This window comes from Bacillus sp. ATD, assembly GCF_050585765.1.
Lineage (GTDB): Bacteria > Bacillota > Bacilli > Bacillales > Bacillaceae > Bacillus > Bacillus stercoris.
In genome coordinates, this window is record NZ_JBOBQH010000002.1 from 282618 (window position 1) to 394963 (window position 112346).

The following is a 112346-nucleotide window of genomic DNA, read 5'->3' on the forward strand; positions in this document are numbered from 1 at the left end:
CGCCAGCAGCAGAACGAATTTTTTCAAGGAAATATCCTTTCAAAGGTTACGCCTGGCTGATCTAGCAGTCAAACCATTTGCTCACCCAATTCACATATTTTTAAAAATGAATAAAAAGTTGCTTCTTTCCGCTAATTTTTTCTAATTAGCGCCTCATTTAGAGCCATCCTCATAGACAAAACTGCTCGTTATCTTTCTAACAACAGGAAATGATCGGGTCGTATAGCCCTTTTGAAAATCATGGAACTTGATCGCCTGCATTCATGTTGTCTTTACAAATCCGCCATTCTGGTCAAAGATAAAAGCCAAACATCAGGAAGAGGTGATCGTGTGAAACAAACGGTTCTTTTGCTATTTACTGCGCTTTTTCTTTCGGGATGCAGTGTAGCAAGTGCGGATGACTCAGCACCAAGGATTACCGAAGAGGGAAAATTTATTGGCTCGGCTGATCCTCATACGATTGCGGTTTCTCTTAATGGAGAAGAAACCATGATACAAGTTCCGAAGGATAAACGTGATGAATGTGAATCCTTGCCAGACCAGACAAAAGTTTTGGTGAAATATACAAAGAAGGATAATGGGACTTTACAGCTGGAAGATATTCAGCTGCGAAAGAATTCGTCATAAAAAGACCGGAGGGAGAAAGTTGAGAATGTTATGGAGGAGTTTGGCGCTGTGTGGATTGGCTTTGACACTCGCGCCTTGTGCACAGGCAGCAGAGCCGATAGAAGGGAAAACCGTGTATATTGATGCCGGACACGGCGGTGAAGACAGTGGAGCGGTCGGAAACGGGCTCTTTGAAAAGGATATTAATTTGGCTGTTTCAGAGCATGTGACGGACAAGCTAAAAGCGGAGGGAGCCAATCCTGTTGCATCCAGATCAGACGATCATTTTCTGACCTTGGAGGACAGAGTCGCAAAGGCAAGTGCCAATCACGCTGATCTTTTTGTCAGCATTCATGTAAATTCCGGGGTTGCTTCAGCTTCAGGAACAGAAACGTATTTTCAATCTGATTATGAAGGGGAAAACAGCCGGCGTCTGGCAGCCGATATTCAGTCGCAGCTCGTTTCATCCTTACAAACGAGAGACAGGGGCGTGAAAGAATCAGACTTTTACGTCATTACATATTCACAAATGCCAAGTGTGTTGGCGGAGCTTGGGTTTATCACGAACAGCTCTGATGCGGACAAGCTGGGAAGTGAAGAATACCAGCAAAAGGCCGCAGATGCGATTGTCAACGGCATTGATTCTTATTATGATCAGTAGATGAAAATAGCCTTAATCCTAGAGTGGAGCCGACAAAATAAGTATAATGGAGAAAACTTTAGGGTTTGAGGTGAAACGATGACAAAGATTTTTGCCCACCGGGGGGCATCAGGTCAATTTCCCGAAAATACAATGCTTGCATTTGAAAAAGGAATTGAAGCCGGAGCGGATGGGATAGAGCTTGATGTACAGCTGACGAAAGACGGACGCATTGTTGTGATTCATGATGAAAGACTTAATCGCACGACATCACTTAAAGGATTCGTGAAGGATACAACCTATGATGAGGTGAAGACTGCGAATGCGGCCGCTGGTCACGATCAGGCGTATAGCGATCTAAAAGTGCCACTATTAGAAGACGTGCTCTCGTGGGCGGTAAAAAAGGATTTTCTGATCAACATTGAATTGAAAAACAGCGTGATTCGCTATGAGGGAATGGAAGAAAAAGTGTTGGAGGCAGTGAAGCGATTCAATATAGAGGAGAGAGTCATCCTATCCACATTTAATCATGAAAGTGTAGCACTGTGCGCTCGGCTTGCGCCCCATATCGAACGGGCGGTATTAACTGCAGATGTGCTTTATCAGCCGGATCAATATATCGCGTCTATTCCAGCTACCGGCTATCACCCGAAGCTAAACAGCCCCGGGGCCACAGATGAAGTGCTGAAGAAAATGAGGAGCAGTTCGATTAAGGTAAGACCGTATACAGTCAATCGGCCGGAAGATATGAAGCGCCTAATTGAACTGGGAGCAGACGGCATGTTTACCGATTTTCCTGCAAAGGCTGCGGCATTGCTGAAAAATGAATAGTTGCTTTAGAAGAAGGCTGTTGACACAGCCTTCTTTTTTCATACATTCGTGCCCGTTTCAAAGCATACATTCATAGAAGACAACTAGAATTTGTAAGCGCTGTCTATCTTCTGAATGAGGTGAAACCATGAGGAAAACAGTCATTGTAAGTGCTGCAAGAACGCCATTTGGCAAATTCGGCGGAGTATTGAAAGAGGTGAAAGCTGCCGAGCTTGGGGGCATTGTGATGAAGGAGGCGTTGCAACGGGCTGGAGTCTCTGGAGATGATGTAGAAGGAAATGTCATGGGCATGGTTGTCCAGGCCGGCTCAGGACAGATCCCTTCCCGTCAAGCTGCCCGTCTTGCTGGAATGCCTTGGAGTGTGCCGTCAGAAACACTGAATAAAGTCTGTGCTTCGGGTCTTCGCGCTGTCACTTTATGTGATCAAATGATTCGGGCGCAGGATGCGGACATACTTGTTGCCGGGGGGATGGAAAGCATGAGCAATATTCCGTATGCCATTCCCGCTGGACGCTGGGGAGCACGGATGGGGGACGGCGAGCTTAGGGATTTAATGGTGTATGACGGGTTAACGTGCGCATTTGACGAAGTGCATATGGCTGTTCACGGAAATACAGCGGCCAAGGAATATTCAATTTCACGAAGAGAGCAGGATGAATGGGCGTTGAGAAGCCATGCGCGGGCAGCTAAAGCAGCCGATGAAGGGAAATTTCAGGATGAAATTGTTCCTGTCAACTGGATCGGCCGAAAAGGAAAATCAAACGTTGTTGATAAGGATGAAGCGATTCGCCGTGACACAAGTCTGGATCAGCTCGCGAAACTTGCTCCGATTTATGCAAGTGACGGTTCGATCACAGCCGGCAATGCTCCCGGGGTCAATGACGGAGCTGGCGCATTCGTGCTGATGTCGGAGGAAAAAGCAGCTGAGCTTGGCAAACAGCCTCTGGCTACAATTCTTGGTTTTTCAACTATGGGAAGGCCAGCGCATGAACTGGCGGCAGCACCGGGGTTTGCCATTAATAAGCTCCTGAAAAAGAACGGTTTAACTGCCCAAGATATTGACTTGTTTGAAGTAAATGAAGCGTTTGCTTCTGTTGTGTTAACATGTGAAAAAATCGTAGGTTTCGATCTTGAAAAAGTAAATGTGAACGGCGGTGCGATCGCGCTCGGCCACCCGATCGGCGCGAGCGGAGCGAGAATTCTCATGACGCTCGTTTACGAATTAAAGCGACGGGGAGGGGGACTAGGTGTTGCCGCCATTTGCAGTGGGGCAGCCCAAGGAGATGCCGTCTTAGTGCAGGTTCATTAAAACATGATGAAAAAGGGGATTTAAATGGAAATCAAACAAATCATGGTAGCTGGCGCAGGTCAGATGGGAAGCGGCATTGCACAAGCAGCTGCTGACGCAGGTTTTTATGTGCGGATGTACGATGTGAGTCCGGAAGCTGCGGAGGCAGGATTGAAGCGGCTGAAGAAACAGCTGGCCCGTGACGCTGAGAAAGGAAAAAGGACCGAGGCGGAAGTGAGGAGTATCATCAGCCGCATTTCGATTTCTCAAACGCTTGAGGAGGCAGAGCATGCGGACATTGTGATTGAGGCTATCGCTGAAAACATGGCGGCGAAAACTAAGATGTTTAAAACACTTGATCGCATTTGCCCGCCTCATACGATTTTGGCCAGCAATACATCTTCCTTGCCTATTACAGAGATCGCTGCTGTGACAAATCGGCCTCAACGGGTCATTGGCATGCATTTTATGAATCCCGTCCCTGTGATGAAGCTGGTTGAAGTAATTCGCGGCTTGGCTACATCAGAGGAAACCGCCTTAGATGTTATGGCATTAGCGGAAAAGATGGGGAAAACACCGGTAGAAGTCAATGATTTTCCGGGGTTTGTTTCCAATCGTGTGCTTCTGCCAATGATTAATGAAGCCATCTATTGCGTGTATGAGGGAGTGGCGAAGCCAGAGGCGATAGACGAGGTGATGAAGCTTGGCATGAATCATCCGATGGGTCCGCTTACATTAGCGGATTTTATCGGACTGGATACGTGTTTATCCATTATGGAAGTTCTTCACTCGGGCCTTGGCGATTCTAAATACCGTCCTTGCCCGCTGCTCCGCAAGTATGTCAAAGCAGGCTGGCTTGGCAAAAAGAGCGGACGCGGTTTTTATGAATATGAGGAGAGGACTTCCTGAAGTCAATTCCATCGGGGGTGGCCGAGTTGCATATAACCCAAGAGCAAGTCATGATGCGAAAAATGGTGCGTGATTTTGCACGAAAAGAAATTGCTCCCGCTGCGGAAATTATGGAGAAAACGGACGAATTTCCCTTTCAGCTGATCAAAAAAATGGGCGAACACGGGCTGATGGGAATACCGGTGCCGGAACAGTACGGCGGGGCCGGGGCGGACGTTGTTTCTTATATTTTGGCGATTCATGAGATTTCAAAAATCAGCGCGGCTGTCGGCGTGATTCTCTCCGTTCATACCTCGGTCGGCACAAATCCGATTCTGTATTTCGGCAATGAAGAACAGAAGATGAAATATATACCGAAGCTTGCTTCAGGAGACCATTTAGGCGCGTTTGCGCTGACTGAGCCTCACTCAGGATCGGATGCTGGAAGCCTTCGCACAACGGCAATTAAAAAGAACGGCAAATACGTATTAAACGGATCGAAAATATTCATAACGAATGGCGGAGCAGCTGATATCTATATCACATTTGCTTTAACGGCTCCGGATCAAGGCAGGCACGGGATTTCGGCTTTTATCGTTGAAAAAAACACACCCGGTTTTACCGTTGGGAAAAAAGAAAAAAAGCTGGGGCTTTATGGCTCTAATACTACGGAACTGATTTTTGATAACGCAGAAGTGCTTGAAGCTAATTTGCTTGGCAAAGAGGGTGACGGCTTCAACATTGCCATGGCGAATTTAAATGTCGGCCGGATCGGCATTGCGGCACAGGCGCTCGGTATTGCAGAGGCGGCTCTTGAGCATGCCGTTGCTTATGCGAAGCAGCGAGTGCAATTTGGAAGGCCGATCGCAGCCAATCAAGGCATATCATTTAAGCTGGCTGACATGGCGACTAGGGCTGAGGCGGCAAGGCATCTTGTCTACCACGCCGCAGACCTCCATAACCGCGGCCTGGCATGTGGAAAAGAGGCGTCTATGGCTAAACAATTTGCTTCCGATGCAGCGGTGAAGGCGGCGTTAGACGCCGTCCAAATTTATGGGGGATATGGCTATATGAAGGATTATCCCGTTGAGCGGCTGCTTCGCGATGCAAAGGTGACGCAAATCTATGAAGGGACGAATGAGATTCAAAGACTGATTATTTCCAAGTATTTGCTTGGCGGGACCTGATAACCAAAAAAACGCAAAAACGGAGGTTGAGGATATGGAGGAGAAACAGCATTACTCTCCAGGGTTGGACGGTGTGATTGCGGCAGAAACTCACATTTCTTATCTTGACACGCAGTCCAGCCAGATTTTGATACGAGGCTATGATTTAATAGATCTTTCTAAAACAAAAAGTTATCTGGAGCTTGTCCATTTATTGCTGGAAGGGAGGCTGCCGGAAGAAAGTGAAAGAGAGACGCTGGAAAGTAAAATAAACAGTGCGTCAAGCCTGCCTGCTGATCATCTCCGTCTGCTTGAGCTGCTCCCTGAGCACACGCATCCAATGGATAGCCTGCGTACCGGCCTGTCGGCACTTGCCGGTTATGATCGGCAAATTGATGATCGGTCTCCTTCCGCTAACAAGGAGCGCGCATATCAGCTTCTTGGGAAAATGCCTGCCCTCACTGCTGCCAGCTACAGGATCATCAATAAAAAAGAGCCGATTCTTCCGCTTCAATCCCTGTCCTACAGTGCGAATTTTCTATACATGATGACAGGAAAATTGCCGTCCTCATTGGAAGAACAGATTTTTGACCGGTCGCTCGTCCTGTACAGTGAGCATGAGATGCCAAATTCAACTTTTGCAGCCAGAGTCATCGCATCTACCCACTCGGATCTTTATGGCGCTTTGACAGGAGCTGTCGCTTCCCTGAAAGGGAATCTTCACGGAGGGGCAAACGAAGCTGTAATGTATATGCTTTTGGAGGCAAAAACGACGTCTGAATTTGAGCAGCTTCTGCAAACAAAACTGAAACGAAAAGAAAAAATCATGGGCTTCGGCCACCGTGTGTATATGAAAAAAATGGATCCGAGAGCACTCATGATGAAAGAGGCGCTGCAGCAATTATGCGATAAAGCCGGTGACCATCGTTTATATGAGATGTGTGAAGCAGGTGAGCGGCTGATGGAGAAGGAAAAAGGGCTCTACCCGAACTTGGATTACTATGCTGCCCCGGTTTATTGGATGCTCGGCATACCGATCCCTTTATATACGCCTGTCTTTTTCAGCGCGAGAACATCCGGTTTATGCGCTCATGTGATTGAACAGCATTCCAATAATAGACTCTTCCGTCCCCGTGTCAGTTACATGGGCCCGCGATATCAAACAGAATCATGAAAGGAGCTGGCAGAATGCAGAAAACGGATCGTGTTATCGAAGAAATCACAGACTATGTGCTTGAGAAAGAGATTACAAGTTCCGAAGCGTATACAACAGCGGGGCATGTATTGCTGGATACCCTGGGCTGCGGGATTTTGGCGCTGCGGTATCCAGAGTGCACAAAGCTGCTTGGCCCGGTTGTTCCAGGAACGACTGTGCCGAATGGAAGCAAAGTGCCGGGAACGTCCTATGTTCTCGATCCTGTGAGGGCAGCGTTTAATATCGGCTGCATGATTCGCTGGCTCGATTACAACGATACGTGGCTGGCAGCGGAGTGGGGGCATCCATCCGATAACTTGGGAGGCATCCTTGCTGTTTGTGATTATGTATCAAGAGTGAGGCTGTCTGAAGGAAAAGAGCCTTTAACGGTACGCGACGTACTTGAGATGATGATTAAAGCGCACGAAATTCAAGGCGTCCTTGCGTTAGAAAACAGCCTGAATCGAGTGGGTCTTGATCATGTGCTGTTTGTTAAAATTGCGACAACAGCTGTTGCAGCAAAGCTTTTGGGCGGCGGGAGAGAAGAAATCAAAAATGCGCTTTCGAATGCATGGATTGACAATGCTGCATTAAGAACATACCGGCATTCACCAAATACAGGCTCTCGCAAATCATGGGCAGCAGGAGATGCAACGAGCAGAGGTGTTCATTTGGCGCTGATGTCGTTAAAAGGGGAAATGGGGTATCCGACAGCATTGAGCGCACCGAGTTGGGGGTTCCAGGACGTTTTATTCAATAAGAAAGAGATCAAGCTCGCCCGTCCGCTCGACGCTTATGTCATGGAAAATGTGTTATTTAAAGTATCTTATCCAGCAGAATTTCACGCTCAAACAGCGGCGGAGTGCGCCGTCATTTTACATCCGCGGGTAAAGGACCGAATTGATGAGATCGATCGTATTGTCATCAGTACGCATGAATCCGCTATCCGAATCATTGATAAAAAAGGCCTGCTTCACAATCCGGCAGACCGTGATCACTGCCTCCAATATATTACAGCAATCGGTTTGCTTTTTGGTGATATCACCGCACAGCATTATGAAGCTGAAACTGCGAGTGATCCGAGAATAGATAAATTACGTGATAAAATGGAGGTGACTGAAAATAAAGCATATACCGAGGATTATTTGAAACCTGATAAGCGTTCTATTTCAAATGCCGTTCAGGTTCATTTTAAAGACGGAACGAGCACGGAAATGGTGGAATGTGAGTTTCCTCTTGGCCACCGTTTTCGAAGAGAGGAGGCAGTGCCAAAACTGCTGGAAAAGTTTTCTGACAATCTCAAAAGCCATTTTCCTGATAAACAGTGCAAACACATTTATGAGCGCTGTACCAGCGAGACTTTACAAACGATGCGCGTAAATGAATTCGTAGACATGTTCTGCATGTAAAAGGAGGATTTGTGTCATGTCGTGGATCGTCAATCAGCAATCGTCACAAGAAGAGCTTGCCGGGCGTTTCCGCAAGCTGATGTCGGCGCCGGACATTCTTCAAATTCCCGGCGCCCATGACGGGATGGCAGCGTTGCTCGCGAAGGAGGCCGGTTTTTCTGCTATATACTTGTCTGGGGCAGCTTATACAGCCAGCAGGGGACTTCCTGATCTAGGGATCATCACGTCGGCAGAAATGGCGGATCGGGCCAAAGACCTTGTGCGTGCTGCTGATCTGCCTCTGCTTGTGGATATCGATACGGGATTTGGCGGTGTGTTAAATGCCGCCCGAACCGCCCGGGAGATGCTTGAAGCCAGGGTAGCAGCCGTTCAAATAGAAGACCAGCAGCTCCCAAAAAAATGCGGGCATTTAAATGGCAAACAGCTCGTTCCGATCAAGGAAATGGCGCAAAAAATAAAAGCCATTAAACAAGCGGCACCTACCCTTATTGTTGTTGCCCGCACAGATGCCAGGGCGCAGGAAGGGCTTGATGCTGCAATAAAACGGTCAGCGGCCTACATTGAGGCGGGAGCAGACGCGATTTTCCCGGAAGCGCTCCAGGCAGAGAATGAATTCCGCCAGTTTGCTGAGCATATCTCCGTTCCGCTCCTTGCGAATATGACGGAGTTTGGGAAAACGCCGTATTATCGTGCTGATGAATTCGAAGATATGGGGTTTCGCATGGTGATATATCCTGTCACCTCGCTTCGAGCGGCGGCAAAAGCTTATGAGCGGATATTTGGTTTGATGAAGGAGCACGGCTCACAAAAAGAAGGACTTCATCATTTGCAGACGCGAAAAGAACTGTACGATACCATCTCTTATTATGACTATGAAGCATTAGATAAAACGATTGCCAAGACCGTTTTGCCTGACGAATAGTGTGACAAAAAAAGCCGGAGCATTCTCCGGCTTTTTTTGCAGTTATCGTTTTCTGAATCGCGGGCTGACTTGATTGCGTTTTCTGTCTCTGTATAGAATGAACCCGGCCAGCACATAGAGGCCGATCGCGAAAAAGATGAATCCTGACAACCCTTGGAGCCAAAGAGCTGAAAATGGCTTTATTGCATGGCCGAAAAGTGTATCTCTCATCAGTTTAATGCCTAAAGCGGAAATGGCCCCGGGGATGACTAATATCAAAAGCGCAAGAAGTCGGCTCATCTTCAGAAAACCCCTTTATCTTTTCATTTCCTTTATTGTCCAGCGGAAAAAATATTTTGTCAAGAGAAGAAAACGTGGTAACATAGGGTTGTGCAAATTATTGCAACGGAATAATTAGGTGTGCAAATTTTTTCATATAAAGGGGTATCGGGATGCAAAAGGTACTGATAGTAGGTGCCGGCAAAAGGGGAACGGCGTTATTACATATTCTGATCAAAACAGCCATCATAGATATCATTGCCGTAGTTGACAAAGACCCCAAGGCGCCGGGATTGAAAGAAGCAGAACAGTATGGGATTGCCGTTTCATCTGATTGGAAACCTTACATACAACAAAAACCGGATATCGTCATTCATACCACCGGCGATCAAGCCGTGTTTGACGAACTCCTTCAAAGAAAGCATGAAGATACCATTGTCATGCCGGGGAAAATGGCATACATCGTTTTTCAGCTGATGGAAGAAAAGCAGCACCTGATTCAAATGCTAAAAGAGCAAACATACAAACACGACAGAATTTTTAATTCCACCCATGACGGGATGATTTTTATTGATATCAATGAAGAGATCATTCTCTTTAACCATATGGCCGAAAAAATGGTCGGGAAAAAACGCGAGGAAGTCATCGGGCGGCCAATAAAAGAAGTCATTCCGAGCACTAAGATGCCGCGGATTTTAAAAACAAGAGTGCCTGAATACAACCAGAAGCAGCTTTTAGGCGATCATTTGCAAATTGTGACCACAAGGCTGCCGATTATTGATGAAGGCGGACGTCTGCTCGGGGCTCTTTGTGTATTTAAAGATATCACCGATGCGGTCGAGCTGGCGGAGGAAGTGACCAACTTAAAGCAGGTCCGTACGATGCTTGAGGCGATTATTCAATCCTCCGATGAGGCGATTTCGGTCGTTGATGAAAACGGCATCGGCCTTCTAATCAATAAAGCATATACGAAAATGACCGGGCTTTCTGAAAAAGAAGTCATCGGCAAGCCTGCAAACACGGATATTTCCGAAGGCGAAAGCATGCATTTAAAGGTGCTTGAAACAAGACGCCCTGTCCGCGGTGTCAGAATGAAGGTCGGCCCGAATGAAAAAGAGGTCATCGTCAATGTAGCACCGGTGATTGTGGACGGTATTTTGAAAGGCAGCGTCGGTGTGATTCACGATGTGTCCGAAATTAAAATGCTGACAGCGGAGCTTAACCGCGCCAGGCAAATTATTCGCACGCTTGAAGCGAAATACACGTTTGACGACATTATCGGCAAAAGCGAGCAAATGCTGGTTGCGCTTGAGCAGGCGAAGCTCGGTGCGAAAACGCCGGCAACGATTTTGTTGCGCGGAGAGTCAGGAACAGGAAAAGAACTGTTTGCCCATGCCATCCATAACGAAAGCGACCGGAAATACAATAAATTTATTCGCGTGAATTGTGCAGCCCTTTCTGAAAACCTGCTTGAATCAGAATTGTTCGGCTATGAGGATGGTGCGTTTTCAGGGGCGAAGCGAGGCGGTAAAAAGGGTTTATTTGAAGAAGCAAATAACGGCAGTATTTTCTTAGATGAAATCGGTGAGCTGACACAAAATATGCAGGCCAAATTGCTGCGCGTCCTTCAAGAAAAGGAAATCGTCAGAGTGGGCGGCACGAAAGCGATCCCTGTCAACGTCAGAGTGATCGCGGCAACAAATGTAAATATTGAAAAGGCGATGGCGGATGGAAAGTTTCGCGAAGACCTGTATTACCGGATCAACCGCTATCCCATCTCCATTCCGCCTTTGCGGCAGCGGTTGGAGGACATTGAAGCATTAAGCGTCAGACTTATCCAAAAGATCAACCGGGATTACGGCAGGAATGTAAAAGGGCTCTCGCAGCATGCCTTGCGCGCCTTATCTGCTTACCATTGGCCTGGGAATGTCCGCGAGCTTGAAAATGTCCTTGGACGAGCCATGATTTTTCTCAATCCGCATATGGAATGGATTGAAAAAGATCATTTGCCTATATTTGAACTTGAGCAAAAAGAAAATGACACAGATCAGAGGACAGGTTTTGATTTTCCGGATATTGAAGGCGAAAAGCTGTCTGTCGCAGTAGAAAAATTTGAAGCGCATTTGATTCAGCAAACGCTCGAAAAGCATCATTTTAACCGGACAAAAACAGCGAAAGCCCTCGGTGTCAGCATTCGGAATTTATATTACAAAATGGATAAATATGGCCTTGCAAATGAAGGCATGCAATAATCTGCAGAATAAACGCAAACTTCTGCACGAATGTGTCAATATACCTGGTATGACAGCACCCTTAAGAGCTGGCACGGAACTTGCATAATAAAAGACGGAGTCGAAACAAGAAAGGTGGTAGCAGATGAAGCTGAAAGATTTAATCGGCAAAGCGTCGATGCACAAAAACAAGACCATTGCGGTTGCTCATGCTGAGGATGAGGAAGTGATCCGGGCTGTAAAGCTGGCTGCCGAGCACCTATCCGCCCGTTTTTTGTTAACGGGCGACAGCAAAAAACTGAACGAGCTGACATCATCCATGCAAGGTCATCAAGTGGAAATCGTCCATGCCGATACACCTGAGGAGTCGGCAAAATTAGCGGTTCGTGCTGTACATCATAAAACAGCGGACGTTTTAATGAAAGGAAATGTGCCGACTTCTGTTTTGCTTAAAGCGGTATTGAACAGACAGGAGGGGCTTCGGTCATCAAGTGTCCTTTCCCACGTGGCTGTCTTTGATATACCGGATTTTGACAGGCTGATGTTTGTGACAGATTCGGCAATGAATATCGCTCCCTCGCTGGAAGAGCTTCGGCAGATTTTGCAAAATGCCGTTCATGTGGCCCATGCAGTAGGGAACAATATGCCAAAAGCAGCTGCTCTGGCAGCGGTCGAAACGGTGAACCCAAAAATGGAAGCGACCGTGAATGCAGCAGCTCTAGCTCAAATGTTCAAAAGAGGCCAGATCAAAGGCTGTATTGTTGATGGACCGCTTGCTTTGGATAACGCAGTTTCACAAATTGCCGCGGCTCAGAAAAAAATTTCGGGAGACGTAGCGGGCAACGCAGATATCCTTCTCGTCCCAACAATTGAGGCCGGCAATATTTTATATAAATCACTGATTTATTTTGCCAAAGCCAGCGTGGCGGCTGTCATTACAGGAGCCAAAGCGCCGATTGCCTTAACAAGCAGAGCGGACTCTGCCGAAAATAAACTGTATTCCATTGCGTTGGCAATATGCGCATCCGAAGAATACACACATTAGGAGGAACGAACATGGAACTTTTTAAATATATGGAGAAATATGATTACGAACAATTGGTATTCTGCCAAGATGAACAATCAGGCTTAAAAGCGATTATCGCGATTCATGATACAACACTCGGTCCAGCACTTGGCGGAACGAGAATGTGGACATATGAAAATGAAGAAGCTGCAATTGAAGACGCGCTCAGACTGGCAAGAGGCATGACCTATAAAAACGCGGCGGCAGGCTTAAACCTGGGCGGCGGAAAAACAGTCATTATCGGTGATCCTCGCAAAGACAAAAATGAGGAAATGTTCCGTGCGTTTGGCCGCTATATTCAAGGGCTGAATGGCAGATACATCACAGCTGAAGATGTGGGTACAACGGTCGAGGATATGGATATCATTCATGATGAGACAGACTATGTCACAGGGATTTCTCCTGCGTTCGGCTCTTCCGGAAATCCTTCCCCAGTCACAGCGTACGGGGTGTACAGAGGAATGAAGGCAGCAGCTAAAGCTGCTTTCGGAACCGACTCTCTTGAAGGGAAAACCATTGCTGTACAGGGTGTTGGGAACGTAGCCTATAACCTTTGCCGCCACCTGCATGAAGAAGGGGCAAACTTAATCGTTACGGATATCAACAAACAATCTGTACAGCGTGCAGTTGAAGATTTTGGCGCCCGTGCGGTTGATCCAGATGATATTTATTCACAAGACTGCGATATTTACGCGCCGTGTGCCCTTGGTGCGACTATTAACGACGACACGATTAAACAGCTGAAGGCGAAGGTGATCGCAGGTGCGGCCAACAACCAATTAAAAGAAACACGCCATGGTGATCAAATTCACGACATGGGCATCGTTTATGCACCGGATTACGTGATTAACGCCGGCGGTGTCATCAACGTCGCAGATGAGCTTTACGGCTATAATGCTGAACGCGCCCTGAAAAAAGTAGAAGGCATTTACAGCAATATCGAGCGTGTACTCGAGATTTCTCAGCGTGACGGCATTCCGGCATATTTAGCGGCTGACCGCTTGGCAGAGGAACGGATTGAACGCATGCGCCGCTCAAGAAGCCAGTTTTTGCAAAACGGCCACAGTGTATTAAGCAGACGTTAAGAAATTGATCTGGAGGTTATGAAAGTGCTACATGACGAAAAACGCATTCTCACAATTAATCCAGGCTCAACTTCAACGAAAATCGGTGTTTTTCATAACGAACGAAGCATTTTTGAAAAAACATTGAGACACAACATAGAAGAGCTGCAGCGATTTGACCAAATTATTGATCAATATGAATTTCGCAAAAACCATATTCTCGAAACGCTTCATGAACAGGGAATCAATATCTCAAAGTTTGATGCAGTCTGCGCAAGAGGCGGCCTTCTCCGGCCGATTGAAGGCGGGACTTACGTAGTGAACGATGACATGATTGAGGACTTGAAAAGCGGCTACGCCGGCCAGCATGCTTCTAATCTCGGCGGCATTATCGCGCGGGAAATTGCTGACGGCCTGAATATCCCTTCGTATATCGTCGACCCTGTTGTCGTAGACGAAATGTCAGTGCTCGCAAAAGTTTCAGGCATGCCTGAAATTGAACGGAAAAGCATTTTTCACGCGTTAAATCAAAAAGCTGTCGCTCGTAAAGCGGCAGCCTCTCTTGGCAAACGATATGAGAACATGAAAATGATTATTACCCATATGGGCGGAGGTATTACAATTGGCGTCCATGACCGCGGGCGAGTCGTGGATGTCAATAACGGCCTTCATGGAGAGGGGCCGTTCAGTCCTGAACGTGCAGGAACGGTGCCTGCGGGGGATCTTGTTGATCTATGTTTTTCAGGAGAATATACAAAAGAAGAAATCATGAAAAAACTGGTGGGCACCGGCGGGCTTTTAGGCTATCTCGGTACAAATGATGCCGTAAAAGTGGAACAAATGATTCAGGGGGGCGATGAAAAAGCCCGCTTCATTTATGATGCCATGGCATATCAGATAGCAAAGGAAATCGGAGCAGCCAGCGCGGTTTTAAAAGGTGAAGTTGAAGCGATTGTGCTGACGGGGGGCCTTGCGTACGGCAAAAGCTTTGTTTCTACTATCAGATCATACATAGATTGGATTTCAGACGTTTTGGTCTATCCGGGTGAAAATGAACTGCAGTCTCTTGCCCAAGGGGCGCTCAGAGTATTGCAGGGCGAAGAGCAATCCAAACAATATCGTATTGAATAGACAGACAGGAGTGAGTCACCATGGCAACTGAGTATGACGTAGTCATTCTGGGCGGCGGTACTGGCGGTTATGTTGCGGCCATCAGAGCCGCTCAGCTCGGCTTAAAAACAGCCGTTGTTGAAAAGGAAAAACTCGGAGGAACATGTCTGCATAAAGGCTGTATCCCGAGTAAAGCGCTTCTTAGAAGCGCGGAGGTATACCGGACAGCGCGTGAAGCCGACCAGTTCGGAGTAGAGACGGCTGGCGTGTCCCTCAACTTTGAAAAAGTGCAGCGGCGTAAGCAAGCCGTTGTTGATAAGCTTGCAGCGGGTGTAAACCATTTAATGAAAAAAGGAAAAATTGACGTGTACAAAGGTTACGGTCGTATCCTTGGACCGTCAATCTTCTCTCCGCTGCCGGGAACAATTTCTGTTGAACGGGGAAATGGCGAAGAAAATGACATGCTGATCCCGAAACAAGTGATCATTGCAACAGGATCAAGACCGAGAATGCTTCCAAGCCTTGAAGCGGATGGTAAGTCTGTACTGACTTCAGATGAGGCGCTTCAAATGGAGGAGCTGCCAAAATCAATCATTATCGTCGGCGGAGGTGTTATCGGTATCGAATGGGCGTCTATGCTTCATGATTTTGGCGTGAAGGTAACAGTTATCGAATACGCGGATCGCATATTGCCGACTGAAGATCTAGAGATTTCAAAAGAAATGGAAAGTCTTCTTAAGAAAAAAGGCATCCAGTTCATAATAGGGGCAAAGGTGCTGCCTGACACCCTGACAAAAACATCAGGTGATATCAGCATACAAGCGGAAAAAGACGGAGAAACCGCCACCTACTCTGCTGAAAAAATGCTTGTTTCCATCGGCAGACAAGCAAATATCGAAGGCATCGGCCTAGAGAACACCGATATTATCACTGAAAATGGCGTGATTTCAGTCAATGAAAGCTGCCAAACGAAGGAGTCTCATATTTATGCAATCGGAGACGTAATCGGTGGCCTGCAGTTAGCTCACGTTGCTTCGCATGAAGGAATCATTGCTGTTGAGCATTTTGCAGGCCTCAATCCGCATCCGCTTGATCCGACGCTGGTACCGAAGTGCATCTACTCAAGCCCTGAAGCTGCCAGTGTCGGCTTAACAGAAGATGAAGCGAAGGCGAACGGGCATAATGTCAAAATCGGTAAGTTCCCATTTATGGCGATTGGAAAAGCGCTTGTATACGGTGAAAGCGACGGTTTTGTCAAAATCGTGGCGGATCGAGATACCGATGATATTCTCGGCGTTCATATGATTGGCCCGCATGTCACTGACATGATTTCTGAAGCGGGTCTTGCCAAAGTGCTGGACGCTACGCCGTGGGAGGTCGGGCAAACGATTCACCCGCATCCGACACTTTCTGAAGCAATTGGAGAAGCAGCGCTTGCCGTAGATGGCAAAGCCATTCATTTTTAAAAGCATAAAGGAGGGGCTTGAATGAGTAAAAACCGACATCAAGCACTAGGGCTGACTGATCAGGAAGCCGTTGATATGTATAGAACCATGCTGTTAGCAAGGAAAATCGATGAAAGAATGTGGCTGTTAAACCGTTCTGGCAAAATCCCATTCGTAATCTCTTGTCAAGGACAGGAAGCAGCACAGGTAGGAGCGGCTTTCGCACTTGACCGTGAAATGGATTATGTATTGCCGTACTACAGAGACATGGGTGTCGTGCTCGCGTTTGGCATGACAGCAAAGGACTTAATGATGTCCGGATTTGCCAAAGCGGCGGATCCGAACTCGGGAGGCCGCCAGATGCCGGGACATTTCGGACAAAAGGAAAACCGTATTGTGACGGGGTCATCTCCAGTTACAACGCAAGTGCCGCACGCAGTCGGCATTGCGCTTGCGGGACGGATGGAGAAAAAGGATATCGCAGCCTTTGTTACATTCGGGGAAGGATCTTCAAACCAAGGCGATTTCCATGAAGGAGCAAACTTTGCCGCTGTCCATAAGCTGCCGGTTATTTTCATGTGTGAAAACAACAAATACGCAATCTCAGTGCCTTACGATAAGCAAGTCGCATGCGAGAACATTTCTGACCGTGCCGTAGGCTATGGGATGCCTGGCGTCACTGTGAATGGAAATGATCCGCTGGAAGTTTATCAAGCGGTTAAAGAAGCACGCGAACGGGCACGCAGAGGAGAAGGCCCGACATTAATTGAAACGATTTCTTACCGCCTTACACCGCATTCCAGTGATGACGATGACAGCAGCTACAGAGGCCGTGAAGAAGTAGAGGAAGCGAAAAAAAGTGATCCCCTGCTTACTTATCAAACTTACTTAAAGGAAACAGGCCTGCTGTCCGATGAGATAGAACAAACCATGCTGGATGAAATTATGGCAATCGTTAATGAAGCGACGGATGAAGCGGAGAACGCTCCTTATGCAGCTCCTGAGTCAGCGCTTAATTATGTGTATGCGAAGTAGGGAGGAAGAACAAATGTCAGTAATGTCATATATTGATGCAATCAATTTGGCAATGAAAGAAGAAATGGAACGAGATCCCCGAGTCTTCGTCCTTGGGGAAGATGTAGGAAGAAAAGGCGGAGTGTTTAAAGCGACAGCCGGTCTCTATGAACAATTCGGGGAAGAGCGCGTGATGGATACACCGCTTGCTGAATCTGCGATCGCAGGAGTTGGTATTGGAGCGGCAATGTACGGAATGAGACCGATTGCTGAAATGCAGTTTGCTGATTTTATTATGCCGGCGGTCAACCAAATTATTTCTGAAGCGGCTAAAATCCGCTACCGCAGCAACAATGACTGGAGCTGTCCGATTGTCGTCAGAGCGCCATACGGCGGAGGTGTGCACGGGGCCCTGTATCATTCTCAATCAGTCGAAGCGATTTTCGCCAATCAGCCCGGACTGAAAATTGTCATGCCTTCAACACCATATGACGCCAAGGGCCTTTTAAAAGCCGCAGTTCGTGACGAAGACCCAGTGCTGTTTTTTGAGCACAAACGGGCGTATCGCCTGATAAAAGGAGAGGTTCCGGCAGATGATTATGTCCTGCCAATCGGAAAGGCGGACGTAAAACGGGATGGCGACGATATCACAGTGATCACATATGGCCTGTGTGTCCACTTTGCCTTACAGGCTGCAGAACGTCTCGAAAAAGATGGCATTTCAGCGCATGTGGTAGATTTAAGAACGGTTTACCCGCTTGATAAAGAAGCCATCATCGAAGCTGCGTCCAAAACTGGAAAGGTTCTTTTGGTCACAGAAGATACAAAAGAAGGCAGCATCATGGGCGAAGTAGCCGCAATTATATCCGAGCATTGTCTGTTCGACTTAGACGCGCCGATCAAACGGCTTGCAGGTCCTGATATTCCGGCTATGCCTTATGCGCCGACAATGGAAAAATACTTTATGGTCAACCCTGATAAAGTGGAAGCGGCGATGAGAGAATTAGCGGAGTTTTAAAGACGTAAGGAGGATACAATCATGGCAATTGAACAAATGACGATGCCGCAGCTTGGAGAAAGCGTAACAGAAGGGACGATCAGCAAATGGCTTGTCGCCCCCGGTGATAAAGTGAACAAATACGATCCGATCGCGGAAGTCATGACAGATAAGGTAAATGCAGAGGTTCCGTCTTCTTTTACTGGAACGATAACAGAGCTTGTGGGAGAAGAAGGCCAGACCCTGCAAGTCGGAGAAGTGATTTGCAAAGTTGAAACAGAAGGCGCGAATCCGATCGAACAAAAACAAGAACAGCCAGAAGCGCCAGAAGCCGCTGGGACGCCTGCTGCAAATAGTGCCGAAGCAACCGATCAGCCCAATAAGAAGCGTTACTCGCCAGCTGTACTCCGTTTAGCTGGTGAACACGGCATTGACCTTGATCAAGTGACGGGAACAGGTGCCGGCGGGCGCATCACACGAAAAGATATTCAGCGCTTAATTGAAACAGGCGGCGTGCAAGAACGGAAGGCTGAGGAGCCGAACATAGCAGCTCCTGCACCGAAGTCTGCACCAAAACCTGAGCCAAAAGAAGAGACTTCATATCCTGCGTCTGCAGCAGGTGATATAGAAATCCCTGTCACAGGCGTAAGAAAAGCAATTGCTTCCAATATGAAGCGCAGCAAAACAGAAATTCCGCATGCTTGGACGATGATGGAAGTCGACGTCACAAATATGGTTGCATATCGCAACAGTATAAAAGATTCCTTTAAGAAAACAGAAGGCTTTAATTTAACGTTCTTCGCCTTTTTTGTCAAAGCAGTCGCTCAGGCGTTAAAAGAATTCCCGCAAATGAATAGCATGTGGGCGGGGGACAAAATTATTCAGAAAAAGGATATCAATATTTCAATTGCAGTTGCCACAGAGGATTCTTTATTTGTTCCGGTGATTAAAAACGCTGATGAAAAAACAATTAAAGGCATTGCGAAAGACATTACCGGTCTTGCCAAAAAAGTAAGAGATGGAAAGCTCACAGCAGATGACATGCAGGGAGGCACGTTTACCGTCAATAACACAGGTTCGTTCGGCTCCGTTCAGTCGATGGGTATCATCAACTATCCTCAGGCTGCGATTCTTCAAGTAGAATCCATCGTCAAACGCCCGGTTGTCATGGAGAATGGCATGATTGCTGTCAGAGATATGGTTAATCTGTGTCTGTCCTTAGACCACAGAGTGCTTGATGGTCTTGTATGCGGACGATTCCTGGGACGAGTGAAACAAATTTTAGAATCTATTGACGAAAAGACATCTGTTTACTAAATAAGCAAAAAGAGCATTTTTGAAGTTTTGTTTCAAAAAATGCTCTTTTTCTATGCAGTATTATTCTGCGATTCGTATTTTCATTTCGACCCGATATTCTTCTTGTTTTTTCGGGGAGTAATGAACCGGTATAATTAACTCGTATACATCACTGACAACTGTTAATTGGCGGTCTGCGATATACTTGATAAGCTTCTGTAAGTTGAGAAAATAATGTTCAGGCGAAAAATTGTACGCGATACACACATATCTCCCTTTAGGAATCGTTGTGATTTCCATATCCGGCGTAATGGCTGAAATTTGTTTATTCGTCAGTACAGGCGTGAAAATATGACGGTAAGTCATTTCATCAATGCTGGTGTAGGGCTGAAAAGAAAAAGTGGCGCCATAGCTATTGTTCGTAAATCCATCTGCTGATTCGATAAATTTTTTTAATTTGCTGTAAGAGGCGTTGAGCACGTTTTCAGGCCCGATTCCTTCTGCCTCTGTCTGAATAATCCGTATTTCTTCTTCATCTAAAACAAACACCTCACCGAGCGCGGGATATTCCATCTGCCGTTTCATCCGTTTTTTCACCAACGAAATCGTTTGCTCCAGTGCTGATAAAAAGTCTAATTTCTCCCTGATTTGCCGCTCCTGCTCTGTATAAAAAGCAAACAGTTCTTCCATCTCTAAGTCCTGTGCTTTTTTCATTTCTTCTAAAGGGGTGCCGATATATTTCAATGATTTGATCAAATCCAGATGAATGAGCTGAGAATCTGTATAATAGCGGTAGCTGGTATCCGGGTCGACGTAGGCGGGTTTAAATAAATCAATTTTATCGTAATAACGGAGCGCTTTAATCGACACGTTTGCCAGTTTTGAAACTTCTCCAATTGAGTAATACGATTCCTTCATGCCATCACTCCTTTTATCATCAGTATAAAGAAGAAGCGTATTCTTTGCAGTACACAAAGAATACGCTTTTGATCATGTGCTGGCTTTAAGGTGTGCAGGCGCTTTCCAAGCAATCGTCAGTGCAATGCCTATAGCTAAGGTAACCGTTGCAAAGTAGAAAGGATAGTTTACATCAAGATCGAACAGCATTCCACCGATAATAGGCCCGAATACATTGCCGATACTTGTAAACATTGAATTCATACCGCCGGCAAATCCTTGTTCGTTTCCCGCAATCTTTGACAGGTAAGTCGTTACCGCAGGCCTCATGAGATCAAATCCGACAAAAACGGTGACTGTAACCAGCAGAATCGCAATATATGAATTTACGGTTGTCAGCAAGAATACCAGACTCGTCGAGAGAATTAAGCTGTACCGAATGAAATGGATTTCGCCAAACCATCTTGTGAAGCGATCGAATAAGACGACTTGCGTAATAGCGCCCACAATTGCTCCTCCTGTAATCATAATGGCAATGTCGCTGGCCGTAAATCCGAATTTATGATCCACATATAATGCAAATAAAGATTCAAATGATGCTAAACCAAAAGATGAAATCAAAATAATGAGAAAAGCAATGAAGTACATGGGTGCAAAAATTCGCTTGAAGCCTGTCTTTTGCCCTTTTATTTCCTGATTTTCAGGGTTCCGTTCCGGCTCGCTCAGCGTGAGCATTGATAAAATGGCTGCTAACAGTGCAAAAGCGGCCGCAAAGAAAAAAGGCAGCCGGGAGTGGACTTCTGCTAAAAATCCCCCGATGCCGGGACCAATAATAAATCCTGTTGAAATAGCGGCTGACATATAACCGAGCGCTTTCGGCCGTGTTTTAATGGTCGTGATATCTGCGATAAAAGCTGTGACCCCAGGCATAATGAAGGCAGCGCTGATACCGCCCAGCATACGGGAGATAAATAACATTTCAACTGTTTTTCCAATGCCAAATAAAAACTCCGACACACTAAAGAAAAACAGGCCGATCACGATCATGATCTTGCGTCCGAAGCGATCAACCCAGCGCCCGGCTATGGGTGAAACAATGAGCTGCGTAATAGCGAAGCAGGCAACCATATAGCCGACCGCGGTCCCTGATAAATGCAATTCATTCATAATGGTCGGCGTTACTGGAATCACAAGCCCGATCCCCAAAAAAGCAATAAATAAATTGGTTAATAATATCGTTAAGGTAATATTTTTCTTCTCCATATGACTTCCCCTTTTTCAAGTGTGTATCCCTTATACTGTAAGACCTCCTCCTAGGGGAGAGTCAACGGATTTGCAAAATCTTTCTAAGCCCTTAAGACAGTTAATCATTTGCGGGAACAAGCATGTCGATATGCTGCGGCAGGACCTGAATGACTGCGGGTGTATGTGTATAAACTTCTCCATCCATATCCGCCTTTTTGGCAGTGTCTGTTTCAATCTCGATTCGAGAGGCCTGGACATAGGACAGCTCTCCAGTAAAACGATCAATTGCACCTTGTTCCATGCTCATCAGCTCCCGCAACGCGGTGAGGTTGGTGTTGCGGCATATGAGGACATCGAGTAAGCCATCTTCAATACTGGCATCGGGCAGAGGAATTCGGTTCGTTCCAATGTATTGGCCGTTCATCACAAGCAGCATAACGGCTTCTTCTTTAATTTCTTCTCCATCAATTTTTAATCTCATCGGAAACGATGCAGCGGATGAGACGGTTCGCAATGCACTTGTAAAATAGCTGATTTTCCCCAATAATGCTTTTTCTGTTTCGTTGATTTGATTCGACGTTTCTGCAATTAAGCCGATCCCCCAGAAATTTAAAAAATAACGGTCGTTCATCTGACATACGTCTACGCTGGTTTTTTTTCCTGACATAAGTGTTTCCGCGGCCTTTGCAAGATTTTGAGGGATGCCAAGCACTCTTGAAAAGTCATTGCATGTGCCGCCGGGCAAAATCCCGACCGCGGGTTTTCTTTCTAGAGCGCTAAGAGCATTTATGCATTGGTGGATCGTGCCGTCGCCGCCGAGAATGAAGACGGTGTCGACAGAATCATCAATGGATCGGCAAAAATGATACGCATCATCCTTTTTCTTTGTCTGTTTAATAATCACTTCATCTAAATGGTGAGATAAAATCGGCACGACAGCACCAAGTGCTTTTTCTATATTTTTGTTGCCGGCATTTCCGTTATGGATCAGTAATGCTTTCCGTTGGCTCATATACAACTGCTCCTTTATTTTACTTCTGGTTATATAATCCCCTTTTTCTGTAAGCGGTAAACGAAAAGCAAAAAAAGTGCACGGCGAAGCAAAGTCATTTGCCGATTTGGACGTTTCCTTGCTATCATAAGAACAGATGATGAAAAAGGAGAGGTCTTCATTGAACATGGACTTTAATTTATTTATGAATGATATTGTACGCCAAGCGAGACAAGAAATAACAGCTGCCGGATACACCGAGCTGAAAACAGCCGAAGAGGTAGACGCGGCACTTACGAAAAAAGGCACGACGCTCGTCATGGTAAACTCTGTTTGCGGATGCGCCGGAGGAATTGCAAGACCGGCAGCATACCACTCCGTTCACTATGATAAAAGACCTGATCAGCTCGTAACCGTTTTTGCCGGACAGGACAAAGAAGCGACAGCGCGTGCGCGCGACTATTTTGAAGGATATCCGCCATCTTCTCCGTCCTTTGCGATTTTGAAAGACGGAAAGATCATGAAAATGGTAGAGCGCCATGAAATTGAAGGCCATGAGCCGATGGCCGTAGTGGCAAAGCTGCAGGAAGCCTTTGAAGAATATTGTGAAGAAGTATAAGACGAAGAACCCGGATACTCAAAGTATCCCGGGTTTTTTTGTGCATAAAATTCCAAGGGTATATGAATAAATATTAACGAATTATTCAATCGGATTGTACAGTGATTTTATTTTTATCTAGTAATATCAAAAGAGATCACTGGAAAGATAAGCTTGAAGATAATTTTTAAAAATAGTATTGCATAAAAATAAGAAACTGTTTAAAATACAAATTAACGAATAAATATTCAGATACACCAAAAGTAATGAATATGGGGGAAATGGATCATGAAAAAAATACTCTTATTACTTGTAGCTGCCTGCATCACCTTTGCATTAACTGCATGCGGTTCAAGCAATTCAGGTTCAGAAAGCGGAAAGAAAAAAATAATTATGGGTACTTCGGCGGATTACAAACCGTTTGAATATAAAGAAGGCGATGATATTGTCGGCTTTGATGTGGAGTTGGCAAAAGCTCTGGCGAAGAAGGCTGGCTATGAAATTGAAGTGCAGGATATGGACTTCAACAGCTTAATTACAGCGCTTAAATCAAAACAAGTTGATCTCGTTCTGTCAGGAATGACCCCAACGCCTGATCGTAAAAAACAAGTTGATTTTTCTGAGGTGTACTACACAGCGAACCATATGATTGTCAGCAAAAAAGACAGCGGCATTCAATCTTTGAAAGACCTGAAAGGAAAAACGGTTGGCGTTCAGCTTGGCTCTATTCAGGAAGAGAAGGGGAAAGAGCTTTCTCCGGAATATGGTTTTAAAACAGAAGACCGCAACAGAATTTCTGATTTGGTGCAGGAAATCAAATCTGACCGCTTCGATGCCGCGATTATTGAAGACATTGTTGCAGAAGGGTATTTCAAATCAAATGATGACCTGCAGGGCTTCGTGATTCCTGATGCGAAAGCGGAAGAGGCCGGTTCAGCAATTGCTTTCAGAAAGGACAGTGAACTGACAGACAAATTCAATAAAGCGCTCAAGGAAATGAAAGATAAAGGAGAGCTTGAGAAATTGAAGAAAAAATGGTTCACTGACGAGAAGTAAAAAAAGCGGCTCAACTTTTTCGTTGAGCCTTTTTATTGAATAGGAAATCTTTTTTCCTGTAAGAAAAGGAGACAAAGGCTATGAATTTGGATTTTTCAGCAACGATCCCCCAAATTCCTTTTATATTAGAAGGCTTGGCAATTACATTAAAAATTGTTGTTGTATCTGCTATTATCGGACTTATACTCGGTATTGTGCTAAGCTTATGCAAGATCAGCACATTCCGCCCGCTGATCTGGATCGCTGATTTTTATACATCAGTGTTCAGAGGCACACCTTTAGTGCTGCAGCTTATGATTGTCTATTTTGGACTTCCTCAGCTGCTCGGATTTCAAATTGACCAGTTTTGGGCTGCGGTTGTCGCATTGTCTTTGAATTCCGCCGCTTATGTATCGGAAATTATCAGAGCCGGAATCAACGCCATTGATAAAGGGCAAAAAGAAGCGGCTGTCGCACTGGGTGTCCCGTACGGCAAAATGATGAAGGATCTGCTTTTGCCGCAGGCCTTCAAAAATATATCACCTGCAATTGTGAATGAATTAATTACGTTAACAAAAGAATCGGCGATCGTCACCGTCATCGGGCTTGGTGATGTCATGAGACGCGCATATCAAGCTGGCGCCGCCACTTACAATTACCTTGAGCCGCTCATTATCGCGGGATTGATTTATTACGTGCTTGTCTTGATTTTAACGTTTATCGGCAAGGCTGTAGAAAGGAAGCTGAAATCCAATGATTAAGGTTGAAAAGCTGTCAAAATCATTTGGGAAACACGAAGTATTAAAAAACATTACAACAACAATCGCTGATGGCGAGGTTGTTGCCGTGATCGGCCCTTCAGGCTCAGGCAAATCAACGTTCCTACGCTGTTTAAACCTGCTGGAAAAGCCAAACGGCGGAACCATTACAATAAAAGACACAGAAATTACGAAGCCGAAAACCAACACATTAAAGGTTCGGGAAAACATCGGGATGGTTTTTCAGCATTTTCATCTCTTTCCGCACAAAACGGTTCTCGAAAATATCATGTACGCGCCTGTCAATGTGAAAAAAGAATCAAAACAGGCCGCACAGGAGAAAGCTGAGGACCTGCTCCGCAAAGTCGGTTTGTTTGAAAAGCGAAATGACTATCCAAACCGCTTGTCTGGCGGACAAAAACAGCGTGTCGCGATTGCCAGGGCTCTTGCGATGAATCCGGATATCATGCTGTTTGACGAGCCGACCTCCGCCCTTGATCCGGAGATGGTCAAAGAAGTGCTGCAGGTGATGAAAGAGCTGGTCGAAACCGGCATGACCATGGTGATTGTCACACATGAAATGGGCTTCGCAAAAGAAGTGGCAGACCGCGTGCTGTTTATGGATCAAGGAACGATTGTCGAGGACGGCAATCCGAAGGAATTTTTTCTTTCGCCAAAATCCAAAAGAGCGCAGGACTTTTTAGAGAAAATATTATAGAATATAGAAAAAAAGAAGAAGGCTGATCGCTTCTTCTTTTTTATTGAAGAAACAAATAGAAATGGAGTCCGACATGTTTAAAATTGGTTACCGCACAATAAAGACCGCGCTTGGAACAGCTTTGGCTATTTATATAAGCCAGCTATTGCATTTGCAAAACTTCGCATCAGCAGGAATCATCACCATTTTGTGCATTCAAATCACACAAAAACGGTCGCTTCAGGCGTCATGGGCCCGCTTTGCGGCATGCTGTCTGGCAATTGTTTTTTCTTATCTCTTTTTCGAGCTCATTGGCTACCACCCGTTTGTGATCGGAGCGCTTCTTCTGATATTCATTCCGATAACGGTTCTGTTAAAAATTAACGAAGGTATCGTCACCAGTTCTGTTATTATCCTTCATTTATACATGTCCGGCGGCATTACGCCTGCTTTCATCTGGAATGAAGTTCAGCTGATTACAGTCGGCATCGGCGTCGCTCTATTGATGAACTTGTATATGCCGAGTCTTGATCGGAAGCTGATTGCTTACCGCAAAAAGATAGAGGATAACTTTGCTGTCATTTTCGCAGAAATCGAACGGTATTTGTTAACTGGTGAGCAAGATTGGTCAGGAAAAGAAATTCCGGAAACGCACCAGCTCATTACGGAGGCCAAAAACCTGGCTTATCGAGATGTGCAAAACCACATTTTGCGATACGAAAATCTGCATTATCATTATTTTAAAATGAGAGAAAAGCAATTTGAAATTATTGAACGCCTTCTCCCTAAAGTGACATCGATCTCCATCACTGTAGATCAGGGAAAAATGATCGCTGAATTCATTCACGATTTGCGGGAGGCGATACACCCTGGGAACACGGCGTATAAATTTCTGAAAAGACTTGCTGACATGAGAAAAGAATTTGAGGAGATGCCGCTTCCGGCGACTAGAGAGGAATTTGAAGCGAGAGCCGCTCTCTTCCATCTTCTCGGCGAAATGGAACAATATTTAGTGATTAAAAGTTATTTTAAAGGAATAAAAGCGCAAAAATCACTTGGATGATTCGCATGAGCTCTTCCTTCATTGGTCAACCTAATGAAAAAGGAGGAACTTATGCGTTTTTTCTTATGTTCGATTTTAATGATGATTTCACCGATTTGGCCGCTCGGCGAAAATCCGCTGCCGGGTGATCCGTATGTTATTGTCAACAAGCGAACAAATGAACTTGCTGTTATCCTCGACAACAAAGTAGAAGGCGTGTACAGTGTGGCCACTGGAAAAACAGATGATTTGACGCCTGAAGGAGAATTTTCGGTAACGGTAAAAGCGGAAAATCCTTACTACAGAAAGAAAAATATTGAAGGAGGATCTCCTGACAATCCGCTTGGGGCAAGATGGATCGGATTTGACGCGAAAGGAACGGACGGGCGGATTTATGGAATTCATGGGACAAACCGAGAGGAATCAGTAGGGAAATTTGTGTCAAACGGCTGTATACGTATGCATAACGATGAGGTCGTTCATTTGTTTCAAACGATACCAGTAGGAACGAGAGTGCTGATCACAGACGACAATCGCTCTTTTGAGGAGATTGCCATCGAACATAAAGCTCTGATAAAAAAGCAGGATATTCCCATTGAATAAGGCTGCCCTGCTTTTTTATCGTTATAAAAACATGATGATTCCTGAGAGTACAGTTGAAAGAATAAAAACTCCCAAAATCACGATCAAAACGCTTTTCATCAGTTTTTGAGACATGATTTTCACTCCTTACACAATCTGTCTATATTTTAGCGTGTTTTGAATGGACGGACAAGCGATATCTATTAGCGAAAGCAGGGATGCAAATGAACAGGCTTGACCATATCGGGATAGCCGTTTTTTCGATAAAAGATGCAAGACGCTTTTATGAAAATGTATTGGGGCTTGCATTTCTTCATCAAGAAACGGTTGAAGAGCAAAAGGTGAAAGTTGCTTTTTTTCAAGCGGGGAGCGTCAAACTTGAGCTGATAGAACCGTCGACAGCTGACAGCCCCATCCGTTTATTTTTGGAGAAGAAAGGGCAGGGGCTGCATCATATTGCATTTTTGTGCAACAGCCTATCTGAACAGCTCAAAGCATTGTCTGACCAGCAAGTTCAATTGATTGACAGGTATCCAAGACAGGGAGCGAACGGGAAAAAGATTGCGTTTATTTCCCCTCGAGAAACAAATGGTGTTCTTGTAGAGCTTTGTGAACCGAAAGGAGACCAACACAATGAACATGAATGAGCACATTGATCATTTATACACGAAACGCAGACAGGCAGAAGAGGGCGGTGGACTGGAAAAGCAGGCTCAGCAGCGGCAAAAGGGAAAGCTCACCGCCCGGGAAAGGATCATATTTCTACTTGACCAGAACAGCTTTATCGAATTACACCCCTTCATGGAAAGTCAAGTGTTAACAAGAGAACAGCGCATGTTAGGGGATGGGGTCGTGACAGGGTACGGCACAATTGACGGACGCTCAGTTTATGTATTTGCGCAAGACTTCACTGTATTCGGCGGGGCGCTTGGCGAAACCCATGCCAAAAAAATCTGCGCTCTGATGGACCTGGCAGCAAAAAATAAGGCGCCGATTATCGGGCTGAATGACTCAGGTGGTGCGAGAATTCAAGAGGGTGTGGTATCATTAGATGGATACGGTCACATATTTTACCGAAACGTCTTATATTCCGGAGTCATTCCGCAAATATCGGTTATTTTAGGGCCGTGCGCTGGAGGCGCTGTATATTCTCCGGCACTCACAGATTTTATATTTATGGCTGAACAGACCGGCCGGATGTTTATTACCGGCCCGAAGGTGATTGAAAAAGTGACAGGGGAACAGGTCGATGCGGAGAGCTTAGGCGGAGCGGGAATACATAATGCCGTCAGCGGAAACGCCCACTTTTCCGGCTATACGGAGAAGGAGGTTCTGACAGGGGTGAAAAAACTGCTGTCTTATTTGCCGCTGAATGGCCGGACAACAGGGCCGAAGCCAGAGAAAGAGGCCCCCAGACCGTTATTAAACCGTCTCGTGCCTGCTGACACGACAAAGCCGTATGATGTTCGGACGGTGATTAAGGAGCTGGCCGATCCACAGTCTTTTTTTGAGATTCAGCCATTTTTTGCGAAAAACATTGTCATTGGATTTGCAAGGCTGGGTGAAAAAGCAATCGGCATTGTTGCGAGCCAGCCAAAGCATCTGGCGGGAAGCCTGACGATTGACGCTGCTGATAAAGCAGCAAGGTTCATCCGTTTTTGTGACGCATTTGATATCCCGCTGTTGACTGTTGAGGATGTCCCGGGATTTCTCCCCGGTATTCAGCAGGAGCACAACGGAATCATCAGACACGGAGCAAAATTATTGTTTGCTTATGCAGAAGCGACTGTCCCAAAAATCACGCTCATTATCAGAAAAGCATATGGCGGCGCCTATGTGGCCATGAACAGCAAAGCAATCGGAGCGGACCTTGTATTTGCATGGCCGAATGCTGAAATTGCGGTGATGGGTCCAGAAGGTGCGGCATCGATTTTGTATGCAAAGGAAATCAGAGCTTCAGCTGACCCGCAAAAGACGAAACGCCAAAAAACAGCTGAATACAAAAAGCAAAACGCCGGCCCATACAAAGCGGCCGCTTGTGGAATGGTCGATGACATTATTTTGCCGGAAGAATCAAGGGGAAGACTGATTCAAGCTTTTCATATGCTTGCACATAAGACAGAAGAGAGACCGAAAAAAAAGCACGGTAACATACCGCTTTAATATGGAGGGACTTACAAATGGTGAATGAAAAACGCCTGCTGGAAGAGTTTTTAGAGCTTGTCCAAATTGATTCAGAAACAAAACACGAAGCAGAAATCTGCAAAGTGCTGAAACGGAAATTTTCTGATTTAGGTGTGGACGTTAAAGAAGACGATACAATGGATATCACGGGCCACGGAGCCGGTAATCTGATTTGCACATTAAAAGGGACAAAGCAAACAGATACGATCTACTTTACATCTCATATGGACACAGTTGTACCCGGTAACGGTGTAAAACCAGTTGTAGAGAACGGTTACGTCAAAACAGACGGCACGACGATTTTAGGTGCTGATGATAAAGCGGGACTGGCTGCAATGTTTGAAGCGATTAAGGTGCTGAAAGAAGAAAACATTGAGCACGGAACGATTGAATTCATCATCACAGTTGGTGAGGAATCTGGCCTGATCGGAGCGAAGGCGCTTGACCGTTCTATGATTACAGCATCCTACGGCTATGCCCTTGACTCAGACGGGAAAGTCGGAAATATCATTGTGGCTGCGCCGACACAGGCGAAGGTAAGAGCGGCAATTTTCGGGAAAACCGCGCACGCCGGGGTTGAACCTGAAAAAGGCATTTCTGCGATTACAATCGCTAGCAAAGCCATTTCAAAAATGCCATTGGGCCGTATTGATGAAGAAACAACAGCAAATATCGGCCGGTTTGAAGGCGGCACGCAAACAAACATTGTGTGCGACGAAGTCCATATTCTTGCTGAAGCACGCTCTTTAGTTCCTGAGAAAATGGAAGCTCAGGTTCAAAAAATGAAAGCTGCTTTTGAAGAGGCTGCTGCTGATATGGGCGGACGCGCAGAAGTCGAAATTGAAGTCATGTATCCTGGCTTCAAATATCAAGATGGCGACCAAGTTGTTGAAATCGCGAAAAAAGCGGCTGCTAAAATTGGACGTCCAAGCGAGCTGCAAACAAGCGGCGGCGGAAGCGACGCGAACGTAATCGCAGGTCATGGCATCCCGACGGTCAACCTTGCTGTCGGTTATGAGCAAATTCATACAAAGAATGAAAAAATGCCGATCGAAGAACTCGTCAAAACGGCAGAAATGGTTGTTGCCATTATTGAAGAGGCGGCAAAATAAAAAAAGAAAACCCGAATGCGATTTCCCGCATCGGGTTTTTTTAGTTCCATTTCCTAAGCGGCCAAAATAACACGTCCTGTTTTTTAGCGTAATGAAGCAAGGGGTCTGCCTCTGGCAACGTAATGCCGTGAGCATCTGTCACCGTATTGACTGAAATTTTCGCTTCAGCGTTTTGCAGCAGCCATGGGTGATGGTGGATGTCTTCGTAATAGAGTTTGTTTCGGTAGGCTGTGTAGAGTCTATACCGTTCCGTCAGCCAATAATCGAGTGAATCCTTTTCCGCTGTAAAAGGAGCTGAAACGGGCCGGTATGCGGCGCGGAATACTGCTTCTCTGCCGTCTCTCCGCTTGCTGACATAGTCAATGCCATCATCGTTTTTTTCAGCTTTCATATTAGCGTGAACATAAGGCAAATGAAAGAACGTGCGAGCGCCCAAAACCGCCAGCCGATGATCGGCATCTAAGCTGAAAAAATAAATGCCGGGCTTGCCTTTATATGTGACATATGTGCGAAGGTTAAGCTCAGGAAATGCACGCGCACCGGGAATGGGGGGAAGGTAACGCGCCCTTAGGTTCGTGAGCATAAAGGGAAGCATGCTGATCCAAGCTTGCCCGTTATATGTATCTAATTCTAAAACTGGCGGTACTAAAGCGCGAAGGATAGAAAAATCAACAGGCCAGTGGGCAAATAAGATGTCATTCCAGGTTTGTCTCATGATCCAGATTCCTTCAGGCACAGAAATGTTTTTTTGCTGAAAGCGTTCCGTCAACGTATATGCTCCTTTCGTTTGGAGGTGAGTAAAGGTATTCCCGATTTCCTTCTTTTTAAACGAGACCGCTGTTTTTTTAGGATGACCATCTCTGCTTCAGCCATAACAAAAAAGGCTGCCTGCGCGGTGAATGCTTCGCAAGCAACAAAAAAACAACCCCGGCTTGTCGCGCGGGATTGCTTCATTATTTCACCGGCTCAGTAAGAGCGGCTGTTTTTTTATTTTTATGGTGCGTCATCTGAAGGACGACGTTTTGGACTGTCAAGAATAGCCCGCTTGTGAACCAGTACAACGGCAGCGCTGCCGGGACATTAAGCGAGAAAATCGTCATCATCACTGGGAAGATGAACACCATCAATTTTGCGGATTGCTGCGCCGCTGGGTTTTGCGGGACAGCGGAATATTTCGCGCTCAGTTTTTGAGCGATATAGGCTTGGACAAAGTACATAATCCCTGCACTAAGAGACATGAGAATATCAGATTGCCCTAAACTGAACCATAAAAACGAGTGTGACGCAATTTCAGGTGTTGAGCGAATCGCGTAATAAAGCCCAATCATAATCGGAGACTGAATCAGCATTGGAAGGCATCCCATGGCAAGCGGATTGATGTTGTTCTCTTGATACAGCTTCATCATTTCCATTTGCAGTTCTTTTTGTTTTTCAGGGTCCTTCGTCTTTTTCAGTTTGGCCTGAATGCTGTCAACCTGAGGTTTAATAACCGCCATTTTTTCTTGAAACATACGCTGTTTTTTGAACTGATTGACAAACAAGGGCAGTACAACCAAACGCACAATAATGGTGACGAGAATAATAGAGAGTCCGTATTCTCCATGAAACAGCCCGGCAACACCCTTAAGCAGAGCGGAAAACGGTTCGATTAAATAGTCATGGAAAAAACTGACGTTGCTGAGGCCTCCCACCTGATTCGTCGCCGCGAAGGCAGCATTGCCCGAGCATAATACGATCAAAAAGATACCCATAGCCAAAAGTTTTTGATATGTTTTTAGCAATTTTGTTCTCCTCCTTTTTATAAATGCGGTTTATAAAAGAAGAGAACTGGCGTCTTCATCATCATTCACAGGCGAATTCATGCGGAAGACTTTACGTATCCAAGTTGTAATGCGATGATATATAATAATAAGAAAGTCTGTTCGGTTAATGTGAAAGACTGTCTGATGTTCATCTGTTCGTTTGGATTTCCAATGCTCGCCGGCACGGCACTCTCGTAAGAGGAATGCAATCCCGATTGCCGTCAGAGCAGGAAGAATAATTGTGAAAAAATCGACTAAGAATAAAACGTCATTTATCGATTCCACAAACATTTTAATCACATCCATTCAGTACCTTCATTTTACTATATGTACAAGCCGTTGTCTAATGAACGAAAAGGAGATTTGTTTATGCCGGGAAAGAGCCGAATTATTTTCCATATTGATATGAATAGCTTTTATGCATCGGTTGAAATGGCATATGATCCGGCTCTCCGGGGAAAGCCGGTCGCAGTTGCCGGAAACGTAAAGGAGCGAAAGGGCATTGTGGTGACATGCAGCTACGAAGCAAGGGCGCGCGGCGTCAAAACAACAATGCCGGTTTGGCAAGCGAAGCGCCATTGTCCAGAGCTCATCGTTCTTCCGCCGAATTTTGACCGCTATAGAAACTCTTCCAGAGCCATGTTTACTATTCTCCGTGAATATACTGACCTGGTGGAGCCTGTCTCCATTGATGAGGGCTATATGGACATGACCGATACACCATACAGCAGTCGAGCGCTGGAGACGGCAAAAGAAATCCAAAGCAGATTGCAAAAAGAGCTGCTGCTTCCGTCAAGCATAGGAATCGCGCCGAATAAATTTCTCGCTAAGATGGCGTCTGATATGAAAAAACCGCTTGGAATTACGATTTTAAGAAAGAGGCAAGTGCCCGACATCCTTTGGCCGCTTCCTGTTGGAGAGATGCACGGAGTTGGCAATAAGACAGCGGAAAAACTGAAAGGACTCGGCATTCATACAATCGGAGAGCTTGCTGCAGCTAATGAACACTCGCTGAAGCGCCTGCTTGGCATCAACGGTCCGCGCCTTAAAAATAAAGCAAACGGCATTCACCATGCGCCGGTTGACCCGGAGCGCATTTACGAATTTAAAAGCGTCGGCAACTCATCGACACTTTCACATGATTCCAGTGATGAAGAGGAGCTGTTAGGCGTTTTCAGAAAACTTGCCGCTTCCGTGAGTGACCGTTTACAGCGCAAGGAAGTCATGGCTTCAAAGCTATTTATTATGATTAGATATGCAGATTGGAAAACCATTACGAGAAGCATCACGCTGAGAAATCCGATTGATCAAAAAAATGAAATCTTGAAAGAAGCAGAGCACCTCTTTTTTAAGCACTGGAATAAAAATCCTGTCAGGCTGCTTGGCATTACCGGAACCGATTTGGTAGAAAAAGAGCAGGCCTATAAGCAGCTCGATTTGTTCAGCTTTAATGAGGATGCGAGGGATGAGCCCATTCAGCAGATAATGGAAAAGCTGAATGAAAAGTACGGATCTAAACTGATCAGAAAAGGTGCAAGGTTAAAAAAAGAGGAGAGCAAAACGAAGGGAACAAGCTTTAATAAAGATTTTTTTCAGGATGAAAAGAAAAGCTGAATCGCTTGAAAAAAAGGGTGAAAGTATGGTAATTTCTTTATTATAAATATCATTTTATTTTAATTTAAATTTTAAAATGATTAAACGTTTGCAGAAGGGACGTTAGAATATGTCAAAACAACAAATCGGCGTTATCGGACTTGCGGTCATGGGTAAAAATCTGGCTTTAAATATCGAAAGCCGGGGATTTTCTGTTTCTGTTTACAACAGATCTAGCAGTAAGACTGAGGAGTTTTTGCAAGAGGCAAAAGGGAAAAATGTTGTTGGCACATACAGCATTGAAGAATTTGTCCAATCCTTGGAAACACCGCGCAAAATCTTATTAATGGTTAAAGCGGGAACTGCAACAGATGCGACAATTCAATCTCTTCTTCCTCATCTAGAGAAGGATGATATTTTAATTGACGGCGGAAATACATATTATAAAGATACACAGCGCCGTAACAAAGAACTCGCTGAAAGCGGAATTCATTTTATCGGAACAGGCGTTTCCGGCGGAGAAGAAGGGGCGCTTAAAGGGCCTTCTATCATGCCTGGCGGACAAAAAGAAGCACATGAGCTTGTGAAACCGATTCTTGAAGCCATTTCTGCAAAAGTTGACGGAGAACCTTGTACGACATATATCGGTCCTGATGGTGCCGGCCATTATGTAAAAATGGTGCACAACGGTATTGAATATGGAGATATGCAGCTGATTTCTGAATCTTACTTCATTCTGAAACAGGTGCTGGGCCTTTCAGCTGATGAGCTTCATGAAGTTTTCGCTGAATGGAATAAAGGAGAGCTTGACAGCTACCTGATTGAGATTACAGCTGACATCTTCACGAAAAAAGACGAAGAGACAGGCAAACCGCTTGTTGATGTGATTCTCGATAAAGCAGGGCAAAAAGGAACAGGAAAATGGACAAGCCAAAGCGCACTTGACTTAGGTGTTCCGCTTCCGATTATTACTGAATCTGTATTCGCGCGTTTTATCTCAGCTATGAAGGAAGAGCGTGTGAAAGCGAGCGGACTTCTTTCAGGACCGGAAGTGAAGCCTGTTACGGAAAATAAAGAAGAGCTGATTGAAGCGGTCAGAAAAGCGTTGTTCATGAGTAAAATCTGCTCATACGCGCAAGGATTTGCCCAAATGAAAGCTGCTTCTGAAGAATATAACTGGGATCTGAAATATGGTGAAATCGCTATGATCTTCCGTGGCGGCTGCATCATTCGTGCAGCGTTCCTTCAGAAAATCAAAGAAGCTTACGATCGCGAGCCTGAGCTTGACAACCTGCTTCTTGACAGCTACTTCAAGAATATTGCAGAAAGCTACCAAGGAGCGCTTCGCCAGGTGATTTCACTTGCAGTTGCCCAAGGTGTGCCGGTGCCATCATTCTCAAGCGCATTAGCTTATTATGACAGCTACCGTACAGCCGTACTGCCTGCAAACTTAATCCAAGCACAGCGTGACTACTTTGGCGCTCATACGTATGAGCGTACTGATAAAGAAGGTATTTTCCATACTGAATGGATGAAGTAATCAATAGAACCCCCCGAACCGCAAGAGCTTCGGGGGGTTTTGTTATTAAAGAGAGTGCTATACCTCTGTGACAGCTGCAAAAAAGCCGAAAATGCTCACAAGCATTTTCGGCTTTTTTCTTATTATATATTCCACCAGTGCAAGCCGTCTTTCGCCAAAAGATCATCTGATTCTTTCGGTCCCATTGAGCCTGATTCGTAGTTAGGAGATAAGGTTTTGTTTGCTGCCCATGTTTCAGAAATGGAGTCGACAAAGCTCCAAGAAAGGGCAACTTCATCCCAGTGTGCAAAGTTTGTTGCATCACCAAGAAGACAGTCGTGAATTAGTTTTTCATATGCTTCAGGGGTGTTCAACTCGTCATTGCAATTGCTGCAATAATCGAGTTTGATTGGCTGCGCGTGTGCTGCTCCGCCAAGCTTTTTAGCATTTAAGTAAAGTGTAATGCCTTCTTCAGGCTGAATATGAATGACAAGCAAGTTCGGATTCATGTTGTTTTCATTGCCGTAGTACAGGTTCATCGGAATGTCCTTAAATTGAACGACAATTTTTGTGGACTTTTCTTTCATTCGTTTTCCGGTACGGATATAGAATGGAACACCAGCCCATCTGAAGTTGTCGATCAAGAGCTTGCCGGCAACAAAGGTTTCTGTATTGGAGTCAGGAGCGACATTATCTTCTTCTGTATAAGAAGGAACAGGCATACCGTCAATTTCACCGGCTTGATATTGTCCGCGCACAAAGTATTCATCCACTTCATCTTTTGCAATAGGGCGCAGTGCTCTCAGCACCTTCACTTTTTCGCTGCGGATTTCTTCTGTGTTCAATTTGATCGGCGGCTCCATTGCAAGGAGGGCAACCATCTGCATAATATGGTTTTGCACCATGTCGCGGAGGGCGCCTGATTTTTCGTAATATCTTGCACGGTCTTCTACGCCAAGTGATTCGCTAGACGTAATTTGAATGTTTGAGATGTAGCGGTTTGTCCAGAGCGGTTCGAAAATCGCATTGGCAAATCGAATCACTTCAATGTTCTGAACCATTTGTTTGCCTAGATAATGGTCGATTCTGTAAATTTGATCTTCCGTAAACGCTTCACGGATTTCTTTGTTTAATGCCTGTGCGCTTGGCAGATCGTGGCCGAACGGCTTTTCGATGACAAGGCGGGACCATCCTGTTGTAGCTGTTACACCCTCTGATTTTAATGTTTTTGCAATTGTTCCGAAGAATTCAGGAGCCATTGCCAGGTAGAACATTCTGTTGTTCGGAATTTGATATGTATCTTCCAGCTGGTTAAGCAATACGTTAAGCTCTTGATAAGATCCAGGATTTGTCACGTCAAACGGGTGATAGTAAAAATGAGACGTGAAATCATCTATATGCTTATCTGCAGACGAGGAAATGGATGTTTTAACGGTTTGGCGAAGATCCTCATTTGACCAAGGTCTTCTTCCAACTCCTACCACTGCAAACTCTTCTCCGATTTGTCCGTTTTGATATAAACGGTGAATAGACGGATACAATTTTCGTTTTGCTAAATCTCCAGTTGCACCGAATATGACAATTACTGCTTTTGGTTGTTGGTTTGTTTTCACTAAAAGTACCTCACTTTATTCGAAGCTTTATTTTAGTACACCCCGTATATTTCCTTCATTTTAAATCTAAAATTCAACGAAAGCAAACATTTAAGCCCTTTTTTAAGCAGAATGCTGAAAAAATGTTTCTAGCACGAAAGGATTGTTCTTTTGAGAGGCAAGATTCACATTTTGCGCTTGATCCTGTATTCTTGTAGGTATCTGGTTCTAGTAGGAGGAAGGAAACGTGGAATTACTTTTTTTAGGGACGGGAGCCGGCATTCCCGCCAAGGCGAGAAACGTCACCTCTGTAGCATTGAAATTGCTTGAAGAAAGGCGTTCGGTATGGCTTTTTGACTGCGGGGAAGCCACACAGCATCAAATTTTACATACAACGATTAAACCTCGTAAAATAGAGAAAATCTTTATTACACACATGCATGGTGACCATGTATACGGACTTCCGGGGCTTCTGGGGAGCCGTTCCTTTCAAGGCGGAGAGGACGAGCTGACAGTGTACGGACCTAAAGGGATCAAAGCGTTTATTGAAACAAGCCTTGCCGTCACGAAAACCCATTTGACATATCCGCTTGCGGTCCAGGAAATTGAAGAAGGCATCGTGTTTGAGGACGATCAGTTTATTGTCACAGCGGTATCTGTTATTCATGGAGTGGAAGCCTTCGGGTACCGTGTGCAGGAAAAAGACGTACCGGGTTCCTTGAAGGCTGATGTATTAAAAGAAATGAACATCCCGCCCGGACCTGTATATCAGAAAATCAAAAAAGGCGAAACGGTAACGCTTGAAGACGGACGCATCATCAATGGGAATGATTTTCTGGAGCCTCCTAAAAAGGGAAGATCTGTTGTGTTCTCCGGTGATACGAGAGTAAGTGACAAACTAAAAGAGCTTGCGAGGGATTGTGATGTGCTTGTTCATGAAGCAACCTTTGCTAAGGAAGACCGTAAACTTGCTTATGATTATTATCACAGTACAACGGAACAAGCGGCTGTAACAGCGAAAGAAGCAGGAGCGAAGCAGCTCATTTTAACCCATATCAGCGCAAGATATCAGGGAGATGCTTCTTTGGAGCTTCAAAAAGAAGCGGTTGACGTTTTCCCCAATAGCGTGGCGGCATATGATTTCTTAGAGGTAAACGTCCCGCGAGGCTGAAGGCAGAGCTCTTATTTGACAATTTGTGTTGATGTTGTATAATAAAACGTAATCATTACGTTTTATAAGGAGATGTTAAATATGAGAGTCAATGTTACTTTAGCCTGCACTGAAACGGGAGACCGAAATTACATCACAACAAAAAATAAACGCACCAATCCAGACCGTTTGGAGCTGAAAAAATATTCACCGCGTTTGAAGAAATATACCCTTCACCGTGAAACAAAATAACAAAAAAGACCGGGCGTCTCTTACGGCCCGGTCTTTTTTTACGTTAATTGACTGCCTGGTAAAGAGGGGCGGCCTGCTGGCACGCTGCACACCATACGTCATAAATAGCCAAATGAACGATATGAGGTTCATCATGATGGATGTTGTGGGAGCTGTTTTTAGCTTGAATCCAGCCGCTTTGGTTGGATAGAGACAATATGCTGCTGTGCAAGTTTTGCCATTCCTGTTCAGCAGCGAATTTCTCAGTCCGTTCTCCTGATGACAATACAAGGAGAGGCATGTTTCCTAAATGGATTTGCCGCTGTTTGAGCTCCTGCAGACTTTTTGAAAATTCTGCAGGTGTGCCCTCAAGCATCATCTTTCTCGTATATGATTTGTGCATCTCTTCGGGTATAAAGGTGAAGCTGGCGCAATCTCCTAAAGCTGGATCAAGAAGGACCATGCCTATGATATCATACTTGTTTTTGCAGGCCCATAAGCCGGTGATGACAGCTCCGTATGAGTGTGAAACAGCCAGATAAGGAGGTTTTACATCTGCTGCTTTAAGCAAACTCTCCAATTCTTTCACTTGTTGTTCAGCTGTTCGTTTCGCTCTGCTTCGCCCGCTTTTCCCTATGCCCGCTCGATCATATGTGAAAATGCCAAATTCATCATCAATGTCCGCCATTAATGGTTTCCACGTCTCAGAAGAAGTACCGTAGCCGGCCTCAAAGACAATCGTTACACCGCTTGTTCCTTTCCGGTGCTGTGTATGAAACGCACATCCGTCAATTGTATATGTCTTTTCCATCCAAGCTGATTTCATTGGAGTCATCTCCTCTAATTGGTTCTACTAGGGAGACGGAGAACCTTAGCCGATCGTTTCTCTAAAAATAAAAAAAGAGATATCCGGCAGTGGATATCTCTCATAGGCATTACCAGCCTCTTTCGTATTGAACAGGGGCCGGAATCTCTGTATTGAGCTGTTTCGCGGCGGTTCTTGCAAAGAATGGATCCCGCAAAAGCTCTCTGCCGATAAAGATGAGGTCGGCACGTCCGTTTTGCAGAATTTCTTCAGCCATTGAACCGTCTGTAATCATGCCGACGGCACCAGTCGCCATGTCCGCCTGTTCACGGATTTTCTCGGCGAAGCTGACCTGATAGCCGGGAAATACATTAATGTCTGCGTGAACAAGGGCGCCTGAACTGCAGTCGATTAAGTCAACACCTTGCTCCTTCATCCATTTTGCAAAACCGATGTGATCGGCGATGTCCAATCCTTTATCTGTATAGTCTGAAGCAGATACACGGACAAATAATGGCCCGTCCCATACTTGTTTGACTTCATCGATGATCTCTCTCAAGAAACGATAGCGGTTTTCAGGTGAACCGCCGTATTCATCTGTGCGATGGTTGGAAAGCGGAGATAAAAATTCGTGAATTAAATATCCGTGCGCCGCATGAATTTCAATCACATCAAAGCCGGCTTCTTTTGCGCGGGCAGCCGCTTGCTTAAACTCCTGGATCGTTTCTTTTACTTTTTCTGCTGACATTTCTACTGGTGTTGCTGATTGTTCGTCAAACGCAATCGCCGATGGAGCGAAAATGTCTCCTTCAAGCTCAGCTTTACGTCCGGCATGGGCAAGCTGAATGCCGATTTTTGAACCTTGTTCTTTGACCTGCTCAGTCAGTTTGGCAAAGCCTTCAATATGCTCGTCGCTCCAAATGCCTAAGTCTTGGTCTGTGATTCGTCCCTGAGGGTTAACTGCTGACGCCTCTACAATAATCAGTCCGACTTGGCCGATTGCACGCGATATGTAATGTGCCATGTGGAACGGCGTTAATTTTCCGTCCTTTTCATGAGAAGAATACATGCACATTGGCGACATAACAATGCGATTTTTTAATGTCATATCTTTAATTGTAATAGGTGTGAATAATTTTCTGGCCATTTCTTTCGCCTCCCGTAAGGTTTTTAGAGATTGATTATATCAAGTCATTTCTTTCGCGTCATATAAACTGCTCAAAAGAACCGTTTTTGTCAAACATTTCTGTATAATAGACAGGGAATCATCTTATTTTTCAAGCTAGAAGCGTTTTTATACATAGGAGGGGCGGAAATCGATGAATTGGCAGACGAAGGACGAATTGCGGGCACTTTTAACTTCTCTTGTGCAATACGAAAGCATCACCGGTTCGAAGGGCGAGGCAGCACTTGCGGAATATCTTTATTTTATTTTGAAAGACAAGCCTTATTTTCAAAAACATCCAGATGATGTAACTCTTCATACGATGGACGATGGCAGATCTTTTCTTACGGCTCTAGTCAAAAAGAAGAAGGTCAAAAAGACAGTGCTTCTGTTGAGTCATTTTGATGTCGTTGACATAGAGGATTACGGAGAATTTAAACATATGGCTTGCAAGCCTGCTGAGCTTTTGAGTTCCTTTTTAGAGAAAAAAGAGCTGCTTCCTGAACGTGTGAGAAGAGATGCTGAAAGCGGAGACTGGCTGTTTGGCAGAGGGACGATGGATATGAAAGCGGGGCTTTGTGTTCAGTTGTCGATGCTGGAGCGGGCAATGAACGGCCATTTTGAGGGCAATCTGCTGTTGATAACAGTTCCGGACGAGGAAGTAAATTCAAGAGGCATGATTGAGGCGGTTCCTGTATTGAAGGAAATGGAGAAAAAGCATGATATCACATTAACCGCTTGCCTGAATGCTGAACCGATGTTTGAAAAATTCCCCGGCGACCAGCAGCAATATTTTTATACAGGAAGCATTGGCAAGGTGCTTGCGGGATTTTTCTGCAAGGGAATTGAGACACATGTCGGAGAGCCGTTTTCAGGCCTAAACGCGAATTTAATGGTATCTGAGATTAACCGTTTGCTTGAACTGAATGCTGATTATTGTGAAAAGGTTGATGGTGAGGTCACTCCGCCGCCGGTAAACTTAATGCAAAAGGACTTGAAAGAGGCATATTCAGTTCAGACACCGCATACAGCTGTCACATTATTTAATGTGCTGTCAATGAAACGCTCGGCTAGTGAGCTGCATCAGATGCTGCTGAAAACCGCAAAACAGGCGGCGGCGGAAATCATGTCGAACGTTCGGAAGAAAACACAGGACTTTCAACAATTTGAGCCTTTTCAGCCGATTGAACGGGCCGTCACTGTTTTGACATTTGATGAGCTGGTCGCGCGTGCAAAAAAACGTGCTGGAATTTCGGAAACAGACAGAGCTCTTAATTATGCCTTTGCTAACAGGGGGGAGCTTGGAGACAGGGATTTTTCGACCAAAATTGTTTCTGAGATTGCTTCGCTTTGTAAGGAGGATGCCCCGCTTATTGTTCTTTTTTATAGTCCGCCGTTTTATCCGGCCGTTTCGTCAAAGGACGATCAATTGATTAGGCATACAGCTGATCAGCTTATGCAGTATGCGGCTAACAGATACGGCATTGCGTTGCGGGAGGTTCAGTACTTTCCCGGACTATCGGACTTGAGCTATCTTCAGCTGGAAAAGCAGGAGGTTGACGCATACACAAGCAATATGCCGCTCTTTAATAGAGGATATTCATTGCCAAGCGGCAAAGAACAGGCTTTGTATGTCCCCGTTTTAAATGTCGGTCCGGCTGGCAAAGACCCGCACAAATGGACGGAAAGATTGTATATGCCTTATTCCTTTGAAGTGCTTCCCGATTTGCTTTCATTTACGATCTCCGCGCTATTAAAGCAATCGGAAACAGCCGGCCAGCGGTTGTAGAAAAAGAAAGACAGGAGGCCCTATCCTTCTGTCTAATGCCTATCTAAAGCCGCTCCGGCAAACTGTTCTTTGATTTCTGCGCTCCGTTTAGCGGTCTCTTCAATACAGTGAATAATCGCCTCTTCAAAGCGGGAGTCCTGTAAAGCACGAAGGCCTGCCTCTGTAGTGCCCCCAGGACTGGTGATTTCCTTGCGCAGCTGTGCAGGCTGTTTGCCGCTTTGAAGGAGCATATCAGTTGCCCCCGCCATTGTCTGCAAAATGAGTGCTTTTGCCGTTTCTTTATCTAATCCTACTCTTTGCGCCGCTTTTTCCATCGCCTCAATATAACGATACACGTAAGCCGGGCCGCTACCTGCGATTGCAGTAACGGCGTCAAGATGACGCTCCTCAACCAGTGTGGCATCGCCGATTGTTTCCAATAGAGCCTTTGCAGCAGCAATATCGTCCTGGCTTGCTTCTGCGCTTACGGAAAATCCGGTTGCTGATTTTCTGATTGCCGCCGATGTATTCGGCATGACTCGAATGACCGCGAGCTTTCTGCCGAAATAATGCTGAATGGTTTCGATGGTAAGGCCTGCAAGTACTGAAATGACCAGCTGGTCATTGAGATACGGCCGGATGCTGTCGATGCTTTCCGCCGCGTCTTTCGGTTTGAAAGCGAGGATGATGATATCGGTGTGAGTGAAAAACTCATTTTTATCTCTGCATGGACGCACGCCATACGCTTCCTTTAATTCAATCAGACGCTCGTCATTTGAGCGGTTTGTAATATAGATATGTTCTGATTTTGTGATGCCGCTTTGCAAAATACCGTTGATCATTGCTTCAGCCATTGACCCGGCGCCGACAAATCCTATTTTTTTCATTGATATCCTCCTTCTATCAGAACAACAAAAAACCTTTTCATCACGTAAAGGACGAAAAGGTTCGCGGTACCACCCTCATTAGCACAAATTGTGCTCAGCTCAAATCCCATAACGCGGGAAACGTTTAGGTTTTCCTAACCGCGACTTGAGGGCAGGTTCTACAAACAAGCGGGCCGCAATACCTTTCAGCCAGGGGTATCGCTCTCTTAGGCCATTGCCTTGTATACTATTCCTCGTCATAGCGTTCCAATGTTCTCGTTTTAGTTTGTTGTTCATTATGCAATGGCGGACAAGCTAATGTCAATAGCTTTTTCAAAAAGGTCTGTTCTCATTCAGCAATAATGACATCAGACCGAGAAAAAGCTAAAATATGAATAATGAATGAAGACAAGGAGCGAAAGGATGACAACTGAAGATGTAATTGCGATCCGCATCCCGACGCCGTTTGCTGTCGGCGATGTTATCGTTTACCTCGTAAAAGGTGATGCGCTGACACTTATCGATGCCGGGCCGAATACAAAAGAGGCTGCCAGCGCCTTACAAGAGCAGCTTGCTGCTGTAAATGTGAAAATGTCAGATATCGAGCAGGTTGTACTGACTCACCATCATGCTGACCATGCAGGCTTGCTTGATGTCTTTTCAGATGAAATCGAAGTGATTGGGCATGCCTTCAACGAACCTTATATCAGCCGAAATCAAGCCTTTATGGATTGGCAAAAACGTTTTTTTCAAAAGCTGCTGCCTGAATTAGGCGTTCCATTTGATACGGGGAAGGCGGAAAAGCTGATTCGGTCAGCGTATGCATTTTCCTGTACGAGATCTCTGACAAAAACAATCAGTGAAGGTATGGGCATTGACGGGCTTGAGGGCTGGTCTGTGTTGGAGATGCCTGGACATGCTGAATCGCATATCGTTCTTTTCCATGAAAAAAGCGGAAGGATGCTTGGCGGAGATCTACTGCTGGCCAACAGCTCGTCTAATCCGATTATAGAAGCGCCGAAAGCGGGAGACGTCAGGTCAAAGCCTTTAGTGGATTATCAGCAGTCTTTGCGCAGGCTGTCTCAACTTGAGCCAACAATCGTATTTCCTGGTCACGGCGAGCCTATCACCAGTGTCCAAGCGCTGATTGAGAAGCGTTTTGACAAGCAGAGGAACAGGACGGAGGATGTGCGTCGCATGCTGGCTGAAAAGCCGATGACCGCTTTTCAGGTCTGTCAGCAGCTTTTTCCTGCTGTATATGAAAAGGAATTGTTTTTAACAATGTCAGAAACGGCAGGGCATCTTGATGTGTTGGAGGCTGAAGAAGCCATCACGTCATATTGGGAAGGAAACATCGCATACTTTAGAACAATGAAGAGGTGAAATGGGTGAAACATATAGCGGGAAAAAGGATTTGGATAACCGGTGCTTCAGGAGGGCTTGGAGAAAGAATCGCATACTTATGCGCGGCTGAAGGAGCCCATGTCCTGCTGTCGGCTAGACGTGAGGATCGTTTGATAGAAATCAAAAGGAAAATAACAGAGGAATGGAGCGGACAGTGTGAGATCTTTCCTCTGGATGTCGGCCGCCTAGAGGATATCGCCCGGGTCCGTGATCAGATCGGCTCGGTTGATGTTCTGATCAACAATGCGGGCTTCGGTATATTTGAAACGGTTTTAGACTCGACATTGGAAGACATGAAAGCAATGTTTGATGTAAATGTCTTCGGCCTGGTCGCCTGTACAAAAGCGGTGCTCCCGCAAATGCTTGAGCAAAAAAAGGGCCATATCATCAATATCGCCTCTCAAGCGGGGAAAATCGCAACACCGAAGTCGAGCCTGTATTCCGCGACAAAACATGCCGTGCTAGGATACTCAAATGCTTTGCGGATGGAGCTGTCGGGAACCGGCATTTATGTGACAACAGTCAATCCGGGACCGATTCAGACGGACTTTTTTTCCATTGCTGATAAAGGCGGGGACTACGTCAAAAATGTCGGCCGCTGGATGCTTGATCCTGATGACGTGGCAGCTCAAATTACAGCTGCAATTTTCACGAACAAACGGGAGATCAATCTTCCGCGTTTAATGAATGCCGGCACTAAGCTGTATCAGCTGTTTCCAGCTCTCGTTGAAAAGCTGGCAGGACGCGTGCTCATGAAAAAATAATGATGGAACTGCCTGTGGTGGAATGATTGTTTCTCACGAGGCAGTTTTTGATAGTGGAAGGGAGAGATTGTTGAATGTCAATTCATTCAGATGTCCTTCATGTTCTGCTCAAAGATCCGTTTATTCAGAAACTGATTGATGCAGAGCCTGTATTCTGGGCAAATTCAGGCAAGAAAGAGAAGCGGCCATTACCCCATGCAGATGAGTGGGCAACCGAGATCGCGGAAGCGGAAAAAAGACTGCGGCGCTTTGCCCCTTATATTGCCGAGGTGTTTCCTGAGACGAAAGGCGCTAAAGGGATCATCGAGTCTCCGCTTTTTGAGATGCAGGATATGAAGGAAAAGCTGGAAGCGGCATATCAGCAGCCATTCCCGGGAAGATGGCTTTTAAAGTGCGACCACGAACTTCCGATTTCAGGGTCGATTAAAGCCCGGGGCGGGATTTATGAAGTATTAAAGCATGCAGAAGATCTGGCGCTTCAAGAAGGAATACTTCAGGAAACCGATGATTACCGCATCTTACGGGAAGACCGGTTTGCCGCGTTTTTCTCCCGCTATTCGATTGCTGTCGGTTCAACAGGAAACCTGGGTTTAAGCATTGGCATCATTGGCGCGGCACTCGGGTTTCGCGTGACAGTGCATATGTCGGCCGATGCTAAGCAGTGGAAAAAGGATCTCCTCCGCCAAAAGGGTGTCACTGTTATGGAGTGCGAAACAGATTACAGTGAAGCGGTGAACGAAGGGAGACGGCAGGCGGAACAAGATCCATTCTGTTATTTTATTGATGATGAACATTCTCGTCAGCTGTTCTTAGGATATGCTGTTGCTGCAAGCCGATTAAAAACACAGCTTGACAATATGAATATACAGCCAAGTCCCGAAACGCCCTTGTTTGTGTATCTGCCGTGCGGAGTCGGCGGAGGACCGGGTGGTGTAGCCTTTGGGCTGAAGCTTTTATACGGAGATCATGTTCACGTGTTTTTCGCAGAACCAACTCAGTCACCGTGTATGCTGTTAGGGCTTTATTCAGGACTTCACGAGCAGATCTCCGTCCAGGATATCGGTCTGGGTAATCGGACGGCTGCTGACGGACTTGCCGTAGGGAGGCCGTCAGGGTTTGTCGGCAAGCTGGTTGAACCGCTTCTGAGCGGCTGTTATACGGTAGAGGATAATATGCTTTATACTTTGCTTCATATGCTGGCTGTATCTGAAAATCAATATTTAGAGCCATCTGCTCTTGCCGGCATGCTCGGGCCGGTTCAGCTTTATTCGACAGAAGAGGGAAGGCGCTATAGTCAGAAATATAATATGGAGCATGCCGTACATATCGTCTGGGGAACGGGAGGAAGCATGGTTCCAAAAGAGGAAATGGCTGCGTATAACCGAATCGGTGCTGATTTGCTAAAAAACGAAATGAAAAAATAAGCAGACAGTGAAAAGGTTTTCCGTTACAATCTTTGTAAGGGTTTTAACCTACAGAGAGTCAGGTGTAAACAGTGAAAAATAAAGAGCTTAACTTACATACTTTATATACACAGCACAATCGAGAGTCTTGGTCTGGTTTTGGGGGACATTTGTCGATTGCTGTATCTGAAGAAGAGGCAAAAGCGGTGGAAGGGCTCAATGATTATCTATCTGTTGAAGAAGTGGAAACGATCTATATTCCGCTTGTTCGGCTGCTCCATTTGCATGTCAAGTCTGCTGCTGAACGCAATAAGCATGTCAATGTTTTTTTGAAGCACCCGCATTCAGCCAAAATCCCGTTTATTATCGGCATCGCCGGCAGTGTCGCAGTTGGAAAAAGCACGACGGCGCGGATTTTGCAGAAGCTGCTTTCGCGTTTGCCTGACCGTCCCAAAGTGAGCCTTATCACAACAGATGGTTTTTTATTTCCTACTGCCGAGCTTAAAAAGAAAAATATGATGTCAAGAAAAGGATTTCCTGAAAGCTATGATGTAAAGGCGCTGCTTGAATTTTTGAATGACTTAAAATCAGGAAAGGACAGCGTAAAGGCCCCGGTGTATTCCCATCTAACCTATGACCGCGAGGAAGGTGTGTTCGAGGTTGTAGAGCAGGCGGATATTGTGATTATTGAAGGCATTAATGTACTTCAGTCCCCCACCTTGGAGGATGACCGGGAAAACCCGCGTATTTTTGTTTCCGATTTCTTCGATTTTTCGATTTATGTGGATGCGGAGGAAAGCCGGATTTTCACTTGGTATTTGGAGCGTTTTCGTCTGCTTCGGGAAACTGCTTTTCAAAATCCTGATTCATATTTTCATAAATTTAAAGACTTGTCCGATCAGGAGGCTGACGAGATGGCAGCCTCGATTTGGGAGAGTGTTAACCGGCCGAATTTATATGAAAATATCCTGCCGACTAAATTCAGGTCAGATCTCATTTTGCGTAAGGGAGACGGGCATAAGGTCGAGGAAGTGCTGGTAAGGAGGGTATGAAATTGTGCATCATATTGAACTGTATGTCTCTGATTTGGAGGCGTCTAGGCGGTTTTGGGGCTGGTTCTTAAAAGAACTTGGCTATAAAGAGTATCAAAAATGGAGCTCAGGCATCAGCTGGAAGAAAGATCGTTTTTACCTAGTGATTGTGCAGGCGAAAGAGCCATTTCTAGAGCCGGAATACCATAGATGCCGAGTCGGTCTGAACCATCTCGCATTTCATGCTGAATCCAAGCTTCAAGTCGATCAGATGACTGAAAAATTGACGGCAAAAGGTTATCGTGTGTTGTACCGAGACAGGCATCCTTTTGCCGGAGGAGACGGGCATTATGCAGTCTATTGTGAGGATCCGGACCGGATTAAGGTAGAGCTCGTTGCCCCAAGCTGTTAATCGTGATCTTCGGACAGGCTGTTCAGCTTTTTCTCAATGCGATCCAGCTGCGCTTTTCGGTTTTTCGCATACTTGAAGCCTGTAACAGCCGCAAAGATGACAGCGGCAAATATAATAAATACAAACAGCTGAAACATCACATCACCTATATTCATGTTCTTCACCTCATGTTTGCGGGAGAGTTTCATTCTCTTCCGTTTTTTATTTAAAGCGGCTTTTCCAGACGGGAACCGTGTATTGTGGTCTCCATTTTCATTTGCCGATAGGCGAACGCTAAAAATGGCAGGCCGAGCAGAGTAATGCCGCTCAGGACAGAAAAAATATAAATCGGCCGGCCAGCGCTAAACAGGTCTATACATATCCCCCCGATCCAAGGGCCGATGACGTTTCCGAGCTGTGAAAAACCGATTGCCCCGAAATAAGTGCCTTTTAATCCTGGTTTTGCAATCTGGTCTACAAACAAATCCATCATAGAGAACAAAAGAACTTCGCCGATTGTAAAAGTGATGACAATCATCACAAGTGATGAAACACCGTGTGATACGGTGAAAATGGCCATGCTGATACTAACCATCACATTACCGAGCATCAGAGAGCAAAGCGGCGAAAAACGTTTTGCAAAATGGACAATGGGAAATTGCGTCGCCAACACTACGATTGCGTTTAATGTCAGCATCAGTCCGTACAGCTTCGTTCCATTGCCGATCAAGGGGTTCTGCGCCATATACTGAGGGAATGTGGAACTAAATTGTGAGTAGCCGAAGGTGCATAGCGTAATGCCAACCAAAGCAATTGTAAAAAGATAATCCTTTTGCGTGACCATAAACGCTTCCCTTACGCTCATATGTCGGGACTGGTCTGATGCTGATAAAGAAGGATGTTTTTTAAATTGGCTGGCAAGCACAAGTCCGTATAGTCCGTAAATGACTGCAGGCACCAAAAAGGGCGTGGTCGATTGCGATGAGCCGAAATACAGGCCTAGCACGGGTCCGAAGACAACGCCGATATTAATAGCTGCATAGCGTAAATTAAAAACAAGCAGTCTTGTTTTTTCTTCTGTCATATCAGACAGCAAAGCCTTTGAAGCGGGCTCAAACAGTGATTTGCAAAGGCCGTTTAATGCGTTGACTACAAAAAACACCCAGAGATGAGATGCTGCCGCAAACCCTATAAATACCAGCATCCATCCGAAAATGGACACAAGCATCATGTTTTTTCTGCCGAATGTATCGGAGATATATCCGCCGTAAAAGCTTGCGAGGATGCCGACTGAGGAGCTTGCGGCAATGACCAGCCCTGCATAGGAAGCTGATGCACCTTGGACGGCTGTCAAATAAATCGCTAAAAAAGGAATGCTCATCGATGTTGCCATTCTGCCAAAAATGGTTCCGATTATAATTGTCCAGCTGATCGGGTGGATATCTTTCCATTGCATCATGGATTATATTCTCTCCTGTATGTAAGATCTTTCTCTATCATATATGAAAAAATTCCCTTATCCAATAGATGATTCAAAATATTTCGTTATTGACACGTCGTATGTCTGTGGATTGTATGGATGGCAATACATTATGTGTTGACGGCGTACATGGCTACGTATTGAAATTGAAGGTGATGCCAGAAGGAAGATCACGATATATCCGATGAAAAGCAAAGCGATTGGTCAGGAGGGTGTCTGTTTGAAACAGTAAAGGAGTTTAAGCCGCCGGGATGCCGGAGCATATCGGCAGCAAAGCCGGATATGAGATCAAGAAGTACGCGGAAAACCGTCATGCCGCATGACAGAAGAGAGCGCATCTCTTCGGTTGAATTAAGGATGGTAATCGTGTATTCACGCGTGTTCGTGGACAGCGTATTCCGTTTTGCGCGAGCATTGAAGGGCTGTCGTATGGCTTTGAGACTGTTTCTTTGTTATCAGGCGGTGTTTTCAAAGGGAAGCCGCATCAGCGGCTGAAAGCACTGGCAGTCATACGTTTAAGAGAACAGGCCTTGGTTTGTGACATAGTCATAAATGATATCTTCTATATGCGCATGCAAATCCTCATCTGGTTCTTCATTCCGTCTCTCTTCTAGAGCTGCTTTCAGGCTTTGTTTTTCATACGGGCTTAACGGATCTATAGCAACGTTTCTGCCGTATTGACGCAGTGCCTGTCCCATCATTTTTTCAACAAATTTCTCCATTATGACTCTCCTATCCTTATGCTTCGCTTTTATTCTACTAAATGTTTTTCTTCTCTCAAACCCTTGGATCATATTTTCTGTCAGACAAGAATCATTTACCAGTATAAAACGAACATACTTTCGCATATAATAGAAAAACGAACATAAGTTCTTTTTAGAGGTGTGTATGATGAAAGAAAAAGTGATTTTTCTCGTTGACATGCAATCGTTTTATGCATCTGTAGAGAAAGCGGAAAATCCACATTTGAAAAATAAGCCCGTCATTGTTTCGGGGGATCCTGAAAAAAGGGGCGGAGTTGTACTGGCTGCCTGCCCGCTGGCGAAACAAAAGGGTGTGGTGAATGCTTCACGGCTGTGGGAGGCACAGGAAAAGTGTCCTGAGGCTGTTGTGCTCCGGCCGCGTATGCAGCGGTATATTGATGTATCACTGCAAATTACGGCTATTCTAGAGGAGTATACAGACCTTGTGGAGCCTTATTCCATCGATGAACAGTTCATGGACATTACAGGCAGCCAGAAGCTGTTTGGGACGCCGATGGAGATCGCGAAAAGCATTCAGGGCAGAATCATGCGGGAGATCGGCGTTTATGCGCGGGTTGGAATCGGCCCTAACAAAGCGCTGGCCAAAATTGCGTGTGACAATTTTGCCAAAAAGAATAAGAACGGTATTTTTACCTTAACGAAAGAAAATATAAAAACCGAAATGTGGCCGCTCCCGGTGGGCAGCATGTTTGGCGTCGGGAGCCGCATGAAGCATCATTTAAATCGAATGGGCATCAGCACGATCGGCGGGCTCGCGGCTTTTCCGCTCGATCTTTTAAAAAAGAAATGGGGCATTAACGGCCACGTGCTGTGGATGACGGCAAACGGAATTGACTATTCCCCTGTATCAACTTCATCTCTAGACGGGCAAAAGGCGATCGGCCATGGAATGACTCTCCCGAGAGACTACGAACACTTTGACAAAGAAATCAAGGTCGTATTGCTGGAGCTGAGTGAAGAAGTGTGCAGGCGAAGCCGAAACGCCGGTGTAATGGGGCAGACGGTGTCTGTGAGCTGCCGGGGTGCTGATTTTGATTGGCCGACGGGCTTCAATCGGCAAGTGAAGCTGGCGGAACCGACTAATTCTACGCAAGATGTATATGAGGCTGTATGCCGGCTGTTTCTTACATTTTGGGACGGGAAACCCGTCCGCCGCCTCGGTGTCAATCTGTCTCAGCTCTCATCTGATGACATATGGCAGCTCAATTTATTTCAGGATTATGCAAAGAAAATGAGCCTAGGCTATGTGATGGACGGCATTAAAAATCGATTCGGCGATACAGCAATCATCAGGGCGGCGTCATTGACAGCGGCAGGCCAGGCATTTGAACGTGCGGCTAAAATAGGGGGGCACTATAAATGAACGATCATTTAAAAAGGGGCAACCTGCTGTGGGAAGGAAGCAGGATGTTTCTGCCGGAACATAAGCAAAGCCTGCTGGAGAGAAAGCGGCATAAACAGAAGCTGCAAAAGCCGACCCTTGATCCCGATAAGCTGGAAGAGATGAATCAAACGCTTTGCACCGCGATGGAGTTTGCTCAGGATATCACTGTCAGCTGCTTTCAGGACGGTGAAATTGTCCGCTGCACCGGGAAAATCTGCCGGTATGAAGAGTTTGAAAAAGCAGTATGGATAAAAGGAGATGAGGACCAGCTTTATAAGCTGAAACTTGATCAAGTGCTTGATATTGTGCTGTAAAGTCTCTCCTCCTGCTTGGGGGAGAAATGTGTAAAATGATCAAATATTGTTCCCTCGGCAGTCTGGAAACGTATGATACAGGAAAGAAGGCATTTACAATTCCAGCCAGGCAAAATATAATTTTTATATTGTGAGAAAAAGAGCTAACATTCGTTTTGCCAGACGGAGGGAGATCAAATCGTAATGGATATTCGAACAATCACGTCTTCAGATTATGAAATGGTAACGTCTGTAATGAATGAATGGTGGGGCGGCAGACAGCTGAAAGAAAAATTGCCGAGACTATTTTTTGAGCATTTTCAGGACACAAGCTTTATTACATCTGAACATAACAGCATGACCGGATTTTTAATCGGATTTCAATCGCAATCGGATCCTGAAACGGCGTACATTCATTTTTCCGGTGTGCATCCGGATTTCAGAAAAATGCAAATTGGAAAACAATTATATGAGGTATTTATTGAAACAGTAAAACAAAGAGGATGCACCCGGGTGAAGTGCGTCACTTCACCAGTGAATAAAGTATCAATCGCATATCACACAAAATTGGGGTTTGATATTGAAAAGGGCACCAAGACGGTAAATGGCATCTCAGTGTTTGCAAACTATGATGGCCCTGGCCAAGACAGGGTACTGTTTGTCAAAAACATATGAGGGGGAAATATGATGGATTTTTTATCAAAAACACCTGAGCCTCCTTACTATGCCGTCATTTTTTCTTCTGTCAAAAGCGAAACTGACACAGGATATGGAGAAACGGCAGAGCGGATGGTATCGCTTGCGGAGGATCAGCCTGGATTTTTAGGCGTGGAAAGCGTTCGTGAAGCGGATGGAAGGGGCATCACAGTTTCCTATTGGGACAGTATGGACGCAATTACCCTTTGGAAGCATCACACTGAACATCAAGCGGCAAAAGAAAAAGGAAAAAGTGTTTGGTACGAGTCGTATGCAGTCCGCGTCGCAAAAGTCGAAAGACAGCGGCTGTTTCAGGAGAACACGAATGATTGAATTTCTTCAGCATAAGGAAGACACAATAGCGCGTGAGATTATAGCCGTACAGATCCCTTCTTACATAAAGGAAACAGAGATTATCGGTTTTGACGGCATTCCCGCTTTACAAGAGAAGGTGAAGGATATTCAAACATCTCATGAACGGTTTGCGGGATATCGGAAAAACGGCAAGCTGATCGGTGTCATTTCATATGAGAAAAACATGCATCATCTCACCATTTGCAGGCTTGTTGTGCATCCTGACGGTTTTAGAAAAGGAATTGGACGAGCACTTCTGCAATTTGTCATTGATCAAAATGAAGACACTGAGAAAATCGAAGTAGTCACAGCCGAGAAAAATATCCCGGCCGTGTCACTCTATACACAGGCGGGATTCCAAAAAGCAGAAACCGTCAAAGCAGCGCAGGGTCTATTGCTGTCGGTCTTTCATTTGTATCCGAAAAGAAAAGTTGAGGTCGTTCCCTACAACGAAAAATGGACGAAAGGTTTCGATGAAGAAAAAGAACGGCTGAAGCGGGTGTTCGGGCCGGAGATGATCGCCGTTCATCATATCGGAAGCACATCGATACCGAACATGGCAGCGAAGCCAATCATTGATATGTTAATTGAAGTCAGAAGCATTGAAGCCGTGAGCCAATTTGATGAACAAATGAAGGCTATCGGCTATATGCCAAAAGGTGAGAACGGCATAGCGGGCAGGCGTTATTTCCAAAAGGGCGGAAATAAACGAACCCATCATGTCCATCTGTACGAACAGGGAAACCCTGCTATTGAAAGGCATCTGTTATTCAGAGATTATCTCAGAGCTCATCCGAGCATAGCGAAAGAATACGCCGTTCTCAAAAAACGGCTGGCGGCCCAGCATTCCGATAGCATCAAACAATACATGCAAGGGAAAGATGAATGGATCAAGGCTGCAGAAGAAAATGCGAAGCGGTGGAAAAAAGGCAGAAACCATGCGAATGGCAGTGTTGTATGCTACAATAGCGAAAATGATGAAAACGGGGGTTTCACCTTATGAACATACATGTGACAGATGCAGCGAAACAGGCACTGCAGCAGGCGTTCGATGCCAACCCGGGAAAAAAAGCCCAGCTTCGTTATGATGCAGAAGGATGCGGCTGCGCGGTAAGCGGTGTACCGACAATCTGGCTGACAGAAGAATTAACGGGACAGTGCGAGCAGCTGGAAACGAACGGCATTCCGCTGTATATCCAATCGTCGCAAAAAGTGTTTTTTGACGATCAAATGACGATCGATTACAATGAAAAAGCCAAAACATTGGCGCTAAAAAGCCCGGCTGAAATGCTCAGCCCCAGAATGAGCATATTAGTAAAGTAGGAGACGCGAAACGTGGAACAAAAGCTGAAAGCAATGAAGAACACAGCACAAAATAAAACGTGGGTATCCTTCCTGAATCAAAACCATCCCTATACCTTGCTTCACTGGTCAATTGGAGGAGCAGAATCCGTCAAGAAAGATGTTTGGCTATTGCAGGATGAAATGACCTTCGAGACGCAGGAATTTACAACGATAGACCTTGCGATTGAATGGATCAGAGAACATATGGATGATATTACCGACGTTTTGTGAAATAAAAAAGCGAAAGAGCCGACGAGGCCTTTCGCTTTTTTATTATGTTGAGACCTTCATTTTGTCTAAAAAGTCCTGCACCGTTTTCCGGTACGTGTCCCGGTTTTTGGTGTATGACATGGCATGTTCACCGTTCTCGGCGATATACAGCGCTTTCGGTCCGGTTTTCTTTTCGTAAAGCCGCTCGGTTGAAGAAACAGGAATGTAATCATCATCCTGGCTGTGAATAAAGAGGACCGGCTTTTCGATTTGATCAATGACAGCAAGCGGAGATACTTCGCGAGCGCGATAGCCGCCCCTCAGCTTCAAAAAGAAGTCGGCGATAGGGAGCAGGGGCCAAGACGGGAGCCTGTATTCCGTTTTCAGCAGATAGGCAAGCTGTTCATCAAAACATGCGAACGGACAATCGGCAATATAAAAATCAGCGCCATCTTCACAGTGTGCGCCAGCGTAAAGCAGAGCGGTCACAGCTCCCATCGATTCACCGTGAATTCCGATCAATCCGCGATGATTTGTTTTGTTTTTGAGCCAGCTGACAACCTCATTGAGATCATCTTTTTCATAAAACCCGTAGCTGGTCGTCTTTCCGCCGCTTTGGCCATGCCGGCGGTGATCATAAATAAGTACATTCCAGCCGAGATCAAGAAATAAATGCATATACTTAAGAGAATTCAGCACATTCATCGTTACTCCGTGGCAGATGATGATGGTGTTTTGAGTGTCATGCGGTGCGACATGGTATCCCTTTATGTTATACCCGTAAGCGGATGGAATCTCAAAAGCAGTTTTCTCCATTTGTTCAAATGATTCGAACACATCATGTCCGTCGTCTTTCTCTCTTTTGATAATGTCTTCGTCCGTTTTTTTCTTGATGAATAGAATCATGTTCGAAAAAACAATTCCGATTGCGATGACAGCAGTTAAGAGAGCGCCAATGGCCAAAAGGATTTTCTTCAAAAGTCACAGCACCTTTCAACGAAATATATAGGTCATTCGTTTTTAAGATCATTATACCTAAACACTGCTGCGCTGAGAAAGTTATCAGAAGAGAGTTTGCTTGTTCAGCTTATATGCTCCATGATAAACTGGCTTCAAAACAATACATGGGGGAAGTCTGCATGAAAAAACAAAAATCCGCTGATAAACACCAGCTAAAAGACGGCCTTCAATCCGATATCAAAGCAAAGCTTATGGAGATGAAGAGCCAATTGAAGGAAGAGGATGAAAAGAGGCAGGAAAGAGAAAAAGCAGAACAGATCAGAAAGAAAAAAGAGATCGAAAAAAATAAAAGTTTTGAACAACTCCTAAATGAAAGCCAAATGGATTGGCATCGATATAAATAAATCGGCCACCCATACAGAGGCTGGTTTCAAGCGTGTCGACAAACACTTGTGTACCTAGTCAAGCCTGTGAGTCGGCAGCTTCCATGCATGTCTTTTCTAACTTGCATGTTTTTCAATCGCGGTCAACAAAATGAAATCAGCACCCTTAAGGGTGCTGATTTTTCTATTAAGAGCGGTGGGCTTCATAAACGTCTTGTTTCGTATGAGATTGAAGCGCTTTGATTTCCTCTTCTGTTAGACGCCGAGCGTTTGCTGCCTGAATGTTTTCCCGTAACTGCTCAACCTTACTGGCGCCTGTAATCACTGAAGCGACAGCTGGCTGTGCTAACAGATACTGCAGCGACTTTTCTGTCATTGAAAGGTCGGGAGCCACTTCCTCCATTGCCTTGCGGGCATTTGTCAGTTCCTCAAATGAATAGGACAAGTACCCGTTTTGTTTCATGCTGTCTGCCGCTTGATCAAGGGGTCTTTCGGTTAAGAGCCCTTTGGCAACAGGGCCTCTGGCGACTACGCTGATTTGATGCTCCTCTAAAAGCGGGAGCCATTCCTCAGGGCGTCTGTCAAACAAGCTGAATTGCATCATAATGCTGACGATGTTTGATTTCTTTACATATTCTTTTATCACATTCGGGCGGATGGAAGAAATGCCATAGTAGCGGATGACACCTTCTTGTTTTAATTCCTCAAACGCCTCGATCGTTTCATCAATGTTATCCTCTATCGTGCCGCCGTGAAGCTGATAAAGGTCGATATAATCAGTTTTCAGCCGTGTAAGGCTCTTTTTTACCGCTTCTTTTATGTAAGCTTTTGAAGGGTCCCAATACCAGCCCTCGCTCCCGTCATCCCAACGGTTTCCCGCTTTTGTTGCCAGAATAATATCCTGGCGTCTGTTTTGGATCGCATCACCGACGATTTCTTCGTTGCGTCCCCGGTCATACAAATCCGCAGTGTCCAAATAGTTGATGCCGAGCTCGATCGCTTCATCCAAAATGGACAATGCTTTGTTTTTTTCAGTTCCAAGAGACATACAGCCGAGTCCGACTTCGCTTATTTCTAAATCAGTTGTACCCAGTTTGCGCTTTCTCATGTGCACACTCCTTTTTTTAGGCTTTGTATTGACCGTAATATAAAGGAGCCAAAGTTTCAACTTTTACGGCTTTGAGACCCATTCTTTTACATATTGAAATGTGTGTCCATACTCTTTTAACTTTGCCCGAATTTCCCATGCTTTTCCGACTAAGACAACACCTTTTGGCATGCGGTACACTTTCACGAAAAGGCCTCCTTTTCTCTAGTATGATAAAATGTATGGGGCATCATATAGAGACAGAACGGGAGATGAAGAAATGAAATCATTAGAAGAAAAAACAATTGCCAAAGAACAGATCTTTTCAGGTAAAGTTATTGATCTATTTGTCGAGGATGTAGAGCTGCCAAACGGCAAAACGAGTAAACGTGAAATTGTGAAACACCCTGGAGCAGTAGCGGTATTAGCCGTCACAGATGAAGGGAACATTATCTTGGTCAAACAATTCCGTAAGCCGCTTGAGCGGACAATCGTTGAAATTCCAGCCGGAAAGCTTGAAAAAGGTGAGGAGCCGGAGTATACGGCACTTCGGGAACTTGAGGAGGAAACCGGCTATACAGCAAAAAAACTGACAAAAATAACTGCGTTTTATACCTCTCCCGGCTTTGCTGATGAAATCGTTCACGTATTTCTTGCTGAGGAGCTTTCTGTACTCGAAGAAAAACGGGAGCTTGATGAGGACGAGTTTGTTGAAGTGATGGAGGTGACGCTTGAAGATGCGCTAAAGCTGGTTGAATCGCGTGAAGTATATGATGCTAAAACTGCCTATGCGATTCAATATCTTCAACTGAAAGAAGCGCTCCAAGCACAAAAATGAAAAAGATTTACGCGGATTTGCACATTCATATCGGCCGGACCTTTACAGGAAGAGCTGTCAAAATAACAGGCGCCAAAACATTAACGCTGGACCGAATTTTGGTTGAAGCCAGTGAACATAAAGGAATTGAACTCCTCGGTATTATTGACTGTCATTCTCCGGAAGTCATTCTAGAGCTTGAGGAAGGCATATCATCTGGAAAATATCACGAGCTTGACGGGGGAGGAATCCGTTATCGCAGTACGACTCTTTTATTGGGGAGCGAGCTGGAGATTTATGATGAAGACTGCAGCGGGCCGATCCATGTGCTTGTATTTATGCCGAAGCTGGCTGATATGAAGCAGTTTTCAAACTGGCTGTCAGCCAGGCTGAAAAATATTCATTTAAGCTCACAGCGGATATATGAAACGGGCTTAAACCTGCAACAAAAAGTCAAGGAAATGGGCGGTCTTTTTATCCCCGCCCATATCTTTACACCGCATAAAAGCTTATATGGAAAAGGGGTTAAATCAAGCTTAACTGAGGTTTTTGATCCGTCAATGATAGATGCGGTGGAGCTTGGATTAAGCTGCGATACAGACATGGCTTCACACATATCTGAATTGAATCCGTATCCTTTTTTAACAAATTCTGATGCGCATTCGTTGGGGAAAATCGGCAGAGAATATAATGAACTATATGTGCAATCAGCTGATTTTACTGAGTTTGCTCTTGCATTAAAAGGGCAAGATGAAAGGAAAATGATCGCAAATTACGGCTTGGACCCGTTATTGGGGAAATATTATCAGACGGCTTGCGAAGCGTGCGGAGAACCTGCCGTGAGCGGGGAAAAATCGTGCGCGAATTGCGGCAATGCCAGATTTACCAAGGGAGTCAGCGAAAGATTGCGTGAATTGAGTGATCAGCCTGAAGTTCGCGTCCCGCGTCCGCGATATGTACATCAGGTCCCCCTGCAATTTGTTCCGGGTGTAGGCCCGAAAACGCTGGACAAGCTAAAAAAAGCCTTCGGAACAGAAATGGCTGTTCTTCATGAGGCTGCAGAAGAAGATTTGGCTCGCGTTGTCCCGCCAAAAACCGCGGCGCTTATTGTAAAAGCGAGATCCGGAAAACTGGAATTGAAAGCCGGAGGAGGAGGAACCTACGGTAAAATTAAACCGTGAGTTAAAGATTAACTCAGTTCCTCCTGTACTTTTCTTTTTGTCCGTATAAAGGTAATCAGCTGGATGATTTCATCTTCACTCAGCGGCTTGCCATCAACAGAAATGGTAAAGTCAAGGCTGCTCCACGTGGCCAATTCAATGGTCTGGGGAGCAGTCTGCTTTTGTTTCTCGCGGCCTAAAAGTTCATCGCAGGTTGTGTCAAAGAGGTCAGCAAGCATGGCAAGTGCCTCAAGAGAAGGCCGTCGGTAGCCTGACTCGTAGCCGGCATATGTGCTTTTTGCGATGCCTAGAAGGTCAGCTGTATATTGAAGTGACCAATTTTTCTTTTTTCTCAATTCAGTTAAACGATCTAGATTCATGAACTTCCGCTCCTTTTTCACCTTGAGCTGATTATATCATATAGGTATTAGGAAGTGTACGCGAATTGAATAATAATGTCTTGCGTATTTTATTTTCCGTGTCTATAATTGCATTAAAAGTATGCGAAAAGCGAATACCTTCTCGCAACCCATCTTTAGATACAGTGAAGAGGTGCATGGTATGAAAAAATTATTGATGTTGACAACTGGGGGAACGATTGCTTCAGTTGAAGGGGAAAATGGGCTGGCTCCCGCGGTCAAGGCTGATGAATTACTAAGTTACGTATCAAAACTTGATAACGATTACACGATGGAAACTCAGTCGCTTATGAATATAGACAGCACCAATATGCAGCCTGAATACTGGGTGGAAATAGCCGAAGCCGTTAAGGAAAATTATGATGCCTATGACGGGTTTGTTATTACTCACGGTACAGATACAATGGCCTATACATCTGCCGCACTATCATATATGCTGCAGCATGCCAAAAAGCCAATCGTCATCACCGGCTCGCAGATTCCGATCACGTTCCAAAAAACCGACGCCAAAAAAAATATTACAGATGCCATTCGCTTTGCCTGTGAAGGCGTAGGCGGGGTTTATGTTGTATTTGACGGCAGAGTCATTCAAGGAACGCGTGCGATCAAATTAAGAACGAAAAGCTATGACGCATTTGAAAGCATCAATTACCCATATATCGCTTTTATCAATGAAGACGGGATCGAATACAACAAACAAGTAACGGAACCTGAGAACGACACCTTTGCAGTTGACACTTCACTTTGCACAGATGTATGTCTGCTGAAGCTGCATCCAGGCTTAAAGCCCGAAATGCTTGATGCCCTGAAAAGCATGTACAAAGGGATTGTCATTGAGAGTTATGGCAGCGGAGGGGTGCCGTTTGAAGGCAGAGACATTTTGTCAAAAGTGAATGAGCTGATTGAAAGCGGCATTGTCGTCGTCATTACAACTCAATGTCTGGAAGAAGGCGAAGACATGAGCATTTACGAGGTAGGCCGCAGAGTCAACCAAGACTTAATTATCCGATCAAGAAATATGAACACAGAAGCCATTGTGCCAAAATTGATGTGGGCACTAGGTCAGTCTTCGGATCTTCCTGTCGTCAAGAGAATTATGGAAACGCCGATAGCTGATGACGTTGTCCTGTAAAATGTAAAAACGATAACCAGCAAAGAGAAAGAAGGTTAAAGATTATGTTAAACGGCCAAAAAGAATATCGCGTGGAAAAAGACTTCCTTGGGGAAAAACAAATTGAGGCAGATGTTTATTACGGAATTCAGACGCTCCGTGCTTCTGAAAATTTCCCGATTACGGGATACAAAATCCATGAAGAAATGATTAACGCACTGGCGATAGTAAAAAAAGCCGCGGCTCTTGCCAACATGGACGTGAAACGGCTGTATGAAGGAATTGGCCAAGCTATCGTACAAGCCGCTGATGAGATTCTGGAGGGCAAGTGGCACGATCAGTTTATCGTCGATCCGATTCAGGGCGGTGCCGGAACTTCTATGAACATGAATGCGAATGAGGTTATCGGAAACCGGGCTCTTGAAATCATGGGACATAAAAAGGGAGATTATATCCATTTAAGCCCAAACACACATGTGAATATGTCACAGTCTACAAACGATGTGTTCCCGACTGCGATTCATATTTCCACATTGAATCTCTTGGAAAAACTGCTGAAAACAATGGAAGACATGCATAGTGTGTTTAAGCAAAAAGCACAGGAGTTTGATTCTGTTATTAAAATGGGCCGGACACACCTTCAAGATGCGGTTCCAATTCGTCTTGGGCAAGAATTCGAAGCGTACAGCCGTGTTCTGGAGCGTGATATTAAACGAATCAAACAATCGCGCCAGCACCTGTATGAAGTCAACATGGGCGCAACTGCTGTTGGTACAGGGCTAAACGCTGATCCTGAATATATTAAACAGGTAGTAAAGCACCTTGCTGATATCAGCGGTCTTCCTCTCGTCGGCGCTGATCATCTTGTTGATGCAACACAAAATACAGATGCGTATACAGAGGTATCAGCTTCATTAAAAGTCTGCATGATGAACATGTCGAAGATCGCAAACGACCTGCGCTTAATGGCGTCAGGACCGCGCGCGGGCCTTGCGGAAATTTCTCTGCCTGCACGTCAGCCGGGGTCATCCATTATGCCGGGAAAAGTCAATCCGGTTATGGCGGAGCTGATCAACCAAATTGCGTTCCAGGTTATTGGAAACGACCATACAATCTGCCTTGCTTCAGAAGCAGGACAGCTTGAATTAAACGTCATGGAGCCCGTGCTTGTCTTTAATTTGCTTCAATCTATCAGCATCATGAACAACGGCTTCCGCTCGTTCACTGATAATTGCTTAAAAGGCATCGAAGCCAACGAAAAGCGCTTGAAGCAATACGTAGAAAAAAGTGCAGGAGTCATCACTGCAGTCAATCCGCATCTTGGGTATGAAGCGGCAGCTAGAATTGCCCGGGAAGCAATTATGACAGGGCAATCTGTCCGCGATCTTTGCCTGCAGCATGATGTGCTGACAGAAGAAGAATTGGATATCATTTTAAACCCATATGAAATGACAAAACCAGGTATCGCTGGGAAAGAACTATTAGAAAAATAAAATTTGAACAAAAAACAGCTTATTCATCTCGGAATATTCCGATGAATAAGCTGTTTACAACATAGGGATGAGGAAGTATAGTATACGTGTTGCACTATTTATTGAAAGCGTTTTAGCTTTTTACATGAAGGGGGACTTCTTTTGAAGGATGTAAGACTGCCAACACTATTTGAAATTATTATTGTACTAGGATCATTTTTAGCACTTGTCATGTCGTTTACCGTCTTTTTAGACTTGCCGATACAGCTCGCGCTTTTCATTTCCTGGTTTATCGCAATGATTCTCGGAATCAGACTCGGTTATACTTATAAAGATATGCAAAATGCGATCCTGCATGGAATATCAAATGGGCTTGAAGCTGTTCTGATTCTTGTTTCAGTAGGAGCGCTTATTGGAACATGGATCGCTGGTGGAATTGTGCCCACACTGATTTACTATGGTTTAGAATTTATTCACCCTAGCATCTTTTTACTTGCAACGCTTATTATTTGTTCAATTATGTCTGTCGCAACAGGTACGTCATGGGGAACAGTCGGAACTGCCGGCATTGCCATGATCGCAATTGGAGAGGGGTTAGGCATTCCGCTTCCTCTTGTAGCTGGTGCTATCCTTTCAGGCGCTTATTTCGGGGACAAGCTGTCTCCTCTGTCTGACAGCACGGTTCTTGCTTCTTCGCTATCTAAAGTAGATGTGTTAGACCACGTCAGAGCAATGCTCTTTTTATCTGTGCCAGCATATGTGATTACAGCTATTCTCTTTACAATTACTGGTTTTATGTACGGCGGGAAAAATATTGACCTTGATAAAGTTGACTTCTTGAAATCATCTTTGCAAAATACGTTTGACATTCATATTTGGATGCTGATCCCGGCTGTTGTTGTTATTGTCTTATTGGCGATGAAAAAACCATCAATGCCGGTTATCGTGATTGGTGCGTTACTTGGTGCAATCTGGGCTGTTGCTTTCCAAGGCATGAATCCTGCGGACGCTATCGCTACCGCATACAACGGATTCTCCATTAAAACAGATGTTGAATTTTTGAATGGCCTATTAAACCGCGGCGGAATTGTCGGAATGCTCAGTTCCCTTGTCGTGATTATCTTTGGACTTGGTTTTGGCGGACTGCTAGAAAAGCTTGGCGTCTTAAAAGTGATCGTTTCTATGTTTGAAAAGAAGCTGACATCACCGGGCAATGTGACTTTATCTACGCTGATTGTAGCGTTTTTAGCAAACATCTTCGGCTGTGCGATGTATGTATCTCTTATTTTGACTCCGAAAATTATGGAAGACAGCTATGATCGTTTGAATCTCGATAGAAGGGTGCTATCCCGTAACTCAGAGGTCGGGGGTACATTAACTTCAGGTATGGTTCCTTGGTCTGATAACGGGATTTACATGGCGGGAATACTAGGAGTTTCTACCTTCTCATATCTGCCGTTTATGTGGCTCAGTTTTGTAGCAATAGGTCTTGCCATTATCTATGGTTATACAGGAAAATTTATATGGTATACGAAAAACAATACAGTTAAAGCTGAAAAACTAGGCTAATAGGGGAGGATACTGAATGATAGCGAAACACATGATTCGGACACTGATGATCGAAACGCCTTCGGTTCCCGGAAATCTTGGAAGGGTGGCTACGGCAATCGGCCTTCTGGGCGGGGATATTGGTGAAGTGGAGACTGTAAAAGTCGGCCCCAATTACACAATGCGGAATATTACCGTTCAAGTGGAGAATGAAGAACAGCTTCAGGAAGTGATCGCGGCTGTCCAGGCCCTCGGAGAAGGGATCAGACTTCACACCGTATCTGATGAAGTCCTGTCCGCACATGAAGGCGGAAAAATCCAAATGAAAAGCAAAATGCCGATCCGTTCACTTGCAGAGCTGGGGCGTGTCTATACACCAGGTGTTGCAGATGTGTGCCGATTGATCGAAAAAGAACCTGAAAAGGCTTCTATATATACAACAATCAGCAATTCTGTCGCGATTGTAACCGATGGAACCGCCATATTAGGTCTTGGAAATATCGGTTCTGTCGCAGGCATGCCTGTCATGGAAGGAAAGGCTGCTTTATTTGATCAGCTGGCGGGTATTAGCGGCATTCCGATATTGCTTGATACGAGTGATCCGGAAGAAATCATCAAAACGGTAAAACATATTTCTCCTGGTTTTAGCGGTATCCTTTTAGAGGATATCGGTTCGCCGCATTGCTTTGAAATCGAAGACCGCCTAAAAGAGGAGCTGAACATCCCTGTTATGCACGATGACCAGCATGGTACAGCTGTAGTGACGCTGGCTGCTGCCATCTCGGCATGCAGGAGTGCGGGGGTTGACCTCAAGGAAGCGAAAGTGGGGCAAATCGGCCTGGGCGCGGCAGGCGTCGCCATCTGCCGGATGTTCATGGCCTATGGCGTGAAAGCCGTGTACGGAACAGACAAATCAGAGGCGGCAATGAACCGTCTTGAACAATACGGCGGACATGCAGTTTCCAGTATTGAGGAGCTCATGGAAACATGTGATATTGTCATTGCTACAACTGGAGTTCCGGGGTTAATCAAACCGGCATTTGTACGTTCCGGCCAGGTGATTTTGGCATTATCAAATCCGAAGCCGGAAATTGAGCCGGAGGCCGCACTGCAGGCTGGCGCCGCATATGCAGCTGACGGGCGTTCTGTTAATAATGTACTCGGTTTTCCTGGAATTTTTAGAGGAGCGCTTAACGCAAAGAGCAAGGAAATTAATCATGATATGCTTGTCGCAGCAGCAGAGGCAATCGCAGCCTGCACAAAACAAGGCGATGTGGTCCCTCAGCCGCTTGATTCAAAAGTCCATCATGAGGTAGCAGCAGCTGTCGAGCATGCAGCTCTTACAGCAGTAAAATAAAAGCAGCTAAACAGCACCTTAGCAGGGTGCTGTTTTTTCTTATCCGTGTTCAATTTTGTTATCATTACTAAATAAGGGAGTGATCACATGGCAAAAAGCCAGGCAAAAAAGAAGCGGGAGCATCGACTGAGAAACGGCGGACGAGACGTCTCATCATCAAGAGGCAGTACACCATCTTTCAGCACACATGAAAGAATGACAAAAAGCAAAAAAGAGATTTTGAATAAAAGCAAGCATAAGAATCCTTATGATCATACGGCAGTTGATGATAAGGATTTTTTTTCGTCCAAAAAAACCGCCTAGCATTCTTCTCTATCGTTTCTTTTTGAAAAGGGGCATCTTTTTGTGTTTCTTTCATACAATCTATTAAATCAAATCAATAGAGTGGGCGGGAGGAAACGGTATGCGAAAAATCTCTTATAAGGACATGTTTCTCAGGCACGTCAAAGATCATCTCTCTCTTTATATATTTGTTTCAGTGCTGTTTTTCATGGGTGTCATCTTTGGCGCGATTATTGTCAACAGCATGACGATCAGCCAGAAAGAAGATTTATATTACTATTTAAGTCAATTTTTCGGACAGCTTTCGGATGGAAAACAAGCAAGTGCATCTGATATGTTTGGGCAAAGTATCTTTCATAATGCAAAATATTTAGGGCTGATGTGGATATTGGGGATTTCCGTCATTGGCATGCCGATTATTTTTATCATGATCTTTCTGAAAGGGATCGTGGTCGGCTTTACTGTCGGGTTTCTTGTCAATCAGATGGGAGTAAGCGGGTTTTTTCTATCATTTGTCTCCGTTTTGCCGCAAAATGTGCTGCTGATTCCGGCGTATCTCATTATGGGTACGTGTGCGATTGCGTTTTCTTTAAAGTTAATCAGGCAGCTATTCGTGAAACGAAGCCTGCATGACGCGCCGATTCAATGGTTCGGACGGTATGCCTTTGTGCTGCTGGTTATTCTGCTTTTAGCGCTGATTTCGTCTCTCTTTGAAGCATACTTATCTCCTGTATTAATGGAAAAGCTTACATCGAAACTTTTTTAAAATAATTATTAAAAGAAAATCGTTTTATTTATCAGTTTATAATAATTATAGTTGGAACTCTGCGCTTATTTTGTTATAATGAGTCATGGAATGCGGCGTAGGAGGGAAAGACATGGAAAACCGTATTGATCGAATTAAGAAACAACTGCACTCATCCAGCTATAAACTTACGCCTCAGCGTGAAGCGACAGTAAGGGTGCTGCTTGAAAACGAAGAAGACCATTTAAGCGCAGAAGATGTATACCTCCTCGTAAAAGAGAAATCTCCTGAAATCGGTCTCGCTACAGTATACCGTACGCTTGAATTATTAACTGAATTAAAAGTCGTTGATAAAATTAACTTTGGAGACGGCGTATCCCGTTACGACCTTCGGAAAGAGGGCGCAGCCCACTTTCATCACCACTTGGTGTGCATGGAGTGCGGAGCCGTTGATGAAATTGAAGAAGATTTGCTTGAAGACGTGGAAGAAATCATTGAACGTGATTGGAAATTTAAGATTAAAGATCATAGATTAACGTTTCACGGCATTTGCCACCGCTGTAACGGAAAAGAAACTGAATAGACGGTGCCGAGCGCGAACCTTTTCTCCTGGGGAAAGGGTTTTTTGCTGTTTCTATGTATAAAACCTTTCTGATTTGGCATATGGTTTATATAACTGGAACCATAGGGAAAGGATCGATTAGGACATGGGAAGATTCCTGAAAACAACTGTCGATGCATTGAAAGTTTTCATCCTGTTTACCGGTTTTACCGCTTTGTTCTATTATGCTATGATATGGGTGAATCAAGAGTATGAAAACTATCATCGGTACGATAAACCGGAAGGCTCCGCTGTAAAAGTTGTGGAAATGGATCAGGATGAAAAAGGCGGATGGTTCGACCGGTTGATCTTTTTTTACCAAAACGGGGAGTAGATCAAGAGTGAAAGATCAAATAAAGGATTTCATCCACTACGTCATGGTAGAGAGAGGGCTCTCTCAAAATACGATCGTATCCTATGAACGTGACTTGAAAAGCTATTCTCTCTACTTAACAGAAACCCTTCATGTTACGGATTGGAATCACGTGACCCGCATACATATTATCCAATACTTAAAGCACTTGAAGGACTCGGGGAAATCCGGGAAGACATCGGCGCGGCATTTGGCATCCATTCGCTCTTTTCATCAATTTCTGCTCAGGGAAAAAGTGACGGACAAGGACCCTTCAGTTCATATCGAAACACAAAAGACGGAACGGGCGCTTCCGAAAGTGCTCGCACTCAATGAGGTCGAGCGATTATTGGACACGCCTAAGCTAACGAGCCCTTTCGGTTATCGGGATAAAGCAATGCTGGAACTGCTTTATGCGACAGGCATACGAGTCAGTGAAATGATTGAATTGAAAACGTCTGATGTTCATTTATCTATGGGGTTTGTCCGATGCTTCGGCAAAGGAAGAAAAGAGAGGATCGTGCCAATTGGTGAAGCAGCCGCTTCCGCAATTGAGGAATATATGACAAAAGCCAGGGGAAAATTGTTAAAGAACAATGTGTCTGACGCCCTCTTTTTAAATCATCACGGCAAACAGATCAGCCGCCAGGGATTTTGGAAGAACCTGAAGAAAATCGCGTTGGAAGCCGGGATTAAAAAAGAGCTGACTCCGCACACACTCAGGCATTCTTTTGCGACGCATCTGCTTGAGAACGGGGCAGATTTAAGAGCGGTTCAGGAAATGCTCGGTCATGCGGATATATCCACGACGCAAATTTATACGCATGTGACGAAAACAAGGCTGAAGGATGTGTACAAGCAGTTTCATCCGCGTGCATAGCGCAGATGGCTGCGGCTTTTTTGTTTAGAACAACAGAAAATATTGAAGTTTCTCATTATTTCCAAATGCATTGTCAACGGGAATGAAAACGGTTTATACTTGAGTTGTCAGACCTCTTAGCGATACAATAGACGTATAGAAAAAAAGGAGGCTTTCAAGATGCCTGCATACAAATATAATCGTGTGTTTTTAATTGTGATGGACTCAGTCGGAATTGGCGAAGCGCCGGATGCCGCTGACTTTAATGACGAAGGCGCTCATACGCTCGGGCATATTGCCGAGCATATGAACGGATTACATATCCCGAATATGGCAAAACTCGGCCTTGGTCTTATCGAAGATATCAAAGGTGTAGAAAAAACAGAACATCCGCTTGCGTATTATGGAAAAATGCAAGAAGCGTCAAACGGCAAAGATACAATGACCGGCCATTGGGAGATTATGGGCTTATACATTGATAAACCGTTTAAAGTGTTCCCGGAAGGCTTTCCTGATGAATTGCTTCAAGAGCTGGAAAAGAGATCTGGACGCAAAATAATCGGAAACAAGCCGGCTTCAGGCACGGCGATTTTGGATGAGCTTGGCCAGGAGCACATGGAAACAGGAGCTTTAATTGTTTACACGTCTGCTGACTCTGTTCTGCAAATTGCCGCTCACGAAGAGGTTGTGCCGCTTGAAGAGCTGTACCGCATTTGTGAAACGGCGAGAGAACTGACGCTTGATCCGAAGTATATGGTTGGCCGCATTATTGCAAGGCCGTTCGTCGGAGAGCCGGGGCAATTCAAACGGACGCCAAACCGCCATGACTATGCGCTTAAGCCGTTTGACCGCACTGTCATGAATGAATTGAAGGACAGCGGCTTAGATGTGATTTCAATCGGTAAAATCTCTGATATTTACGACGGAGAAGGCATTACTTCTTCACGGAGAACGGTTTCTAATATGGACGGAATGGACAAGGTGATCGATACGCTGGGAGAAGACTTTACGGGTCTCAGCTTTGCGAACCTTGTTGATTTTGACGCCTTATTCGGACACCGCCGTGACCCTGAAGGCTACGGACGCGCGCTTGAAGAATTTGATGCGCGGCTTCCGGTAGTGTTTGAAAAAATGAAAGAAGACGATCTGTTGATTATTACAGCAGACCACGGCAATGATCCGATTCATCATGGGACTGACCATACACGCGAGTATGTGCCGATTCTCGCTTACAGCAAAAAACATAAAAAAGCGCAAATGCTGCCGCTCGCAGATACATTTGCCGATATCGGCGCAACGATCGCTGATAATTTCCAAACAAATAAACCGAAATACGGGAAAAGCTTTTTATCTTTATTACAATAGGGGGACTGTTTCTTGAAGGACAGAATTGAACGCGCAGCCGCTTTTATTAAACAAAACCTGCCGGAATCTCCGAAGATCGGCCTTATTTTAGGCTCAGGTCTTGGCATTTTGGCGGACGAAATCGAAAATCCGGTCAAGCTGAAATATGAAGACATACCTGAATTCCCGGTATCTACTGTTGAAGGACATGCGGGACAGCTTGTGCTGGGCACTCTTGAAGGAGTTTCCGTCATTGCAATGCAGGGCCGCTTTCATTTCTATGAAGGCTACTCAATGGAGAAAGTGACATTCCCAGTACGCGTGATGAAAGCGCTCGGCGTGGAAGCATTGATCGTGACAAATGCCGCAGGCGGTGTCAACACTGAATTCCGTGCGGGAGACTTAATGATTATTACCGATCATATCAACTTTATGGGGACAAACCCGTTAATCGGGCCAAACGAAGCTGATTTCGGCGCCAGATTTCCAGATATGTCTTCAGCCTATGACAAAGAGCTATCCAGCTTGGCTGAAAAGATTGCAAAAGACCTTAATATTCCAATTCAAAAAGGCGTGTATACTGCTGTGACAGGACCTTCTTACGAAACACCGGCAGAAGTCCGTTTCTTAAGAACGATGGGCTCTGATGCAGTCGGCATGTCTACTGTTCCGGAAGTCATTGTGGCGAATCATGCGGGAATGCGGGTTCTTGGCATTTCCTGCATCTCTAACGCGGCAGCCGGAATTCTGGATCAGCCTTTAAGTCACGATGAAGTAATGGAAGTGACCGAAAAAGTAAAAGCTGGATTTTTGAATCTTGTTAAAGCGGTCGTCGCTCAATACGAATAAAAAAGAATCAAAGCAGGACCAAAAGACAGCTGTGTCGGATATCACACAGCTGTCTTTTTTTTGTGCCCAAAATTCGAAACATTTTCCATCAGTGGCGTATAAAACCATCCCGCTTGGAAAAAATAAAAAGGATTATGAAATGGAGGGCTTTTGAGATGAAACGTCTTTTATCCACTTTGTTGATTGGTATAATGCTGCTTACATTTGCACCGTCTGCATTTGCAAAACAAGACGGAAAACGCACATCGGAGCTTGCTCATGAAGCGAAGTCTGCGGTGCTGATAGAACGTGACACGGGAAAAGTGCTTTACAACAAGAACAGCAATGAGAGACTGGCGCCTGCAAGCATGACGAAAATTATGACGATGCTTTTGATTATGGAAGCTTTAGATAAAGGCAAAATCAAAATGAGTGATAAGGTTCGTACAAGCGAGCATGCGGCGTCAATGGGCGGCTCACAGATTTTCCTTGAGCCCGGCGAAGAAATGACTGTCAAAGAAATGCTGAAGGGTATCGCAATCGCTTCAGGAAATGACGCTTCTGTAGCCATGGCTGAATTTATTTCCGGCTCTGAAGAAGAATTTGTGCAGAAAATGAACAAAAAAGCAAAAGAGCTGGGATTGAAAAATACATCCTTCAAAAACCCGACCGGATTGACAGAGGAAGGACATTACAGCTCTGCTTATGACATGGCAATCATGGCTAAGGAATTATTGAAATACGAATCAATTACGAAGTTTACCGGCACGTATGAAGATTACCTGCGTGAAAATACAGATAAAAAGTTTTGGCTTGTGAATACGAATCGCCTGATCAAGTTTTACCCTGGTGTAGACGGCGTCAAAACAGGCTATACAGGTGAAGCAAAATATTGTCTGACTGCTTCGGCTAAAAAAGGGAACATGCGGGCCATTGCAGTTGTATTTGGAGCGAGCACACCTAAAGAAAGAAACGCGCAAGTGACAAAGATGCTTGATTTCGCCTTTAGTCAATATGAAACGCATCCTTTATATAAACGAAATGAAACAGTAGCAAAAATAAAGGTCAAAAAAGGGAAACAAAAATTGATCGAACTCACTACATCTGAGCCGATTTCAATATTGACGAAAAAAGGCGAGGATATGAACAATGTGAAGAAAGAAATCAAGATGAAGGACAATATCAGTGCTCCGATTCAAAAAGGCCAAGAGCTTGGCACTCTTGTTCTGAAAAAGGATGGAGAAGTACTCGCTGAAAGTCCAGTTGCTGCAAAAGAAGATATGAAGAAAGCCGGGTTTATCACATTCTTGAAGCGGACGATGGGAGACTGGACAAAATTTAAGTAATTATGCCGAATGACCACTAGTTTTGTCACGGTGAAGGAATTCATTCCGTCGAAATCGAAACACTCATTATCCGATCATATCAAGGAGGAATGAGCATGAGCCTTGGAATTGACATGCATGTCAAAGAATCTGTGCTTTGTATTCGATTAACAGGCGAACTCGATCACCATACGGCTGAAACCCTGAAACAAAAAGTGACTCAATCATTGGAGAAGGATGATATTCGCCATATCGTGCTGAACCTGGAGGACCTTACCTTTATGGACAGCTCGGGGCTTGGCGTCATTTTAGGAAGATACAAGCAAATTAAGCAAATTGGCGGAGAAATGGTCGTTTGCGCTATCTCTCCTGCGGTGAAGCGGTTGTTTGATATGTCAGGTCTGTTTAAAATTATCCGATTTGAACAATCTGAGCAGAAGGCTCTGCTTACACTGGGGGTGGCATCATGAAAAATGAAATGCACCTTGAGTTTTCTGCCCTCAGCCAGAATGAATCATTCGCCCGTGTGACAGTTGCTTCATTTATAGCCCAGCTGGACCCGACAATGGATGAATTGACTGAAATCAAAACAGTCGTGTCAGAGGCTGTCACGAATGCGATTATCCATGGATATGAAGAAAACTGTGACGGAAAAGTTTACATTTCTGTAACGCTGGAAGATCATGTCGTATATATGACCATTCGTGATGAAGGCTTGGGCATAACAGATCTTGAAGAAGCCCGCCAGCCTTTATTCACGACTAAGCCTGAGCTTGAGCGTTCTGGAATGGGCTTTACCATTATGGAAAATTTCATGGATGATGTCAGTATCGATTCATCGCCTGAAATGGGAACAACGATTCGCTTAACAAAGCACTTATCAAAAAGCAAAGCGCTTTGTAATTAAGGAGATTTGTTATGGATGTGGAGGTTAAGAAAAACGGCAAAAACGCTCAGCTGAAGGATCATGAAGTAAAGGAGTTAATCAAACAAAGCCAAAATGGCGACCAGCAGGCAAGAGACCTCCTCATAGAAAAAAACATGCGTCTTGTTTGGTCTGTCGTACAGCGGTTTTTAAACAGAGGATATGAGCCTGACGATCTCTTCCAGATCGGCTGCATCGGGCTGTTAAAATCTGTTGACAAATTTGATTTAACCTATGATGTGCGTTTTTCAACGTATGCAGTGCCGATGATTATCGGAGAAATCCAGCGGTTTATCCGTGATGACGGAACCGTAAAAGTATCAAGGTCATTAAAAGAGCTCGGAAACAAAATTCGGCGCGCCAAGGATGAGCTTTCAAAAACACTGGGCAGAGTGCCGACGGTGCAGGAGATCGCAGACCATTTGGAGATTGAAGCAGAAGATGTTGTACTGGCCCAAGAGGCGGTAAGGGCTCCATCTTCAATCCACGAAACCGTTTATGAAAATGACGGAGATCCGATTACCCTGCTTGATCAAATCGCTGACAACTCAGAAGAAAAATGGTTTGACAAAATTGCGCTGAAAGAAGCGATCAGCGATTTGGAGGAAAGGGAAAAATTAATCGTTTATCTCAGATATTATAAGGACCAGACACAGTCCGAGGTGGCTGAACGGCTCGGGATCTCTCAAGTACAGGTTTCCAGACTTGAAAAGAAAATATTAAAACAGATCAAGGTTCAAATGGATCATACGGATGGCTAGTCTGCAGTACAGGCTAGCTTTTTTGTGTGCAAAAGCGTGGTAATTTATGGTCTTTTCGAGCGGATGAATGAGAACAAAATCGAACCACATACTACATATATAACCACCGAAAGATGGTGATCAATGATGGAACGACGAATATTTATCCGGCTTCGCCACCGGGTGCTGGCACATCCAGGGGATATCATTACCGTTGGAGATGCCGCGCAGATAGAAGGGCAGCTTCAGCTGAAAAAGAAACTTTCAGCTATGCCGCTTTATCAAGTGAGCGAAAAAGATAAAAATATCGTAATTCTGGATATCATACAGGTCCTCAAAGCCATTCACTTACAAGATCCGACACTTGATGTTCAAACAGTAGGCGGAGCAGAAGCCATTGTTGAAATTCAGTATCGAAAACGGAAATTATCAACGGTTCTGTTTATCGGTGTCTGGCTGCTTCTGTTTATCGGATCGTGTCTTGCCATCATGAACTTTCATGAGGATGTAAGCATGAGAGATGTTCATATCGCACTATATGAAATCATAACCGGAGAGAGGAATGACTATCCATATTTGCTTCAAATCCCATACAGCATCGGTTTGGGACTGGGGATGATCGTGTTTTTCAACCACATATTTAAAAAGCGCCTAAATGAAGAGCCCAGCCCGCTGGAGGTTGAGATGTTTAACTATCAGCTTGATCTCGATCAATATGTGGCCATGCACGAGAATCAAGAAACCATAAAGGATCTGCATGATCGTTAGTGTATTGTTCATTATTTTTGTCGGGCTCGGCGGAGGCATAACGGTGGGGGCAGGTTTCGTTGCTTTTTTAACCGTAATGGGGATCATTCCGCGGCTGATGCAGCTCACCAAAACAATGAGATTTGTCCAGGCTTATGAAGCGGCTGTTATTCTTGGCGCGGTTTGCGGGGGATGGGAGACGCTTCATATGAATCATCTTTATCTGACAAAATGGATAGCTGTGCCGGTCGGACTTCTGGCAGGTTTGTTTGTCGGGATGCTAGCGGCTGCCCTTACAGAGGTTTTAAATGTCCTGCCGATTTTGGCAAAACGAATCGGGCTCAGAAGTAAAATCATTATTCTGTTAATGGCCATCGTGATTGGGAAAATCGCGGGATCTTTATTTCATTGGCTGTACTTTATTGACCATTCATAAGGAGGTTTCAAGATGACAAACATTAAAGAAAATTACAAATCAAAAGTAAAAACATATCAGCCTAAGCCGCCTTACGTCTGGAACTGTGTAAAAGCCTTTTTGGTGGGCGGGCTGATTTGTGCAATCGGGCAAGGTCTGCAAAATTTTTATATCCATTTTTTTGATTTTAATGAAAAAACTGCGGGAAATCCAACGGCTGCAACGCTGATATTAATTTCTGCCCTGCTTACAGGGTTCGGCATCTATGACAGAATCGGACAATTCGCAGGCGCCGGTTCAGCCGTACCTGTCACAGGATTTGCCAACAGCATGGCAAGCGCCGCACTTGAATATAAAAGCGAAGGATTAGTGCTTGGGGTAGCGACTAATATGTTTAAACTGGCAGGAAATGTAATTGTTTTCGGGGTTGTGGCTGCATACATCGTTGGAATGATTCGGTTTGCTTTTGAGAAACTGATGTCATAGGAGGAGAAGATAATGAAATTAACAGGAAAGCAAACCTGGATATTTGAACATCCCTTATTTGTGAACTCAGCGGGAACGGCAGCAGGACCAAAGGAAAAAGACGGACCGCTCGGCTCTCTATTTGATAAAACCTATGACGAAATGCATTGCAATCAAAAAAGCTGGGAAATGGCGGAACGGCAGCTAATGGAAGACGCTGTAAATGTTGCGCTTCAAAAAAACAATCTGACAAAAGATGATATTGATCTATTGCTGGCAGGCGACTTGCTGAACCAAAACGTGACGGCTAACTATGTGGCAAGACATTTAAAAATCCCGTTTCTTTGTATGTTTGGCGCTTGTTCAACATCAATGGAAACAGTGGCTGTCGCGTCAGCGTTAGTTGACGGCGGGTTTGCCAAAAGGGCACTCGCTGCCACCAGCAGTCACAATGCAACAGCGGAAAGACAGTTTCGCTATCCGACAGAATACGGAGGCCAAAAACCGGACACTGCCACTTCTACTGTAACCGGAAGCGGCGCAGTTGTCATCAGTCAGACACCGAGTGATATTCAAATCACAAGTGCGACTGTCGGAAAGGTTTCTGATTTAGGAATTACAGATCCTTTTGATATGGGATCGGCCATGGCTCCGGCTGCAGCTGATACAATTAAGCAGCACTTTAAAGATCTAAACCGGACAGCGGATGACTACGATCTTATCCTGACAGGTGACCTGTCAGGCGTCGGTTCTCCAATCGTAAAAGATCTCTTAAAAGAAGATGGTTATCCAGTCGGCACAAAGCATGATGATTGCGGGCTTCTGATTTATACCCCGGATCAGCAGGTCTTTGCCGGGGGGAGCGGCTGTGCTTGTTCAGCGGTTGTCACCTACTCTCATATTTTTAAGCAGCTGAGAGAAGGAAAATTAAACCGTGTATTTGTCGTGGCGACCGGTGCGCTGTTAAGCCCGACGATGATCCAGCAAAAAGAAAGCATCCCGACTATTGCCCACGGGGTTGTATTTGAGCGTGCAGGAGGTGCATCTTAACATGGATTATCTTTTGGCTTTTGTATGTGGCGGTGCTATTTGTATCGTCGGCCAGCTGCTCTTGGACATTTTCAAATTGACGCCAGCTCATGTCATGACAACATTCGTTGTAATCGGTGCCATATTAGATGGTTTCGGCATTTACGATAAATTTATTGAATTTGCCGGAGGAGGCGCCACCGTTCCGATCGTCAGCTTTGGTCACAGTCTTTTGCACGGTGCCATGCATCAGGCGCATATACACGGATTTATCGGAATCGGCATGGGAATTTTTGAACTGACATCTGCCGGTATCTCAGCCGCCATTCTCTTCGCTTTTATCGTAGCTGTTATTTTCAAACCGAAAGGATAATGCCGACATGACAACAAAACGCAAGGTCATACTGGTAACAGACGGGGATGTGTATGCCGCTAAAACAATTGAATACGCCGCAAGAAAAGTAGGAGGCCGATGTATTTCACAATCGAAAGGAAACCCCTCCACCCGCAGCGGCGCCGAGCTCGTCAAGCTGATCGCCTCAGCACCGTATGATCCTGTATTTGTCATGTTTGACGACTCCGGCCTTCAAGGAGAGGGTCCGGGAGAAGCCGCTCTGACCTATGTCGCGACCCATCCGTCTATTGAAGTGCTCGGTGTGATTGCGGTCGCGTCAAAAACACATCAGGCTGAATGGACCAGGGTCGATGTAAGCATTGACCGCAATGGAGAAGTAACTGAATATGGCGTCGATAAAGTCGGGGAAAGAGAATTTGATGACCACAGAATGAGTGGAGATACTGTCTATTGCCTTGATAAACTTGATCTCCCGCTTATTGTCGGTATCGGGGATATTGGGAAAATGGGCAGAAAAGACGATATTTCAAAAGGGTCGCCAATCACCATGAAAGCGGTCGAGTTTATTTTAGAAAGGAGCGGGTATCATGCCGGACCACAAGGAAGAGAAAATTCGGGTTTATCGGAATCCAGCTAAAAATGAAGATTACTTCAAAAAACGTGTCGGGATGGGGACAAGCTATGATGTAGGTGTTCGCAAGCTCATTATTTTAGACAAAGAGATCCAGCTTTACTATCTAAATGGATTATGCGATACGGCTTATATTATTCATTTAATGAGAGAGCTTGTTGCCATTAACAATCGGAAAGAAGATCCTGATGAGCTGGTCGATATTGTCGAAAACAGATTGCTTAACGCCCAGGTCGAAAAAGTAAAAACCTTGGATGAAACCACCGACCAAGTGCTGTCCGGGCTCGTCGCAGTCATTGTTGAAGGCGCAGGCTTCGCATTTATCATTGATGTCAGGAGCTATCCGGGCAGAAATCCGGAAGAACCAGATACGGAAAAGGTAGTCAGGGGAGCCAGAGACGGATTTGTTGAAAATATCGTCGTCAATACGGCCCTTCTCAGAAGGCGGATCAGAGACGAACGCCTTCGAGTCAAGATGACGAAAGTTGGCGAGCGGTCAAAGACGGATTTAAGCATTTGTTATATAGAAGATATAGCTGATCCGGATCTGGTTGAGATCGTGGAAAAGGAAGTTGCTTCCATTGATGTCGATGGATTAACAATGGCCGACAAAACTGTCGAGGAATTCATTGTTAATCAAAACTATAATCCTTTTCCGCTCGTGCGCTACACAGAAAGACCGGATGTGGCCGCGAATCATGTTCTTGAGGGCCATGTTGTCATTATAGTGGATACATCGCCTAGTGTGATCATTACCCCGACGACTTTATTTCACCACGTGCAGCATGCGGAAGAATATAGGCAGGCGCCTTCAGTCGGGACCTTTTTAAGATGGGTCAGATTTTTCGGTATTCTTGCTTCTACTTTATTTCTTCCGATTTGGTTTCTCTTTGTGCTCCAGCCTGATCTGCTCCCGGACAATATGAAATTTATCGGTTTAAATAAAGATACGCATATCCCGATCATCCTGCAAATATTTTTAGCGGACTTAGGAATCGAGTTTCTCAGAATGGCTGCCATTCACACCCCGACAGCTTTATCGACAGCAATGGGTTTAATTGCCGCTGTTCTGATCGGGCAGATTGCGATTGAAGTCGGCCTTTTTTCGCCTGAGGTGATTCTGTACGTCTCACTTGCGGCGATTGGAACCTTTACGACGCCTAGTTATGAATTAAGCTTGGCAAACAAAATTTGCCGCCTTGTCCTCATGATACTCGTTGCCTTATTTCATATAAAAGGGCTCGTTATTGGATTTACAGTGCTAATTATTGCCATGGCAAGCATCAAATCCCTTCAGACACCGTACTTATGGCCGCTGATTCCCTTTAACGGAAAGGCGCTGTGGCAGGTTCTTGTCCGCACAGCGAAACCTGGCGCAAAAGTTAGGCCCAGTATCGTTCACCCCAAAAATCGCTTAAGACAGCCTACCAATTCATAATCGCATTGAAACTGACTGAAGAGTATGATAATGTATGTCTTAATTATGAAGGGACAGTCCATAAAACTGTCCTTTCATCCATAAGCGGAGAAAGAGGGAATGACATTGTTCTTACACGGCACAAGCAGACAAAATCAACATGGTCATTTAGAAATCGGAGGTGTGGATGCTCTCTATTTAGCGGAGAAATATGGTACACCTCTTTACGTATATGATGTGGCTTTAATACGTGAGCGTGCTAAAAGCTTTAAGCAGGCTTTTATTTCCGCAGGGCTGAAAGCACAGGTGGCATATGCAAGCAAAGCATTCTCATCAGTTGCAATGATTCAGCTCGCTGAGGAAGAGGGACTTTCTTTAGATGTCGTATCCGGAGGAGAACTTTATACGGCTGTTGCGGCAGGCTTTCCGGCAGAACGCATTCACTTTCATGGAAACAATAAAAGCAGGGAAGAACTGCGGATGGCGCTTGAGCACCGTATCGGCTGCATTGTAGTGGATAATTTCTATGAAATTGCGCTACTTGAAGACCTATGTAAAGAAACGGGACACTCCATCGATGTTCTGCTTCGGATCACGCCCGGAGTAGAAGCGCATACGCATGACTACATTACGACGGGGCAAGAAGATTCAAAGTTTGGTTTTGATCTTCATAACGGACAAACTGAGCGGGCGATTGAACAAGTACTACAATCGGAACACATTCAGCTGCTGGGTGTCCATTGCCATATCGGATCGCAAATTTTTGATACGGCCGGTTTTGTGTTAGCAGCAGAAAAAATCTTCAAAAAACTTGATGAGTGGAGAGATTCATACTCATTTGTATCCAAGGTGTTGAATCTAGGAGGAGGTTTCGGCATCCGTTATACGGAAGAGGATGAACCGCTTCACGCCACTGAATACGTCGAAAAAATTATCGAAGCTGTGAAAGAAAATGCTTCCCGTTACGGTTTTGATATCCCGGAAATTTGGATCGAACCAGGCCGTTCTCTCGTAGGAGACGCAGGCACAACCCTTTATACGGTTGGCTCACAAAAAGAAGTGCCGGGTGTCCGCCAGTATGTGGCAGTAGACGGAGGCATGAACGACAATATTCGTCCTGCGCTTTACCAAGCTAAATATGAAGCTGCGACAGCCAATCGGATCGGAGAAGCGCATGACAAAACGGTATCGATTGCTGGAAAGTGCTGTGAAAGCGGAGATATGCTGATTTGGGATATTGACCTGCCGGAAGTAAAAGAAGGTGATCTTCTTGCCGTTTTTTGTACAGGCGCTTACGGATACAGCATGGCCAACAATTATAACCGTATTCCGAGACCTGCCGTTGTATTTGTCGAAAACGGTGAGGCTCATTTAGTCGTGAAGCGAGAAACATACGAAGATATTGTAAAACTTGATCTGCCATTTAAAACGAGTGTAAAGCAATAAAAAAAGCGCCGATTTTTCGGCGCTTTTCTTATTTGAAGATAGATACAATCGCATTCCAGATAGATACGAAGAAATCAATGACTTTCTGGATGAAGTTTTTGCCTTCATCTGACTCTATGAATTTCGTAATCTTATCTTTCGCTTTATCAAGCTGGTCACTGACCTGTCCCCAGTTAATGTCAGCGTTTTTCATCTTATTGAATAGGGAGACAAGCTGATTCTTTTGGCTGTCTGTAAGTGTGACGTTTAAATCAGAAGCTGCGTCGTCCACTTGTTTTTCGATGTCAGCTTTATTATCAGGCACCCCGTTTTTAGCAAACTCTTCTTTGATTTTTGCAATCAGGGCTGCCGCATTTTCGTTACCGATTTTGTCTCCAAGCTCTGATGTCGTGACAAGCTCTTGGTTGGCGACCTGCTTAACATCCTCCGAGATCGCTTCGTCGGAAGAAACTTCATACGCCTTAATCAATCCAGTTAAAGCCGCAGTCCCGGATACTTCAAACGGTGCTGTGACATACACCTTCGCATCTTTAACACCGGCTGTCATCAGTGCATTCAGGTACATTTCATCCGTGATGCCGCTGATATTATGGGTCTCAACATTCAATCCGGAGCCTTTTTTGGCAATGGTGATTGAGGATGAAGAAATCGCTCTCGATCCGATTTGCGCGTTCGATATATATTTTCCTAAATATTCATGTTCTTCCTTATTGGTCACGGTTACCGTTGTGGCATTATCAGGGACATTCATTTCATCAAGCACTTTTTGTTTGTCGGATTCTGACAAATCAGCACCAAGTGTTACAATGACATCTCCAACTGCGGCATCCGCGAGACTGACCTTCGGAACCGTCAGCAGCAAAACGGCCGCTGCCAGCATTCCAATCCAAATTTTCTTCAAAGCAGTTTGACCTCCTTCAATTTCACAAGCAGCTGGATAGTGCTGCTTTGTGAGGACCTGAATCATGAAAAATACAGTTCCGTTAGGTTAGACGGAGATAAAGAGATTCAGGTTTCATTTTTATTTTTTAGTAAAGCCCGGGAGATTCGTTTTCCCCCGAAAGGTGTGGTATAATAGCCGCGACAAGGAGAGACAGACTATAACCTATCATACATAATCTCCTTTGAAAATTAAAATAAAGAAAGTAGGCATACAATTGAAAACAGGTTACTTTTTATTAGAAGACGGCAACAAAATTGAATTTGAACTTTACCCTGAAGCTGCACCGGGAACTGTCGCAAACTTTGAAAAGCTTGCGAACGAAGGCTTTTATGACGGCCTTACATTCCACCGAGTGATTCCTGGCTTCGTCAGCCAAGGCGGTTGCCCGCATGGAACAGGTACTGGCGGTCCAGGATACACAATTAAATGTGAAACAGAAGGAAACCCGCATACACATGAGGCGGGCGCACTTTCTATGGCACATGCCGGAAAAGACACTGGCGGCAGCCAATTTTTCATCGTTCATGAGCCACAGCCTCATTTGAACGGTGTGCACACTGTATTCGGTAAAGTAACAAGCGGATTAGAATTCGCGAAAAACATGTCTAACGGCGATGTCATGAAAGAAGTTCGCGTAGAAGGCTAATCGGCAGGCAAAAGGCTTCCTCTTAGAGAGGAAGCTTTTTTGTTGGCCAAATGGTCAATAAAAAACCGCCGAATGCTGATGGCGGTTGGTAAACCAGGTGTGAAGGAAGGAGTTTCTCAATCCCTAAATAAATGCATTAAAAAGTTTTGGTGACGTTCTGATCAGTAAACTGATGATTAATCATTTTAGCCTTGCTTACGAAGTTATTTTCAAAAACAATACCTGTGTTTAAACCTCCGGAACCAAACACAGATTTGGACAAAGTTAATGGCCTGATCATAAAAGCGCCGCCTACGTTAACTACGCCGTTGCCGGAAATGTTGTTTATATTAATAGGATAATCAATCATACCATCTAATCTCCTTTCATAGTATTCTACTTTTTATATGTATTAGTGCTAGAGTCAATAAGCATAAACTTATTGGTAAAAATATTTAAATGAAGCCTCTTTTTTTCGTTTTTTGAAAAATGTGCATAAAAAAGAGCTTCTTTAAAGCTTCCCGAAACCCAAGTATTTGTCTGTGCTTTTATTCTCTCTGAAAATGGCGGCTTTTCTAGATAATTCAATAAGATCAACTTCTGGTTGACTACAAATAGATATACATTACAATCGGCTCTTCAAAAAACCAGTGAGGACGCATGCTGTAGCCGTGATGTTCCTTTCTTGTAAGAGAACGGTTTCTCCTAAATTTAATAATCTGCTATGATGACCCTCAAATGAAAACATGGGGGAGATAAGGTAGTAACTCCCTTAACCGTATATGTTAGATTTTTCAAACCAAACAAACACCTGACTTGGACGTTGACCAGAACCGCCCTTGGCAAACAATCTGCATCAATATGTATGGACAAGGATAGGGTGCGTTTTTTTATCCAGATAAGATCCCGTCGGAACTACTGAAAATAAAATTGAGCTGATTATACAAAAGTGGATTGGGAATGATAAAGGGACAAAAAAGGTTAAGGAGAAACACATGCAAATTTTGGCGGGGTTACTTGAACAGCATGGATATGCCGTCTTGTTTATTGTGTTAATGTTAGAGCTTATCGCTTTACCTGGGCCTGGAGAATTTCTGATGGGCTATGCGGGTGTTCTCGTGTTTCAAGATAAGTTAAACTGGGCGCTAAGCATGTTAGCGGCAGGATTGGGAAGCTGTGCGGGAGTGAGCATTTCGTATTGGATCGGGTATAGACTGGGCCCTGCCATTTATAAATATGGAGAACGAATTCATTTTGGAAAGGACAGGATGGAAAAAACATCACGCTGGCTTGCACATTACGGAAACAAATTATTTCTTATTGCTTACTTTATACCAGGTGTGCGCCATGTCGCCGGCTATGCTGCAGGCATTACTCATATCCGATTTAGACAGTATGCCATCTATGCGTATTGCGGTGCATTTCTTTGGACCGGCACATTCATTTCACTTGGAAAGTTACTCGGACCGGACTGGGAACAGTTTCATGCCGCAATCAAAAAGTATGTATTGATCGGGAGTTTGTTTGCTGCTATTCTGTTCCTTCTTTTCTACCTGGTCAAGACGCAAAAAAGCAAGATCAGAGAGTTGATCATAGCGGGATTGGTGAAGGGGGCAAGACAATTTCACACCCTTCGCCGTTTAAGGCTTCTGATCGTGTTCACAGCTTTATTGTTTTTGATGTTTGTGCTGTTAATGGGAAGCTTGGTTGAAAATTATATCAATAATGAATTTAAGCCGTTTGATACGATCGTTACACTTGTTGTGACAGTTCTTTTTAACTCACAGTGGCAGTATTGGATGGCAGTATTCGGGGTTTTTGCGTCGAGAGATGTTCTATTAGCCGTTATTGTTGTAACTTTTCTTTGGACAGTATTTAAAGGGCAAGACCGGAAAATCGAACTCTCTTTCTTATTTTTCCTAGTCATTGGCGGAGAGCTTTATGAAGAGGGAATCAGGCGGCTCTTTCATTCCCTTCATCCTGTCCATGCTCCTTTGGAAAGTTACGTCTTATACCCGTTTCCAAGCGAACAGACGTTAACGGCATTTGTCATTTTTGGTTTTTGCGCTTATCTCTTTGTGCGTCATTCTCACAAAGCTCGTCTGCAAACTGTTACATTTTTATCGTTGCTTGTCGTTTTGTTCCTCATCGGGCTGAGCCGTGTGTACTTTCATGAACAGTATCCTAGTGATGTTGTTGGGGGCTACGCCTTCGGCGGTGTTTGGCTCAGTTTGAATGTTTTCGTCATGGAGCTCTTCCGTTTCTCCAGAAGATTTAGCAAGCTGAGAAACGAACCCGATTAGTATGTAGGACGGGTGATTAAAATTAAGAAAACTTTAAAGTTGTACGATTCATTGAGATTGGTATTTTGTAGTAAAATAAATCAAAACAAACGTGATGTATGAAAAGGGGTTCTTTATATGGACAACAAAGGCTGTATAAAATGCGGCAGCACTGAAGCCGGACAAAAAGAAATAGCCACAACCGGCACGGGTTTATCAAAGCTGTTTGATGTGCAGCATAACCGATTTCTAGTGGTTTACTGTAAGAACTGCGGATATTCAGAGTTTTATAATAAAGAGTCTTCAACTGCCGGGAATGTATTGGATTTATTTTTTGGAGGCTGACAATGTTTTTCGAGCTTCACTGATTTAAACATATCATGAAAGCAAAACGGATGCCTGTTAAGTCACCTGTGAAATAAGCTGCCCGTAACCTCTGTCCCTGTGCAGGATAAGGATGCTGACGTTGATGCCGTCCAGGTTATGTTGAACTATGAAGTTGAAGTTCAATTTCTCAAGCGACATTTGAGGAAGGCCTGGTTGTGATCGACAAGAAAAAATAGGCATGAAGAAGATGAAGATTAACAGTTTGTAAAATCACTTCAATGGTCCTAATGGGATTTCTTTTCGATTCGTGATAACATAAATTGAAGACCGTTGTTTATTGGAGGAAATCAGTTGAAATCAGAAAATGTTTCGAAGAAAAAAACAATATTAGAATGGGCAAAAGCAATTGTGATTGCTGTCATTCTTGCTTTGCTCATCCGCAACTTTATTTTTGCGCCGTATGTCGTTGACGGTGAATCCATGGAACCTACACTTCACGATCGTGAAAGGGTCTTTGTTAATATGACAGTCAAATATATCGGCGAGTTTGATAGAGGAGACATCGTCGTGTTAAACGGAGATGATGTTCACTATGTCAAACGTATTATCGGCCTTCCCGGCGATACAGTTGAGATGAAGAATGACCAGCTCTATATCAACGGGAAAAAGGTGGACGAACCTTATTTGGCAGCTAATAAAAAGAGAGCGAAACAGGCCGGTAAACATTTGACCGATGATTTCGGCCCGGTTAAAGTGCCTGATAACAAGTATTTTGTGATGGGTGACAACCGTCGGAATTCCATGGACAGCCGTAACGGACTTGGCCTCTTCACGAAAAAACAAATTGCGGGTACGTCAAAGTTTGTTTTCTACCCGTTTAACGAAATGCGCAAAACAAATTAGAGTCAAGCAGACCCATTGGGGCTGCTTTTTTTATATCTTTTTTATGGTTATCCCCCAAAACCAGAACATAAATTCGTATATCTATAGAAAAGAAATTTTTGCAGAAATGTGAAACATGTTCCCGTTATGTATCGTTATATTAATAATTTACGAGAATTTACGGTTTTTTATTCATGAAAAAAAGGAATAACTCATATGAATGAATAGATTCATATTGGCTGGAGGTTTAGATATGGGAAGAATAAAAACCAAGATTACCATTCTGTTAGTGCTTTTGCTTTTACTTGCAGGCGGTTATATGTACATAAATGATGTTGAGCTGAAGGATGTCCCGACAGCAATCGGACAAACCTTGTCCTCGGAAGAAGAGGAATACACCATCCAAGAATATAAAGTAACGACAATCGACGGCTCAGAGTATCATGGAGTAGCAGAAAACGGAACGAAAATCATCTTCAACGGAAAAAAATTAAATCAGGATTTATCTGATATAAAAGAAGGTGACAAGATTAAGGCATACTTCAGCAAATCAAAGCGGATCGATGGATTAATCAAGGTTGCAAAAGTGAATGATTAACAAAACATCACCTTTCAGATCGAAGGGTGATGTTTTTGTTTTTCTCAAATTGTAAGTTTATTTCATTGCGTACTTTTAGAAGGATCGCTATAATAGCCAATAAGGACAAATGAATAAAGATTGTATCCTTCGGGGCAGGGTGGAAATCCCGACCGGCGGTAGTAAAGCGAATTCGCTTTAGAGCCCGTGACCCGTGTGCATAAGCACGCGGTGGATTCAGTTTAAGCTGAAGCCGACAGTGAAAGTCTGGATGGGAGAAGGATGATGAGCCGCTATGCAAAAAGTTTAAAAATGCATAGTGTTATTTCCTATTGCGTAAAATACCTAAAGCCCCGGATTTTTCATAAATTCGGGGCTTTTTTTGACGGTAAATAACAAAAGAGGGGAGGTAAACAAATGGAAGAGTATTATATGAAGCTGGCATTAGATCTTGCGAAGCAGGGCGAAGGACAGACCGAATCAAATCCGCTCGTCGGCGCTGTTGTCGTAAAGGACGGACAAGTTGTCGGAATGGGCGCCCATTTAAAATATGGGGAAGCTCATGCAGAAGTTCATGCTATCCAAATGGCTGGAGCACATGCAGAGGGTGCCGACATTTACGTTACACTCGAACCGTGCAGCCATTACGGAAAAACACCGCCATGTGCAGAATTGATTATCAATTCTGGCATCAAAAGAGTGTTCGTGGCGATGAGAGATCCTAACCCGCTTGTGGCTGGAAGAGGGATCAGCATGATGAAAGAAGCCGGCATTGAGGTAAGTGAAGGCATCCTGCCAGACCAGGCGGAGAAGCTGAATGAAAAATTTCTGCACTTTATGAGGACAGGCCTTCCGTACGTCACACTAAAAGCGGCCGCAAGCCTTGATGGCAAGATAGCTACCAGCACGGGTGACAGCAAATGGATCACATCAGAGGCTGCAAGACAGGATGCTCAGCAATACAGGAGAACACACCAAAGCGTTCTAGTCGGAGTTGGCACGGTGAAAGCCGACAATCCGAGCTTAACTTGCAGACTGCCGAATGTAACAAAACAGCCGGTTCGGGTTATACTTGATACCGTACTCTCGATTCCTGAGGACGCTAAAGTGATTTGCGATCAATTAGCGCCGACATGGATTTTTACAACGGCACGCGCAGACGAGGAAAAGAAAAAACGGCTTTCCGCTTTCGGAGTGAACATATTTACACTGGAAACCGAGCGCATTCAAGTTCCCGATGTTTTGAAAATCCTAGCGGAAGAAGGCATCATGTCGGTGTATGTGGAAGGCGGTTCAGCTGTTCACGGAAGCTTTGTCAAAGAAGGTTGTTTTCAAGAAATCATCTTCTATTTTGCCCCTAAACTAATCGGAGGAACGCTTGCTCCCAGCTTAATCTCCGGTGAAGGTTTTCAATCAATGAAAGATGTCCCCTTATTACAATTCACTGATATAACCCAAATCGGCCGTGATATCAAACTGACGGCCAAACCGACAAACGAGTAGGATGGTGACCATGTTTACAGGAATTATCGAAGAAACAGGCACAATCGAGTCCATGAAAAAAGCAGGGCATTCAATGGCCTTAACAATTACATGCTCAAAGATTTTAGAGGATGTTCATCTTGGCGACAGCATTGCAGTGAATGGTATTTGTCTGACTGTCACTGATTTTACAAAAAATCAATTCACAGTGGATGTTATGCCTGAAACAGTCAAAGCTACGTCACTGAATGATTTATCAAAAGGAAGCAAAGTAAATCTGGAAAGAGCGATGGCGGCAAACGGCCGTTTCGGAGGCCATTTCGTCTCAGGCCATGTCGACGGAACTGCGGAAATCACACGAATTGAAGAGAAAAGCAACGCAGTTTACTATGATTTAAAAATGGACCCGTCTTTAACCAAAACATTGGTTTTAAAGGGGTCAATTACCGTGGATGGCGTGAGCTTAACCATATTCGGCCTGACAGAAGACACAGTGACGATTTCTTTAATACCGCATACGATCAGCGAAACGATCTTTTCAGAAAAAACAATCGGCTCTAAAGTGAATATCGAATGCGATATGATCGGAAAATATATGTATCGATTTTTGCATAAAGCCAATGAAAATAAGACCCAACAAACCATTACAAAAGCCTTCTTAAGCGAAAACGGCTTTTAGAGAGGAAGATTTGCATGTTTCATCCGATAGAAGAAGCACTTGACGCTTTAAAAAAAGGTGAAGTCATCATCGTTGTAGATGATGAAGACAGAGAAAATGAAGGAGACTTTGTGGCTCTAGCCGAGCATGCAACGCCGGAAGTGATTAACTTTATGGCGACACACGGAAGAGGGCTGATCTGCACGCCTCTCAGTGAGGAAATTGCAGACAGGCTTGATCTTCACCCTATGGTTGAGCATAATACAGATTCTCACCATACTGCCTTTACCGTAAGCATAGACCATCGTGAAACGAAAACAGGTATCAGCGCTCAAGAAAGATCATTTACTGTTCAAGCTTTGCTGGACAGCAAATCCGTGCCATCTGATTTTCAGCGTCCGGGGCACATTTTTCCTCTGATTGCGAAAAAAGGAGGTGTCCTGAAAAGAGCGGGCCACACAGAAGCTGCTGTTGATCTTGCTGAAGCCTGCGGATCTCAAGGAGCCGGCGTCATTTGTGAAATTATGAATGAAGACGGAACGATGGCGAGAGTGCCTGAGCTCATTGAAATTGCGAAAAAGCATCAGCTAAAAATGATCACGATTAAAGATTTGATTCAATACCGTTACAATCTGACAACACTAGTCGAGCGTGAAGTTGACATTACGCTGCCTACTGATTTTGGCACATTCAAGGTTTACGGATACACAAATGAGGTAGATGGAAAAGAGCATGTCGCATTTGTGATGGGGGATGTGCCGTTCGGAGAAGAACCGGTATTGGTCCGGGTGCATTCAGAATGTCTCACAGGTGATGTGTTTGGGTCTCATCGCTGTGACTGCGGTCCGCAGCTTCACGCCGCGCTGACCCAAATTGCCGCAGAAGGCCGCGGAGTGCTTCTGTATTTGCGCCAAGAAGGACGAGGCATCGGTTTAATCAATAAATTAAAAGCTTATAAGCTTCAGGAACAAGGCTATGACACCGTCGAAGCCAATGAGGTGCTTGGATTCTTGCCGGATCTTCGCAACTATGGCATCGGTGCACAAATTTTACGCGACCTCGGTGTGCGGAATATGAAGCTTTTGACGAATAATCCGCGGAAAATCGCAGGCCTAGAAGGCTACGGACTCAGTATTTCAGAAAGAGTGCCGCTTCAAATGGAGGCGAAAGAGCACAATAAAAAATATTTGCAAACCAAAATGAACAAGCTGGGTCATTTACTTCATTTCTAATCACAAATATCACAAAAAAGGATGGGAATCATATGAATATCATACAAGGAAATTTAGTTGGTACAGGTCTTAAAATCGGAATCGTAGTAGGAAGATTTAATGATTTTATTACGAGCAAGCTGCTGAGCGGTGCAGAAGATGCGTTGCTCAGACACGGCGTAGACACAAATGATATTGATGTGGCTTGGGTTCCAGGCGCATTTGAAATACCGTTTGCTGCGAAAAAAATGGCGGAAACAAAAAAATATGACGCTATTATCACACTAGGCACTGTCATCAGAGGCGCGACGACTCATTATGATTATGTCTGCAATGAAGCTGCAAAAGGCATCGCGCAAGCCGCAAACACTACTGGAGTACCTGTCATCTTTGGAATTGTGACAACTGAAAACATCGAACAGGCTATCGAGCGTGCCGGCACAAAAGCGGGCAACAAAGGTGTAGATTGTGCTGTTTCTGCCATAGAAATGGCAAATTTAAACCGCTCATTTGAATAATTTGCTGAAAACAGTTTAAAAATATGGCGAAAATGATATAATGTGAGAAAACGGATCACCTATTCGTATCCGTTTAATAGCAGACTGGACATTTTGGATATAGAGGGGTTTTTATGTTAATTCGTTATAAAAAATCGTTTGAAAAGATTGCGATGGGACTTCTTTCGTTTATGCCGAATGAAAAAGACCTTAAGCAGCTTCAGCAGACAATTAAGGACTACGAAACGGATACAGACCGCCAGCTCTTTCTTTGGAAAGAGGACGAGGATATCGTCGGAGCAATCGGAGTCGAAAAAAAGGATTCTGAGGTAGAGATCCGGCATATCAGTGTGAATCCTTCTCATCGCCATCAAGGAATCGGAAAACAGATGATGGATGCTTTAAAGCATTTATTCAAAACGCAAGTGCTGGTTCCAAATGAATTAACGCAGAGCTTTTTCGAACGTTGTCAAGATCAGCAGGATCAAGACATTTCATACAATAATTAAGCAGAGGCTGTGATCAGCCTCTGCTTTTTTTTCTGCGTTCTATTTCTTTTTCACGTTCGCGGATGACGTCAGTTCGATCCCGCAAACGGTGTTTGTCGATAAGAAATGTGTCGCTAAGTGTGCTGGGCTGCCCCCATGTATACTTTTTATTCTTGCATTCGTTCCGGCAAGCTTCCTTTAATTTCTCATCTTTGATCGGCAGCATAATGCTTTTATAGGCAGATCCGGTTTCGATTTGTTCATAAACTGTTTGCATAAGCTCGAGCAAACGCCCATGATCGAGCCCTAAGTCTTCGACTGCCTGGTGTTCTGCTTGAAGAATCCGGATGCTGTTCGCCATCAGTCTCTTGGCCCCGGCTGTATTCTGCCTTCTGTGATGATATAAAGCAACTGCAAGCTGAATAAAGCCGACCCAATAGCGTTTTCGTTTCTTTGGCGGATCTTCCTTCCAATATTCTTCTAATATTTCATGGCATTCAAAATAATCCCGTGTCGCGTGAAACTCAACGAGATAATCTATATAAGCTTTTGGATACAAGGTGCTTCCTCCTTTAATGTCTTTTAGTGTAACACAGGAAGGATAAAAGGAAAAAAGAACGCTCAGCCAACGCATTTCGCGTTTTGAATATTCTGTACAAACTGCTTCAAAACAGGAAATGAAATAGTATTGGACGAGAGCTTTTTGGTGGCTTATACTAAAGGGTAGCCAGTTTTACCGGCAATGAGAGTGATACTTGAAAATGGTGAGATGATGGAAGAATATCAAGTGAAAATTGATACGTTTGAGGGCCCATTGGACCTGCTGCTTCATTTAATCAATCGTCTTGAAATTGACATATATGATATACCTGTGGCGAAGATCACTGAACAATATTTATTATATGTACATACAATGCGCGTGCTTGAGCTCGATATTGCCAGCGAGTATTTGGTTATGGCCGCCACGCTGCTCAGCATTAAAAGCAGAATGCTGCTTCCGAAGCAAGAGGAGGAGCTTTTTGAAGATGAATTACTTGAAGAAGAGGATCCGCGTGAGGAACTGATTGAAAAGCTGATTGAGTATAGAAAATATAAAGATGCGGCGAAGGATTTAAAAGAACGGGAAGAAGAAAGACAAAAATCGTTCACGAAACCGCCGAGTGATTTGAGTGAATACGCAAAAGAAATAAAACAGTCTGAGCAAAAGCTCTCTGTTACGGTCTATGATATGATCGGGGCTTTTCAAAAAGTGCTGAAACGCAAAAAAATAAACAGGCCGATGGAAACGACGATTACCAGACAGGACATACCAATCGAAGACAGAATGAACGAAATCGTGCACAGCCTGAAATCAAGAGGAACGAGAATCAACTTTATGGACCTTTTTCCATATGAGCAAAAAGAACATTTAGTAGTGACCTTTCTAGCCGTTCTCGAGCTGATGAAAAACCAGCTGGTTCTCATTGAACAGGAGCAAAATTTTTCAGATATTTACATTACGGGGAGTGAATCCATTCATGGGGCTTGATATCGTGAATTGGAAAGCTATAGTGGAAGCCCTTCTTTATGCGGCAGGCGATGAAGGGCTCACAAAAAAGCAGCTGTTAACAGTGCTTGAAATCGAAGAGCCTGAACTGAACACCATCATGGCGGAAGTGGCGGATGAATACCGCGGGGATACAAGAGGCATTGAACTGATTGAGTATGCAGATACGTACATGCTCTCTACCAAAAAAGACTTTGCACCTTACTTGAAAAAACTGATTGAAGTGCCGTCAAAGGGCCTTTCTCAAGCATCTTTAGAAGTGCTGGCCATTGTTTCATACAAACAGCCAATTACGAGAGCAGAAATTGAAGAAATCAGAGGAGTAAAATCAGAGCGGATTTTACACAGTCTCGTCGCGAAGGCGTTATTATGTGAAGTGGGACGTGCTGACGGTCCGGGACGTGCCATTTTATACGGTACAACGCCGACTTTTCTTGAACAATTCGGTCTAAAAACACTGGACGAGCTTCCGCCGCTGCCTGAAAATGCGGAAGAAGACGTTCTTCAAGAAGAAGCAGATTTATTTTTTGAAAACTTTAACCAAACCTTCGAAGATATAAAATAGAAGTTTAATGAATCGCGCTTTTTCATCATCATAAGATATAAGGAAGAAGCTATCATGAAAGAAGCAAAATGTGAGAGACAAAGACATGAGGGGAAGATACCAAACGAAATGGGACATTCGATTGTGCGAGCGCAGACTCAAAAAACAGGCGAATTCTTATCAATGGTTGTCAATACCGTGAACGATTACCTAAATCAAACGACGCTGGAATCCTTACAGGCTGAATTGCCTATTGAAAAAGGATACTGCTGTGATGTGCTGAGCACTTTGAGAAGAATGGCAGTATTTTGTGAAGGAGGCGCAGAAGCATGCCGCCGTCTCCTGATGCAGGAGCCTTTTCAGGAAGCCAGAGCGGAAAAAACACTTTATAATGTGTATCACCAATGCATTGAAGAGTTCTTTATGCCGAAAAAAGACACGTGGTGTGAAAACAGCCGGGCGTCTTATACCGGGGTCAGCGCAATTGAATTTTATCATGCTGTTCCTGCGTCGCTTGAGCAATTACTATTGCCGTTGAGCGCAGCCTTTCTGAAGATGAGGGAAGAGCTGGCTCATTACGAAGCGTCCGGATCAAGCATGGCGCCAATCAGATAACGTTTACTCTCCCTCTTTCAGGGAGAGTTTTTTTATGTTTGCTTCCAGAAATAGAATTGTTATTCATAACTGATGGACATGCGCATAAACTTGTACAAACCACCACAAGGACGTGAGCAAACATGCGCATTTTCAAAAAAGCAGTATTCGTGATTATGATTTCTTTTCTGATTGCCACTGTAAATGTGAATACAGCACATGCAGCTATAGATGTCAGTGCAAAAAGCGCGATCATTATCGACGGAGCGTCAGGCAGAGTGTTATTTGCCAAGGATGAGCATCAAAAAAGGCGGATCGCCAGCATCACAAAAATTATGACCGCCGTCCTCGCTATCGAATCTGGCAAAATGGATCAAACGGTGACGGTTTCGGCAAATGCTGTCAGAACAGAAGGCTCCGCCATTTATTTAACAGAAGGTCAAAAAGTGAAATTAAAAGATCTTGTGTATGGCCTGATGCTAAGATCAGGAAACGACGCCGCTGTCGCGATTGCTGAGCATGTCGGTGGGAGCCTCGATGGGTTTGTTTATATGATGAATCAAAAAGCCGAGCAGCTTGGTATGGAGAACACCCGTTTTCAAAACCCGCACGGATTGGACGACCATGAAAATCATTATTCAACAGCCTATGACATGGCCATTTTAACTAAATATGCTATGAAGCTGAAAGATTATCAAAAGATTTCAGGCACAAAAATATACAAAGCGGAAACGATGGAAAGCGTATGGAAAAACAAAAATAAACTGCTGACCATGCTTTATCCATACAGCACAGGAGGGAAAACAGGCTATACAAAACTTGCAAAACGGACACTGGTTTCAACGGCTTCAAACGATGGCATTAACCTGATAGCCGTCACCATTAATGACCCTGATGATTGGGATGACCATATGAAAATGTTTAATTATGTGTTTGATCACTATCAAACCTATTTAATTGCAAAAAAAGGGGACATTCCAAAGCTGAAAGGCACATTTTATGAATCGAAGGCTTTTATCAAACGAGATATCACATATTTGCTGAACGAAGAGGAAAAAGAAGATGTGAAAATTAATACCACGCTGCTCAAGCCAAAAAAAGCATGGGAAAAAGACGCCTCAAAAATTCCTGACATCGTAGGGCACATGGAGATCATGTTCAACAATGAGACCATCGCAAAAGTGCCAATCTATTATGAAAATGAACGTCATCAAAAACCGAAGAAACAATTTTTTGAAACGTTTAAGTCAATCTTTCTGAATGCGGCAGGCGGAGCAAAATGGTCAATATAATTTGGGTCAGTTTAACTGTGATCGGACTTGTTTTTGCGATGTGCAACGGAACTCTGCAAGATGTAAATGAAGCCGTGTTTAAGGGTGCGAAAGAAGCCGTTACGATCTCATTTGGGTTGATGAGCGTGCTTGTTTTCTGGCTTGGCTTAATGAAAATAGCTGAGCAGTCAGGGCTTTTGGATATTTTCAGCCGGATGTGCAGGCCTTTTATATCTAAGCTGTTCCCTGATATACCGCCGGATCACCCGGCGATGGGCTACATTTTATCTAATCTTATGGCGAATTTCTTCGGCCTCGGAAATGCAGCAACTCCGCTTGGCATTAAAGCTATGGAGCAAATGAAAAAGCTGAATGGAGACCGATCGGAAGCAAGCCGGTCGATGATTACGTTTTTAGCTGTTAATACGTCCTGCATCACACTCATTCCGACAACGGTGATCGCTGTCCGGATGGCTTATTCATCCAAAACGCCGACAGATATCGTCGGACCAAGCATTTTGGCAACGCTCATTTCCGGAATCGGCGCTATTATCATTGACCGGTATTTTTATTATCGCCGCAAGAAGAAGGGGAGGTAAGCGGATGGAAATCATCAACTGGATGTCTTTAGCGATGATTCCGATCATTATTGCCGGCATACTTCTTTATGGGACAATCAAAAAGGTTCCCACATATGAATCGTTTGTCGAAGGAGGCAAAGAGGGGATAGAAATCGCCTTCTCCATTATCCCCTATTTAGTCGGAATGCTTGTCGCGATAACTGTTTTCCGATCATCAGGCGCGCTTGATTTTATAATGGATCTTTTAAAACCGGTTTTCTCCGCTATCGGCATCCCTGCTGAGGTGGTCCCGCTTGCTCTGATCCGCCCGATCTCCGGTACGGCCGCACTCGGAATGACGACCGATTTAATCGCAGTATACGGGCCCGATTCCTTTATTGGTAGGCTGGCTTCCGTCATGCAGGGATCTACAGATACAACGCTTTACGTACTGACAGTGTATTTTGGTGCAGTCGGTATTAAAAAAATGGGTGATGCATTAAAGGTGGGACTTCTTGCCGATTTAATCGGCGTAGTTGCATCAATCATCATCGTTACGTTATTATTTGGGAGCGCCTGAAAACGGCGTTTTTTTTAGATTTGGCATACAGATTTGAAAAAGCTTGTTTGTTATGGTTGAAAAAAGTAAGATAATACTTGAGGTGAAAGACATGGAAAGACTGCAAAAAGTAATTGCTCATGCCGGAGTTGCGTCGCGCAGAAAGGCAGAAGAGCTGATTAAAGAAGGAAAAGTAAAGGTGAACGGCAAAGTAGTAACAGAGCTTGGTGTTAAGGTCACCGGTTCTGATCAGATTGAGGTAAACGGGTTAAAGGTTGAACGCGAAGAGCCGGTTTACTTTCTCTTATATAAACCGAGAGGCGTTATTTCTGCAGCGCAAGATGATAAAGGACGCAAAGTGGTGACGGACTTTTTTAAAAATATTCCGCAGCGCATTTATCCGATTGGGCGCCTGGATTATGATACGAGCGGTCTTTTGCTTTTAACCAATGACGGCGAATTCGCCAATAAGCTGATGCACCCTAAGTATGAAATAGACAAAACATACGTGGCGAAGGTGAAAGGAATCCCGCCTAAAGAGCTGCTCAGAAAGTTAGAGCGTGGAATTAGGCTGGAAGAAGGCAAAACAGCGCCTGCTAAAGCGAAGCTATTGTCTTTGGATAAGAAAAAGCAGACAAGCATTATTCAACTGACGATCCATGAGGGACGCAACAGACAGGTGCGCCGCATGTTTGAAGCGATCGGACATGAGGTAATCAAGCTGAAGCGTGAGGAATACGCGTTTTTAAACCTGCGAGGCCTGCACACGGGAGATGCCAGAGAACTTACGCCTCATGAAGTAAAAAGACTCAGAGCGCTGGCGGAGCACGGTAAAAACGCTTTCTAAATTTCACATAACCTTCAAAAAGTAAGAAATGTGAAATGAACTTGCAATGATATAATTGAATGGATCTGCAATAGGGGGAAGGGGGCAGTGGACAATGAAGAAAAAAAGGCGATTATTCATTCGGACCGGCATCCTTCTCGTTTTAATCTGCGCACTTGGCTATACCATTTACAACGCTGTATTTGCCGACAAAGAGAGTATATCCGAAGGGTCCGACGCACCGAATTTTGTCCTTGAGGATACGAATGGGAAACGTATCGAGCTCAGTGACTTAAAAGGGAAAGGTGTTTTTTTGAATTTCTGGGGTACATGGTGTGAACCATGCAAAAAAGAATTTCCTTATATGGCAAACCAATATAAGCATTTTAAAGACCAAGGTGTTGAAATTGTCGCTGTAAATGTTGGGGAGTCAAAGATAGCAGTACATAATTTTATGAAATCCTACGGAGTCAATTTCCCGGTTGTTCTGGATACAGATCGCCAAGTGCTTGATGCCTACGACGTATCTCCGCTTCCGACAACCTTTTTGATTAATCCGGAAGGAAAAGTTGTCAAGGTGGTGACCGGCACTATGACAGAAAGCATGATACACGATTATATGAATCTCATAAAACCCGGAGAAGCTTCGGGATGAAGCAAGTCAAATGTGAATGCGGACATATAAACCCGGTCGGAACCGTTTTATGTGAATCGTGCGGAAGGGCTCTCCAGGAAACTCAGCCTCCGCTCGCTGATATGAGATATGACGGAAGCGCAAGACGTTCGCAAACCTACAACAAAACAATTATCGATAAAATTTGGAATTTCTTTTCCTCGGTTAAGGTGGGAATATGGCTTATTGTCATAACCCTTGCTGCATCAGCGTTCGGCACCATTTTTCCCCAGGAAGCCTATCTGCCTCCGGGCGCACAGGCCGAGACCTATTACAAGGAGCAGTACGGCGTGTTTGGCCAGCTTTATTTTTTGCTCGGGTTTCATCATTTATATGGTTCTTGGTGGTATTTGCTGCTCATTGCCTCAATCGGCATTTCGCTCGTGATTTGCAGCCTTGACCGTGTCATTCCGTTGTACAGAGCATTAAAAAACCAGGGCATCAGAAGGAACCCAGCTTTTTTAAGAAGGCAGCGCTTGTTCAGTGAAACGGCTACTGTACTGACCGAAGAAGCAAAAGAAAAGATAGTTGCCCTATTAAAGAAAAAACATTATAGAATCAGAGAAAAAGAGGGCAGCATTCTTGCTGAAAAAGGGCGTTTTTCCCGCTGGGGCCCGTATGTCAACCACATTGGATTGATCATCTTTCTGATTGGTGCGATGCTGAGATTTGTGCCGGGCATGTACGTCGATGAGACGCTTTGGGTCAGAGAAGGCGAAACCGCAGCGATTCCGGGTACAGACGGGAAATACTACTTGAAAAACAATCAATTCAGCGTAGAGACCTATAACAGCAAAACGGAAAAAAAGGTATTTGCAGATGCCATTGACAGAGTCGGGGACGGGAGGGTGGCAAAGAACTTTCAAACCGATGCCGTACTCTACAAGAGAGAAGGAAAAATTGTTTATGGCGAGAAGCCGAAGCTGAAAAAAGTAACAGAAGAAGACATCCGTGTCAATCAGCCGCTGCGCTTTGATTCTTTTTCCGTTTACCAGGTGGATTATAAAGAAAATCAGCTTGACCAAATGGTGTTCCAGCTGATTGATAAAAAAACAAAAAAATCTTTTGGAAGCCTGAAGATTAACCTTCTGGATCCAGATTCGGTCTATGATCTTGGCAACGGTTACAAAGTGGAAATCGCCAGCTACCTGCCAGACTTCTATTTTAATCAGGACGGACAACCAAGCACGAAAACAAAGATCCCTAACAATCCGGCTTTTGTCTTTAATATCATAACGCCGGATAAACCAAAGGGTGAAAAGAGCTTTGTCGCCATCCAAGAAACCATCGAAGGATCAGGCAGCAATAAATACAAGCTGAAATTTGACCATGTCGAAACGAAAAACATTACGGGACTTACAGTCAGAAAGGATCTGACACTCTGGGTGCTTGCTGTCGGCGGAGCCATTTTTATGATCGGTGTCATTCAAGGTATGTACTGGCAGCATCGAAGAATCTGGCTGCACTCACAGGACGGCGCAGTCATGGTGGCGGGGCATACCAATAAAAACTGGTTTGGCCTGAAGAAGGATATAGCATTTATATTGGATGATTCCGGACTGACTGAACCGGCGGACCAAAAAGAATTAATCAAAACACAGAAATAGGCGAAAAGGGAGTGATGTCATGGCAGAGCTGAGCGGAAATTTTCTTTATGCGGCCTTTCTTGTGTATTTAATCGCTGTCCCGATTTTCGGCGGGGCCATACGAGGAAATAAAGATAAAAAGGGCAGGCAAAACCGATGGGCCAACATTGGAATCACCCTTTCTGTTGTTGGGTTTATTTGCCACCTTGGGTATTTCATCACAAGGTGGGCTGCCAGCGGCCATGCGCCGGTCAGCAATATGTTTGAATTCACCACCGCTTTTGGCATGATGCTTGTTTTGGCGTTTATTATTCTTTATTTTATTTATAGATTGCCTTCATTAGGCCTGTTTACGCTGTCAATCGCTTTATTGCTGATTGCCTACGCCAGCATGTTTCCGACAGATATCTCGCCTTTAATTCCTTCGCTCCAAAGCAATTGGCTGTATATTCACGTAACAACGGCCGCGCTTGGGCAAGCTATACTTGCCATCAGCTTTGTCGCTGGTGTCATCTTTCTTTTAAAGCATGTAGACCAGACAAAACCAAGCAAAAAAACCTTCTGGCTTGAAGCGATTATGTTTATCCTGGTCACAACCGTCGCCTTTATTGCGATTACATCAGCATTTCGTCTTGCGGGCTATGAAGCGGAGTTTAACTGGGTGGATAAAAATAAAGAGAAAAGCGTGATGGTGTACGAAATGCCTGCGCTTGTCGGTCCGCATCAGGGAGAGCTTTTGACCGAGGGGAGAATGGAACCGCTTGTTGATCTTCCCGCGCTTTTCTCAGGAAGAAAAGTGAACACTGTCATTTGGTCATTTGGAGCAGGTCTTGTGTTGTATGGGGCTCTTCGTCTGATCATCAGAAAAAGAATCAGCGCTCTTTTACATCCGCTTGTGAAAAACGTCAATCTTGATCTGGTGGATGAGGTTGGGTACAGGGCCGTATCAATCGGGTTTCCGGTATTTACGCTCGGCGCACTGATCTTTGCGATGATTTGGGCTCAGCTCGCGTGGACGAGATTTTGGGGCTGGGACCCTAAGGAAGTATGGGCGCTGATCACGTTTTTGTTTTATGCGGCTTACTTGCATTTAAGACTGTCAAGAGGCTGGCACGGTGAGAAGTCAGCATGGCTGGCCGTAATCGGTTTTGCTATTATTATGTTTAATTTAATATTCGTAAATCTAGTGCTTGCCGGACTTCATTCTTATGCATAGTCCTTTGAAAGCGACACAGTTCTCAAACTTTCTCACGATTTGATAAAATGAAAGTAACAGAAGGAAAGCAGGGGGAAAACATGGACCAAACGAACGAAACAAAAATATTAGTAGTTGATGACGAAGCCAGAATTCGCCGCCTTTTAAGAATGTATCTTGAACGTGAAAATTATGTTATAGATGAAGCGGAAAATGGTGATGAAGCCATTGCCAAAGGGCTTGAAGCCAATTATGATCTGATTTTGCTTGATCTGATGATGCCGGGAACTGACGGAATTGAAGTGTGCCGGCAAATTCGCGAAAAAAAAGCGACACCCATTATCATGCTGACCGCAAAAGGAGAAGAAGCAAACCGGGTGCAGGGGTTTGAAGCAGGAACAGATGATTATATTGTTAAGCCATTCAGCCCGAGAGAAGTCGTGCTGCGGGTAAAGGCTCTTTTGAGAAGAGCATCCCAAACCTCTTATTTCAATGCCAATACACCGACGAAAAATGTGCTCGTGTTTTCACATTTGTCGATTGACCATGATGCTCACCGCGTAACGGCTGATGGAACGGAAGTAAGCCTGACGCCAAAAGAGTATGAACTTCTATACTTCTTAGCGAAAACGCCTGACAAGGTGTATGATCGGGAAAAGCTTCTGAAAGAAGTGTGGCAATATGAGTTTTTTGGTGATTTACGGACAGTGGACACTCACGTCAAACGCCTGAGAGAGAAGCTGAACAAGGTATCTCCGGAAGCTGCGAAAAAAATTGTCACCGTATGGGGTGTAGGTTATAAATTTGAGGTCGGCGCTGAATGAAATTTTGGAAAAGCGTAGTAGGCAAGCTGTGGTTTACGATCCTTTCACTCGTCTTGATCGTATTGTTCATTTTAACGGTTCTTTTGCTGGAGTTTATTGAAAACTACCATGTGGAAGAAGCTGAGAATGATTTAACACAGCTTGCGAATAAAGTAGCTGTCATCTTGGAAAATCACGAGGACCAGGCACTGGCACGATCAATCACTTGGGAGCTCGCTGATAACTTAACAAGCATTGCCATCATCCAGGATGAGAAAAAGTACTGGTATTCTCCCAATGACAAAAATCGCCTGTCGTCTATTACGGTTGAGCAAATACAGCATGACAAAGACTTAAATAAAGCTCTCCGAGACCATAAAAAAGTAAGCAAACGAACGGGACTGAGTGATACAGATACGGATAATGAACGCTTGATTGTAGGTGTCCCGTATGAAAAAGACGGAAAGAAAGGCATGGTCTTTTTATCCCAGTCTTTGCTTGCCGTGAAAGATACAACAAAACATACGACCCGCTATATTTTTCTTGCCGCGGGGATCGCGATAGTGCTGACCACATTTTTCGCATTCTTTTTATCAAGCAGGGTCACGTACCCGCTCCGAAAAATGAGAGAAGGCGCGCAGGATTTGGCGAAGGGCAAGTTCGATACAAAAATCCCGATCTTAACTCAGGATGAAATCGGTGAACTGGCGACCGCTTTTAATCAAATGGGCCGGCAGCTTAACTTTCATATCAATGCGCTCAATCAAGAAAAAGAGCAGCTTTCTAACATTTTGAGCAGTATGGCTGACGGGGTTATTACCATTAATATTGACGGTACGATTCTTGTGACCAACCCGCCGGCTGAACGTTTTCTTCAGGCTTGGTATTATGAGCAGAACATGAATATCAAAGAAGGCGACAACCTTCCGCCTGAAGCAAAAGAACTGTTCCAAAATGCTGTCAGCACTGAAAAAGAACAAATGATTGAGATGACGCTGCAAGGCAGATCATGGGTGCTTTTGATGTCGCCGCTTTACGCGGAATCGCACGTCAGAGGAGCAGTTGCCGTACTGCGTGACATGACTGAAGAACGCCGCCTTGATAAACTGCGGGAGGACTTTATCGCAAATGTCAGTCATGAGCTGAGAACACCGATCTCTATGCTACAGGGATACAGTGAAGCGATTGTTGATGACATTGCAAGCTCTGAAGAAGACCGGAAAGAAATCGCCCAAATCATTTATGACGAATCGCTCCGAATGGGCCGACTAGTTAATGATTTGCTTGATTTAGCCCGAATGGAATCAGGCCATACAGGTTTGCATTATGAAAAAATCAATGTCAATGAATTTTTAGAGAAGATTATTCGGAAGTTTTCCGGTGTTGCTAAAGAAAAAGATATTGCTTTACATCATGACATTTCTCTCACAGAAGAGGAATTTATGTTTGATGAAGACAAGATGGAGCAGGTATTTACCAATTTGATCGATAACGCGCTGCGTCATACTTCATCTGGCGGCAGCGTCTCCATTACGGTCCATTCTGTAAAGGATGGATTGAAAGTTGATATCAAAGACTCCGGATCCGGCATACCAGAAGAAGATCTGCCATTCATCTTTGAGCGGTTTTATAAGGCAGATAAAGCGCGGACAAGGGGCAGAGCAGGAACCGGTCTAGGGCTGGCTATCGTTAAAAATATCGTGGAAGCCCACAACGGATCGATTACTGTGCACAGCCGAATAGATAAAGGAACAACATTTACTTTTTATATTCCGACAAAACGGTAAAATCGAGTCTGAATTTGCCGAAGAATCTTGTTCCATAAGAAACACCCGCTGATTGAGCGGGTGTTTTTTAAATAGCCAACATTAATAAAATTTAAGGATATGTTAATATAAATTCCCTTCCAAATTCCAGTTTCTCGTAATATAGTTGTAATGTAACTTTTCAAGCTATTCATACGACAAAAAAGTGAACGGAGGGGTTTCAAATGGAAGAAACCTTTCAATTATTATATGATACATATCATCAAGATTTGTACCAATTTTTATTTTATATGGTAAAGGATAAAAACCAGACAGAAGATCTTCTTCAAGAGGTTTATATCCGTGTATTAAATTCTTATCATACGTTTGAAGGAAGAAGCAGTGAAAAAACATGGCTTTTGTCTATCGCACGCCACGTAGCGATAGACTGGTTCCGTAAACAGCAAACGATCAGACAGCGTATACTTGGCACATTTGACTGGGATACACAGGATGTCAGGGATCAGCAATTGCTTCCGGACGAACTTGCGGTTCAACATGAAAATGCCCGGGAAATTTATGCTGCACTTGATCAATGTACGATCGATCAAAGAGCTGTGATTATCTTGCGGTTTATTCAGGGATATTCAATACAGGAAACAGCCAAAGCTCTGCGCTTCTCGGAAAGCAAAGTAAAAACGACCCAACACAGAGGGCTCAAAGTACTTCGGAAACATATGGAGCTTTTGAGGGAGGAGCTAATGGATGATGAAGTCAGAATGGAACGAAGAACAGATAAAGGAGTTGCTAAGTCAACTTCCGGCAGTTAAAGACCATCGTTCGCCTCAGGATATTTACAAGCGGCTGACGATGGCAAAGCGTAAAAAAAAGCCCGCTGTCAGGTGGATTGGCCCCGCGTGTGCCGCTGCAATTGCGGTTTATATCGCCTTCATTATTTCTCCTCATTTCTTTGATCAGGCACAGCCTCAACAAAAAGAAGCGTCCCAAGAGCACGCAGTAACGAAAACTGAGACAGAAGACAGCCTAAAAGCTGCAACATCCCTGGATCAGACATCGTATGTTGTACCTGAAAAGGAACAAGACAATTACATCACTGTAGCGGTAGCTGATGCCGATACATCCGCAATCATACCCATCAGCATCCAAAAAACAAATGCAGACCAAACGATACAGGATATGCTGTTTGTAAGTAGTGAATTGGATATCTTTGATCATGCCATTACGATTCCATCCTTCATAGATGAAGTAGAAATAAAGGAAAACCCAAAGCAGAAGGAATTAAGTATACGAGTCCATCAGCCTATTACGGCTTTTTCTGTAAAAGATGATACACTGTTAAAAAAATTGCTGAAAGAATCCTTAAAATGGAGTCCTTATGAAAAAATAAAATTTCTTTCGGATCAAAATGAGCCTGGGGTTCGGATTGGCTCATATGGCACTTTTACGGAAATTTCGATTCCCAAACAGTCAAAACGATCCTACTACTTGTACCAAAATAAACAAGGACAAGACTTTCTCGTTCCTTCAATTAATTCTTTTGATACAGTAAAAGAAGCGATTAAGGAAATGGAATCGACCAGCCAAGAAGATACGACACCTCTTATTCAAGCGGGTGCTGTCCAATCTGTAACGAAGAAACAGAAACACTTATATATCCGCTTCTCAAAGGACTCAGAAGTTGATGATTCTATTGCCGGTATTTTAATGATTGAGGGACTACTTTTAACTGCAAAAGAGTTTGGCTTCACAGAAGTGACCTTTACGGAAACCAGAACGAAAAAAATCGGCAAATATGACATATCAGATGCAATACCAGTGCCAGCTGCTCCAAATCCGATTTCCTTAAACTAAAAAGGGCCTTTTGAGGCTCTTTTTTAGTTGCTGTTCATATAATAGAAATTTTCAAAAAAAAGTTGTGCGTGTATAATAAAACAAGGTAACGATTGAAAGGATTTGAGACAAGTGAACGTGTTAACGATTAAAGGAGTTTCCATCGGAGAAGGGATGCCGAAAATCATCGTTCCGCTGATGGGAAAAACGGAAGAACAAATTTTGAACGAAGCAGAAGCTGTAAAACTTCTGAATCCGGATATTGTAGAGTGGCGAGTCGACGTATTTGAAAAAGCGAATGACAGAGAAGCGGTCACAAAGATGATTTCTAAGCTTCGTAAGTCTTTAGCGGACGAGCTATTTCTATTTACATTCAGAACCCATAAAGAAGGAGGGAGCCTGGAAATAGACGAAAGCTCCTATCTTGCTTTGCTGGAATCGGCAATCCAAACAAAAGATATCGATCTGATTGACATCGAATTATTTACAGGAGATGCACAGGTAAAATCGTTAGTATCGCTGGCGGAAGAAAACAACGTCTATGTGGTGATGTCAAATCACGACTTTGAGAAAACACCTGCAAAAGATGAAATTCTTTCCAGACTTCGAAAAATGCAGGATTTAGGCTCGCATATTCCAAAAATGGCTGTCATGCCGAATGATACTGGAGATCTTTTAACGCTGCTTGAAGCGACGTATACAATGAAAACAAAATATGCAGACCGTCCCATTATTACAATGTCAATGGCTGCAACAGGGCTCATCAGCAGGCTGAGCGGTGAGGTTTTTGGATCGGCTTGTACTTTTGGCGCGGGAGAAGAGGCGTCGGCACCAGGCCAAATACCTGTTTCTGAGCTAAGGAGTGTCTTAGACATTTTGCATAAAAACACACGAGAATAGAACAATAAAAAAACTCAAGCTATATAGCTTGAGTTTTTTTGATTATGGCAGATCTATGAGCTTCACAGACACAATATCAGGGACATTTGTTAGTTCTTTCACAATTTTATCTTCCAGATGTCTGTCAAAGGAAAGCATCATGATGGCTTCTCCGCCTTTTTCCTTACGGCCAACCTGCATGGTTGCAATGTTAATATCGTTATCCCCGAGAATACGTCCTACTCGGCCAATCACACCTGTTGTATCTTGATGCTGGATATATACCAAGTGACCTGTCGGATAAAAATCGATATTAAATCCGTTGATCTCGACAATACGTTCCCCGAAATGAGGAATATACGTAGCCGTTACAGTAAAGGTGCTTCGGTCTCCTGTCACTTTTACGCTGATGCAGTTATCATATCCAGATTCAGAAGAGGAAATTTTTTCACTGAAGCTAATGCCGCGTTCTTTTGCGACACCTCCGGCATTGACCTCATTAACAGTAGAGTCAACGCGCGGTTTTAAAAAGCCTGACAGAAGGGCTTTTGTAATGAACGATGTTTCAAGTTTGGCAATTGTGCCTTCATATTGAATGGCAACATCCTGTACCGGTTCTTTCATGCACTGTGATACAAGGCTGCCAATTTTTCCTGCAATTTGATGGTAGGGCTTAATTTTAGCGAATTCATCTTTTGTCATAGCAGGCAAGTTAATAGCTGACATAACAGGTAGACCTTTTGCGAACTGCAGAACTTCTTCTGACACTTGTGCCGCGACATTGAGCTGTGCTTCTTTCGTTGATGCTCCCAGGTGAGGAGTGGCAATGACTAATGGATGATCAACGAGTTTGTTGTCAACTGGCGGTTCAACTTCGAAAACGTCAAGCGCCGCTCCGGCAACATGCCCGCTTTCCAAAGCTTCGAGAAGTGCTGCTTCATCGATAATACCGCCTCGCGCACAGTTAATTAAGCGAACACCTTTTTTCGTTTTTGCAATCGTTTCTTTATTCAATAAGCCTTTTGTTTCTTTTGTTAAAGGCGTGTGAACAGTTATAATATCCGCACTTTCTAGCACTTCTTCAAATGTACGGCTGTTTACGCCGATTTTTTTCGCTCTATCTTCCGTTAAGAAAGGATCAAAAACGTGCACAGTCATACCGAACGCTCTCGCACGCTGTGCAATTTCGCTTCCGATTCGGCCTAATCCTACAATACCAAGTGTTTTTCCATAAAGCTCTGAACCGACGTAAGCTGTACGGTTCCACTCTCTGGATTTCACTGAGATATTAGCTTGAGGAATATGTCTCATTAAAGAAGAGATCATCGCAAATGTATGCTCAGCTGTTGAAATGGTGTTGCCGTTCGGAGCGTTGATCACGATTACCCCGTGTTTAGTTGCCTCATCAATATCGATATTATCGACACCGACACCGGCTCTTCCGACAATTTTTAAAGAAGTCATTTTGTTGAAAAGGTCTTCTGTTACTTTTGTCGCACTTCGCACCAAAAGAGCATCAAAAGTATGTAATTCATCTTCTGCATCTGCTACGTTTTTTTGAACGATTTCAATAAAGTCTGATTCAATAAGTGGCTGTAAACCGTCGTTGCTCATTTTGTCTGAGACCAATACTCGAAACATCGTTAGATTTCCTCCTAAATTGACAAACTAAATATCTGATAATTTAACATATTCTCAAAAGAGTGTCAATGTGTATTGACGCAGTAAAGGATAAAAGTAAAGCCTAATATATCAATGTTCTGACAGCTTACAGGCAATATTTATAATTTGAAGCAATTCTCTATACAGCCAACCAGTTATCGTTTATAATGGAACTAAATTTCATATGATCAATCTTCGGGGCAGGGTGAAATTCCCTACCGGCGGTGATGAGCCAATGGCTCTAAGCCCGCGAGCTGTTTTTACAGCAGGATTCGGTGAGATTCCGAAGCCGACAGTACAGTCTGGATGGGAGAAGATGGAGGTTCATAAGCGTTTTGAAATTAAAGTTTTCAAACGTTTCTTTGCCTAGCCTAATTTTCGAAACCCCGCTTTTATGTATGAAGCGGTTTTTTTATTGGCTGGAAAAGGACCTTTCCGTTTTCGAGTAAGATGTGATCGAAAAGGAGAGAGTGAAGTGAAAGTAAAAAAATTAGTTGTGGTCAGTATGCTGAGCAGCATTGCATTTGTTTTGATGCTGTTAAATTTCCCGTTTCCGGGTCTTCCGGATTATTTAAAAATCGATTTTAGCGATGTTCCCGCTATTATTGCCATTCTGATTTACGGACCTTTGGCGGGTATTGCTGTAGAAGCGATAAAAAATGTTCTTCAGTATATCATTCAGGGAAGCATGGCAGGAGTTCCTGTAGGGCAAATTGCGAATTTTATTGCAGGAACACTCTTTATATTGCCGACTGCTTTCTTATTTAAAAAGCTCAACTCAGCAAAGGGCTTGGCTGTCAGCCTGCTTTTGGGAACTGCAGCGATGACCATTTTGATGAGTATTTTAAATTATGTTCTGATTCTTCCTGCATACACGTGGTTTTTACATTCACCGGCATTGTCCGACAGCGCGCTGAAAACAGCAGTCGTCGCGGGTATCCTGCCGTTTAACATGATAAAAGGTATTGTGATTACGGTTGTTTTCTCACTTATTTTTATCAAGCTTAAGCCATGGATTGAGCAGCAGCGAAGTGCGCATATCCATTAAATAAAAAAGCTCCCGCCGGGGAGCTTTTTTGTTACTTCTATTCAAATTTAAGCGGGTCGCCTTCAAATGGCTCATCCGCCACTTTGATGGAATCGGTAGGGCATCCTTCAAATGCGTCAATCATATCTTCTTCCAGTACCTCAGGAACTTCGACAACACCTTTGTTTTCGTCAAGCGTTACGAACGCGATGCCTTCATCATCGTAATCGTAAATGTCTGGTGCAGCAGCTCCGCAAGCGCCGCATGCAATACATGTATCTTTGTCTACGATTGTGTACTTTGCCATGAATAAAACCTCCCAGATTGTTCTTGGTGGAACAAATGGATCAATCTTTATAATTTAATCAATTTAACACCTATTCCTCTTACTTATTGTAATGATGTTGCTGCCACATTTCAACAGAAAAATGATTGAGAATACTTATCACATAAGGGGTTATCTACATAACATCCCCCTTAATGATGACTTTAAACGTCGATTTCTGTTTGAAATCTGTTAAAATAAAAAGAGCAAATCAACGATTTTTGTCAGGAAGAATGTGGGTGAATAGGTTGTCATTAAATTACTTCGATATTATGGTTCTCGATTGCCTTTGCAAAATAAATGGGGAACGGTCGGGAAGCGCTGTTTTTCACCTATTCAAAGGAAAGAGATCGTCACAAACCATTCAAGATGCCGGCTTATTTCAGACTGCAAAATACTTTGGAATGGCGGCGCAATGTTCGAGAAACGATATTTCTGCGTCGCTTGACAAGCTTGAAAAGCATTCATATCTCGCGCCTTTGTCTGAAACAGATACATACAAAGTAACAGCCAGCGGCGAAGGAGTTTTGAGGCATGCCCTTAGTGAGCGGCCTTGGCCCGTTCATTGCCACGGTGCTCATTATCAGCAGGCTGCCAGCGTGCTTTGGAAAAGGCTTTCGCTGCTTGTGCAGGTCTTATCCCATAAGCAGAAAGGGAGCAGGCGATATATTCCTGTCACAAAGGATTACAAGACACTTCACTGGGTAAAGAAATACCTGTCCCGGCATACGGATCATAAAGAGATGGCAAGGAGCCTTTTCGCCATGCTTGAGGCGCATTTGAAAAAGATCGAAGACAAAGCAGCGCAAATTTTTGTCTACTCCTTAACCTCGCACGATCGGATCGGTTATACGAGCAGGCAGCTTGCTGACACGCTGAAAGAAGATGAATGGTATGTCTATATCATGTTTTGGGCTTCGGTACATTATTTTATTCATTCTCTTCCCGAGTGTGAAGATGCTTTGTTAAAGGATCTACTTTCTGATGTGCATTTAGATAATGCCCTGACAGAGTCAACGAGGAAAACATGGCAGATGGTCAAACAAGGGTTCCCGATACATCGAATTGCCGAAATCAGAAAGCTGAAAACAGCGACGATCGAAGACCATATTGTTGAGATTTCTCTTCACGAGCCTGCGTTTATAATTAATGACTATGTATCAGCAGAAGATCAAATCCAAATTGCAGCGTTTGCCAAACGGATGCGGACGAACAAAATCAAACAAATTCGTGACGGTCTGGGGCAGCGGTTCAGCTACTTTCAAATCAGACTGGCATTGACAAAGCAGGTGCAGCAATATGAGTAGATTACAGCAAACGTTACATCATTATTTTGGTTTTACTTCCTTTAAAAAAGGGCAGGAGGACATTATTAGAAGTATTCTCAGCGGGAAGGATACCATTGCAATGCTCCCGACTGGGGGAGGGAAATCGCTTTGCTACCAGCTGCCTGGTTATATGCTTGACGGCATGGTATTAATCGTTTCTCCACTGCTTTCTTTAATGGAAGATCAGGTGCAGCAGCTGAAAGCCCGAGGAGAAAAGCGTGCGGCCGCTTTGAACAGCATGCTTAACAGGCAGGAAAGACAATTTGTTTTAGAACATATTCATCAATATAAATTTTTGTACTTGTCTCCTGAGGCTCTGCAGTCTCCATATGTATTGGAAAAATTGAAAAACGTTCCGATCAGCCTTTTTGTTATTGATGAAGCACATTGTATATCTGAATGGGGCCACGACTTCAGGCCTGACTATTCAAAGCTCGGACAGCTGAGAAAAATACTGGGACACCCGCCCGTTTTGGCATTGACTGCTACGGCTACAAAGGATACGCTGCAAGATGTCATGAACCTGCTGGAGCTGCAGCATGCTGACCAGCATCTCAACTCAGTCAACCGCCCGAATATCGCACTGAGGGTTGAAAATGCAGCGGATGCGGCCGAAAAAATAGATAGGGTCATTCAGCTGGTTGAAAACCTGCAAGGTCCGGGAATTGTTTATTGTCCGACACGGAAATGGGCCGAGGAATTAGCTGGTGAAATTAAAAGCAAAACAAGCAGCAGAGCAGACTTTTACCATGGCGGTTTGGAGTCAGGTGACAGAATTTTAATTCAGCAGCAGTTTATTCATAACCAGCTTGATGTGATATGTTGTACGAATGCGTTTGGAATGGGTGTCGATAAACCTGATATCAGATATGTGATTCATTTTCACCTCCCGCAGACGGCTGAAGCTTTTATGCAGGAAATCGGCAGAGCGGGCCGCGATGGAAAGCCGAGTGTCAGCATTTTGCTGCGGGCGCCAGGGGATTTTGAATTGCAGGAGCAGATTATCCAAATGGAGAGTGTCACAGCTGAAGAAATCGCCGACGTGATCCGTGTGCTAGAGAAGACGGAGGAGCGGGATGAGAGAAGACTGCGTGACGTATTAATGCAGTATGGCGCCGGAGAGACACAGGCCCGAACGATGATTCATCTCTTTATGCAGGGGAAAACGTCAGTTGAACTGATGAAGAAAGAAATTTCATACCGCATGGAGCTGAAGCTGGAAAAAATGCGCCGTGTATCTTTTCTGCTTCAGCGTGAGGGCTGTTTAAGGCAGTCACTGTTAACCTACTTTGATGAATCGTACGAGCCAGATGCCGGAAACTTTCCGTGCTGTTCTCATTGCGGTTTTGATTTATCCTTGTATGAACAAATAGGGGAACGGAGTAAAATGGCGCCATTAGACAGCTGGAGTTCGGAATTGCACCGGATATTCAGCTTGCAGACTGTAGGTGAGCTGAACTGAAACAGCAAAAAGATTATATTCAGCATATGTCTGACCGTGATATGCTGAAGCAGTTATATTTGACGCAGCTACTCATCATCTTTGCCGCAGCTGCAGCAGGGCTGTTCTTTTTTGAGGATATACGGGATGTATTAAAGCTCTGGGACATTCGCGATATGCGAATCATCTGGTATGGTGTTTCTATAGCGGTTATTGTTATTTTAGCCGATATGGCAATAATGAAATGGTGCCCACATCATTTATATGATGACGGCGGAATCAATAAAAAAATATTCAGTAAGAGGTCAATCCCTCATATTATATTTTTAACGCTTCTGATTGCTTTCGCGGAAGAAATGTTATTCAGAGGAGTGCTGCAGACTCATATCGGTTTATGGGCGGCCAGCCTTATCTTTGCCGTTCTGCACTTTCGGTATTTGTCAAAATGGCTGTTATTTATTATGGTGACAGCAATCAGCTTTTTACTTGGTCTGATGTATGAATGGACCGGTAACTTATTTGTTCCGATGACGGCACATTTTATCATTGATGCCGTGTTTGCCTGTCAGATTCGTTTTGAACATGTGAGGAGGGATAAACATGACGAACATGTCGAGAGTAGAGAGAAGAAAAGCCCAGAATCTTTATGAAGATCAAAATGCCGCATTGGCGGACGATTATGTCGATGATGATGGTGAAAACCTCCCGACAAGACAATCCGTAAAAAATCAAAGAGAACAGAAAAAAAAGCAAGGCAAAACAAAAACGCCATTATTTACAGTACTCGCTGTACTATTTGTATTTGTGCCGGTTATCGTTTTAGTTACCTTATTTTATTTAAAGAGCCACCCGGATAATCATGACGATTATGAAGATGTTTTTATCGACAGCAGCCAAAGCAAATACGAGGTTGTCCCGAAATCAGAGGATAAAAACAATGCCGACACTAAAGACACCAAAGAGACAGCACTGCAAAAGGAGTCAAAAAAAAAGCTTGAGGATTCAAAGGCGAAAGAGCCGGCAAAATCAGCTGCTGATCAAAAACAGACTGCTGTAGCGGAAAAAGAAGACTCGGCAAATAAGGAGGAAGCAACCGCCGCGGCTGCTTCCTCTTCCCAATCAACAGTACAACGGCAAGAACAGCAACAGAAGCCGGCTGAGCCAGCTCAACCTGAGCCGAATCGCATTGTCAAGCACACCGTTCAAAAGAAAGAAACGCTATACCGCATTTCCATGAAGTATTATAAAAGCCGGACAGGAGAAGAAAAAATTCGGGCGTATAATCATCTGAATGGAAATGATGTTTACACCGGACAAATTTTGGACATCCCCTTAATGGATGAATAGGGCATTTTTTTTCTTTTACGTTCATATATTGTAGCAATGAAAATGGACAAGGTGTGAAGCGTATGGAATCCTTATGGAATCAGCTGGATCAGTTTACAGACGCGCCGACCAAACAGATGCTCCAAGCGCTGGTGAAGCGAAAACAAAAATTTGAAAATTATGCGTTGCAATGCCGCAGATGGCGATGGGCTTCACTTATTTGCTTAGGCTTATTATGTCTTATGATTATGCTCAAAAGCCCGGCGCCTCAGCTCGTTCTTCAAGAAATGCTCAGCCATACCTTTTATTTATTTTGGATGATGGCAACCGCTTTTGCATACTGCACTTCATATTACTTTAAGAAAAAGGAAGAAAAAGCTGAGGGTGATTTCCATAAACTGAGATGCGAAATTATTCAGAAAAGCACTGATCTTTGGCCGCAGCCGGATAAATGGAAGGCGAGAGAGTCTGTTTTTCAAATGATGAAGCACAGATATGACATTAATCTATATTTTGAAAGTAAATAAAATCGGGCGTTTTCTCAAACGGTAGAAACGTCTTTTTTTATTGTCCGTCTTATTGATAAGTTCTAAAAAAGAATGGAGAGTTTTTATGAAGCTATCAGTGAAAATTGCCAGTGTGCTGACTGTTGCGGCAGCGGCAATGACGGCAAAAATGTATTCAACTGCAAAAGGCAACCACTTAAAAACACATACGTTTCCTTTATCAAAAATGAAGGGCAAGCCGCCACTTACCATCTTTTTTATTTCGGATATTCACAAACGTCTTATCGATCAAGACCTTTTGGAAAAAGCGCGAAGCCATGCCCCTCACCTCGTAATCATCGGCGGAGATTTAGCTGAGGGCGGGGTGCCTATTGCGAGAATTGAGGAAAACATCAAAAGGCTCGCTGATTTAGGAGTTCCTGTTGTATTTGTGTGGGGGAATAATGATTATGAAGTCAAACAGCATAAGCTGTATTCCATATTCAAAGCGCACGGTGTCATCACTCTGAGGAATGAGTCAGTTCCGTTTTCGTACAACGGCCATACGATTGCGATTGCCGGGGTTGATGATATCAGGATGGAGATGGATCATTATGAGGAAGCCATTAAAGAACTCGACAAAAGCCAGCTGAATATTCTAGTTTGTCATAATCCGGAGATTCATGAGCAAATCAATGAAGGGGACGGTATTGATGTGATATTCAGCGGACATACCCATGGAGGTCAGATCA

At 44.4% G+C, this 112346-nt stretch carries 127 protein-coding genes and 2 riboswitches (2 of these 129 cut by a window edge); of the genes, 102 read left to right on the forward strand and 25 right to left on the reverse strand.

Annotated features, from left to right (window positions below):
• Positions 1–33 carry the 5' portion of a hypothetical protein gene (locus ACQXR1_RS05980; protein WP_430771973.1) on the reverse strand. 108 nt of this gene lie to the left of the window's left edge, so only the first 33 of its 141 coding nucleotides appear in the window; its start codon is at positions 31–33; the stop codon falls past the left edge of the window.
• A gap of 297 nt (positions 34–330) precedes the next feature.
• Between ACQXR1_RS05980 and ACQXR1_RS05985 the strand changes: the two genes are divergently transcribed.
• The 9 genes from ACQXR1_RS05985 (at position 331) to prpB (ending at position 8945) form a co-directional block, all read left to right on the forward strand.
• Positions 331–627 (forward strand): hypothetical protein, encoded by a 297-nt coding sequence (locus ACQXR1_RS05985; RefSeq protein WP_430771850.1) that lies wholly within the window; start codon positions 331–333, stop codon positions 625–627.
• A gap of 19 nt (positions 628–646) precedes the next feature.
• Entirely contained in the window at positions 647–1267 is a 621-nt protein-coding gene (locus ACQXR1_RS05990) for an N-acetylmuramoyl-L-alanine amidase family protein (protein WP_268285302.1), read from the forward strand.
• A gap of 78 nt (positions 1268–1345) precedes the next feature.
• A complete protein-coding gene (locus ACQXR1_RS05995) occupies positions 1346–2077 on the forward strand; it encodes a glycerophosphodiester phosphodiesterase (protein WP_430771851.1) in 732 nt (243 codons plus the stop codon).
• 127 nt (positions 2078–2204) lie between these two features.
• Positions 2205–3386 (forward strand): acetyl-CoA C-acetyltransferase, encoded by a 1182-nt coding sequence (locus ACQXR1_RS06000; RefSeq protein WP_430771852.1) that lies wholly within the window; start codon positions 2205–2207, stop codon positions 3384–3386.
• A gap of 24 nt (positions 3387–3410) precedes the next feature.
• A complete protein-coding gene (locus ACQXR1_RS06005) occupies positions 3411–4274 on the forward strand; it encodes a 3-hydroxybutyryl-CoA dehydrogenase (protein WP_095431663.1) in 864 nt (287 codons plus the stop codon).
• Between the two features lie 26 nt (positions 4275–4300).
• Positions 4301–5440: an acyl-CoA dehydrogenase gene (locus ACQXR1_RS06010; RefSeq protein ID WP_430771853.1), complete on the forward strand. Its 1140-nt coding sequence runs from the start codon at positions 4301–4303 to the stop codon at positions 5438–5440.
• 34 nt (positions 5441–5474) lie between these two features.
• Entirely contained in the window at positions 5475–6593 is a 1119-nt protein-coding gene (gene mmgD, locus ACQXR1_RS06015; protein ID WP_134975356.1) for a citrate synthase, read from the forward strand.
• A 14-nt stretch (positions 6594–6607) separates the two neighbouring features.
• Entirely contained in the window at positions 6608–8023 is a 1416-nt protein-coding gene (locus tag ACQXR1_RS06020; RefSeq protein WP_430771854.1) for a bifunctional 2-methylcitrate dehydratase/aconitate hydratase, read from the forward strand.
• A gap of 16 nt (positions 8024–8039) precedes the next feature.
• On the forward strand, positions 8040–8945 hold the full coding sequence (prpB, locus tag ACQXR1_RS06025; protein ID WP_040082683.1) for a methylisocitrate lyase: 906 nt from the start codon (positions 8040–8042) through the stop codon (positions 8943–8945).
• A 42-nt stretch (positions 8946–8987) separates the two neighbouring features.
• On the opposite strand, the gene ACQXR1_RS06030 is transcribed toward prpB, so the two are convergent.
• Positions 8988–9224 carry a DUF2627 domain-containing protein gene (locus tag ACQXR1_RS06030; RefSeq protein ID WP_014664541.1) on the reverse strand — a complete coding sequence of 79 codons (237 nt, stop codon included), beginning with the start codon at positions 9222–9224 and terminating at the stop codon, positions 8988–8990.
• 152 nt (positions 9225–9376) lie between these two features.
• On the opposite strand from ACQXR1_RS06030, the gene ACQXR1_RS06035 reads away from it, so the two are divergent.
• From ACQXR1_RS06035 to bfmBB, 8 genes are all read left to right on the forward strand, one after another.
• Positions 9377–11455 carry a sigma 54-interacting transcriptional regulator gene (locus ACQXR1_RS06035; protein ID WP_430771855.1) on the forward strand — a complete coding sequence of 693 codons (2079 nt, stop codon included), beginning with the start codon at positions 9377–9379 and terminating at the stop codon, positions 11453–11455.
• Positions 11456–11579: 124 nt separating this feature from the next.
• Positions 11580–12479: a phosphate butyryltransferase gene (gene yqiS / locus ACQXR1_RS06040; protein WP_071578631.1), complete on the forward strand. Its 900-nt coding sequence runs from the start codon at positions 11580–11582 to the stop codon at positions 12477–12479.
• Positions 12480–12490: 11 nt separating this feature from the next.
• Complete coding sequence (bcd, locus tag ACQXR1_RS06045) at positions 12491–13585, forward strand: branched-chain amino acid dehydrogenase (protein WP_430771856.1); 1095 nt, start codon at positions 12491–12493, stop codon at positions 13583–13585.
• Positions 13586–13603: 18 nt separating this feature from the next.
• Complete coding sequence (buk, locus tag ACQXR1_RS06050) at positions 13604–14695, forward strand: butyrate kinase (protein WP_040082688.1); 1092 nt, start codon at positions 13604–13606, stop codon at positions 14693–14695.
• A gap of 20 nt (positions 14696–14715) precedes the next feature.
• Positions 14716–16140 (forward strand): dihydrolipoyl dehydrogenase, encoded by a 1425-nt coding sequence (gene lpdA, locus ACQXR1_RS06055; RefSeq protein ID WP_430771857.1) that lies wholly within the window; start codon positions 14716–14718, stop codon positions 16138–16140.
• 21 nt (positions 16141–16161) lie between these two features.
• Entirely contained in the window at positions 16162–17154 is a 993-nt protein-coding gene (gene bfmBAA, locus ACQXR1_RS06060; RefSeq protein ID WP_430771858.1) for a 3-methyl-2-oxobutanoate dehydrogenase subunit alpha, read from the forward strand.
• Positions 17155–17167: 13 nt separating this feature from the next.
• Entirely contained in the window at positions 17168–18151 is a 984-nt protein-coding gene (bfmBAB, locus tag ACQXR1_RS06065; protein ID WP_430771859.1) for a 3-methyl-2-oxobutanoate dehydrogenase subunit beta, read from the forward strand.
• Positions 18152–18172: 21 nt separating this feature from the next.
• Positions 18173–19447: a branched-chain alpha-keto dehydrogenase complex dihydrolipoyllysine-residue (2-methylpropanoyl)transferase gene (gene bfmBB, locus ACQXR1_RS06070; protein ID WP_286314379.1), complete on the forward strand. Its 1275-nt coding sequence runs from the start codon at positions 18173–18175 to the stop codon at positions 19445–19447.
• Positions 19448–19507: 60 nt separating this feature from the next.
• Here the strand turns inward: bfmBB and bmrR are convergent, their stop codons facing one another.
• The 3 genes from bmrR to ACQXR1_RS06085 all read right to left on the reverse strand — a co-directional run bounded on the left by bmrR (position 19508) and on the right by ACQXR1_RS06085 (position 22580).
• A complete protein-coding gene (bmrR, locus tag ACQXR1_RS06075) occupies positions 19508–20344 on the reverse strand; it encodes a multidrug efflux transcriptional regulator BmrR (RefSeq protein ID WP_014664533.1) in 837 nt (278 codons plus the stop codon).
• A gap of 72 nt (positions 20345–20416) precedes the next feature.
• Positions 20417–21586 carry a multidrug efflux MFS transporter Bmr gene (bmr, locus tag ACQXR1_RS06080; protein ID WP_430771860.1) on the reverse strand — a complete coding sequence of 390 codons (1170 nt, stop codon included), beginning with the start codon at positions 21584–21586 and terminating at the stop codon, positions 20417–20419.
• A 100-nt stretch (positions 21587–21686) separates the two neighbouring features.
• Positions 21687–22580 (reverse strand): diacylglycerol kinase family lipid kinase, encoded by an 894-nt coding sequence (locus tag ACQXR1_RS06085; protein ID WP_430771861.1) that lies wholly within the window; start codon positions 22578–22580, stop codon positions 21687–21689.
• Positions 22581–22740: 160 nt separating this feature from the next.
• On the opposite strand from ACQXR1_RS06085, the gene brxB reads away from it, so the two are divergent.
• From brxB to ACQXR1_RS06115, 6 genes are all read left to right on the forward strand, one after another.
• Positions 22741–23178 carry a bacilliredoxin BrxB gene (gene brxB, locus ACQXR1_RS06090; RefSeq protein ID WP_041053557.1) on the forward strand — a complete coding sequence of 146 codons (438 nt, stop codon included), beginning with the start codon at positions 22741–22743 and terminating at the stop codon, positions 23176–23178.
• 267 nt (positions 23179–23445) lie between these two features.
• Positions 23446–24213, forward strand: coding sequence for an arginine ABC transporter substrate-binding protein ArtP (artP, locus tag ACQXR1_RS06095; RefSeq protein ID WP_430771862.1), 768 nt, complete (start codon positions 23446–23448; stop codon positions 24211–24213).
• Between the two features lie 80 nt (positions 24214–24293).
• The gene (artQ, locus tag ACQXR1_RS06100) at positions 24294–24953 is read left to right on the forward strand and encodes an arginine ABC transporter permease ArtQ (protein ID WP_014664528.1); all 660 of its coding nucleotides are present in this window, start codon (positions 24294–24296) and stop codon (positions 24951–24953) included.
• Positions 24946–25668 carry an arginine ABC transporter ATP-binding protein ArtR gene (gene artR / locus ACQXR1_RS06105; RefSeq protein ID WP_430771863.1) on the forward strand — a complete coding sequence of 241 codons (723 nt, stop codon included), beginning with the start codon at positions 24946–24948 and terminating at the stop codon, positions 25666–25668. The genes artQ and artR overlap by 8 nt, the downstream gene beginning before the upstream one ends.
• A 73-nt stretch (positions 25669–25741) precedes the next feature.
• Positions 25742–26710: an aromatic acid exporter family protein gene (locus ACQXR1_RS06110; protein WP_014664526.1), complete on the forward strand. Its 969-nt coding sequence runs from the start codon at positions 25742–25744 to the stop codon at positions 26708–26710.
• 51 nt (positions 26711–26761) lie between these two features.
• On the forward strand, positions 26762–27292 hold the full coding sequence (locus tag ACQXR1_RS06115; RefSeq protein ID WP_029726743.1) for a L,D-transpeptidase: 531 nt from the start codon (positions 26762–26764) through the stop codon (positions 27290–27292).
• Positions 27293–27313: 21 nt separating this feature from the next.
• Here the strand turns inward: ACQXR1_RS06115 and prli42 are convergent, their stop codons facing one another.
• Positions 27314–27406 carry a stressosome-associated protein Prli42 gene (gene prli42 / locus ACQXR1_RS06120; protein WP_041521370.1) on the reverse strand — a complete coding sequence of 31 codons (93 nt, stop codon included), beginning with the start codon at positions 27404–27406 and terminating at the stop codon, positions 27314–27316.
• Positions 27407–27495: 89 nt separating this feature from the next.
• On the opposite strand from prli42, the gene mce reads away from it, so the two are divergent.
• The 3 genes from mce to ACQXR1_RS06135 are packed head-to-tail and all read left to right on the forward strand — an operon-like array spanning position 27496 to position 30567.
• Complete coding sequence (gene mce, locus ACQXR1_RS06125; RefSeq protein ID WP_014664524.1) at positions 27496–27918, forward strand: methylmalonyl-CoA epimerase; 423 nt, start codon at positions 27496–27498, stop codon at positions 27916–27918.
• Complete coding sequence (locus ACQXR1_RS06130) at positions 27911–29434, forward strand: acyl-CoA carboxylase subunit beta (RefSeq protein WP_430771974.1); 1524 nt, start codon at positions 27911–27913, stop codon at positions 29432–29434. The genes mce and ACQXR1_RS06130 overlap by 8 nt, the downstream gene beginning before the upstream one ends.
• A 17-nt stretch (positions 29435–29451) precedes the next feature.
• On the forward strand, positions 29452–30567 hold the full coding sequence (locus ACQXR1_RS06135; RefSeq protein ID WP_003230352.1) for a tripeptidase T: 1116 nt from the start codon (positions 29452–29454) through the stop codon (positions 30565–30567).
• Between the two features lie 40 nt (positions 30568–30607).
• Here the strand turns inward: ACQXR1_RS06135 and ACQXR1_RS06140 are convergent, their stop codons facing one another.
• The 3 genes from ACQXR1_RS06140 to mifM all read right to left on the reverse strand — a co-directional run bounded on the left by ACQXR1_RS06140 (position 30608) and on the right by mifM (position 32666).
• Positions 30608–31336 carry a YqjF family protein gene (locus ACQXR1_RS06140; protein WP_430771864.1) on the reverse strand — a complete coding sequence of 243 codons (729 nt, stop codon included), beginning with the start codon at positions 31334–31336 and terminating at the stop codon, positions 30608–30610.
• Between the two features lie 184 nt (positions 31337–31520).
• Positions 31521–32348: a membrane protein insertase YidC gene (locus ACQXR1_RS06145; protein WP_430771865.1), complete on the reverse strand. Its 828-nt coding sequence runs from the start codon at positions 32346–32348 to the stop codon at positions 31521–31523.
• 30 nt (positions 32349–32378) lie between these two features.
• A complete protein-coding gene (gene mifM / locus ACQXR1_RS06150; protein WP_080478337.1) occupies positions 32379–32666 on the reverse strand; it encodes a membrane protein insertion/folding monitor MifM in 288 nt (95 codons plus the stop codon).
• 72 nt (positions 32667–32738) lie between these two features.
• On the opposite strand from mifM, the gene ACQXR1_RS06155 reads away from it, so the two are divergent.
• The gene (locus ACQXR1_RS06155) at positions 32739–33983 is read left to right on the forward strand and encodes a DNA polymerase IV (RefSeq protein ID WP_168781088.1); all 1245 of its coding nucleotides are present in this window, start codon (positions 32739–32741) and stop codon (positions 33981–33983) included.
• Between the two features lie 109 nt (positions 33984–34092).
• Positions 34093–35502 (forward strand): NADP-dependent phosphogluconate dehydrogenase, encoded by a 1410-nt coding sequence (gndA, locus tag ACQXR1_RS06160; protein WP_014664518.1) that lies wholly within the window; start codon positions 34093–34095, stop codon positions 35500–35502.
• Positions 35503–35624: 122 nt separating this feature from the next.
• On the opposite strand, the gene zwf is transcribed toward gndA, so the two are convergent.
• Complete coding sequence (gene zwf / locus ACQXR1_RS06165; RefSeq protein WP_040082697.1) at positions 35625–37094, reverse strand: glucose-6-phosphate dehydrogenase; 1470 nt, start codon at positions 37092–37094, stop codon at positions 35625–35627.
• Positions 37095–37320: 226 nt separating this feature from the next.
• On the opposite strand from zwf, the gene rnz reads away from it, so the two are divergent.
• Entirely contained in the window at positions 37321–38244 is a 924-nt protein-coding gene (rnz, locus tag ACQXR1_RS06170; RefSeq protein ID WP_430771866.1) for a ribonuclease Z, read from the forward strand.
• A gap of 81 nt (positions 38245–38325) precedes the next feature.
• Complete coding sequence (rpmG, locus tag ACQXR1_RS06175) at positions 38326–38475, forward strand: 50S ribosomal protein L33 (protein ID WP_003226511.1); 150 nt, start codon at positions 38326–38328, stop codon at positions 38473–38475.
• Between the two features lie 43 nt (positions 38476–38518).
• Here rpmG and ACQXR1_RS06180 read toward each other — a convergent pair whose 3' ends face one another.
• Positions 38519–39280 (reverse strand): alpha/beta fold hydrolase, encoded by a 762-nt coding sequence (locus ACQXR1_RS06180; RefSeq protein WP_014664515.1) that lies wholly within the window; start codon positions 39278–39280, stop codon positions 38519–38521.
• A 109-nt stretch (positions 39281–39389) separates the two neighbouring features.
• Positions 39390–40406, reverse strand: coding sequence for an NADPH dehydrogenase NamA (gene namA, locus ACQXR1_RS06185; RefSeq protein WP_040082699.1), 1017 nt, complete (start codon positions 40404–40406; stop codon positions 39390–39392).
• 172 nt (positions 40407–40578) lie between these two features.
• Here namA and ACQXR1_RS06190 point away from each other — a divergent pair, with 172 nt between their 5' ends.
• Entirely contained in the window at positions 40579–42213 is a 1635-nt protein-coding gene (locus ACQXR1_RS06190) for a M20/M25/M40 family metallo-hydrolase (RefSeq protein WP_418657170.1), read from the forward strand.
• 32 nt (positions 42214–42245) lie between these two features.
• On the opposite strand, the gene proC is transcribed toward ACQXR1_RS06190, so the two are convergent.
• On the reverse strand, positions 42246–43079 hold the full coding sequence (proC, locus tag ACQXR1_RS06195) for a pyrroline-5-carboxylate reductase (RefSeq protein ID WP_014664512.1): 834 nt from the start codon (positions 43077–43079) through the stop codon (positions 42246–42248).
• A gap of 402 nt (positions 43080–43481) precedes the next feature.
• On the opposite strand from proC, the gene ACQXR1_RS06200 reads away from it, so the two are divergent.
• The 5 genes from ACQXR1_RS06200 (at position 43482) to ACQXR1_RS06220 (ending at position 48072) form a co-directional block, all read left to right on the forward strand.
• A complete protein-coding gene (locus tag ACQXR1_RS06200) occupies positions 43482–44441 on the forward strand; it encodes an MBL fold metallo-hydrolase (protein WP_418657171.1) in 960 nt (319 codons plus the stop codon).
• 5 nt (positions 44442–44446) lie between these two features.
• Positions 44447–45226 (forward strand): SDR family NAD(P)-dependent oxidoreductase, encoded by a 780-nt coding sequence (locus tag ACQXR1_RS06205; RefSeq protein ID WP_040082706.1) that lies wholly within the window; start codon positions 44447–44449, stop codon positions 45224–45226.
• Between the two features lie 74 nt (positions 45227–45300).
• Positions 45301–46650 carry a D-serine ammonia-lyase gene (dsdA, locus tag ACQXR1_RS06210; RefSeq protein ID WP_430771867.1) on the forward strand — a complete coding sequence of 450 codons (1350 nt, stop codon included), beginning with the start codon at positions 45301–45303 and terminating at the stop codon, positions 46648–46650.
• A gap of 71 nt (positions 46651–46721) precedes the next feature.
• Entirely contained in the window at positions 46722–47681 is a 960-nt protein-coding gene (gene coaA, locus ACQXR1_RS06215; protein ID WP_003245966.1) for a type I pantothenate kinase, read from the forward strand.
• Between the two features lie 4 nt (positions 47682–47685).
• Complete coding sequence (locus ACQXR1_RS06220; protein ID WP_080287617.1) at positions 47686–48072, forward strand: VOC family protein; 387 nt, start codon at positions 47686–47688, stop codon at positions 48070–48072.
• Here the strand turns inward: ACQXR1_RS06220 and ACQXR1_RS06225 are convergent.
• Together ACQXR1_RS06225 and ACQXR1_RS06230 are read right to left on the reverse strand one after the other, a co-directional pair.
• Positions 48069–48227 (reverse strand): hypothetical protein, encoded by a 159-nt coding sequence (locus tag ACQXR1_RS06225; protein WP_014477259.1) that lies wholly within the window; start codon positions 48225–48227, stop codon positions 48069–48071. The two genes, ACQXR1_RS06220 and ACQXR1_RS06225, sit on opposite strands and share 4 nt — an antisense overlap.
• 50 nt (positions 48228–48277) lie before the next feature.
• Positions 48278–49510 carry an MDR family MFS transporter gene (locus ACQXR1_RS06230; protein ID WP_430771868.1) on the reverse strand — a complete coding sequence of 411 codons (1233 nt, stop codon included), beginning with the start codon at positions 49508–49510 and terminating at the stop codon, positions 48278–48280.
• Between the two features lie 303 nt (positions 49511–49813).
• Here ACQXR1_RS06230 and ACQXR1_RS06235 point away from each other — a divergent pair, with 303 nt between their 5' ends.
• Positions 49814–50026 carry a hypothetical protein gene (locus ACQXR1_RS06235; RefSeq protein WP_418657174.1) on the forward strand — a complete coding sequence of 71 codons (213 nt, stop codon included), beginning with the start codon at positions 49814–49816 and terminating at the stop codon, positions 50024–50026.
• A 20-nt stretch (positions 50027–50046) separates the two neighbouring features.
• On the opposite strand, the gene ACQXR1_RS06240 is transcribed toward ACQXR1_RS06235, so the two are convergent.
• Positions 50047–50253 carry a YqzH family protein gene (locus tag ACQXR1_RS06240; RefSeq protein ID WP_003226541.1) on the reverse strand — a complete coding sequence of 69 codons (207 nt, stop codon included), beginning with the start codon at positions 50251–50253 and terminating at the stop codon, positions 50047–50049.
• Between the two features lie 166 nt (positions 50254–50419).
• Between ACQXR1_RS06240 and ACQXR1_RS06245 the strand changes: the two genes are divergently transcribed.
• The 7 genes from ACQXR1_RS06245 (at position 50420) to ACQXR1_RS06275 (ending at position 54597) form a co-directional block, all read left to right on the forward strand.
• Positions 50420–51658 carry a DNA polymerase IV gene (locus ACQXR1_RS06245; RefSeq protein WP_080478242.1) on the forward strand — a complete coding sequence of 413 codons (1239 nt, stop codon included), beginning with the start codon at positions 50420–50422 and terminating at the stop codon, positions 51656–51658.
• On the forward strand, positions 51655–51993 hold the full coding sequence (locus ACQXR1_RS06250; protein WP_014664503.1) for a YolD-like family protein: 339 nt from the start codon (positions 51655–51657) through the stop codon (positions 51991–51993). The genes ACQXR1_RS06245 and ACQXR1_RS06250 overlap by 4 nt, the downstream gene beginning before the upstream one ends.
• A gap of 183 nt (positions 51994–52176) precedes the next feature.
• Complete coding sequence (locus ACQXR1_RS06255; protein WP_418657175.1) at positions 52177–52647, forward strand: GNAT family N-acetyltransferase; 471 nt, start codon at positions 52177–52179, stop codon at positions 52645–52647.
• A gap of 9 nt (positions 52648–52656) precedes the next feature.
• On the forward strand, positions 52657–53001 hold the full coding sequence (locus ACQXR1_RS06260) for an antibiotic biosynthesis monooxygenase family protein (protein WP_227098754.1): 345 nt from the start codon (positions 52657–52659) through the stop codon (positions 52999–53001).
• Positions 52994–54025, forward strand: coding sequence for a GNAT family N-acetyltransferase (locus tag ACQXR1_RS06265; protein ID WP_418657176.1), 1032 nt, complete (start codon positions 52994–52996; stop codon positions 54023–54025). The genes ACQXR1_RS06260 and ACQXR1_RS06265 overlap by 8 nt, the downstream gene beginning before the upstream one ends.
• Positions 54022–54345, forward strand: coding sequence for an iron-sulfur cluster biosynthesis family protein (locus ACQXR1_RS06270; protein ID WP_014664499.1), 324 nt, complete (start codon positions 54022–54024; stop codon positions 54343–54345). The genes ACQXR1_RS06265 and ACQXR1_RS06270 overlap by 4 nt, the downstream gene beginning before the upstream one ends.
• Before the next feature lie 12 nt (positions 54346–54357).
• Positions 54358–54597 carry a YqkC family protein gene (locus tag ACQXR1_RS06275; protein WP_014664498.1) on the forward strand — a complete coding sequence of 80 codons (240 nt, stop codon included), beginning with the start codon at positions 54358–54360 and terminating at the stop codon, positions 54595–54597.
• 42 nt (positions 54598–54639) lie between these two features.
• Here ACQXR1_RS06275 and ACQXR1_RS06280 read toward each other — a convergent pair whose 3' ends face one another.
• Positions 54640–55554, reverse strand: coding sequence for an alpha/beta hydrolase (locus ACQXR1_RS06280; RefSeq protein ID WP_430771869.1), 915 nt, complete (start codon positions 55552–55554; stop codon positions 54640–54642).
• Between the two features lie 161 nt (positions 55555–55715).
• Here ACQXR1_RS06280 and ACQXR1_RS06285 point away from each other — a divergent pair, with 161 nt between their 5' ends.
• Complete coding sequence (locus tag ACQXR1_RS06285) at positions 55716–55940, forward strand: YqkE family protein (RefSeq protein ID WP_014664496.1); 225 nt, start codon at positions 55716–55718, stop codon at positions 55938–55940.
• A 166-nt stretch (positions 55941–56106) separates the two neighbouring features.
• On the opposite strand, the gene ACQXR1_RS06290 is transcribed toward ACQXR1_RS06285, so the two are convergent.
• Positions 56107–57027, reverse strand: a complete 921-nt coding sequence (locus ACQXR1_RS06290; protein ID WP_430771870.1) for an aldo/keto reductase — start codon at positions 57025–57027, stop codon at positions 56107–56109.
• Positions 57028–57090: 63 nt separating this feature from the next.
• Complete coding sequence (gene mciZ / locus ACQXR1_RS06295; RefSeq protein WP_069149817.1) at positions 57091–57213, reverse strand: Z-ring formation inhibitor MciZ; 123 nt, start codon at positions 57211–57213, stop codon at positions 57091–57093.
• Between the two features lie 73 nt (positions 57214–57286).
• On the opposite strand from mciZ, the gene nudF reads away from it, so the two are divergent.
• A complete protein-coding gene (nudF, locus tag ACQXR1_RS06300; RefSeq protein WP_014664493.1) occupies positions 57287–57844 on the forward strand; it encodes an ADP-ribose pyrophosphatase in 558 nt (185 codons plus the stop codon).
• Complete coding sequence (locus tag ACQXR1_RS06305) at positions 57841–59004, forward strand: TIGR00375 family protein (RefSeq protein ID WP_430771871.1); 1164 nt, start codon at positions 57841–57843, stop codon at positions 59002–59004. Before nudF ends, ACQXR1_RS06305 begins: the two co-directional genes overlap by 4 nt.
• 8 nt (positions 59005–59012) lie before the next feature.
• On the opposite strand, the gene ansR is transcribed toward ACQXR1_RS06305, so the two are convergent.
• On the reverse strand, positions 59013–59363 hold the full coding sequence (ansR, locus tag ACQXR1_RS06310; protein ID WP_014664491.1) for an HTH-type transcriptional regulator AnsR: 351 nt from the start codon (positions 59361–59363) through the stop codon (positions 59013–59015).
• Between the two features lie 181 nt (positions 59364–59544).
• Here ansR and ansA point away from each other — a divergent pair, with 181 nt between their 5' ends.
• The 23 genes from ansA (at position 59545) to lysA (ending at position 79396) form a co-directional block, all read left to right on the forward strand.
• Positions 59545–60534 (forward strand): asparaginase, encoded by a 990-nt coding sequence (gene ansA / locus ACQXR1_RS06315; protein ID WP_040082724.1) that lies wholly within the window; start codon positions 59545–59547, stop codon positions 60532–60534.
• A gap of 44 nt (positions 60535–60578) precedes the next feature.
• Positions 60579–62006 carry an aspartate ammonia-lyase gene (gene aspA, locus ACQXR1_RS06320; RefSeq protein WP_306289678.1) on the forward strand — a complete coding sequence of 476 codons (1428 nt, stop codon included), beginning with the start codon at positions 60579–60581 and terminating at the stop codon, positions 62004–62006.
• Positions 62007–62147: 141 nt separating this feature from the next.
• Positions 62148–63554 (forward strand): malate-H+/Na+-lactate antiporter MleN, encoded by a 1407-nt coding sequence (mleN, locus tag ACQXR1_RS06325; RefSeq protein ID WP_014664488.1) that lies wholly within the window; start codon positions 62148–62150, stop codon positions 63552–63554.
• Between the two features lie 16 nt (positions 63555–63570).
• Positions 63571–64890: a malic enzyme-like NAD(P)-binding protein gene (locus ACQXR1_RS06330; RefSeq protein WP_040082725.1), complete on the forward strand. Its 1320-nt coding sequence runs from the start codon at positions 63571–63573 to the stop codon at positions 64888–64890.
• An 87-nt stretch (positions 64891–64977) separates the two neighbouring features.
• A complete protein-coding gene (locus ACQXR1_RS06335; protein ID WP_147772200.1) occupies positions 64978–65193 on the forward strand; it encodes a hypothetical protein in 216 nt (71 codons plus the stop codon).
• A 100-nt stretch (positions 65194–65293) separates the two neighbouring features.
• Entirely contained in the window at positions 65294–65938 is a 645-nt protein-coding gene (gene spoIIM, locus ACQXR1_RS06340) for a stage II sporulation protein M (protein WP_014664485.1), read from the forward strand.
• 112 nt (positions 65939–66050) lie between these two features.
• Positions 66051–66500: a ferric iron uptake transcriptional regulator gene (gene fur / locus ACQXR1_RS06345; RefSeq protein WP_003223972.1), complete on the forward strand. Its 450-nt coding sequence runs from the start codon at positions 66051–66053 to the stop codon at positions 66498–66500.
• A gap of 124 nt (positions 66501–66624) precedes the next feature.
• The gene (locus ACQXR1_RS06350) at positions 66625–66852 is read left to right on the forward strand and encodes a YqzK family protein (protein ID WP_014664484.1); all 228 of its coding nucleotides are present in this window, start codon (positions 66625–66627) and stop codon (positions 66850–66852) included.
• Between the two features lie 7 nt (positions 66853–66859).
• Entirely contained in the window at positions 66860–67750 is an 891-nt protein-coding gene (gene xerD, locus ACQXR1_RS06355) for a site-specific tyrosine recombinase XerD (RefSeq protein WP_014664483.1), read from the forward strand.
• A 159-nt stretch (positions 67751–67909) separates the two neighbouring features.
• Positions 67910–69094, forward strand: a complete 1185-nt coding sequence (deoB, locus tag ACQXR1_RS06360; protein WP_306289680.1) for a phosphopentomutase — start codon at positions 67910–67912, stop codon at positions 69092–69094.
• A 12-nt stretch (positions 69095–69106) separates the two neighbouring features.
• Positions 69107–69922 carry a purine nucleoside phosphorylase I, inosine and guanosine-specific gene (locus ACQXR1_RS06365; protein WP_069839188.1) on the forward strand — a complete coding sequence of 272 codons (816 nt, stop codon included), beginning with the start codon at positions 69107–69109 and terminating at the stop codon, positions 69920–69922.
• A 155-nt stretch (positions 69923–70077) separates the two neighbouring features.
• Entirely contained in the window at positions 70078–71247 is a 1170-nt protein-coding gene (dacF, locus tag ACQXR1_RS06370) for a D-alanyl-D-alanine carboxypeptidase DacF (protein ID WP_306289681.1), read from the forward strand.
• Between the two features lie 95 nt (positions 71248–71342).
• Complete coding sequence (gene spoIIAA / locus ACQXR1_RS06375; RefSeq protein WP_014664479.1) at positions 71343–71696, forward strand: anti-sigma F factor antagonist; 354 nt, start codon at positions 71343–71345, stop codon at positions 71694–71696.
• The gene (gene spoIIAB / locus ACQXR1_RS06380) at positions 71693–72133 is read left to right on the forward strand and encodes an anti-sigma F factor (RefSeq protein WP_014664478.1); all 441 of its coding nucleotides are present in this window, start codon (positions 71693–71695) and stop codon (positions 72131–72133) included. Before spoIIAA ends, spoIIAB begins: the two co-directional genes overlap by 4 nt.
• Positions 72134–72144: 11 nt before the next feature.
• Complete coding sequence (sigF, locus tag ACQXR1_RS06385; protein WP_003230458.1) at positions 72145–72912, forward strand: RNA polymerase sporulation sigma factor SigF; 768 nt, start codon at positions 72145–72147, stop codon at positions 72910–72912.
• Positions 72913–73038: 126 nt separating this feature from the next.
• Positions 73039–73659: a stage V sporulation protein SpoVAA gene (gene spoVAA, locus ACQXR1_RS06390; protein ID WP_040083772.1), complete on the forward strand. Its 621-nt coding sequence runs from the start codon at positions 73039–73041 to the stop codon at positions 73657–73659.
• Entirely contained in the window at positions 73649–74074 is a 426-nt protein-coding gene (spoVAB, locus tag ACQXR1_RS06395) for a stage V sporulation protein SpoVAB (protein WP_003230463.1), read from the forward strand. The genes spoVAA and spoVAB overlap by 11 nt, the downstream gene beginning before the upstream one ends.
• Before the next feature lie 12 nt (positions 74075–74086).
• Positions 74087–74539: a stage V sporulation protein AC gene (spoVAC, locus tag ACQXR1_RS06400; protein ID WP_003223947.1), complete on the forward strand. Its 453-nt coding sequence runs from the start codon at positions 74087–74089 to the stop codon at positions 74537–74539.
• A gap of 12 nt (positions 74540–74551) precedes the next feature.
• Positions 74552–75568 carry a stage V sporulation protein AD gene (spoVAD, locus tag ACQXR1_RS06405; RefSeq protein WP_430771872.1) on the forward strand — a complete coding sequence of 339 codons (1017 nt, stop codon included), beginning with the start codon at positions 74552–74554 and terminating at the stop codon, positions 75566–75568.
• 1 nt (position 75569) lies between these two features.
• Positions 75570–75920, forward strand: coding sequence for a stage V sporulation protein AE (gene spoVAE / locus ACQXR1_RS06410; RefSeq protein ID WP_014664475.1), 351 nt, complete (start codon positions 75570–75572; stop codon positions 75918–75920).
• Between the two features lie 7 nt (positions 75921–75927).
• Positions 75928–76539, forward strand: a complete 612-nt coding sequence (gene spoVAEA / locus ACQXR1_RS06415) for a stage V sporulation protein SpoVABEA (RefSeq protein WP_014664474.1) — start codon at positions 75928–75930, stop codon at positions 76537–76539.
• Entirely contained in the window at positions 76490–77971 is a 1482-nt protein-coding gene (gene spoVAF, locus ACQXR1_RS06420) for a spore germination protein SpoVAF (RefSeq protein ID WP_430771873.1), read from the forward strand. Before spoVAEA ends, spoVAF begins: the two co-directional genes overlap by 50 nt.
• A gap of 105 nt (positions 77972–78076) precedes the next feature.
• On the forward strand, positions 78077–79396 hold the full coding sequence (lysA, locus tag ACQXR1_RS06425) for a diaminopimelate decarboxylase (RefSeq protein WP_040083773.1): 1320 nt from the start codon (positions 78077–78079) through the stop codon (positions 79394–79396).
• A 28-nt stretch (positions 79397–79424) separates the two neighbouring features.
• Here lysA and ACQXR1_RS06430 read toward each other — a convergent pair whose 3' ends face one another.
• A complete protein-coding gene (locus ACQXR1_RS06430) occupies positions 79425–80297 on the reverse strand; it encodes a DUF1002 domain-containing protein (protein ID WP_071580442.1) in 873 nt (290 codons plus the stop codon).
• A 256-nt stretch (positions 80298–80553) separates the two neighbouring features.
• On the opposite strand from ACQXR1_RS06430, the gene ACQXR1_RS06435 reads away from it, so the two are divergent.
• The gene (locus tag ACQXR1_RS06435) at positions 80554–80985 is read left to right on the forward strand and encodes a peptidylprolyl isomerase (protein WP_003223931.1); all 432 of its coding nucleotides are present in this window, start codon (positions 80554–80556) and stop codon (positions 80983–80985) included.
• 136 nt (positions 80986–81121) lie between these two features.
• On the opposite strand, the gene ACQXR1_RS06440 is transcribed toward ACQXR1_RS06435, so the two are convergent.
• On the reverse strand, positions 81122–81334 hold the full coding sequence (locus ACQXR1_RS06440; protein ID WP_014664471.1) for a spore germination protein: 213 nt from the start codon (positions 81332–81334) through the stop codon (positions 81122–81124).
• Between the two features lie 625 nt (positions 81335–81959).
• On the opposite strand from ACQXR1_RS06440, the gene ACQXR1_RS06445 reads away from it, so the two are divergent.
• From ACQXR1_RS06445 to ribT, 9 genes are all read left to right on the forward strand, one after another.
• Positions 81960–83267, forward strand: a complete 1308-nt coding sequence (locus ACQXR1_RS06445) for a VTT domain-containing protein (RefSeq protein WP_306289682.1) — start codon at positions 81960–81962, stop codon at positions 83265–83267.
• A 117-nt stretch (positions 83268–83384) separates the two neighbouring features.
• Positions 83385–83591: a zinc ribbon domain-containing protein gene (locus tag ACQXR1_RS06450; protein WP_418657185.1), complete on the forward strand. Its 207-nt coding sequence runs from the start codon at positions 83385–83387 to the stop codon at positions 83589–83591.
• Positions 83592–83924: 333 nt separating this feature from the next.
• Positions 83925–84476: a signal peptidase I sipS gene (gene sipS, locus ACQXR1_RS06455; RefSeq protein WP_430771874.1), complete on the forward strand. Its 552-nt coding sequence runs from the start codon at positions 83925–83927 to the stop codon at positions 84474–84476.
• Positions 84477–84708: 232 nt separating this feature from the next.
• Positions 84709–85053, forward strand: a complete 345-nt coding sequence (locus ACQXR1_RS06460; RefSeq protein WP_071580445.1) for a hypothetical protein — start codon at positions 84709–84711, stop codon at positions 85051–85053.
• A 121-nt stretch (positions 85054–85174) separates the two neighbouring features.
• Positions 85175–85319, forward strand: a riboswitch (FMN riboswitch).
• Positions 85320–85449: 130 nt separating this feature from the next.
• Positions 85450–86535, forward strand: a complete 1086-nt coding sequence (ribD, locus tag ACQXR1_RS06465; RefSeq protein ID WP_430771875.1) for a bifunctional diaminohydroxyphosphoribosylaminopyrimidine deaminase/5-amino-6-(5-phosphoribosylamino)uracil reductase RibD — start codon at positions 85450–85452, stop codon at positions 86533–86535.
• Positions 86536–86545: 10 nt separating this feature from the next.
• Positions 86546–87193, forward strand: a complete 648-nt coding sequence (ribE, locus tag ACQXR1_RS06470; RefSeq protein WP_014664463.1) for a riboflavin synthase subunit alpha — start codon at positions 86546–86548, stop codon at positions 87191–87193.
• 14 nt (positions 87194–87207) lie between these two features.
• The gene (locus ACQXR1_RS06475) at positions 87208–88404 is read left to right on the forward strand and encodes a bifunctional 3,4-dihydroxy-2-butanone-4-phosphate synthase/GTP cyclohydrolase II (protein WP_430771876.1); all 1197 of its coding nucleotides are present in this window, start codon (positions 87208–87210) and stop codon (positions 88402–88404) included.
• Between the two features lie 32 nt (positions 88405–88436).
• Positions 88437–88901 carry a 6,7-dimethyl-8-ribityllumazine synthase gene (gene ribH, locus ACQXR1_RS06480; protein ID WP_003223915.1) on the forward strand — a complete coding sequence of 155 codons (465 nt, stop codon included), beginning with the start codon at positions 88437–88439 and terminating at the stop codon, positions 88899–88901.
• A gap of 113 nt (positions 88902–89014) precedes the next feature.
• A complete protein-coding gene (ribT, locus tag ACQXR1_RS06485; RefSeq protein ID WP_014664461.1) occupies positions 89015–89389 on the forward strand; it encodes a GNAT family N-acetyltransferase RibT in 375 nt (124 codons plus the stop codon).
• A gap of 13 nt (positions 89390–89402) precedes the next feature.
• On the opposite strand, the gene ACQXR1_RS06490 is transcribed toward ribT, so the two are convergent.
• Positions 89403–89927, reverse strand: a complete 525-nt coding sequence (locus tag ACQXR1_RS06490) for a DUF309 domain-containing protein (RefSeq protein WP_069839193.1) — start codon at positions 89925–89927, stop codon at positions 89403–89405.
• A gap of 213 nt (positions 89928–90140) precedes the next feature.
• On the opposite strand from ACQXR1_RS06490, the gene scpA reads away from it, so the two are divergent.
• From scpA to aroD, 15 genes are all read left to right on the forward strand, one after another.
• Positions 90141–90896: a segregation/condensation protein A gene (gene scpA, locus ACQXR1_RS06495; protein ID WP_014664459.1), complete on the forward strand. Its 756-nt coding sequence runs from the start codon at positions 90141–90143 to the stop codon at positions 90894–90896.
• Complete coding sequence (gene scpB / locus ACQXR1_RS06500; protein WP_014664458.1) at positions 90886–91479, forward strand: SMC-Scp complex subunit ScpB; 594 nt, start codon at positions 90886–90888, stop codon at positions 91477–91479. Before scpA ends, scpB begins: the two co-directional genes overlap by 11 nt.
• Before the next feature lie 54 nt (positions 91480–91533).
• Positions 91534–92073 (forward strand): YpuI family protein, encoded by a 540-nt coding sequence (locus ACQXR1_RS06505; RefSeq protein ID WP_014477219.1) that lies wholly within the window; start codon positions 91534–91536, stop codon positions 92071–92073.
• 122 nt (positions 92074–92195) lie between these two features.
• Positions 92196–93344 carry a D-alanyl-D-alanine carboxypeptidase DacB gene (gene dacB, locus ACQXR1_RS06510; protein ID WP_430771877.1) on the forward strand — a complete coding sequence of 383 codons (1149 nt, stop codon included), beginning with the start codon at positions 92196–92198 and terminating at the stop codon, positions 93342–93344.
• Complete coding sequence (spmA, locus tag ACQXR1_RS06515; RefSeq protein ID WP_014664456.1) at positions 93332–93922, forward strand: spore maturation protein SpmA; 591 nt, start codon at positions 93332–93334, stop codon at positions 93920–93922. The genes dacB and spmA overlap by 13 nt, the downstream gene beginning before the upstream one ends.
• 4 nt (positions 93923–93926) lie before the next feature.
• Positions 93927–94463 carry a spore maturation protein SpmB gene (gene spmB / locus ACQXR1_RS06520; RefSeq protein WP_071580451.1) on the forward strand — a complete coding sequence of 179 codons (537 nt, stop codon included), beginning with the start codon at positions 93927–93929 and terminating at the stop codon, positions 94461–94463.
• Between the two features lie 91 nt (positions 94464–94554).
• Positions 94555–95289, forward strand: a complete 735-nt coding sequence (gene rluB / locus ACQXR1_RS06525; protein WP_014664454.1) for a 23S rRNA pseudouridine(2605) synthase RluB — start codon at positions 94555–94557, stop codon at positions 95287–95289.
• A gap of 94 nt (positions 95290–95383) precedes the next feature.
• The gene (gene resA, locus ACQXR1_RS06530) at positions 95384–95923 is read left to right on the forward strand and encodes a thiol-disulfide oxidoreductase ResA (RefSeq protein WP_014664452.1); all 540 of its coding nucleotides are present in this window, start codon (positions 95384–95386) and stop codon (positions 95921–95923) included.
• Positions 95920–97548, forward strand: coding sequence for a cytochrome c biogenesis protein ResB (gene resB, locus ACQXR1_RS06535; RefSeq protein ID WP_418657189.1), 1629 nt, complete (start codon positions 95920–95922; stop codon positions 97546–97548). Before resA ends, resB begins: the two co-directional genes overlap by 4 nt.
• Before the next feature lie 19 nt (positions 97549–97567).
• On the forward strand, positions 97568–98743 hold the full coding sequence (gene resC / locus ACQXR1_RS06540) for a cytochrome c biogenesis protein ResC (protein ID WP_014664450.1): 1176 nt from the start codon (positions 97568–97570) through the stop codon (positions 98741–98743).
• Between the two features lie 80 nt (positions 98744–98823).
• Positions 98824–99546: a DNA-binding response regulator ResD gene (gene resD / locus ACQXR1_RS06545; RefSeq protein WP_040082743.1), complete on the forward strand. Its 723-nt coding sequence runs from the start codon at positions 98824–98826 to the stop codon at positions 99544–99546.
• On the forward strand, positions 99543–101312 hold the full coding sequence (resE, locus tag ACQXR1_RS06550; protein WP_069839196.1) for a sensor histidine kinase ResE: 1770 nt from the start codon (positions 99543–99545) through the stop codon (positions 101310–101312). Before resD ends, resE begins: the two co-directional genes overlap by 4 nt.
• Before the next feature lie 203 nt (positions 101313–101515).
• On the forward strand, positions 101516–102100 hold the full coding sequence (sigX, locus tag ACQXR1_RS06555; RefSeq protein ID WP_069149801.1) for an RNA polymerase sigma factor SigX: 585 nt from the start codon (positions 101516–101518) through the stop codon (positions 102098–102100).
• On the forward strand, positions 102036–103142 hold the full coding sequence (rsiX, locus tag ACQXR1_RS06560; RefSeq protein WP_430771878.1) for an anti-sigma-X factor RsiX: 1107 nt from the start codon (positions 102036–102038) through the stop codon (positions 103140–103142). The genes sigX and rsiX overlap by 65 nt, the downstream gene beginning before the upstream one ends.
• A 111-nt stretch (positions 103143–103253) precedes the next feature.
• Positions 103254–104021, forward strand: a complete 768-nt coding sequence (gene aroD / locus ACQXR1_RS06565; protein WP_418657190.1) for a type I 3-dehydroquinate dehydratase — start codon at positions 103254–103256, stop codon at positions 104019–104021.
• Between the two features lie 42 nt (positions 104022–104063).
• Here the strand turns inward: aroD and serA are convergent, their stop codons facing one another.
• A complete protein-coding gene (gene serA / locus ACQXR1_RS06570; protein WP_134975390.1) occupies positions 104064–105641 on the reverse strand; it encodes a phosphoglycerate dehydrogenase in 1578 nt (525 codons plus the stop codon).
• A gap of 208 nt (positions 105642–105849) precedes the next feature.
• Positions 105850–105984, forward strand: a riboswitch (FMN riboswitch).
• 153 nt (positions 105985–106137) lie between these two features.
• Here serA and fmnP point away from each other — a divergent pair.
• A complete protein-coding gene (gene fmnP / locus ACQXR1_RS06575; protein WP_014664441.1) occupies positions 106138–106710 on the forward strand; it encodes a riboflavin transporter FmnP in 573 nt (190 codons plus the stop codon).
• 37 nt (positions 106711–106747) lie between these two features.
• Here the strand turns inward: fmnP and ACQXR1_RS06580 are convergent, their stop codons facing one another.
• The gene (locus ACQXR1_RS06580) at positions 106748–106996 is read right to left on the reverse strand and encodes a ferredoxin (RefSeq protein WP_003225461.1); all 249 of its coding nucleotides are present in this window, start codon (positions 106994–106996) and stop codon (positions 106748–106750) included.
• Positions 106997–107262: 266 nt separating this feature from the next.
• Between ACQXR1_RS06580 and ACQXR1_RS06585 the strand changes: the two genes are divergently transcribed.
• The 6 genes from ACQXR1_RS06585 to ACQXR1_RS06610 form a co-directional block, all read left to right on the forward strand.
• Complete coding sequence (locus tag ACQXR1_RS06585) at positions 107263–108321, forward strand: helix-turn-helix domain-containing protein (RefSeq protein ID WP_069150772.1); 1059 nt, start codon at positions 107263–107265, stop codon at positions 108319–108321.
• Positions 108314–109804, forward strand: coding sequence for a RecQ family ATP-dependent DNA helicase (locus ACQXR1_RS06590; protein ID WP_430771879.1), 1491 nt, complete (start codon positions 108314–108316; stop codon positions 109802–109804). Before ACQXR1_RS06585 ends, ACQXR1_RS06590 begins: the two co-directional genes overlap by 8 nt.
• Before the next feature lie 26 nt (positions 109805–109830).
• A complete protein-coding gene (locus tag ACQXR1_RS06595) occupies positions 109831–110433 on the forward strand; it encodes a CPBP family intramembrane glutamic endopeptidase (protein ID WP_071578052.1) in 603 nt (200 codons plus the stop codon).
• The gene (locus tag ACQXR1_RS06600) at positions 110384–111130 is read left to right on the forward strand and encodes a LysM peptidoglycan-binding domain-containing protein (protein WP_326245681.1); all 747 of its coding nucleotides are present in this window, start codon (positions 110384–110386) and stop codon (positions 111128–111130) included. The genes ACQXR1_RS06595 and ACQXR1_RS06600 overlap by 50 nt, the downstream gene beginning before the upstream one ends.
• Positions 111131–111192: 62 nt before the next feature.
• A complete protein-coding gene (locus ACQXR1_RS06605; RefSeq protein WP_136654167.1) occupies positions 111193–111636 on the forward strand; it encodes a YpbF family protein in 444 nt (147 codons plus the stop codon).
• 85 nt (positions 111637–111721) lie between these two features.
• Positions 111722–112346, forward strand: the 5' portion of a protein-coding gene (locus tag ACQXR1_RS06610; protein ID WP_243572286.1) for a metallophosphoesterase. 155 nt of this gene lie beyond the right edge of the window; the window shows 625 of its 780 coding nt (coding positions 1–625); it begins with the start codon at positions 111722–111724; its stop codon lies off the right edge, out of view.

What these genes read in the sequence shown, in the direction of transcription:
- ACQXR1_RS05995 (WP_430771851.1), top strand. Translation starts at nt 1,346, where the DNA reads ATGACAAAGATTTTTGCCCACCGGGGGGCATCAGGTCAATTTCCCGAA.
- ACQXR1_RS06000 (WP_430771852.1), top strand. Translation starts at nt 2,205, where the DNA reads ATGAGGAAAACAGTCATTGTAAGTGCTGCAAGAACGCCATTTGGCAAA.
- ACQXR1_RS06005 (WP_095431663.1), top strand. Translation starts at nt 3,411, where the DNA reads ATGGAAATCAAACAAATCATGGTAGCTGGCGCAGGTCAGATGGGAAGC.
- mmgD (WP_134975356.1), top strand. Translation starts at nt 5,475, where the DNA reads ATGGAGGAGAAACAGCATTACTCTCCAGGGTTGGACGGTGTGATTGCG.
- ACQXR1_RS06020 (WP_430771854.1), top strand. Translation starts at nt 6,608, where the DNA reads ATGCAGAAAACGGATCGTGTTATCGAAGAAATCACAGACTATGTGCTT.
- prpB (WP_040082683.1), top strand. Translation starts at nt 8,040, where the DNA reads ATGTCGTGGATCGTCAATCAGCAATCGTCACAAGAAGAGCTTGCCGGG.
- ACQXR1_RS06030 (WP_014664541.1), bottom strand. Translation starts at nt 9,224, where the DNA reads ATGAGCCGACTTCTTGCGCTTTTGATATTAGTCATCCCCGGGGCCATT.
- ACQXR1_RS06035 (WP_430771855.1), top strand. Translation starts at nt 9,377, where the DNA reads ATGCAAAAGGTACTGATAGTAGGTGCCGGCAAAAGGGGAACGGCGTTA.
- yqiS (WP_071578631.1), top strand. Translation starts at nt 11,580, where the DNA reads ATGAAGCTGAAAGATTTAATCGGCAAAGCGTCGATGCACAAAAACAAG.
- bcd (WP_430771856.1), top strand. Translation starts at nt 12,491, where the DNA reads ATGGAACTTTTTAAATATATGGAGAAATATGATTACGAACAATTGGTA.
- buk (WP_040082688.1), top strand. Translation starts at nt 13,604, where the DNA reads ATGAAAGTGCTACATGACGAAAAACGCATTCTCACAATTAATCCAGGC.
- lpdA (WP_430771857.1), top strand. Translation starts at nt 14,716, where the DNA reads ATGGCAACTGAGTATGACGTAGTCATTCTGGGCGGCGGTACTGGCGGT.
- bfmBAA (WP_430771858.1), top strand. Translation starts at nt 16,162, where the DNA reads ATGAGTAAAAACCGACATCAAGCACTAGGGCTGACTGATCAGGAAGCC.
- bfmBAB (WP_430771859.1), top strand. Translation starts at nt 17,168, where the DNA reads ATGTCAGTAATGTCATATATTGATGCAATCAATTTGGCAATGAAAGAA.
- bfmBB (WP_286314379.1), top strand. Translation starts at nt 18,173, where the DNA reads ATGGCAATTGAACAAATGACGATGCCGCAGCTTGGAGAAAGCGTAACA.
- bmrR (WP_014664533.1), bottom strand. Translation starts at nt 20,344, where the DNA reads ATGAAGGAATCGTATTACTCAATTGGAGAAGTTTCAAAACTGGCAAAC.
- bmr (WP_430771860.1), bottom strand. Translation starts at nt 21,586, where the DNA reads ATGGAGAAGAAAAATATTACCTTAACGATATTATTAACCAATTTATTT.
- ACQXR1_RS06085 (WP_430771861.1), bottom strand. Translation starts at nt 22,580, where the DNA reads ATGAGCCAACGGAAAGCATTACTGATCCATAACGGAAATGCCGGCAAC.
- artP (WP_430771862.1), top strand. Translation starts at nt 23,446, where the DNA reads ATGAAAAAAATACTCTTATTACTTGTAGCTGCCTGCATCACCTTTGCA.
- artQ (WP_014664528.1), top strand. Translation starts at nt 24,294, where the DNA reads ATGAATTTGGATTTTTCAGCAACGATCCCCCAAATTCCTTTTATATTA.
- artR (WP_430771863.1), top strand. Translation starts at nt 24,946, where the DNA reads ATGATTAAGGTTGAAAAGCTGTCAAAATCATTTGGGAAACACGAAGTA.
- ACQXR1_RS06110 (WP_014664526.1), top strand. Translation starts at nt 25,742, where the DNA reads ATGTTTAAAATTGGTTACCGCACAATAAAGACCGCGCTTGGAACAGCT.
- ACQXR1_RS06115 (WP_029726743.1), top strand. Translation starts at nt 26,762, where the DNA reads ATGCGTTTTTTCTTATGTTCGATTTTAATGATGATTTCACCGATTTGG.
- prli42 (WP_041521370.1), bottom strand. Translation starts at nt 27,406, where the DNA reads ATGTCTCAAAAACTGATGAAAAGCGTTTTGATCGTGATTTTGGGAGTT.
- mce (WP_014664524.1), top strand. Translation starts at nt 27,496, where the DNA reads ATGAACAGGCTTGACCATATCGGGATAGCCGTTTTTTCGATAAAAGAT.
- ACQXR1_RS06130 (WP_430771974.1), top strand. Translation starts at nt 27,911, where the DNA reads ATGAATGAGCACATTGATCATTTATACACGAAACGCAGACAGGCAGAA.
- ACQXR1_RS06135 (WP_003230352.1), top strand. Translation starts at nt 29,452, where the DNA reads ATGGTGAATGAAAAACGCCTGCTGGAAGAGTTTTTAGAGCTTGTCCAA.
- ACQXR1_RS06155 (WP_168781088.1), top strand. Translation starts at nt 32,739, where the DNA reads ATGCCGGGAAAGAGCCGAATTATTTTCCATATTGATATGAATAGCTTT.
- gndA (WP_014664518.1), top strand. Translation starts at nt 34,093, where the DNA reads ATGTCAAAACAACAAATCGGCGTTATCGGACTTGCGGTCATGGGTAAA.
- rpmG (WP_003226511.1), top strand. Translation starts at nt 38,326, where the DNA reads ATGAGAGTCAATGTTACTTTAGCCTGCACTGAAACGGGAGACCGAAAT.
- ACQXR1_RS06180 (WP_014664515.1), bottom strand. Translation starts at nt 39,280, where the DNA reads ATGAAATCAGCTTGGATGGAAAAGACATATACAATTGACGGATGTGCG.
- namA (WP_040082699.1), bottom strand. Translation starts at nt 40,406, where the DNA reads ATGGCCAGAAAATTATTCACACCTATTACAATTAAAGATATGACATTA.
- ACQXR1_RS06190 (WP_418657170.1), top strand. Translation starts at nt 40,579, where the DNA reads ATGAATTGGCAGACGAAGGACGAATTGCGGGCACTTTTAACTTCTCTT.
- proC (WP_014664512.1), bottom strand. Translation starts at nt 43,079, where the DNA reads ATGAAAAAAATAGGATTTGTCGGCGCCGGGTCAATGGCTGAAGCAATG.
- ACQXR1_RS06200 (WP_418657171.1), top strand. Translation starts at nt 43,482, where the DNA reads ATGACAACTGAAGATGTAATTGCGATCCGCATCCCGACGCCGTTTGCT.
- dsdA (WP_430771867.1), top strand. Translation starts at nt 45,301, where the DNA reads ATGTCAATTCATTCAGATGTCCTTCATGTTCTGCTCAAAGATCCGTTT.
- ACQXR1_RS06225 (WP_014477259.1), bottom strand. Translation starts at nt 48,227, where the DNA reads ATGAATATAGGTGATGTGATGTTTCAGCTGTTTGTATTTATTATATTT.
- ACQXR1_RS06230 (WP_430771868.1), bottom strand. Translation starts at nt 49,510, where the DNA reads ATGATGCAATGGAAAGATATCCACCCGATCAGCTGGACAATTATAATC.
- ACQXR1_RS06235 (WP_418657174.1), top strand. Translation starts at nt 49,814, where the DNA reads ATGAGATCAAGAAGTACGCGGAAAACCGTCATGCCGCATGACAGAAGA.
- ACQXR1_RS06240 (WP_003226541.1), bottom strand. Translation starts at nt 50,253, where the DNA reads ATGGAGAAATTTGTTGAAAAAATGATGGGACAGGCACTGCGTCAATAC.
- ACQXR1_RS06245 (WP_080478242.1), top strand. Translation starts at nt 50,420, where the DNA reads ATGATGAAAGAAAAAGTGATTTTTCTCGTTGACATGCAATCGTTTTAT.
- ACQXR1_RS06250 (WP_014664503.1), top strand. Translation starts at nt 51,655, where the DNA reads ATGAACGATCATTTAAAAAGGGGCAACCTGCTGTGGGAAGGAAGCAGG.
- ACQXR1_RS06255 (WP_418657175.1), top strand. Translation starts at nt 52,177, where the DNA reads ATGGATATTCGAACAATCACGTCTTCAGATTATGAAATGGTAACGTCT.
- ACQXR1_RS06260 (WP_227098754.1), top strand. Translation starts at nt 52,657, where the DNA reads ATGATGGATTTTTTATCAAAAACACCTGAGCCTCCTTACTATGCCGTC.
- ACQXR1_RS06265 (WP_418657176.1), top strand. Translation starts at nt 52,994, where the DNA reads ATGATTGAATTTCTTCAGCATAAGGAAGACACAATAGCGCGTGAGATT.
- ACQXR1_RS06270 (WP_014664499.1), top strand. Translation starts at nt 54,022, where the DNA reads ATGAACATACATGTGACAGATGCAGCGAAACAGGCACTGCAGCAGGCG.
- ACQXR1_RS06285 (WP_014664496.1), top strand. Translation starts at nt 55,716, where the DNA reads ATGAAAAAACAAAAATCCGCTGATAAACACCAGCTAAAAGACGGCCTT.
- ACQXR1_RS06290 (WP_430771870.1), bottom strand. Translation starts at nt 57,027, where the DNA reads ATGAGAAAGCGCAAACTGGGTACAACTGATTTAGAAATAAGCGAAGTC.
- nudF (WP_014664493.1), top strand. Translation starts at nt 57,287, where the DNA reads ATGAAATCATTAGAAGAAAAAACAATTGCCAAAGAACAGATCTTTTCA.
- ACQXR1_RS06305 (WP_430771871.1), top strand. Translation starts at nt 57,841, where the DNA reads ATGAAAAAGATTTACGCGGATTTGCACATTCATATCGGCCGGACCTTT.
- ansR (WP_014664491.1), bottom strand. Translation starts at nt 59,363, where the DNA reads ATGAATCTAGATCGTTTAACTGAATTGAGAAAAAAGAAAAATTGGTCA.
- ansA (WP_040082724.1), top strand. Translation starts at nt 59,545, where the DNA reads ATGAAAAAATTATTGATGTTGACAACTGGGGGAACGATTGCTTCAGTT.
- aspA (WP_306289678.1), top strand. Translation starts at nt 60,579, where the DNA reads ATGTTAAACGGCCAAAAAGAATATCGCGTGGAAAAAGACTTCCTTGGG.
- ACQXR1_RS06330 (WP_040082725.1), top strand. Translation starts at nt 63,571, where the DNA reads ATGATAGCGAAACACATGATTCGGACACTGATGATCGAAACGCCTTCG.
- ACQXR1_RS06335 (WP_147772200.1), top strand. Translation starts at nt 64,978, where the DNA reads ATGGCAAAAAGCCAGGCAAAAAAGAAGCGGGAGCATCGACTGAGAAAC.
- spoIIM (WP_014664485.1), top strand. Translation starts at nt 65,294, where the DNA reads ATGCGAAAAATCTCTTATAAGGACATGTTTCTCAGGCACGTCAAAGAT.
- fur (WP_003223972.1), top strand. Translation starts at nt 66,051, where the DNA reads ATGGAAAACCGTATTGATCGAATTAAGAAACAACTGCACTCATCCAGC.
- ACQXR1_RS06350 (WP_014664484.1), top strand. Translation starts at nt 66,625, where the DNA reads ATGGGAAGATTCCTGAAAACAACTGTCGATGCATTGAAAGTTTTCATC.
- deoB (WP_306289680.1), top strand. Translation starts at nt 67,910, where the DNA reads ATGCCTGCATACAAATATAATCGTGTGTTTTTAATTGTGATGGACTCA.
- dacF (WP_306289681.1), top strand. Translation starts at nt 70,078, where the DNA reads ATGAAACGTCTTTTATCCACTTTGTTGATTGGTATAATGCTGCTTACA.
- spoIIAA (WP_014664479.1), top strand. Translation starts at nt 71,343, where the DNA reads ATGAGCCTTGGAATTGACATGCATGTCAAAGAATCTGTGCTTTGTATT.
- spoIIAB (WP_014664478.1), top strand. Translation starts at nt 71,693, where the DNA reads ATGAAAAATGAAATGCACCTTGAGTTTTCTGCCCTCAGCCAGAATGAA.
- sigF (WP_003230458.1), top strand. Translation starts at nt 72,145, where the DNA reads ATGGATGTGGAGGTTAAGAAAAACGGCAAAAACGCTCAGCTGAAGGAT.
- spoVAA (WP_040083772.1), top strand. Translation starts at nt 73,039, where the DNA reads ATGGAACGACGAATATTTATCCGGCTTCGCCACCGGGTGCTGGCACAT.
- spoVAB (WP_003230463.1), top strand. Translation starts at nt 73,649, where the DNA reads ATGATCGTTAGTGTATTGTTCATTATTTTTGTCGGGCTCGGCGGAGGC.
- spoVAC (WP_003223947.1), top strand. Translation starts at nt 74,087, where the DNA reads ATGACAAACATTAAAGAAAATTACAAATCAAAAGTAAAAACATATCAG.
- spoVAD (WP_430771872.1), top strand. Translation starts at nt 74,552, where the DNA reads ATGAAATTAACAGGAAAGCAAACCTGGATATTTGAACATCCCTTATTT.
- spoVAE (WP_014664475.1), top strand. Translation starts at nt 75,570, where the DNA reads ATGGATTATCTTTTGGCTTTTGTATGTGGCGGTGCTATTTGTATCGTC.
- spoVAEA (WP_014664474.1), top strand. Translation starts at nt 75,928, where the DNA reads ATGACAACAAAACGCAAGGTCATACTGGTAACAGACGGGGATGTGTAT.
- spoVAF (WP_430771873.1), top strand. Translation starts at nt 76,490, where the DNA reads ATGCCGGACCACAAGGAAGAGAAAATTCGGGTTTATCGGAATCCAGCT.
- ACQXR1_RS06440 (WP_014664471.1), bottom strand. Translation starts at nt 81,334, where the DNA reads ATGATTGATTATCCTATTAATATAAACAACATTTCCGGCAACGGCGTA.
- ACQXR1_RS06445 (WP_306289682.1), top strand. Translation starts at nt 81,960, where the DNA reads ATGCAAATTTTGGCGGGGTTACTTGAACAGCATGGATATGCCGTCTTG.
- ACQXR1_RS06450 (WP_418657185.1), top strand. Translation starts at nt 83,385, where the DNA reads ATGGACAACAAAGGCTGTATAAAATGCGGCAGCACTGAAGCCGGACAA.
- ACQXR1_RS06460 (WP_071580445.1), top strand. Translation starts at nt 84,709, where the DNA reads ATGGGAAGAATAAAAACCAAGATTACCATTCTGTTAGTGCTTTTGCTT.
- ribD (WP_430771875.1), top strand. Translation starts at nt 85,450, where the DNA reads ATGGAAGAGTATTATATGAAGCTGGCATTAGATCTTGCGAAGCAGGGC.
- ribE (WP_014664463.1), top strand. Translation starts at nt 86,546, where the DNA reads ATGTTTACAGGAATTATCGAAGAAACAGGCACAATCGAGTCCATGAAA.
- ACQXR1_RS06475 (WP_430771876.1), top strand. Translation starts at nt 87,208, where the DNA reads ATGTTTCATCCGATAGAAGAAGCACTTGACGCTTTAAAAAAAGGTGAA.
- ribH (WP_003223915.1), top strand. Translation starts at nt 88,437, where the DNA reads ATGAATATCATACAAGGAAATTTAGTTGGTACAGGTCTTAAAATCGGA.
- ribT (WP_014664461.1), top strand. Translation starts at nt 89,015, where the DNA reads ATGTTAATTCGTTATAAAAAATCGTTTGAAAAGATTGCGATGGGACTT.
- scpA (WP_014664459.1), top strand. Translation starts at nt 90,141, where the DNA reads ATGGAAGAATATCAAGTGAAAATTGATACGTTTGAGGGCCCATTGGAC.
- scpB (WP_014664458.1), top strand. Translation starts at nt 90,886, where the DNA reads ATGGGGCTTGATATCGTGAATTGGAAAGCTATAGTGGAAGCCCTTCTT.
- ACQXR1_RS06505 (WP_014477219.1), top strand. Translation starts at nt 91,534, where the DNA reads ATGAAAGAAGCAAAATGTGAGAGACAAAGACATGAGGGGAAGATACCA.
- dacB (WP_430771877.1), top strand. Translation starts at nt 92,196, where the DNA reads ATGCGCATTTTCAAAAAAGCAGTATTCGTGATTATGATTTCTTTTCTG.
- spmA (WP_014664456.1), top strand. Translation starts at nt 93,332, where the DNA reads ATGGTCAATATAATTTGGGTCAGTTTAACTGTGATCGGACTTGTTTTT.
- spmB (WP_071580451.1), top strand. Translation starts at nt 93,927, where the DNA reads ATGGAAATCATCAACTGGATGTCTTTAGCGATGATTCCGATCATTATT.
- rluB (WP_014664454.1), top strand. Translation starts at nt 94,555, where the DNA reads ATGGAAAGACTGCAAAAAGTAATTGCTCATGCCGGAGTTGCGTCGCGC.
- resA (WP_014664452.1), top strand. Translation starts at nt 95,384, where the DNA reads ATGAAGAAAAAAAGGCGATTATTCATTCGGACCGGCATCCTTCTCGTT.
- resB (WP_418657189.1), top strand. Translation starts at nt 95,920, where the DNA reads ATGAAGCAAGTCAAATGTGAATGCGGACATATAAACCCGGTCGGAACC.
- resC (WP_014664450.1), top strand. Translation starts at nt 97,568, where the DNA reads ATGGCAGAGCTGAGCGGAAATTTTCTTTATGCGGCCTTTCTTGTGTAT.
- resD (WP_040082743.1), top strand. Translation starts at nt 98,824, where the DNA reads ATGGACCAAACGAACGAAACAAAAATATTAGTAGTTGATGACGAAGCC.
- resE (WP_069839196.1), top strand. Translation starts at nt 99,543, where the DNA reads ATGAAATTTTGGAAAAGCGTAGTAGGCAAGCTGTGGTTTACGATCCTT.
- sigX (WP_069149801.1), top strand. Translation starts at nt 101,516, where the DNA reads ATGGAAGAAACCTTTCAATTATTATATGATACATATCATCAAGATTTG.
- rsiX (WP_430771878.1), top strand. Translation starts at nt 102,036, where the DNA reads ATGATGAAGTCAGAATGGAACGAAGAACAGATAAAGGAGTTGCTAAGT.
- serA (WP_134975390.1), bottom strand. Translation starts at nt 105,641, where the DNA reads ATGTTTCGAGTATTGGTCTCAGACAAAATGAGCAACGACGGTTTACAG.
- ACQXR1_RS06580 (WP_003225461.1), bottom strand. Translation starts at nt 106,996, where the DNA reads ATGGCAAAGTACACAATCGTAGACAAAGATACATGTATTGCATGCGGC.
- ACQXR1_RS06590 (WP_430771879.1), top strand. Translation starts at nt 108,314, where the DNA reads ATGAGTAGATTACAGCAAACGTTACATCATTATTTTGGTTTTACTTCC.
- ACQXR1_RS06595 (WP_071578052.1), top strand. Translation starts at nt 109,831, where the DNA reads ATGTCTGACCGTGATATGCTGAAGCAGTTATATTTGACGCAGCTACTC.
- ACQXR1_RS06600 (WP_326245681.1), top strand. Translation starts at nt 110,384, where the DNA reads ATGACGAACATGTCGAGAGTAGAGAGAAGAAAAGCCCAGAATCTTTAT.
- ACQXR1_RS06605 (WP_136654167.1), top strand. Translation starts at nt 111,193, where the DNA reads ATGGAATCCTTATGGAATCAGCTGGATCAGTTTACAGACGCGCCGACC.